Origin of the sequence: Amedibacterium intestinale (genome assembly GCF_010537335.1) — a bacterium.
Lineage (GTDB): Bacteria > Bacillota_I > Bacilli_A > Erysipelotrichales > Erysipelotrichaceae > Amedibacterium > Amedibacterium intestinale.
Genome location: NZ_AP019711.1, coordinates 1,441,786 through 1,557,128, shown reverse-complemented (window position 1 = coordinate 1,557,128; position 115,343 = coordinate 1,441,786). Strand labels below are relative to the sequence as shown.

The following is a 115,343-nucleotide window of genomic DNA, read 5'->3' as shown; positions in this document are numbered from 1 at the left end:
TAATATGAGTGAAGAAGAATTTTTAAATCAATTGGTTACGATCATTGTTTTATTCTGTGCCAGCGGAACAGGCATTTATGGCTCTTTAACTGCGGGTATGACTGGTGATAATTCTATCCTTATTTCTAAATCTATTTTAGATTTTTTTACAGCAGCTATCTTTGCTTGCCAATTAGGTTATGTTGTTTCTGTAATTTCAGTTCCACAATTTATTATTTTCTTTATTTTATTTTTATGTGCTGGATTTATTTACCCAATGACTTCACCGGATATGATAGCTGATTTTAAAGCCTGTGGTGGTTTCTTAATGTTAGCAACCGGATTTAGAATGGTAAAATTGAAAAATTTTCCAATTGCGGATATGATTCCTGCAATGATTTTGGTTATGCCATTGAGCTATTTTTGGGTCACTTATATTATGGCTTTGGTTTAATATGAAGAAACTTGTTGTTGGTATAAGCGGTGCAAGTGGTATACCACTTGCTGTTAGATTGTTAAAAGAATTAAAGAAACAGCCTGATGTTGAAACACATCTGGTTATGACTCGCGGAGCTGAGATGACACTTCATCAAGAAACACCTTATTCCTTAAAGGAAATTTGTGATATGGCTGATGTTGTTTATGATAATCATAATTTGGGCGCAAGTATTGCAAGTGGTACTTTTCAAAATGATGGTATGATAGTTATTCCATGTTCTATGAAAACAATTGCAGGTATTGCCCATGGTTATTCTGATAATCTTTTATTAAGAGCTTGTGATGTCATGATTAAAGAAAAAAGAAAACTAATTCTTGTGGCAAGAGAGTCACCACTTTCAACTATTCATCTTGATAATTTATCTTATTTATCAAAGCTGTCTGGTGTTGTGATTATGCCACCGATGTTAACTTATTATCAATTGCCTCAATCAATAGATGATTTAGAAATACATATTGTAGGAAAAATATTATCACAGTTTGGTATTGAATTAGAGGATTTTAAACGCTGGAAATAAAAAGCAGTCATTTCGACTGCTCAGACCGTTGACAAAGTCGCTCTTTGAGCAGACTTTGTCATTCGGTCTTTTTTTATCCCCACTTTTGTATAAAAAACAGGTGATTTTAAGCTATCATTTACCAAAAATCACCTAGTAAAAGGAATCTTTCTACCACTTTTTTTAAATTGGTTTTATATATTTTCAAAATATATAGTTTGTCAACAACCTGAGCAGTCATTTCGACTGCTTTCTTCTATTGAACAGGGCGTATTGCTTGAATGAATTCTTGTATGATGTCTTTGTGCAGAGAATCTAAAGAATAGTACATAAAAATATTACCTTGAATATGTTCTTGAAAAGGTAAAACTAGCACTTGATTAAGATGAAAAATATGTAGGGATTTCTTCATTACCAATGCGATTCCTTCATTTTCACTTGCTGCGCTTAGAATCGTTTCGATACGTCCATGTCGATGGATATAAGGATTGAAGTGATTCTGATGGCAGGCTTCAATAACTAAATCTGAAATATTTGTATATTTTGGAGGTAAAAGTAATTTTTCGGTTTTTAATTGCTGAATGGAAAGTTGTTTAAGATGAGAAAGAGGATGTTGTTTAGATATAACTGCTACTAACTCATCTTCATATAAAAGGATATTTTGGAATGAATCAAGTGCATGATAGTTTCCTCTTAGAATATAGATATCATAATCATGATAATCTAATTTATATTGGAGATCTCGTTCTTCAATTTCATCAATCACAAGGTGAATAGAAGGATGTTTTTTAGAAAAATCATTTAATTTATGTGCTAGGTCATATTGTGAAAAGATAGGGAGCATAGCTATTTTAAGTGTATTTTTATGATTTGTTTTTAAAGTGTATTGATTCTCTATCATCTTTTGGTAGTCAGCTAGTAAAATCTCTGTATCTTTTAAGAATTGTTTACCTGCATTTGTAAGAGTGATTTGTCTGTGGCTTCTATTAAACAAGAAAACACCAAGCTCTTGTTCGAGTTTAGCAATCTGCTTTGAAAGCGCAGATTGTGTAATATTCATTTCTGCTGCTGCTTGTGAAAAAGTTTGATGGATAGTAACAGCGTAAAAATATTGTAATTGTTCAATTGTCATGATAATCACCTATTCTTTATTGGAGTATTTTATCATGATTTTAGAAGAAAGGAAATGAACGATGAGAAAAATTCATTTAAAACGTACTATGCAATGGATGGGAAAAGATTTGGTTATTCATGTTCAAAATGAAAATGGGCATATTGGCAGTGTTGTTATTGGACAGCCATATCTAAAAGGTGGTGAGACGCATGTAACAATGAATATTTGGAATCAAGTGGGACATAAAGATGATCATGTCGCAGCCATGTATGTGAAAGCTGCTGTATTAAAATTTCAATGTGTTGTTACATGTATATGTGGTATTCATTTAGAAGATATATGTACTGAGGAAATGAATAAGATTATGAAAAAAGTCCAAGAAGATATTAATGATATGCTTAAAAATGGATAAAACAAATTATTAAGCTTTAGGGATTATAGATATAAAATTTTAGAAGTGATTAACAATGCATTGTTTGTTTTGAGGGAAGAAAAATGATACCCAAGGGGATATTTAAATGAGTAGAACAGAAATTTTTTGTTCTGCTTTTTTATTAGCAAAAAAGGGTATTCATGAAGAAATTCTGCAAGCGGGTTATAAACAATTACAGGAAATTTTTTAGCAGAAGCCGAAGATGAAAACAATGAATTGTAAAAATTATATGCAGAAAGATACCATCAAGTATTGCATGATGTAGAGATGTACGTATATGGATATTATTTAATGATTAAGATTTTCTGCTTTCATTAAAAAAGACCACAGGATTTATTATCCCATGGTCTTTTGGCTAGTTTATTCCCAGCCGCATCCACATCCACGACGCATGCAGCGCATCATTTGACGAGCACAGTTGCTTTCGTGCATTCTTTCACTGAAGTCACCTTCAGCAAATTCTCTGGTAGCTCTGGCAACAAATTCTGCAGCTCGTGCTACTTCTTCAGGGTTGTAGTATCCACATCCGCATCTGCGATCTTGATTCCAGTACCCTTCACGATCAAATCCACGATCATTCCCTCTGTAGCAACGATTTCTTCTGTTTTCACATCCACAATTGTTAGTCATACTAACATCTCCTTTCCTGAGGTTTTATCATCCTCACTTTATCCTATGTGATAAAAAGAAAAGTGCTAGGTTAAATATCATGGTTTTTATTTTTATACAAAAAAAGATTCCTGTGAGGAATCTTAATCGTTTTTCATGGTGGACCGTAGCGGGATCGAACCGCTGACCCCCTGCGTGCAAGGCAGGTGCTCTCCCAGCTGAGCTAACAGCCCAATTTTTACTGCTCAATAATAATATCATTTAAGTTTATAAAATGTCAATATTATTTGAAAAAGAAATATAAAATAAGTAAGGAAAAACAGTAAATAAATAATCGCTTAATTTAACAAGAAGGTACCTAGATAACAAATGAATCCTTAAATATAAAGCAAATTATATGTTTTTAAAGATTTTCTTGTTATGGTAAACTTTAAATCTTTCAATCTTCGTAAGATGATAGGCAGTTTTTCATTATCATCCATTTCCTGAAATCTACGAACAAATACAAACAAGCTCATGTATCGGTTCATGTATTTTGTTGCGATACCCCTGTATCCAGCCAATTGACCTTTTATTAGCGAATGTATACTGTTCACTGTATTGATATGTTCTACGGTGTTGTATGACAAATGTGATTTTTAATTGTACAAGACTGCAGTTTGCCTTTTTGGCTAGTTCATCATAACAAAATGCTCCATCGGAATATAGAATTGATTTTGGGTCTAGATTTTTTAGGAAGTTTTCTAGTATACTGTTCTTGGTTGGTTTTCCATAACCGACTGCTTTGAATATCTCATGACCATTTCTATCTGTTGTGGTGACGATACAAACTTGTTCATGAAATAATCCTCTATAAGATGATGGCCCGCCTCGTTTGCGGGCTTTTCTTTGTATCTTCCTGCACCCTTTTTGGCTTTCAAGCTCAAGAGTTTCATCAATCTCTATGGTTCCGCTTAATTTCATATTTTCGCTATATAATAATACTTTCAGTGAACAAAGTATTTTATGGCGATTTTCAAATATGCAGGGGACAGAGAGATCCAAGTCTGCTGCTGTCTTTTTAACGAAAACAAAACTTAATGTATCTAATACGATTTTTTTTAACATGCTTCTTTCAATCTTGGAGTACATTGTAATCGTGTGTGAATTGTAAGTAAAGATATGACTACAATCTTTACACATATAACGCTGTTTCCCGTTTTTAAACCCTTTCTTGATCATTCTGGATTCCTTGCCACAATATGGACAGCGTTTTGGTTTCAAATCCCTGTCTTCTTCATTAAGGTTCAAAGCATCAATAACATAGATTTCTAATTTTCTCTTTTGGTATGGTGTTAAAGAAGCAATAGATTTTAATAATTCTGATTGTTTCATGGATTGTTCCTCCTGTTTCTGAAATAATCATATACCAATTTGTTACATTATTTATGTAAGAAGTTATATTTAGGTACCCATTGGTTAAATTAAGCGTAAATAATTTAAAAGATATATTTTGTATATATTATAGTTTTTTAACTATATATAGTTGAAAAAAGGGAAGGATAAGAATTGAGAAAGCAATATTCGACAAAAAAGAGTAAAATACGACATTTTTCGACTATTTTTTTGAACTCTTTGCTGTTTAATTTAAAAGGGTGTTTATTAAAATATGGAAAGCATCTGCTTTGTGGGGGAAGAAACAAATATGGATAATTCAAGAAAGGCAATTTATGTAAATGTTACAAATTTATTGCATGAAATAGGGATACCTGCTCACATTGTTGGTCATGATTATATACGACATGCGATAGTTTCAGCATGTGAAAATCCAGCTTTATTAAAAAACATCACGAAACATCTATATGTAAAGGTAGCGATTTATTATGATACTTCTGTATATAGTGTGGAAAAGGGAATTCGAAATGCGATTGAAGTAGCATGGGCTAGGGGTGATATTTCTGCCATACATTCTGTATTTGGGAATACTGTCCATTTTCAAAGAGCCAAACCGAGTAATAAAGAATTTATCGCAATGATTGTTGATGTCGTTCGAACACAAATGATGGATTAAACATATTTTCTTTCTTCCTTAAAAAACTGTGTTTTTTGCGCACAGTTCTTTTTGTTTAGAACAAATCTAAAATTTCTTCTTTGCTCATTTGTGTAATGATTCCTTCATTTTGCTGGATGATCGTATCACTAAGACTTTGTTTTTTATCTTGGAGTTTCATGATTTTTTCTTCAATGGTATCTTTCGCAATCATTTTGATTACTTGTACGTTGTTATGCTGCCCAATACGATACGCACGATCAGTAGCCTGGTTTTGTGCAGAAATATTCCACCATGGATCAAAATGGATAACAACTTCTGCTTTTGTTAGATTTAAACCGGTACCGCCAGCTTTTAAAGATATTAAGAATACAGGGGTATTGTCATTTTGAAAAGCATTGACATATTCCTGTCGCTTATCTTTTGGCGTTGATCCTTTTAACAGGTAATAACGGATATTTCGCTTATGCAGTTCTTCTTCTAATAAAGATAATAAAGAAGTGAATTGGGAGAATAACAGTACTTTTTTACCTGATTCATAACAAGTTTCAATATATTCCATACAGGCATTGATCTTATTTCCCACCATAGCATAATTTTCATAGACAAGGCGAGGATCACAGCATAGCTGACGAAGTCTTGTTAACATCGTTAATACAAGAATCCTGCTTGCGGCAACACCTTTTTCATTTAGATTCTTTCTTAAATCTTCTTTCATGCTGTTAACATTTGCCATATATAATTTTCGAGTTTCCTCATCCAGTTCAATCATCATTGTTTTTTCTATTTTTTCTGGCAATTCTTTTAATACATCTTTTTTCACACGACGAAGAATGAAAGGCTCTACCATTCGCTGCAGTTCTTTTACTGTAGCTGGGTCATTTTCTTTTACGATTGGAAATTCGTAGTGCTTTTTAAAGTATGGATAGCTGTATAAATATCCAGGCATAAGATAATCAAAAATCGACCATAGTTCTGCCAATGAGTTTTCAATTGGTGTCCCAGTTAAAGCAAAACGATGTTTCGCCTGTATCTGTTTTACGGAAGTTGCATTTTTAGTTGTATGATTTTTAATATACTGTGCTTCGTCAAGAATTTGATATGTAAAAAGAACATCTTCATATTGTTCAATATCTCTTTTTATATAATCATACGAGGTAATAACGACATCATATGATTTACAGTTTTGTATTTGTCTTTTTCTTTCTTCACTTGTACCGCTAATCATGATGCAGGATAAATCTTTAGAGAATTTCTGTATTTCACTTTGCCAGTTTAACAGTAAAGAACTAGGGCAAATAACCAGAGAAACACTTTCTGGATGCTGGATTCTTTCATCTTCTAATAAAGTAATGACCTGTATGGTTTTTCCTATTCCCATATCATCTGCCAAAATGCCGCCAAAGCCATAATTGGCCATTGTTTTTAACCAGCGATATCCAATCTTTTGATAGTTTCTTAAAATATGTTTCTGGTTAGGAGGGACAGGGTAATCGGCATCTTTAATGTTATGGATTCCACGAATGATATCTTTGAAACTGGCATCACGATCAATTTTCATCATATCTGCATCTTCTAAACTTTTATCTATATATAAGGAACGATACTTTGGAACGATGAGATTTCCATTTTCTAATTGGGATGCGCTCACATTCATTCCATCCAGCAATAAGGATAATTCCTGTAAAGCATTGTCTTCAAGACTAACAAAGGAACCATCTTTCATACGATAGTATTTTCGATTTAAACGATAGGCTTCCAATACGTTTTGCAGTTCTTCTTTTGGAAAGTCATAAGTATCAAAGTCAATATGCAGCAAATCACTTTCCATACGTATTCCCATAGATATGGAAGTTGAAGAGCGTACCTGCATGCGAGAGAATGCTTCTGTTGCATACATGATGCATTTTTTTGTTAGTTCATCAACACCTTGTGTAATAAATGTATACATCGCATCCTGTGAATTTTCAATATAGACGATTCCTTCATTGGTATCAATACGTGTTATATATCTTGATAACAAAGAGCGTACTGCCATTTCTTCTTTGATATTTCTTCCAGAAGATAATAAAGGCTGTAAAAATGCGTTATATTCCATTTTTCCATAACTGTAAATAAGTTTTACACTGATACAGTTATGTTTAGGCATATCTAAATAGGCTTTGCATTCTAAAGGCATTGGGGCATAAAGAGATATATCATCTCCCTGTATTTGAATATACTCTTTTATATTTAATAATATGTTTGTATAAAAAGATGGCATTAATTGTTTTGATACAGAAAGTTCTTTTTTTGCGTAATAGAAAGATTGAATCAGAGGATGCATGTTTATATAGAAAGAAGGAGTGGATTGATATAAAAAGCCTTTTCGTAAAACATACAGGTGTTTTCTGCCTTCTAGTATTACATTATCTTTTTCTTCTATCCTAAAGGAAAAACTATCGGTAGAGCGATTCTCTTTTACATCTAAGGTAAAAGATGGATTTGTTTTTACAAAATGCAGATTGGTAAGTGTTTTTTCCTTAAAACGATACATGATTTCTTTTCCTGCATATAAATTGAAAAAAGAATCAAGTGCATCTGGTGTTAATAATAAACTTTTATTTTTTAGGCATGCCTGTGATGTATTTTCTTTTTTTATATAAACAGAGTCATGCATATGAGAAATAATAAAATCAAGCAATTTCTGGCTTTCCTCATCAAAACTGTCATAATGGTGGAAAAATTCTAATTCTTTACCATAGGCTTTTGTGACATGTTCCTGAATGTCATCTATCAGCTGTGAGATATTTTTAATGATATAACGATAATTGGTTCCTATCTTTAGCGTTAAGGCAAGAAAGGAATGATCATGGATTTCTATTACAGGTTCCAGATGCATTTTTTCCTGAAAAGTGTATGCCAAAGAAGCATATACATTTTGTTTTTCATAGGTTTCCAGCAATTGGACAAGTGTAGCATCATCTCCTGTATGTTCTTGTTTTGATGGATATTTTTTTTCAAGAATTTCTTTTACCTTATATAATACAGCAACACAGTGTCTGCAGCTTAACTGTTCGCTGTGCTGTTTGCAGTTACATAAATGTGCACGTATGATGACATCATCTTTATCGATTGACATATTTACTTCCTGATACCCTTTTTCATCTTTTACATTTGCATTGATCAGGATAATGTCTGGGTTTGAAAAATCATCAAAATCAAAGGATACAACAGCATTGTTTTTCCACAATTCTTCTCCTTCTTTTAAAATTGTATCATTATGCGCAAATTCGCGAATCTGAACATCTGTAATTTCCATTGTAACACCCCGTCTTCATCATATTATTGTACCATTTTTTTAGTGATTATATGGAGCATAATCAAAAAATATGGGATTTTAATAAAAGAAAAAGCTTCATTACTGAAACTTTTATATTATATATTGTTGTTTAATGTAAATTTCTTGTTTCTATTCTATGTAATATATTGTATACAGGTTTGTAACAGATAAAACAGAAGATACCTGATACGATTCCCTGCGGGATAGATACCTGTAGTCCTGAAAGAATATAAAGAAGGGTTACTTTTTTGGAAATGAGCATAAAAGGAAGTTGAACGAGCTGCCCGCTTAAAAAAGATAAAAGAGCACATAGGAAAACAAGACATAGGAAATGCTTGTTTAAAAAAGGGCGTAATGTGGCAATTAAGAAACTGTATAGGGGATAGATCAGGCAGTACATCATAGACCATGGAGTGACACCTTGTATAGATAAATTAAGAATCGTAAATACAATTGCGGCAAATACAGCTTGTTTTCTGGTAAAAGTCATCGCAAATAATATAATTGTGAAGGTGATGCATTCTAAATATAAAACAAAAGAAAAGGAAGTGAAGACAACCATTTCAATAGCGGCCATTGCCGCAATCAGACAAAGATCTTTTACTTTCATTTAAAATATCCATCCTTTCCTTGTTTATCCATAACATCACTTTTTATTTTTTATACAGCTGACTTTTTGTGGTTTTCATGCTTATTATACAAGCAGAAGAAAAAAAGTCTACAACAATTTTTAGAAGAAGAAAACAATATTTGTTGCAAAGTGCAGGTTCTTTAAGAAAATTGAAGATAAAGTCTTTACAATCAGAAAGAAAGAGTGTTATAATCTGTAAACGGGTAGATTTATCTACTCCCCGCTCTATATAAAATAGGGCCTATAGACCATGAGGAGGTGTACAGAATGAAAAAATACGAAATCATGTACATTGTGAACGCATCTTTGGAAGACGCTGCTCGTAAAGAGGTTATGGACGGACTTCACAAGATCATTACAGACCATGAAGGAAAAATCGAAAAGGTTGACGAATGGGGTGTAAAAGAGTTCGCATACGAAATCAAACACATGAACAAAGGTTACTATGTTGTAATTAATGTTGAAGCTAACAACGAAGGAATTCACGAATTCGAACGTTTGGCTCGTATCAACAGCAACATCGTTCGTTTCTTAGTAGTTAAAACTCAGGACGAAGAATAATAAAAGAAAGGAAGATGGACTATGATCAATCGTGTAGTATTGGTAGGACGTCTGACAAAAGATCCTGTACTTCGTAAAACAGGTTCTGGTGCCAGTGTAGTGTCTTTTACTGTTGCGTGTGATCGCAGAATTAAAACAGAAGGACAGCCGACAGCGGATTTTATCAACTGCGTATGCTGGAATAAAGTTGCGGATAATACTGCACAATATACACATAAAGGTTCTTTGGTTGGTGTGGAAGGAAGAATCCAGACACGCAGTTATGATGATCAAATGGGCAAACGTGTGTATGTGACAGAAGTAGTTGCTGATACGGTTCAGTTCTTAGAACCAAAAAGCGCTTCTAGCAATATGACAGCAAATGTCTACACGCCAGATTATGAGCCGATGAATCAGGGTTATCAGCCGGATATGAGTGCTCAGCAGTCCTACTCCAGTGATTTTGCGTCAAGTGATACACTTGATATTGCAAGTGATGATTTACCATTTTAATTGGTAGAAAGGAGAATGAATATGGCTTTCAAAAAACAGCGCATGGGACGTAAGAAAGTATGTTATTTCACAAAAAATAAAATTGAATACATCGATTACAAAGATGTTGAATTATTAAAAAGATTTATTTCTGCAAACGGAAAAATTATTCCTAGACGTGTAACTGGAACACGCGCAAAGTACCAGCGCATGCTGGCTACAGCAATTAAACGTGCTCGCCAGATGGCTTTATTACCATACGTTAGCGAATAAAAATGGTACAACCTCTACTGCAAAAGCTGGTGGAGGTTTTCTTTTCATATAGATATATAAGAAGGGGTGTTGCTTATGGTTACACAAACAAGAAAATTAACAGAAGGAGCTATGATGGTAGCTTTGGTTGGCTTGATGTTGTTTGTAAATCTACAGCTTGGAGGTATGCCGGAAGCTTTGATGTACTGGATCTTGACGTTTCCTATTTTGATCTATACTGCAAAATATGGAATCAGGAATGGACTTATTGCGGCATTTAGTACAACGCTCCTTTCTTTTATGATTTCTTCACCGACAACCATTTTCTATTTGTTTAGCTGCAATGTTTGTGGATTGTTTTATGGTGAAGGGATAAGAAAAAAATGGAAAAACGGAGTATTGTATATGGGAACTGCAGTTTTTACATTTCTTTCTTATTTGGTAACAACGTTTTTTCTAGCATCTTTATTTGGATATGATCCCAAGGAAGACATAGAAATGATAAGTCAATTATTATCTTTGTTTCATATAGGACAGGATTTAGACTTGGCAAAACTAACGGGAATGATCATTCTGGTATCAACGATTCTGTTAAGTGCGATGCAGGCGTTGTGCATTCATTTATTTGCACACGTTTTGCTTATGCGTTTGCATATAGAAACAAGAAAGATAAAAACAATCTTTGAAATACATCTTCCATCTTATGCAGGATTGCTTATCTTCTTCATTTGGGTGCTGTATTTTATGCGAAATGTGATAAAATTAAACCAAGAGGTTTTAGGAATCCTTGTGTTCTTATATGGGATAGCGAAAGTTACTGCCATTTTTTATGGGGTAATTTCTCTGTGCTATGCACTGCTTTTATCAAAACAGAAGAAATTTGTATTTCTTGTTTTGCTGGCAGCATTTGTACCGTATGTGCAGATGGCCATTGGCTGTATTGGTATTTTGGATATGTTTATCGATTTAAAAGATATTTATTTGCAAATATGGAAACGAGGTGTCATTCGTGGATCGTCTGGAGAATTTTAAAATACAAATTGCACTTGTTATTTTTGCGCAAATCGTTGCGCTTTTGGCATTGTTTATAGCGGATTTTGATGGTGTAAGAATTTTGCCGATGATTATTTTGGTCGTATTTAACATTTCGATTGTTATATGGATCGTCTGGCGTTTTCAAAGTGATCGAAAAGAAAGTGATATTAGTATATCTCATATTTTAGGACATGATGCTAAGGATGCATTGTCTTATGGAGAAATTGGAATCATTACCTACGATGAACAGTATAATGCGACATGGATCAATGATTTTTTAGAAGAACGTCATATTGATATTGTAGGAAAAAAACTGACAAGCTGGATTTCACAAATTTCGGATTTATTTCGTGGTGAAGTGGATAGCATTGTTGCGAAAGATAGCGATCGTTTTTATGAAATTTTACGTAAAGAAGACGGACAGGTTTTATTTGTAAAAGATATTACAGAAGTAAAAACTTTAAAGGATCGTTTTGAAGCGGATGGCGTTGTTGTTGGTTTGCTGCAGCTGGATAACTATATGGAAATTCAGCAATATGAAGATGAAGCAAAGATGGCACAGATCAACACAAGTGTACGTCAGCCTTTGGTAGAATGGGCAGGACAGTATGGCATGTTTATTCGCCGTTTAAGAAGTGATCGATTTTTAGTTCTTTTAAATGAAAGGATTTTATCTGAAGTTATAAAAGATCGCTTTTCTATTTTGAACATCGTTCGAAAAAATGCAGAGGAAATTGATGCTTCTATTACACTGAGTATGTCTTTTGCACGTGGTACAGATGATTATCAGCTATTAGATACCATGGTAAATGATTTGCTGGAACTGGCACAAAGTCGTGGCGGGGATCAGGCGGCTGTGAAAAAGTTTGGAGAAAGTGTAAAATATTTTGGGGGAAACAGTGAAGCCAGAGAAAAACGAAGCAAGGTACGTGTACGTGTTATGGCACAGGCTGTTTCAGAAGCTATTATAGAATCGAAACGTGTGTTTGTTGTGGGACATAAAGAAATGGATTTTGACTGCATGGGAGCAGCTTTATGCATGTCTAGAATGGCTGCGGCTTATGGCAAGGAAGTATATGTTGTAAGTAAGAGTGGTGGTATTGAATCACAGCTGAAGGAAGCATTTGACAGCTTCTATGATGATTTGAATGGTAGACATCGCTTTCTTGAAGATGGAGAAGCTTCTCGCATGATAAAAGATGAAGATTTATTGATTGTTGTTGACCACAATAATCCAAATCAGACAGGAGCACCATTAACTTTGGACAATGCAAATCGAATTATTGTTATTGATCATCATCGAAGAAGTGAAGATTTTGTAGGAAATCCAATTCTTGTGTATGTGGAAACAAGTGCAAGCTCTACCTGTGAACTTGCGGCAGAGTTCTTGCCTTATCAGACAAATACCGTACAGTTAAGCGAGATAGAAGCTACGTTTATGTACTTAGGTATTTTGGTAGATACAAACCGTTTCCGTCAAAGAACAGGAAGTCGTACATTTGAAGCTGCGGCTTACTTAAAAAATCATGGTGTAGATCCATTAAAGGCGGAAAATATGTTGAAAGAAGATTATCGTTCTTTTGCGGCTAAAACAAATATTATGAAATATGCCAGCATGTATAAAGACAATATGATCATTGCGGCAGTTGATGAGCGCTATCAGATGAGTCGAACCTTAATGTCGCAAGTGGCAGATAGTCTTTTGGAGATCAAAGGAATTGAAGCTAGTTTTGTATTAGCGAAAACAGATGCTGAAAGTGTCGCGGCTTCCTCTCGAAGCAAAGGTGTTATCAATGTGCAAAGAATCATGGAGATGATGCATGGTGGAGGACATTTTGGTGCGGCCGCTTTACAGCGTAAAAATACGAGTGTAGAAGCAGTGAAAAAAGAACTGCAGGAAACAATTGATGCATATTTAGAAGAAATTAAGGAGGAAAATACAGATGAAAGTGATTCTGTTAAGTGATGTTAAAAAAGTAGGAAAAAAAGGAGATATCGTAGAAGTTAGTGATGGATATGGAAGAAATTTTCTGTTAAAACAAAAACTTGCGGTATTAGCTACGAAAAAAAGCAAAGAAATTCTTGATGAACAAAATCTGCAGCATGATTTAGAAGAAAAACAAAGAGAAAGTGATGCGGTTGCGTTAAAAGAAAAGCTTTCTAAAATTACATTGCAGTTTCATGTGAAAACCGGGGAAGGTGGACGTGTATTTGGAAGTGTTTCAAGTAAGCAGATCGTAGAACAACTGCAAAGAGTACATGGAATTCATATTGAAAAACGTAAGTTTATTGATAAAGAAGCGGTATCTTCTTTAGGTTATACAGATATTAAAGTTGATTTATATAAAAATAAAGTTATAGGTATAATTCGAGTACATGTAAGTGAAAAATAAAGGAGGAGCTTATGAGCAGAGAATTACCGCACAGTAACGAAGCAGAACAGGCGATTTTAGGCGGAATGATGATTTATCCAAATGTTACGGGTGTTGTATTTGATCAAAATCTACAGGAAAAAGATTTTTATCTGGATATTCATCAGCGTATTTTCTCTGCTATGATGGACATCTGTGACAGTGGAAAGCCAGTAGATGTAACAACCTTGATTGCACGTTTACAGGATAAAGAACAGTTGAATTTAGTTGGAGGAGCCGATTATATTATTAAATTAAGCGATACCGCGATTTCTCCAGCAAACAGTATGTCTTATATAGAAATTATTAAAAGTAAGGCACATGTAAGACGTTTGATTGAAACAGCACAGGAAATTGTAGAAGAAGGCTTTGATGGTGCATCTTCATTAGATGAGATCATGGATAAAGCAGAACGCGACATTTTAAATGTTACTCGTGATCGAAAAGCCACTGAGTTTCGCTCCAGCAGACAGGTTGTTTCCACTGTTATGCAGGAACTGGTGAAGTTAAGAAATTCGGATACGCGAATTACAGGTATAAAAACAGGATATACGGATTTGGATAATATGACCAATGGTTTTCAGCGAGGCGATTTGATTATTCTGGCCGCAAGACCTGCCATGGGGAAAACCGCATTTGCGTTGAATCTGGCATTGAATGCATCTTTCTATAATCCAGGTGCGATTGCGATTTTTTCATTGGAGATGCCTGCAGAAGCTTTGATGAAACGTATTTTAAGTGCGAAAAGCGCTGTAGAATCCAGCAAACTTAGAAGTGGATTTATCAGTGATGAAGAATTTAATAAATTAAATGAAGCCGCAAACGAATTAATGGCAACCAAACTGTTTGTGGATGACAGCTCCAATGTGAAAATCAGTGAAGTATTTTCAAAATGTCGAAAATTAAAAAGCGAACATGGACTAGATATGGTCGTTGTCGATTATCTTCAGCTGATTAGTGGAAGTGGTCGTGGTTCTGATAATCGTCAGCAGGAAATTTCCGAAATTTCGCGTTCTTTAAAATCTTTAGCAAGAGAAATGGAGTGTCCGGTTATCGCATTGTCACAGCTGTCACGTTCTGTTGAAACAAGACCAGATAAACATCCTATGTTGTCAGATTTGCGTGAATCTGGAGCGATTGAACAGGATGCGGATATCGTTATGTTTTTATATCGTGATGAATATTACAATAAAGAACATGATGGAGAAGAAAATCCGACAGATAAAACCGATGTGGATATTGCCAAACATCGTAATGGGGCAACAGGAAGGGTAGAACTTGCCTTTCAAAAGTCAATCTCTGCCTTTTTCAATATTGCCCATAATGGATATTAGAAGGGATATAACTATGAAATTTGCTTTATTAGCGAGTGGCTCAAAAGGAAACTGCTGTATTGTCAAACATAACAGCAGTAGTCTGATTATTGATTGCGGGACAACAAAGAAGTATTTGAAAGGCTGCTTTGAACAATTGTCGTATGATCCTATGAAAGCAGATGCTTTGTTAATTACACATACGCATACGGATCATATTTCTCAATTGAAAATGTTTGAAGAACTGCCTACTTATGCAGCACAAAATATAGAAACATCAAATTTGCGAAACATTTCAGCATTTGATACTTTTCAAATCAAAGACTTTCATATTACCGTACTTCCCATGAGTCATGATTGTGAAAATACGGTTGGCTATCTTATTGAATGTGGAAATGAAAAACTTGTATATGTGACAGATACAGGATATATCAAAAAAGAAGTGAAAGACTACTTGAAAGATGCGGATTACTATATTTTTGAAAGCAATCATGATATTGAAATGCTTATGCAGACAAAACGTCCGGTTTATGTAAAACAAAGAATTATTAATGATTATGGTCATTTATGCAACGAAGACAGTGCTCATATTTTAAGTGAAGTGATCTCAGAAGAAAAAACAAAGGAAATCGTATTGGCACATATTTCACAAGAAGGAAATACAAGAGAAATGGCATTGTCTACTTTAAAACAGATTTTGGATAGCAAACAAGTTAATTATGATGGAATGCGTTTATATCCAGCTGATCAGTTTTCTATTTATATAGGTGGAAATAAAGAAATGTAAGATGCCGCAATATGCGGCATTTTTGAAAGGAGATTTATGATAAAAATAGTTGCGGTAGGAAAAATAAAGGAAAAGTTTTCAAAAGCACAGATTGAAGAATTTGAAAAAAGACTTCGCCCTTTTACTCGTTTGGAAATGATAGAAGTAGCCGATGAAATAGCTCCACAAACAAACAGTGATGCACAAAATGAGCAAGTAAAAGAAAAAGAAGGAGAGCGCTTGTTGTCGAAAATAAAAGATAATGAGTATGTGATTTTGTTAGATCTTTGGGGAGAAATGATCAGCAGTGAAAAGTTTGCGGAAAAACTTGAAAAACTGCAAACCTATCAATCCAGCAATATTACTTTTGTGATAGCCGGCTCCCTTGGGCCAGGAAAAAACATATACCAAAGAGCAAACTATCGATGGAAGTTATCTGATTTAACATTTACGCATCAAATGACACGTATTTTAGTTTTGGAACAGATATATCGTGCATTTATGATCTTAAATCATAATCCATACCATAAATAATTTGTCGATAAGTTTTTTTATTTAAGATACAAATCCTTAAATTGTCATACATATAATAAGCATGCAGAACCGAAGTTTAAACAGAAACTTTATTAGGTTAAGCATGCTTTTCTTTTAACTAAATTATATATATGTGAAAACGCATACAGAAAAATGAAAATTTAACACTTTATTACTGGAAATTTAGTTAAAAAGGTTTATACTTATAGTATAAGATATTATATAAATGGCATATCTATTTTTTCAAGGGGTGAATTAACACATGAGACAAAACAACATGCTGGCAATGATTTTAGCTGGGGGAAGAGGTACAAGACTGTATGACCTAACTAAAAAAATTGCGAAACCTGCAGTATATTACGGTGGGAAATATCGTATTATTGATTTCCCATTAAGTAACTGCGCAAACTCTAACATTAATGTAGTTGGAGTACTAACTCAATATGAAAGTGTATTGTTGAATTCCTATGCGGCTGCTGGTCAGCGTTGGGGACTGGACGCTAAAGACAGTGGAGTTTATGTCCTTCCTCCACGTGAAAAAGACGGTGCAGCTTTTGACGTATATAGGGGTACTGCAGATGCGATTTCACAAAATATCGATTTTATCGATAACCAGAATCCTGAATATGTTTTGATTCTTTCAGGGGATCATATCTATAAGATGGATTATTCAAAAATGCTTGCTCATCACAAAGCTTGCGGTGCAGATGCGACGATTGCGGTTTTACCTGTACCAATGAAAGAAGCAAGTCGATTTGGAATTATGAATACAGATGAAAATGGACGTATCGTAGAGTTTGAAGAAAAACCAGAACATCCAAAAAGCAATCTGGCATCTATGGGGATTTATATCTTTAACTGGAAACTGTTACGCAAGATGCTGGTAGCAGATATAGATGATCCAAACAGCAATCACGATTTTGGAAAAGATATCATTCCAAATTTACTAAACGATGGAAAACGCTTATTTGCGTGGGAATTTAAAGGGTATTGGAAAGATGTTGGAACAGTAGATTCTTTATGGGAAGCAAATATGGATCTGTTAAGTTCCAACAATGAGCTGGATTTAAATGATTCAAACTGGAAAATTTATACAGAAGATGTTGCAGCAGTGCCACAATACATTGGAGTGGATGCCAAAATCAACAATGCCTATATCAATCAGGGATGTGTTATTAATGGGGAGATTAATAACTCTGTACTATTTACCAATGTAAAAGTAGAAAAAGATGCACAAATCAATGATTCTGTTTTAATGCCTGGTGTTGAAATTGGCGAAGGTGCAATCATACATCGTGCGATTCTTATGGAAGGTGTTAAAGTAGATGCTGGCTGTGTCGTTGGAGATCCTGACAGTGAACACATTGAGCTTGTCAGTAAAAGAGTAAGGGGTGAGTAATATGTGTGATGCATTTGGTATTGTAAATTTTGAAACTGCAAACGTAAATATAAAGGGATTAGGTGATTATCGTCCAGTATCCGCATTTTCCTTTTTAGGGAGATATCGACTGGTAGATTTTCCAATTTCAAATATGAGTAACAGCGGAATTAATCATATTAAAGTTCTAGTAAAATCAAATCCAAGATCACTTGTTGAACATTTGGGAACAGGGCGGCATTACAATATAAATTCAAAAAGAGGGAAGCTGCATATTCTTCCGGCTGCTTCATTAGATGATAAAGATTTTTATAACACAGATGTAAATGCATTGATGTATAATCTAAATGCAATTGAAGATATTAGTCAAAAATATGTAGTGCTGGCACCAAGTCATATGGTATATCGTCAGGATTTTAGTAAATTATTAGATATCCATATGGAAAGTGGTGCAGATATTACAATGCTGTATCAAAATGTAGATAATGCAAAGGAAGCATTTATCGACTGTGATGTGGTAAATCTTAATAAACAAAAAGGATTGTTATCATTGGAAAGAAACAGAGGAAATGCCAAAGCTCGTGCTATTTCCTTAGAAACCTATGTATTAAGTAAAGAGCTGTTTATATCTTTAGTAAAAAAAGCTGCAAATACAAGTTCTTTATATTGGTTTAGAGATATCGTAAATGATATGTGTACAGAATTGGATATTCGAGGTGTAGCACATCGTGGCTTTGTTGCCTGCATCAATGATTTCCAAAGCTATTATAAAGGAAATATGGAGCTTTTGGATTATGATAAGGGAGAAGATTTGTTTGATGATAACTGGCCATTTTACACACGTACCAATGATTCCTGTCCAACACAGTATTACAAAGATATTGTAGTAAGACATAGCATTATTTCCAATGGATGTACCATTGAAGGAAATGTAATTAATAGTGTTATTGGACGTGGTGTTGAAGTTAAGAAAGGTGCTGTTATTGAAAACAGTGTCATTCTTCCAGGGGCTGTTATCGGAGAAAATGTACACATTAATAATGTAGTAGTGGATAAACGAGCAAGAATCGTAAATAAAAAAGAAGTTTGTTCTGTATCAGAACATCCGCTGTACGTGAAAAGGAATGATAAAATATAATGGCTAGAATATTAATGGTCGCATCCGAAGGACTTCCATTCATTAAGAGTGGAGGTCTGGCAGATGTTATTGGTTCTCTTCCACAGGAACTGGTAAAAAAAGGACATGAAGTACGTGTAGTACTTCCTATGTATTTAAAGATTGCACAGAATTTTCATGATGAAATGCAGCTGGAAGCACAATATACAGTTTCTATTAACTATCATGAAGTACCTGTAAATATCTGGTCAACGATGCGCAAAGATGTAAAATTTTATTTTGTGGAACATAGAGGTTATTTTGAAAGAGATAACATGTATGGATATGCAGATGATGGAGAACGCTTTGCATATTTTCAAAAAGCAGTCATTGAAATGTTAAACCAGTTGAATTACTTCCCTGAAATCATGCATTGTCATGACTGGCATACAGGTATGATTCCTGTTATGTGCAAAGAAGGACATAGTTTTGATGAACGTTATCGCAATATTCGTCATGTATATACAATTCACAATCTTGCCTATCAGGGAAATTTTGGTGTAGAAATGCTGGATAGCTGTTTAGGACTTGATTATCGTTTATACGATAATGGAAATGTACGATATGATGGCGGCATCAGCTTTATGAAATCTGGTATTTTATATGCGGATAAAGTCACAACAGTATCTCCAACCTATTCACAGGAAATTTTAACACCTCAATTTGGTGAACATTTGGAAATGGTGTTAAATATTCGTAAATATGATTTATGGGGTATTACCAATGGAATTGATATTGAATACTGGGATCCGAAATCTGATCCAGATATTCCATATCATTACAACAAAGTGAATGTGAAGAAACAAAAAGAAGCGAATAAACTTGCTTTACAAAAAGAACTTGGATTAAGAGAAGATCCAAATGTGATGCTCGTAGGTGTTGTTTCTCGTTTAACATGGCAGAAAGGGTTCTATCTAATGATGGAAAAACTTTCTGAAATATGTGCTATGCCAATTCAGCTGGCAATTTTAGGCAGTGGAGAAGCAAGTATAGAAGAAAAAATGCGTCAGCTTGAAGAAGGAAACAAAGGAAAAATCGTTTTCTACAACGGATATAATGATGCGTTGGCTCATCGTATTTATGCCGCAAGTGATTTATTCTTTATGCCTTCCTTGTTTGAACCATGTGGAATTTCTCAGTTGATTTCTATGCGTTATGGTACACTTCCACTTGTACGAGAAACTGGAGGTCTAAAAGATACGGTAACTCCATACAATGAATTTGAAAAGAGTGGAACTGGCTTTAGTTTTGCCAACTACAACAGCGATGAAATGATCAATGTTATGAACAACGCAGTTCATGTTTACTATGATCGTCCAGAAGACTGGAAAGTTCTGGTTCGAAATGCCATGAATTGTGATGTTAGCTGGGAAAGAAGTGCAAATACATACTGTCAGCTATATGCACAGCTTCATCCATAATTAAAGAAAAGAGGAGTTCTTATGAAAGAATTCCTTTTTGTATATTTTAAAACTAGAAAGAAACATGATAAAGAAAGATTTCTATAGGAGGTGTATGATGGAACGTTATCTATCTGTTCAAGAAGCTGCGGGAAAATGGGGCGTATCAAAGCGAAGAGTGAATCAATACTGTGTAGAGGGGCGTGTTTCTGGTGCACAAAGGATTGGAAAAGCATGGGCAGTTCCTTTTGATGCAGAAAAACCAGGCGATCCTCGCAAGCAGAAAAAGCAGTCAGTCAATCTTAAACAGACAAAAGTAAAAGAATTGTTTTCTGGATTTATGCCCTTGATGAACACACCATTTGAAGCAGGACATTGTCTGGAAACAATCAAAAATATGAAGGAAGGGCAAAAAAAGGATATTGCCATGGCAGAATACTATTATTTTAGTGGACAGGCCGAAAAGGCCATGAAGAAAACAGAACTTTATCTTAGTGCAGCAGATAAAGAAATCCGACTTTCTACCTGCTGGATCTTTGCCTACTCCTGTTTGACAATGGGGCGAATTGACCATGCCCGTCATGCTTTGCAGGAAATTCAAAATACATTGGCAAACGATGGAAAAACCAAACCATCAGTACATGCAGTAGAAGCCTTTGTAGCATTTGGAGCAGCTGTGCTTTTGCACTTGCCTTTGCCAAAGGAAATGCCATCCACTGAAGAATTCTTACCTTTGCTGGCACCAGGTATTCGAGCATTTGCACTATATGTGCAGGCTCATTATCTTTATTTGAAAGAGGAATACGAACACAGTGCTGGGATTGTAGAAGCTACTCTTGCGATGGGAGCATCAAATTATCCAATTCCTGCTATTTATTTGCATTTAGTAGCTGTCATGGACTATATGAGTTTAAAACAGCCAAAAAAAGCAAAGTTTCATTTACTTGCTGCATGGGACATTGCACGCTTAGATGATCTTATTGAAGGTTTTGGGGAACATCATGGTCTTTTAGGAGCTATGCTGGAAGCAGAAATAAAACCAAAATGGCCAAAAGATTTTAAAAGAATTATCGATATCACCTATCGTTTCTCTTCCGGATGGCGTAGAGTTCATAACCCGATAACAGGACATGATGTTGCGGATGATCTGACTACCACAGAGTTTGCTATTGCTATGCTTGCGGCAAGAGGCTGGACAACACAGGAAATCGCAAAACACCTGAATATTTCGGCAAATACAGTAAAAGATCACATTTCTGAGGCAATGAAAAAACTTCAGGTAGAAAACAGAAAAGACTTGAAAAAATATATGCTGCAATAAAAAAGGACAAAGAATTAGCAATTCCATATCCCCCATTTCAACCTCTGAAATGGGGGATAGTACTTCTAAATTTATTAAAGTATAATAAAGGTGTATTAAGTAAGTGAATACTTGAAGTGAAAAGCTGGAAGATAAAATTCACTAAAGTGCTCTTAATGCATTTGTAGAAAAAAATTACACTTATAATAAAAAGATTAATTCTTCTGCACAACAATCTATATTTTTTATAATAAGAGCACAGTAAAATCCATGGCATTCTATGGGATATTGTGCTCTTTTATACTATAACGATTTTCCTTTTTGAAAAATATAGATAGTTGTATATAGTCATGTGTTTATAAATCGGTATCTCTTGTTATGCATTAAAAATGGAGGTGAGAAATAAATGATGTTAAGTGATATCGTAGCAAAAACTGGTTTTAGAAGTATTTTTCAATGGAATAAATGTTATGAAAAGATAGTAAAGGAGGAGGCTTTATGAAACATAAATTATTCAATAAAACACTGGCAATATTGCTGTCGTTTATGGTGATGAGCGGATTATTGCCGAGCGAAGCTTTTGCAGCTGAACATAATCCTACAGAGTTGACAGTAGGCAATATTAAGGTTGACGTAGCGCAGGAAGGATATTGGATGACGGACGAAAATGGTGTTCTTACATCATCTGATGAATCAAATTACAATGTGTACTATGATGCAAATGGAACGCTGTATTTGAACAATGCGACAATTGCCGGCGTAAGTAGTACAAGCTATGGTGCAGGTATTTTGTTTAAGGGGGGAGACTTAACAATTGATTTGAAGGGAGATAATAAGATTATTGCTTCTGCGGATGACTCAGATTCAGCCGGAATAACGAATGCATATAATTTTGCATATGGTCTTACTCTTTTAGGTGGAGGTTCTCTTGATATAAAAAGTGCAGATACGCACGATACAACATATGCTATATTTATAGCAAAAAATATCATCATTGATAATGTCAATATTACTGCAACTACCGGCAAAACCGAAGTATCAAGAAATGAAGCAATTCGAAGTGAAGCAGGAAGTATCTATATCAAGAACAGTACAATGAATACTCAAACACCGGACAATGAAAATGCGTGGTGGAGTCGAGGGCTTATGGCCGGAAATGGTCTGGATGGTATAAACATAACCATTGAAAACAGTGTAGTAACAGTAAATGCCGGAAATGTAAGAAATATGGGAGATGCAGACAGCAGTGCAATTGAAGCAAATGAAATAAACATTAAAAACAGCCTTGTTGTTGCCAATGGACAACATAGGAGTCTTGCACCATATGAAAGATATACAATTGATGATTCACTAGTACATCAAATTGTAAGAAATGATAATTCCAATGAATCTTGTGTGTATGGAAATTACGAACTAGCATCAGATTATACCATAGGTAAAGATGAAACCTTGCTAGTTAATAAGGACGCTGTGTTAACTGTAGGTAAGGATACTACATTAACAAATGAGGGTAATGTCGTAAATGAAGGAAATATTCAGGTAAATGTTGGAGGAACTTATACCGGAATGCAGCCTCAAACAAACAAAGTAAAATATGAAATCGGTTGGGATACAGACAGCAATGGTATTTCAGATAAAACAGATTTTATGGAATATGGAACACCTCTTGTTTATGATGGGCAGACACCTGAAAAACAGGGAGATGCGCAGTACAGTTATGAATTTTCAGGTTGGAATCCAGCTATTGTTGATGGAGAAACAGTCAGTGCATCTGTTTTGTATTCAGCAGTATTTACTCCTGTATTAAACCATTACACGATCACATTGCCGCAAGAAAAAGGGTACAACATTAACTATACAGGAGATACAAACATACCATATAACGGAGATTTTTCTTTTACAGTTGATTTTGATAAAGGATATTATCCCGGAGAAAATTTTGTAATTAAGGTAAACGATGCTGAAATTCAGAGTGACAATAATGGAAATTATGTCATATCAAACATTAGTGAGAACAAGAAAATCACTGTTGAAGGTATTGAATACGATGCAAAAGCACCTGTAATGAATGGTATTGAGGACAGAAAGACTTACTGTGGAGAAATTATGTTCACCGTTGAGGATGATAATCTTAGTAGTGTGACGATTGACGGAAAGGAAGTTATACCTGACTCTGATGGTTTTTATACAGTGGCATCAGCAGTAAACGAACAGACAATCGTTGCTACTGATAAAGCAGGAAATAATGTTGTATATAAAATAACCGTAAATGCTGATCATCAATGGAGTGAACCGAAGTGGCAGTGGTCAAATGATGGAAAAACAGCAACAGTTGTATTTACCTGTGAAAATGACAGAACTCATAAAGCAACTCCAAAAGTTACTATGACTTCAGTAGTAAAAATACCTGCAACATGTACAAAGATGGGGATTAGTGCTTATACAGCAACAGTAGAGTTTAATGGAAATATTTATGTTGTAGTAAAAGAAATGACGGATATTACGGCATTAGGTCATAAACTGGTGAAAACAGAAATGAAAGCAGCAACCTGCACAGAAGCTGGAAATATTGCATACTGGACATGTGCAACTTGTGGTAAACATTTTAGTGATGCACAAGGTGAAAATGAAATAAGTCTTGAAAGTACAGTAATTCCTGCTACAGGTCATCGCTATGAAAATGGCAAATGTACTGTTTGTGAAGGGATAGATCCTGAATTTCAGGCTATGATTATTGCTGGTGCGAATGGTACATGGCAGAAAGGGAATAAGAATACATTATCTTTTACTTCTAATGCATCTTTTAATCACTTTATTAAAGTACAGGTTGATGGGAAAGAACTTGATAAGGCAAATTATGAGGTAAAAGAAGGCAGTACCACTGTTACTTTAAAAGCTTCTTATCTGGAAACTTTATCTGCTGGTAAGCATACGCTTTCTATTGTTTCCGAAACTGGTACAGCTACTACAGAATTTACCATTAAGAAAGCACCTGTTGTTCATACAGATGATCCTAAGACAGGGATTGCAATGAATATGATGCTTTTGAGTGTTATGTTGCTTGTTTCTGCAGGAGTTTTGGGAATGGTTGTTTATAGAAAATATAGAAAACAGGATTTCTAATTTGTTTTCCTTGTTTGTAATAGAATTATTAAAAAGTATGAAGTACACTGCAATGAGCGTATGTTTCATACTTTTTATTTGTATAGAAGCAGGGAAGTGTCATGGGTAGTATAGTTTGAATTATATCTCGACACATATAACCTAAAATGTTACACTAGTTCTGTTGTGAAGATAATGAAAGAGGAAGATGTATGAGAAAAATAAATAAAAAGCGTTTGCTGCTGGTAATTGTTACTGGTTTGATTTTAATATGTTTGCTTGCTTTTGGAATTGTAAAGGGCATTTCTTATGTTATGGATAATTCTAAGCCGTTAGAATTGGTGGGGAATGAAAAACAGCTACTTATGCTAGATTCTGCTTATCAAGAGCTTGGTGTAAATATTCCTGAAGCAGAGATGGAAGGAAAAGTAGATACGACAAAATCAGGAACATACAAGCTTCGTTATACATATAAGAAACAAAAGGTAACACGCACAGTGGAAGTTCTGGATAATAAACAAATTGTAATGAATTTAAATGGTTCTGCACATACTTATGTGAAACAGAATCAAAAATATATTGAGTCTGGATGTCATGCGATTGATAAAATAGAAGGAAATCTTACAGATAAAGTAAAAATAGAAGGGAATGTGGATACTAGCAAACCTGGAAAATATGAAGTTGTTTATAAAGTGAAAAACAAACAGGGGGTAGAGTGTTCCAGAAAAAGAATCGTACAGGTTGTCTCTGAAAAAGATTTTAAAGAGAATGTAAATGGAGTTCCTGTCATGATGTATCATTATGTATATACAAAAGAGGATGTACCTGAAAATATCAATACTAACTATTTGTTAGATACAGATTTAGAAGATCAATTAGCATATTTAACTTCTCAAAATTATTATTTTCCTTCTTATAAGGAATTATATGCATATATTAAGGGAGAAATAGACTTACCTGAAAAAAGTATTATTTTAACTTTTGATGATGGGCAAAAAGGTTTTTTGGAGTATGGAATTCCATTGTTGGAGAAATATCAAGTACCTGCTACATCCTATATAATTGCTTCTAAAAATGGGGAAGAGAAAGTGAAAAAGTATGCAAGTGAGTATATTAGTTTTCAGTCTCATTCTTATAATATGCATATTGGTGGAGGAACAATTGGACATGGGGGTATTATTAGTGCTTTAACAAAAGATGAAATCAAAGATGATTTAGTAAAGGCACAAACTATCGTTCAGAATACAGAGGCTTTTGCGTATCCATATGGAGATGTAACAGAAGATGCCAAACAGGCAGTAAAGGATGCGAATATCTTATGTTCTTTTAGTACGGAGTATGGAAAAGTATTTAAAGGGGATGATCCTACATCTTTGAAAAGAGTTCGTGTTTTAGGAGATGCTTCACTGGAATCTTTTATCGCATCTATTCAATAAAGAGAAAGAAGTCACAAGGTCTTGCTTGTGGCTTTTTAACAAGTGATGATGGCATAATAAGATAGAGAATGTTTTGTGTATAGAAACGAAAAAGAATGTGTGTTTACGAATGCTGTAACAATTTCTAAATCTTTTTAAATATTATTGTATTTCTTAAAAGAATACGTTATGATTGATAACAATTTAAGAAAAGGGGAGTTTTATATGGGAAAATTAAATGCTAAGCAGCTTCTTTCTGTTTCACTGACTTTGTTTGCGATTTTCTTTGGGGCAGGGAATATGATTTTTCCACCTGCTATGGGACAATTGGCTGGTACAAATTTTATTCATGCATTGGCTGGATTTCTTGTGACGGATGCAGGAATTGCGATTTTAGGAATGATTGGGGTTGTCCTTGTTGGAAATTCTATGAGTGATTTAGGAAGACTTGTAAGTAAAAAGTTTGCGGTGGTACTTTCTGTTGGGGTATATCTGTTGATAGGGCCATTGTTTGCTTTGCCAAGAACAGGAAGTGTTTCTTTTGAACTTGCATTGCTTCCTTATGTGCCACAGCATAATGCATGGATCTTTTCCTTGCTTTTTACAGCAGGTTTCTTTTTGCTTACGTATTATTTGAGCAGCAATCCAAACAAAGTTGTAGATGTTGTAGGGAAATATATGACACCTATTTTGCTGATTAGCATTGTTATGATTTTTGTTGGCTGTATTTTTACAAATCCAGTAAATTCAGAAATGATACAGTATGGAACAATTGGTGCTCCTCAACAGGATTATGTTTCTATTCCTTTTTTTAAAGGAATGATAGAAGGATATAACGCATTGGATGGACCTGCAGGTTTGGCATTTGCAATCATTGTGATCAATGCGATTCGAAGTTATGGAATTACCGATAAAAAAAGTATTGTAAAGTATACGATTTTTAGTGGACTTGGTGCAGCTTTCTTTTTAGCAGTGGTATATTTTATGCTTACTTATGCAGGAGCTATTACATCTACTTCTTTTTCCAATGGAGGTGCATTGTTACATGCATTGACAAGCAGTTTGTTTGGAAATGTTGGGGGAGTGATTCTTGGTATTGCGGTTCTTTTGGCTTGTTTAACAACTTCCATTGGTTTGACAACTGCATTTTCAGATTATTTTAAAGAATTGTTTCCATCTGTTTCTTATAAAAAGATTGCGGCAGCTGTTTGTATATTTAGTTTTGTTATCAGCAATGTTGGTTTATCTCAATTGATAACTATTTCTTTACCGGTCTTGATGATGATTTATCCAATAAGTGTTGTGTTGATTCTATTATCGTTTATGAAAAAATATATTGGACATAGAAGAATGGTATATGTTGGCGGAATGTTCATGGCTTTTCTTGCTTCCTTTGTAAGTGCACTGGAAAGTGCCGGTGTTAGTTTTGGGATAACATCTTTGTTTCATGATTATCTTCCTTTCTATAGTCTGGGACTTGGGTGGATCATACCTGCTGTTATAGGTGCTTTCATTGGATTCTTGCCATTTTGGCCAATGAATAAGAAAAATGAAAATATATAGGATTCTAATATAATAAAAGGTCTTTCTCTCTAAAATCTGTGTTAACAGGAGTTTTAGGAAGAAAGACTTTCTTTTATTCAAGTAAAGTTACAGGATACGAAAATCCATGTTTTAGGGTATATTCTTCTAATGTTAAGTTTTTTTCGTACATTTCCCTGGCGGCTTTTTTTCCTACATATCGAAAATGCCATGGCTCATTTGCAGTTCCTGTGATGTTTGTTTTATCTTTAGGATAGCGAAGAATAAAGCCATATTCATGTGCATGATTGATTACCCATTGATATTCTGGTGTATTACCAAACAAACTATAGGTTCCATCAAGAACATTTTGGCTTGTTAAGTCTACACTTAAACCTAACTGATGTTCACTGCAGCCAGGAATTGCGACAAGCTTTGAAGCAGTCACAGAATCATAAATACGGAAATATTCATCATATATCTTCTTTTGTTCCTCATAAGAACGATAAGCACTGTTGATTACAAGGTGCAATTCCTGTTTTTGTGCATCTTTATACATATTTTCTAAAGCATCTGCCGCATCTTTTCGCATTTGACTGTTGGTGTTGTCAGGGGCATTGGGAATGTTGACTTCTACAAGATTTTCTGGAACATAGCTTTCTGGAATATAAAATCCTTTTTTAATAAGTGTTGTTATGTGTGATGGATCTTTAATTGCATATTTTCTATCTGCTTTGTTTCTTGTATCAATCATACGATAAGAAATCTGCATAACAGCATCTTTTGGAGATTTTTTTGATTTGATATAGGCAGGAAAATCTTTTACGATATATCCCTGAACTGCAAAATAAGGGTTGATTTGTTCCCATGTAAGTTTGTTTTGGATTACTATTTGAAACTCAGATAAAGATAGCTTCTGCATCAAAAAACGTAAATTTTCTTTTTGATAACCAAGTGCACTTAAATCTTTATAATCCTTTTTATAGAAGGTATCTACATAAGAGATGATTTCTTCTGTGTTTTTGTTACTGCTTACTAAAAGGTCATAATCCAAATAATGTTTTTCATTAGGGAATGCATTCCATTTTGATAAATCAATAACTTTATCATAATCTAAATATTCTTTGATTTCATCATCGCTTAAAGAAAGTAAAATTTTTCGTTCCTGTGCAGGATATCCTTTATATCCTAATTGTATACGTGTCCAGTTTGCAATTGTCAAAAATAAAAGAAGGGCAAGGACAGCGAAGCCTGCGATAAGAATTTTAAAACGTTTATGAGTTTTATTTTTACTATTTAACATTTCTATAGTGATCCTCCATAAATCTTACATATACTTTTTTTAATCGTTTTATATTTTAGTATGGAGTTTGCTTTTTTACAATAAAAGATTACATTTTATATACGATATCATTTAGTAGAGAGAAAAAGTATACAGGATAAGGAAGGATTTGTTTTAGGGGTGCCAGCAAATGTTTGTCAGTAACTGTATCCATCTGGTTGATGATAACGATTTTTTGCTGTGCGTGTGTTTTGTTAAAGTTATAGGTGATAAGCTGTGCCATAAGAGAAACATCAACTCTAGTGTCTTCTTTCCATTGAAAATGCTGTTTTGCCAAAGGATAGCGATGAATGGTTTCACATGCTTTTTTATGAAAGGCACTAGCTCCTACGATTTGGATGACACATTCACAAAAAGAGGGAACTGCTGGTTCGTTTTCTTTTTCGAATTTTAATGGATATTGTCTGGAGCCATCTGCTTCTATGATCATTTTATCGCAACAAGATAAAGCTGCTGATAAAACTTCAGATGATACCGATTGCAGTTTTTTACCTTGATAAGGTTTCGCAAGGAATAAAAGATTAGAAGAAAGTTTTGATTGTATTTCCCTGATGTCTTCGCTTAGACTGATTTGCTTGCTTGTTAGATGTTTTGGATATAACATGTGTGTCGTTGTTGTTACGATCGTTTTTTCCTGTTTAGAGAATTTATCACCTAGCGCAAAACAGAAAGAGGTTTTTCCACCTCCTCCAATTACAGAAATGCAGTGCTGTTTTTGAAGCTTTTCTTGATCGATGATAAGTTGTATGGTATTCATGGTATCACTTCCTGAAAATAGTATAAAATAAACAAAAAATATTGTAAAATATAGATGTAGAAATTTGGTGATATATGTGGAAAAGAAATTGTTTTGTAAAAGTGGAGGATGCAGTGCAAAACTTGGTGCCCATGCACTTGATCATGTACTTTCAAAACTTCCAAGAAAAATAGATGAGCATCTTTTGGTAGGGTATGCATCAAAGGATGATGCTGCAGTTTATCAGCTTCGTGAAGATCTGGCAATCGTATCAACGCTTGATTTTTTCCCTGCCATGGTAGAAGATCCGTATACCTTTGGACAGATTGCGGCAACAAATGCATTAAGTGATATATATGCAATGGGAGGAGAAGTGATTAGTGCTTTAAACATTGTTAGCTTTCCTGAAAAAGAGGACTTAAATATTTTAGGAGAAATCTTAATGGGAGGTGCTTCTAAAGTAGAAGAAGCTGGTGGTGTGCTTGCTGGAGGTCATTCCATTCAGGGAGAGGATGTTTTGTATGGGTTAAGTGTAACTGGCACCATACATCCCAATCATATTTATCAAAACTGCGGTGTAAAAGAAGGAGATGTATTAATTCTAAGTAAGCCGCTGGGAGTAGGAATTTTATTGAGTGCCCATCGTATGGGGGCATTAGATGATGATGCCTATCAGAAAATGATTCATTCTATGACAACCTTAAATCGCTATGCGAGTGAAATAATGAAAAAATATCATGTACATGCCTGTACAGATGTGACAGGTTTTGGCTTTTTAGGGCATTTGCATGAAATGCTGGATGGTGCATACAGTGCGCATGTTGATGCAGGTAAACTTCCTTTGTTGCCAAATGTTCATGGGTATGCAGAGGAGTTTTATATTACGGCAGCCGGACAAAAAAATCGAAACTTTTTAGAGGGCAAGGTTCATTTTGAAAATGTGGATTTTGCGATGGAGGAAATTTTGTTTGATCCACAGACAAGTGGAGGGCTGTTAATAAGTGTTTCAAAAGAAGATGCGCAAAGTTTGTTAGAAGAACTTCAAATTATGCAGGAATCATGTAACATTGTAGGAAGAATTGAAAAGAAACAGCCTTATGAAATTTATGTGAAGGGAGAATTGGAATGAAAAAAATCATTGATGCCAGAGGAAAACAATGTCCGATTCCTGTGATACTTGCAAAAGATGCAATGAAAGAGGAAAAGGCAGTTGAAATTGTTGTGGATAATGAGATTGCAGTACAAAATCTTATGAAACTGGCAAAACAAAAGAATTATCAAATGCATAGTGAAAAAAAGGAAGATGTTTTTGTAGTGAATCTTACAAAAGAGGAAGAACAAAGTGAAAATATAATAGAAGAACCTGTTGTGTGTCAAAAAGATACATTGTCTAAGAAAATTGTTGTGATTTCTTCAGAAGTCATGGGACAGGGAGATGATGTTTTGGGAAACGTATTGATGAAAGGATTTATCTATGCACTCACACAGATGGATGTTTTACCTTCCTGTGTTATTTTCTATAATGGAGGATTAAAACTTGCCTGTAAAGGCTCTGCTGTATTAGAGGATTTGAAAACACTGGAATCTTTAGGGGTTGAAATTTTAAGCTGTGGTACCTGTCTGTCTCATTATGGACTTGTTGATGAAGTAGCTATTGGTCAAGTTACCAATATGTATGAAATTGTGGAAAGACAAATGCTGGCTAGTGGAGTGATTCGTCCATGAGAGTAATTGTAAGAGGTGGCGGTGATTTAGCAAGTGGAACAGCGTACAAGCTATTTCAATGCGGTTTTGAAGTCATTCTTTTAGAATGTGAAAAACCGACATCGATTCGTCGTTATGTATCTTTTAGTGAAGCGGTATATCATGGGCAAGCCAGTGTAGAAAATGTATGGTGTGTAAAAGCAGAATGTATACAGGAAGTAGAAAAAATTTTAAGCGATAAGAAAATTGCTTTGCTTGTTGATCCAGATGGAAAAAGCATTTCGAAACTTCATCCAGATGTTGTCGTGGATGCCATCTTGGCGAAAAAAAACTTGGGAACAAGAATCGATATGGCAAAAATTGTTATTGGTTTAGGTCCTGGATTTGAAGCAGGAAAAGATGTTCATGCTGTTGTGGAAACAAAACGTGGACATTCTTTAGGTGTTGTATATTATGAAGGAAAAGCCATTGTGAATACAGGAATACCAGGAGTGATTGGCGGATATGGAAAAGAAAGAGTTATTCATGCCCCGGAAACAGGAATTTTACATTGCAAGGCAAAAATCGGTGATATCGTAGAAAAAGGGCAGTGTATTGCGATGGTTGGAAATGTATGTGTAGAAGCAAGTTTAAGTGGTGTTTTACGAGGAATTCTTCCGGATGGTTTTTCTGTATGGAAAGGATTGAAAATGGCAGATATTGATCCTCGAAAGGAACAGGTAGAAAACTGTACAACGATTTCTGATAAAGCACGCTGTATTGCTGGTGGAGTAGTAGAAGCTATTTTACATTTGCATAATCTTTAAGAATATAAGATATAAGAAGTGAAAGAAACTCATGAATCCCGTGAGTTTTTTACAGTTTTTCGATGTATATAGAAAAGAGGGAATAAAATGATATATTTTGATCATGCGGCTACTTCCTTTCCAAAGTCAAAGGCAACACTGGATGCTTTTGTTTATGCCGCAAATACGTATGCCAATGCAGGCAGAGGGAGTTATGAAGCTTCCTTGCAGGCATCACGAATGCTTTATCAGACAAGAGAAGATATAAAAAAATACGTTCATGCGGAAAATGGAGAAGTTGTGTTTACAAGTGGAACGACTATGGCTTTCAATATCATCATCAAAGGAATGTTTCATAAAGGTGATCATATTCTTACAACAGCATTGGAACATAATTCCATCTTGCGTCCTTTGTATGAGATGGAAAAACAAGGGGTAGAAGTGGATATTCTTTCTTTTAAGAAAGATGGAACAATTGATATAGAGGAATTCATTTCCAAGAGAAAGCCCAATACGAAAGCAATGATCATGACATTGGTTTCCAATGTATTTGGAGTGATACAGCCAGTAAAACAGATTGCGGAAATTGCACATGCGTATGGAATGCTTGTTATCGTTGATGCAGCACAGGCAGTGGGACATATGGATATTAACATGAACGAAATGGGAATTGATATTTTATGTTTTAGTGGACATAAAGGGCTGCGTACGCCAAGAGGAATAGGTGCTATCGTTATGAAACAGGCATATGCTATCGATCCTTTATTAAGTGGAGGAAGTGGATTTTCATCCTTTGAAAAAAGGCAGCCAAAAAATCTTCCGGAACACTTGGAAGCTGGGACTTTGCCGATAGAACTGATTGCATCCTTGCAGGCGGCATTAAAAGAAGAAAGTAAAGAAAACAAGAAACAGGAACAACGTATTTGTACATATTTTATAGAAAAGGTGAAACAGATTTCCAATGTGGAAATCTTATGTGAAGAAAATACAAATCGATGTGCGCTTGTTTCCTTGCGCTTACATGGAATAGCAAGTGAGGAAGCGATGGATCTTCTTTCACAGAACTATGATATATGCGTAAGAGGTGGAATTCATTGTGCACCTTTGCTGCATAAACAGCTGCATACAGAAACATGTGGGTTATTACGGTTTTCTTTTTCAAAAGACAATACAAAAGAAGAAGTCGATATTGCGCTGAAGGCATTACAGGAAATTATGGAGGAAGTATGCGAGTAAAACAAACATGGCTGATTGTAAGTTTTTCTACAACAAATGATGCAATGCGTTTTGAGGCAAATTGTCCTATAGAAGGAAGGCTGATTCCTTTACCGACATCGTTATCATCAGGGTGTGGATTAGCATGGAAATCTCCTTTGTCTTTAAAAATGGAACTGCTGGATTATCTTTCAAAGGAATCAGTCGTATATGAACAGGTTGTAGAAATTTTGTTGTAGGAGGGATGCGTATGTTAGAGAAAATGCAAGAACAAATTAAAAAAGGTGTGACGATGTTTGCACTGCATGAATTGGATGATACAAAACAAAAAAGATGCTGGTTTGTGGAAAAGGCAGAAGAACTTCCTTCCTTTTTACAGAGTGAACATATAAAAGAACTTTTTCATGAGAAGAAAAGTGCCTATTGGAAAGATGGAGATACTTCTTATATGTTAGAATGTGTACTTCCCAAAACACCGTTATATATTATGGGTGGAGGAACGATTGCGCTTTTCTTGGCACAGATGGCACAAATGTGTGATTTTGAAGTTCATGTCTTTGATGATCGAAAAGAGTTTGCAGATTCCCATCGTTTTCCATGGGCAGAAGAAGTCCTATGCATGCCTTTTGATGAGCTGTTTTCTTGTTATCATTTTCAAAAAGATGCATATTTTGTACTTGTGACAAGAGGACATTTGAATGATGAAAAGTGTTTGAAAGAAGTGCTGCAGCTTTCCTATGCTTATGTAGGGATGATTGGTTCAAAAAGAAAAAACAATATCATTAGGGAGCATTTGCTGATGCAGGGATATGAAAAAGAAAAGCTGGATGAGGTGCATGCCCCAATCGGAATTGCTATTCAATCGGATACACCTGCTGAAATTGCAATAAGTATCGTGGCAGAATTGATTCAGAAAAGAGCGCAGTTACGTCCACAATCCACAACAGAAAGTGTTTGGAAAAAAGTGGAAAAGGATTGTATCCTGGCGACTATTTTATATCATCATGGTTCTACTCCAAGAGAAATGGGAAGCAAGATGCTGATTTTTAAAGATGGACATATTGAGGGAAGTGTTGGTGGAGGAAATTTGGAATATGCAGTGCAAAAACAGGCAGAACTTTTATTTCAAAGTTTAGATACATCACAAGTTATGTATTTTTCATTATCGAATGAAGATGCAGCCAAAGAAGGAATGGTATGCGGGGGAGATGCCTGTGTATTGTTAGAAAAAGCAGATATGTTATGGTAAAAGAAAAGAAATAGATGAGTATTGGTAAGGTTTCTTTCTTTATCAACTTAAAAAAATGTGCTATATTGAAAAAGAACAAAAGAGGAGAGGGTGTCTATGAAAAAAATCAATACAGTGGATGCGATAGGGCATGTATTATGTCATGATATTACAAGAATTATCAAAGATGAGGTAAAAGATACCCCTTTTCGTAAAGGGCATATTGTAAAAGAAGAAGATATTCCTGTTTTATTATCGCTTGGAAAAGAACATTTATATGTATGGGAACAAAAGGAAGATATGCTGCATGAAAATGATGCCGCAAAAATCTTATATTCTCTTTGTGAAAATGAATATATGCACCCTTCTGCAATTAGAGAAGGAAAGATTGAGGTAATTGGAGAAGTGGATGGCATGCTGGATGTTGATGTAGAGCGTTTATGCGACATCAATGAAACAGAAGAAATCATGATTGCGTCAAGAAGCAACTATTCTCTTGTGAAAAAAGGAGAAAAACTTGCTGGAATGCGTGTGATTCCTTTAATGGTAAGTAAAGCAAAAATGGAAGAGGTTAAACAAAAAGCGAAAGATAAGCCTTTGTTAGCCATTCGTCCTTTCGTATTAAAAACAGCAGGTGTAGTCACAACAGGAAGTGAGGTATATCACGGACGTATCAAAGATACCTTTACACCGGTTATCATAGATAAATTAAAAGAATATGGCATAGAAGTATGTATGCATATGATTGTGGATGATAAGCCAGAACAAATTACAGAAGCAATACGTACTATGAAAGAAGCTAAGGTAGATATGATCTTATGCACAGGAGGTATGAGTGTAGATCCAGATGATGTTACTCCGCTATCTATTCGATTAAGTGGAGCAAATATCGTATCTTATGGAGCCCCAGTTCTTCCAGGTGCCATGTTTTTGCTTGGTTATTTTGAAGATGATACACCAATTGTAGGACTTCCAGGTTGTGTCATGTATGCAAAGGCAACCGTATTTGATTTATGTCTTCCAAGAATTGCATGTGGAATTAAATTAACGAAAAAAGATATCGCAAGATTAGGAAATGGCGGATTTTGTATGCAATGCAAAGAATGTCATTATCCAAACTGCAGTTTTGGGAAAGAGATTTTATAGAAATGAGTGAGAATATGGAATTAACACATTTTGATGAACATGGAAATGCTGTTATGGTCGATGTAAGTGAAAAGAAAATTACTTCTAGAACAGCAGTGGCAAAAGGTGAAATTTATGTCAGTGAAGATATCATGCAGGCTTTGTTGAAGAAAAAAGTAAAAAAAGGAGATGTCTTGGGTGTTGCACAGATTGCAGGAATTATGGGCGCCAAGAAAACAAGTGATTTAATTCCCTTGTGCCATCCTTTAATGCTTGGAAAGTGTCAGGTACAATTTCATATCCATGAAGATAAAGGGTGTATAGAAGCAGTATCTACGGTAAAAACAGATGGGAAAACCGGTGTGGAGATGGAAGCCTTAACAGCCGTAACCACTGCTTTATTAACTATTTATGATATGTGTAAAGCCATTGATAAACATATGCATATTGAACATGTCCATTTAGTAGAAAAAAGTGGTGGAAAAAGCGGAGATTTTTCTTATGAGTAAATGTATGAAAGATACGTTTGGAAGAAATATTGATTATCTTCGTATTTCGATTACACAAAGATGCAATCTTGCTTGTACATACTGTATGCCAAAAGAAATTTCTGAAGAAAAAGAAGATGTTTTAACTTATGATGAAATTATAGAGCTTGTAGAAATTTTTGCGCAAAGTGGCATACGTAAAATTAAATTAACAGGCGGAGAGCCTCTGGTAAGAAAAAATGTGTCTGTGCTTGTTAAGAATTTGTTGAAGGTAAAAGGTATTGAGGAAGTAACACTTACAACCAATGGAATTTTATTAGATGCACAGGTAGAAGATTTATATGCGGCAGGGATTCGTCATATCAATGTAAGTTTAGATACCTTGGATGAAGAAATTTATCATCGTATTACTGGACAATATGGAGTAAGCAAGGTGTGGAAAGGTATTTTACATGCCTTATCTTTAGGCATGCATATAAAAATTAATGTTGTTGCGGTAAAAGAGCGAACAAGAAAAGAAATTATAGAACTTGTAAATCTGGCAAAAGAGTATCCATTGCACGTTCGTTTTATTGAATTGATGCCGATTGGTATGGGAAAACAGCAAAAACGATTGGAAGAGGAAGTTGTTCGTTCGTGGATCAAAGATGCATATGGAGAATTGAAGGAAGTTCATAAATCATTAGGAAATGGACCATGCAGTTATTATGCATTAGAAGGATTTCAAGGATATATTGGTTTTATTAGTGCTTTGTCACATGAATTTTGTGCAAACTGTTCCCGTTTGCGATTGACTGCCGATGGTTTTTTAAAACCATGTTTACAATATTCTTATGGATGTGATCTAAAAGAGCCACTAAAAAAACATGATGTGGAAGAAGTAAGACATCGTATTGCAAATATGGTTTATCATAAACCAAAATCTCATGCGTTTTTATCCGAAGATCATAAGGATAAGGAAACAAAACCAATGTCAAAAATAGGAGGTTAAGATGGGGAAAGTTGTTGCGGTATGTATAAGTCCCAAAAGAGGGACAGTAAAACAAAATGTAGGGAAAATACATTTAATAAAGGATTATGGGATTGAACATGATGCACACGCAGGTAATTGGCATCGACAGGTAAGTTTGTTGTCGTATGAGCGTATTCGTGCCTTTAATGAAAAAGGTGCCAATGTAGAAGCAGGTGCTTTTGGAGAAAATATTATTGTGGACGGTATTGATTTTGTAAATCTACCTGTTGGTACAATCATGAAATGCAAGGATGTAATCTTAGAACTTACACAGATTGGAAAAGAATGTCATACTCATTGTGAAATTTATAAGCGTATGGGTGAATGCATCATGCCAAAACAAGGGGTATTTGCGAAAGTTTTACAAGGTGGAGATATTCAGATAGGAGATGAGTTTTATGTATCAGGCAGCGATACTGATTGCTAGTGATCAAGGATATGCAGGAACACGAGAAGATCTCTGTACGCCTTATTTAAAGGAATTGTTGAAAGAGCAAGGCTATAAAGTGGTTGACTGTAGAATATTGCCAGATGAGCAGCAGCAATTGGAAGAAGCAATGAAAGATATTTGTGATAACATAAAACCACAGCTTTTACTAACAAGTGGAGGGACAGGTTTATCACAAAGAGATTGTATGCCGGAAGCTACTGTGGCAATTGCACAGCGTATGGTACCAGGAATTGCGGAAGCAATGCGTGCCTATTCTATGCAATTTACAAAACGTGCCATGTTTTCAAGAGCGGTTGCAGCTACAAGAAAACAAACGTTGATCATTAATCTTCCAGGAAGTCCCAAGGCAGTTAAAGAATGTATGGAGGCAATCATTGAAGAACTTCCACATGCTTTAGGAATCATGATGAATATAGAAAGGAATTGTGCAAGAAAATGAGAAAAAAAAGAATGAGTAGATTGTTATTTGCGGGAATGTTAGCTCTTATGTTATGCGCTTGTTCCAATACAGGAAAAGAAAAAGAAGAAATTACTGTGTTGGCAGCTGCCAGTATGAAGGATGCTTTGGAAGAAATTAAAACGATGTATCCAAATGAAAATATAGTAATCAATTATTCTTATGGGGCAAGTGGAACACTGCAAAACCAGATAGAACAGGGAGCACCAGCTGATATTTTTATATCTGCAGCAGATAAACAGATGGATACTTTAGAGGAAAAAGGCAAAATTGATGCGGATACAAGAGGCGTATTACTGAAAAATGATTTGGTTTTGATTGCTGGAAAAAATAATACAGCGATCAAGAGTATTGATGATCTAGAAAAAGACAGTGTAAAAGCGATTGCTGTGGGTGAGTTTGCCAGTGTGCCTGCTGGACAATATGCAAAAGAAGCGCTGGATTCTTTGCGTATGTTTGATACATTGAAAGACAAAATTGTATATGGTTCAGATGTTCGAGCGGTTTTAAACTGGGTTGAAACATCACAGGCGGATTGTGGAATCGTTTATGGAAGTGATGCGAAAAGCAGTGATTTAGTACGTGTTGTTGATAGCTTTCCAAACGACTCACATAAAGAAATTCGCTATCCTATAGCAATTATCAAAGACAGCAAGCATAAAGAAGCCGCAAAAGAATTTATGGAATATCTGCAAAGTGATGATGCTAAAAACGTGTTTAAAGATAATGGATTTCAGGTAGAATAATATGTTTCATTCACCATTTTTCATTTCTTTAAAAATTGCTTTATTGGCAACACTGCTTGTGTTTATTAGTGGTTTATTTCTTGCGTATAAGTCTTTGCACTGGAAAAAAACAAGAAAGATCATGGATATTATCTTTTTGCTGCCGATGGTATTGCCTCCTACAGTGATTGGATTCTTCTTGCTGCTGTTTTTCAGTAAACAATATCCTTTTGGACAGTTTTTAGACAGTGTGGGAATACAAATCATATTTAGCTGGTGGGGAGGCGTCTTTGCTTCTTTCATAGTTGCATTTCCATTGATATATCGTAGTGTACAAAGTGCGATGGAACAAATGGATGAAAATTTATGCCTTGTGGCAAGAACATTAGGAATGAAAGAAATAACGATCTTTTGGAAAATTGTTATACCAAATTGTATACCAGGGATTGTTTCTGGAATCCTTCTTGCGTTTACCAGAGCCTTTGGTGAATTTGGCGCAACGATTATGGTGGCAGGGAATATTCCAGGAAAAACACAAACTATATCGATGGCAATTTATTCTGCGATGCAATCGGGTGATTTTCAAACTGCCTATATCTGGGTAGCGTGTATTTTGTTGTTCTCTACTGCCTGCATCCTTGTTATGCAGTATGTTACTTCTTATAAATGGAAGAAGGTAGAAAAATGAAACTATCGATACATATCAAAAAACAGCTTCGCTCTTTTTTACTGCAGGTAGATTTAGATTGTGAAGATGGCGTGTTTGCACTGTTAGGTCCTAGTGGATGTGGAAAAAGTATGACATTAAAATGTATTGCGGGAATAGAAACACCGGATGAAGGTTATATTGCTATCAATGATGTTGTTGTGTTTGATTCTAAAAATCATATCAATGTTCCTATTCAAAAAAGACACTGTGGCTTTATGTTTCAAAACTATGCTTTATTTCCGAATATGACAGTGAAGGAAAATATCGCATGTGCAGTTCAAGATAAAACAATACGTAAACAGAAAACAGAACAGATCATGAAAACCTATGATTTAATGGAACTGGCAGATGTATACCCGTCGCATTTATCGGGTGGACAGGCACAGCGCTGTGCTTTTGCAAGAACCATGGCCTCCAATCCACAAATTTTATTACTAGATGAACCGTTTTCTGCTATGGACAAGTATATAAAAAAGAAATTAAGTTATGAATTGCAGCATCTTTTAGAAACCTTTTCTGGGTGTGTTATTTATGTGTCACATGATAATGAAGAAGTGTATTCTTTAGCTGATCAAATTGCTTTGTTGAATCATGGAAGGATTGTGGAAAAAGGAAACAAGGAAAAAATATTTCATCACCCTGAAACCGTTTATGGAGCTATCCAGGCAGGATATGAAAACATATCTGAGATTGAAATACTTGATTCGTATACTTTTTATGCGAAGGACTGGGACATGGTATTAAAAAGTGATATAGCTTTAAATACTTCATATACACATGCTGCGATACGTGCAGAAGATATATGCTCACAAAAACAATCTGAAAACAGTTATGAGATTGAGGTTGTAAAAACAATTTCGAATTTAAATGGAACTTATAGTTTTGTAAGAAACAAGGGCACTTGTGCAAAATGGCTGCTATGTAAAGAAGAATGTATTACAAAGCAGAAACAGATTGTTTTTCCAAAACAATGTTTATGTGTGTTAAAGAGTAAAAAACTGAGTGTTGATTGAAAAACTACTCAGTTTTTTTAACATTGCATAATAAAATAAGAAATTAATTGTATAATTTTCTGCTTTTGTTCTTTTGACATGGAGTGAAAAAACTTTTATAATTCACTTCGCACTTCTCTATCTGTATGAAATCCTAATATATGGTTAGGATCAAGGTTTAAAAGTCTTGCGATTCTACAAAAATCATCAATTCTCCAAGTTGTTCTTCCGTTTAAGTAACTGTTCAAAGATTGAGGAGACATATGCATTTTTTCTGCTATTTCTTTCTGTGTTGTATCATGGAAAGAAATAGCTTCTTTAATTACTTCCCCACATTGAATTAAAAAAGCGTCTTTTTTCTTCATGATTTCCTACCTCCTGGGATAAAATTATACTAGATAAGTGATGTTTAGTAGCTTATAATAAATGAAATTGATAATAAAATTAAATAAAATAAAAGAAATGCTGTATTTCTAAATAGTGTCTATACCTTTTTAAATAAGAAGAATATTCTAAAACAGGGGGTAAATATATGCGAAAAATAATATATCTTCTGTTTGTAATGGTTTTATGCGTGGGAATATTTTTGATATATTTTATCAACTATCTATGCTTTCTATAGTGATTCCAAAAGAAAGGGTATTAAAAAAAGTAGGTTTACGTTATAATTACAGTATTGGTTTAGGAGTGTGCAGGATGAATAAAAAAATAATAGATAAATATACAAAAGAATATGGCGTACGTTTTTCAAGACGACAAAAAAGAAAAGCTTCTTTGGTGTTGTTTGAGGATATGAAAGATGCAGGTTATGAAGGTACAATGATAAGTGGAAGAAAAGTATTTTCAAAAGCAGAAAATTATTTGTTTGGAAATATAAAAACGATGAAAACAGTCATCGTTATACCCTTTGATACACCTCAGCACTGTTTTTGGAGAAGAGTTTCTTACTATCCTTTAAATGGGAATAAATCTGCAAATAAAAGTGTGCTTCCTATGTTTGCACCAGTTATTTTATTATATTTGATGGTTTTTGTGATGCTGTGGATTGCGGATCATTTTGTTACATCACCACAATTGGCTTTTGGGATTTCTTTGTTTATATATTTTCTAATCTTTTTCCTTTTGTATCTTATGACAATTGGAATTGCGAATCGCAACAATTACAATCGATATTCTTTGTCTGTGGCAACAGCGATAGAACTGGCACAGAAACTAGGAAAAGATGAAAAAAGAAAGGTTGGATTCTTGTTTACGGATAAAAATAAAACAAGGTATTATGGAGCACAGCTTGCAGTTGACAAATTTATACAAGAAAACAAAAATCCAGATTTTATCTGTATTGATTGTATTGGTGAAGGATCTGTTATTCAGATTGGATATAATCCGAATATGCGAAAAATGGCTGTAAAATTAAAACAAAAAGAGAACATCGATTTGGTTAAGTTATCAGAAACAATGCGTATGCAAAATGCGATGGGAGTATTTTCTCATGCTGTTGTTATCGCAAGAGGGGATTTGGATAAAGATAATGAGTTATGTTTAACAACAACATGTACTTCAAAAGATAAACATATAGAAGAAAGTATGGCGGATGATGTAGTGGAAATGCTTTATAATTATCTTTGTAAACTTTCTTAATTGGAAGGAGGCTTTTTTATGCTTCGTAAAATTTTATCTTTGTTACATAATAAAATCTTTATTGTTGGGGTATTGATCCTTATTCAGCTGGCAGTGTTTTTTGGTATTGTCTTTAAATTAAGCGAATACTTCGTGGCAATTTATTTCTTTTTGATTGCCCTTAGCTTTATCATTAGTATTTATATAGTAAATAAAGATGATAATCCGACATATAAGATGACATGGGTCATGTTGATCATGGGGCTCCCTGTTTTTGGCGGTTTGATTTATTTGTTGTTTGGCGGTCAGAAAGTACCTAAGGAACTTCGTGTTCGTGACAATGAAGCGGCAAAAAAATATCCGGGAATTTTTTGGCAGAATGCAGAAATTATGGAAGAATTGCAGGAAGAAGATTCAAATGCATTTAAACAGGCAAATTATTTGTGGAAAAATGCACGTTTTCCAATTTATAAACAAACAGAAACAACATTCTTTCCAATTGGAGAAGAAAAGTTTAAGGCAATTGTAGAAAAATTGAAAAAAGCGGAAAAATTTATATTTTTAGAATATTTCATTATTGCCCCAGGTATTATGTGGGATACGATTTTGGATATTTTGATTCAAAAAGTGAAAGAAGGCGTAGAAGTTCGTGTGCTGTATGATGATTTTGGATGTATTACAACGCTTCAGCCTGATTATGCACAGGTTTTATGTAAATTAGGTATTAAGACAAAGGTGTTTAATCCGATTCGTCCAAGACTGGCTATTCAGATGAACAACCGCGATCATCGTAAAATACTTATTATTGATGGAAAAGTTGGAATGACAGGTGGAATTAACCTTGCGGATGAATATATAAATAAAAAAGAACGTTTTGGACATTGGAAAGATTGCGGCGTCATGTTGAAAGGGGAAGCTGTATGGAATCTTACGATGATGTTTTTACAGTTTTGGAATTACGATGAAGATGTAAAAGATGACTTTTTCCAATATAAAGCAGAAAATATGAATTTTAAAAACGATGGTTTTGTACAGCCTTATAGTGACAGTCCTACGGATTCTGAAAACATAGGGGAATACACACATATCAATATGATTAATGGTGCGAATTCTTATGTGTATGCGACAACGCCTTATTTAGTTATTGATAATGAAATGAAAACAGCATTGATATTAGCTGCGAAAAATGGAATTGATGTACGTATCTTAGTTCCTCATATTCCTGATAAATGGTATGTATTTATGGTAACACGTTCTAATTATCGTTCATTAATTGAAGCTGGTGTTAAAATTTATGAATATACACCAGGTTTTGTACATGGAAAAACGTTTGTAGTAGATGATAAGATGGCAGTTGTTGGAACGGTAAATATGGATTATCGATCTTACTATCTTCATTATGAATGTGGTGTATGGTTTTATAAAAGCAAAGTTGTTATGGATGTTAAGAAAGACTATTTGGAAACTTTGGAAAAATCACAGCAGATTACTTTAGAAGATTGTTTAAAGGTAAAACTTCCAGTTCGTATCTTGCGCTCTATTTTAAATTTATTTTCTCCTATGATGTAAAAGAGAGAAATTGCAGATGAAAAAGAAAATAGATTTGGAAATAAGGCCATATGTTGAAGCTGACTTAAAAATCATACTACAACTGTTTAAAGATACGATTTATACTGTTAACAAAAAAGATTATGACAGCAAACAGCTTGCAGCGTGGGTGGAAGGCATGAATGTGGAAAAGTTTAAAACTAGTTTGTTATGCCATGAAACGCTGGTAGCCTGTATCAATCATCAGATTGTTGGGTTTGCGGATATGGATAAAACTGGATATTTAGATCATTTGTATGTGCATAAGGATCATCAAAGAAAAGGAATTGCAAGTGCATTGTGCGATGCTTTGGAAAAACAAAGCAAGGCGCTTGGTTTTGAAACGCATTCCTCCATAACAGCTTGTCGTTTTTTTGAAAAAAGAGGTTACAAGATCATTAAAAAACAGGAAGTGTTACGTAATGATACATATTTGACCAATTTCGTTATGAAAAAAGAAAACTTTACAATATTAAAAAAATAATTATAATTTTATCGTTGAGGTGTGATAGTTATGAGTAAAAAAATTGGATTGATTTGTGAAGGCGGAGGAACAAAAGCAGCATATACCTGCGGTGTTTTACAGTGCTTTCTAGATAATGATATTAATTTTCCATATACTGTTGGAATTAGTGCAGGAGCAGAAGTTTTGTTGCCATTTGTCGCAAAACAAAGAGAACGACTTCGCTTTAGTGGTGTTGAGGCAGCTAGTGATCCAAAAGCAATAGGACTTTCTCCCTTACTTCATGAAAAAGGAGTCTTTGGGATTGATTATGTTTGTAAATTTATTGAAAAACATGAACCACTGGATTATAAGACGTTTATGAAAAATCCAACAAAACTGGATATTGGTGTTTATAATATGGATAATGATCAGGTGGAATATTATCCAAAAGAAGATTTTGATCCGGAAGAACAAAATCTTATGAAAGCATCCTGCTCTTTGTTTTTGTTAACTAGACCTGTTTATTTTAAAGGACATAAATGTATGGATGCAGGTCTTGTTGATATGATTCCAATTGAACAAAGTATTCGAAATGGGATGGAAAAACATGTTTTTATTTCTACAAAAGAAGAAAATTATATTAGAAAGCCTGCACCTAAATGGCAGTTGATGTTAGCTTCTTTATTCTATCCTGGAAATAAAAAAGTAAAAGAGTTTTTACGAATCCGTCATGAGAATTATAATAAACAATGGGGAATTGTGAAAGATTTGGAAAACAAAGGAAAAGCACTTGTGTTAAGACCAAGTGCAGATTATGGTGTAACACGGTATACACATGATAAAGATTTGTTGCAGAAGTGGTTTGATTTGGGATATGAGGATACAAAAAACAGACTTCCGCAAATAAAAGAATTTATGAACAATTAAGAGCTAGTTATAAGCTCTTTTTTTTGAGAATTGTTTTTTACTAAAAAGAGGTAAAATTAAGGATTGAAAAAAATTATAAAAAAGTTGTTGACATAGGGATAGGAGGATGGTATTATATTAAGGCATTCGATGGAAGACGGGCCTGTAGCTCAGGTGGTTAGAGCGCACCCCTGATAAGGGTGAGGTCGTTGGTTCAAGTCCATTCAGGCCCACCATCGAATTTAATATACATATGGGCTGTTAGCTCAGCTGGGAGAGCACCTGCCTTGCACGCAGGGGGTCAGCGGTTCGATCCCGCTACGGTCCACCATGATAAACTAGAAAGATTCCACATGGAATCTTTTTTTACATTTAGTAAGGTTAAATGGATTCTCTTTTAATTGGTGGAGTGTTTAATTAAAAAAATAAAGCACTAGCTATTATATGTTTTTTTGATTTGTGGTATAGTAAGCTAGTAAAATGAGGAAGTGTTTATTATATGAGAAAAACAAATTATCATATGCATACTTATCGATGTATGCATGCTTCTGGAACTGATGAAGAGTATGTCTTAAGTGCAATTAAAAATGGTTATGAAGAAATCGGATTTTCTGATCATTCCCCCTGGAAATATGATAGCAATTTTGTTGCACATATGCGTATGAAGGATAGTCAGTTTCACGACTATTATAGAAGCGTTTCTGCTTTAAAAGAAAAATATAAAAATCAGATTTCTATTAAAATAGGTTTAGAATGTGAATATTTTCCTAAGTATATGCCTTGGCTAAAAGAATTGTTAAAAGAATATCATTTGGATTACATCATCTTTGGCAATCATTATTATAAAACAGATGAGGATAGAGTGTATTTTGGTACAGCTTGTGAGAAAGACGATATGCTTGAAAAATATGTTGATGAAGCAATTGAAGGGATGAAAACAGGATTGTATTCCTATTTATGTCATCCAGATTTATTTATGCGAGGACGAAGAAAATTTGATGAATTTTCAAAACAGCAGAGCTATCGTTTATGCCAGGCTGCAAAAGATATGGATATTCCCTTAGAATATAATTTAGCAGGTGCAGCATATAATGACATTATGAATACTACACAGTATCCTCATCCTGAATTTTGGAAAATAGCTGCAGAAGTAGGGAATAAGACTATTATAGGTGTTGACGCTCATGAACCCAAAGCAATGGAAAACAATAAGTATCGAGATGAAGCGATTTCTTTTTTGGAAGGGCTAGGTATTAATATTATAGATACGATTAAGTTTCATCAATTTTAACAAAGAGATAGGAAACGTATTTCATAGAAGAAGATTTTACAAGATGCGATAAAAAAAGTTTAAAAATTTTTGATAAAATTCTGTTGACTTTAAAACATTTTGAATATAAACTATTAAATAGGCACTTATGCCTTTGTAGCCCCGGAAACTACATAGGAAAGGAAGTAAAAAATATGCGCCAAACAACTTTTACAAAACCTGCTGAAGTAGAACGTACTTGGTACGTAGTAGATGGAGCAGGAATGACTTTAGGTCGTTTATCTACTGAAGTAGCATCAGTGTTAAGAGGAAAACACAAACCTACTTACACACCAAACGTTGACTGTGGAGATTTCGTTATCGTAATCAACGCTGACCAAATCGTTATGACAGGAAACAAATTAGAAACTAAGAAATACTACAACCACTCTGGTTATGCTGGAGGACTTCGTACACGTACTGCACGTGTTATGAAAGAAAACTATACTGTTGAATGGGTTGAAAGATCAATTTATGGTATGTTGCCTCACACAAAACTTGGAGACAGAATGCGTAGACACTTGTTTGTTTACACAGGTAGTGAACATCCACATGCAGCTCAGAAACCAGTTGAGCTGAAAATCAAAGGGTAAGGAGGAATAAGAAATGGCAGCTAAGAAAAATTCAGTAACTTACAATGGTACAGGACGCCGTAAAACTTCTGTTGCTCGTGTCTTCATGACTCCGGGTAAAGGTAATATTGTTGTTAATGGTAAAACATTAGAAGAATACTTGCCACTAGAAACTTTGCGTATGGTTGTTCGTTCACCACTTGAATTAACTGAAACTTTAGAACAATTTGATATCAAAATCAATGTTAAAGGTGGAGGATACACTGGTCAGGCTGGTGCTATGCGTCACGGTATTACACGTGCTTTGATGGAAGCAAGTGCTGATTATCGTCCTGCATTAAAAGCAGCTGGATTCGTTACTCGTGATCCACGTGCTAAAGAACGTAAAAAATACGGTCTTAAAGCAGCTCGTCGTGCTCCACAGTTCTCAAAACGTTAGTAATAATTGTTGTGAGAAGATTAGAGAAGTATTTAGACTTTGTAAGAAGTTTAGATGCTTCTTTTTTTCTTTTTAAAATAGGGGTATAATAAGAATAATTAATATTGAAAGGAGTATTTGATTTTGGAAAATAATTTTCTAGATAATGAATCGTTAGTAAATGAAATCACTTATATTATCGTAAATGCTAGAAATAATGTTATTAAAAATGTTAATAATGAGTTAATTAATGCATATTGGAATATAGGACGTATCATAGTTGAGGATGAGTTAAAATCCGAGCGTGGCGAATATGGGAAAAAGCAATTACTTACACTATCGAAGACTCTTACAAATAAATTTGGGAAAGGATTTTCTCGAGCAAACCTTCAAAATATGAGATTACTTTATTTGAAATATCCAAATTGCCAGACACTGTCTAGCAAATTAAGCTGGTCACATTACTGTGAATTACTGTATATATCAGATGATGATAAACGTAGTTTCTATGAAAAGGAAGCGATTAATGCAAATTGGTCAGTAAGGGAGTTAAAAAGACAAATAAGCACTTCATTATTTGAAAGATTGTTGTTATCAAATGGCGAGGCTAACAAAAAGAGGGTTCTTGAATTAGCGTTAAGATGATAATCCACCGATTGGTTTGATTTTATGTACTGATAAGGGGAATGTTGATATGCAGTATGCATTAGGAGGTCTGAGTAATAATATTTTTGCATCAAAATATGTCACATATATGCCTGACAAGGAACAATTGATTGCTCAGGTTGAAGCTGTATTATCATCTAATGATGATACAGAATAAATGGGTGTGAGTCTTTGTGAGTAGTTAAGTCAATACAACACGTATGCAACAAAACAGCTAAAAAAAGTTGATTTTATCATATGTCGGAGTTCTCTAAACGTTAATCAAAACAAATATGAAGAAAGATTCAGGATTATCTTGGATCTTTTTTTATTGATAAGTCTTTTATTCTGTCTATATAAAAATTAAAATATAAATCATTTATGAATATTTTTTTAAAGCTGTATATAATATATCTATAAGTTAAAACACAGTCGTTTATACTCATAGATAATAATTGATTTTATAAGGTAAAAGGCTTATTATATCTATAAGTACAAACATTTTCACTTATAGATGGAGGTATAATATGATTAATCGAGATTTTTATTTAGAAGAAATTAAATCTAGTATGTGGGACGGACAAGTAAAAGTAATCACTGGTCTTAGAAGATGTGGGAAATCAGTTCTTTTATTTGAATTATTTAGAGATTATCTTATATCAACAGGAGTATCAGATAAAAATATTATTGCTATTTCACTGGATCAAAGAAAATACTATAAATATCGTAATCCTATTCTTTTATGTGATTATGTTGAATCGGTTATAAAAGATGATGACAGTAAGTATTATGTGTTTATTGATGAAATTCAGATGAGCATAAAAACTATTGACAAAGAAAATGGCAATATTGAAGTAACTGTTTATGACATGCTAAATGAATTAAAATCATATAAGAATATAGATGTATATGTTACAGGTTCAAATTCTAAAATGTTGGCAAGTGATATCTTAACTGAATTTAGAGGAAGATCAACTCAAATTCATGTTTATCCTCTATCTTTTGAAGAGTATTATTCATATAAGGGTGGAGATGAAAGAAAATGCTTAGAAGAATATATGCTCTATGGAGGAATGCCAAGGTTAACACAATTAAAAGATGATAATGCTAAGAAAAAATATTTGTTATCACTTTATGAGGAAGTCTATATTAAAGATATTAAGGAAAGGAATCGTATAGAAAGGGAAGATATATTAGAAGAAATTCTTGACTACTTATCTTCACAAATCTCATCTTTAACAAATCCTACAAAAGTCGCAAATGCCATTTCTAATGAGAAGAAAGAGAAAATAGACAATATTCTTGTTAGTCATTATATTAATCATTCTGTTAATGCTTTTTTAATCTTGATAGCAAAAAGATATGATATAAAAGGGAAATCATATTTTAAATACCCGAATAAATATTATTTTACAGATGTTGGACTTAGAAATGCTAGACTAAATTTTAGACAATTTGATCCTGGTCATTTAATGGAAAATATCATATATCTTGAGTTGATAAGAAGAGGTTACTCAGTTGATGTAGGAGTCGTATATGATCGTACAAATAGAACTACAGCTGTAAAAGAAGTAGACTTTGTGGTCAATGATGGTGATAAAAGAATATATATTCAATCAGCATTAAGAATGGATGAAGAAGAAAAAATAAATTCTGAATTGAATTCTTTGAAACTAACGAATGACTTCTTTAAAAAGATTATCATTAGGAATGATATATCTCATAATTATTATGACAATCACGGGATTTATCATTGCAGTTTAATTGATTTCTTGTTAAATAGAGTTGAAATCTTTTAAAACTCCTAAGAAGCTATTGCTATTAAAGAATAGTGATATGTTGTTATAAGATGCTTTGACAATGCAATACGTATGCAACAAAAACGCTTTTAAAACCCTTGTTTTATAAGGCTTCGGAGTTCTCAAAACGTTGATTTTTGGGAATATTCAAAACAATTCAAAGAAACTCAAATCAATCATCAAAAGCCTTTATTTATCGGCTAAGACTCGATTTGAGTTTTTTTTGTATATTTATCAATTAAAAACGGTAAGCGATAAATATGCGAAACGTAAGATACAATATTCTAACCCCATATTCTCAAATATGCGAAAAAGACTCAGATATCATCAATGGTTTTGAGTTTCCCATTCCTTCATTTTATCTTCTAACAAATCATAATTACAGTAACCAAATTTAATTTCTTTGGTTTTCTTCTGATGAAGAATAATGCTAAGTGTTTTATAAAAAATTAAAAGGAAGGATTATGCATCCCTCCACACTTTAACGCCCTACACTTATGGCGGTAGGAGCCGTACTGTTTGCGGTATTTCTACCTTCAACATACAATTATGCACGCATATGTCAAAAGATTTAAGTATATATTATGATAATTATAGTATATGTAAAATATATACACTTGTTTACAAAATATTAAATATGTTTAATCTAATTTCCATCTCATTCTTGTAAATTCCAGAAAACAAGCCGATAAAGATCATGTGTATTGCTTGAATTAAAGACGATTAAATTGATGCCAAAAGCAGTTGGACAACTTAATATGTATTTGAATTATTATGCAGCAGAAATAAACGATGAAAATGATAATCTTCCATTGGTTTGATTTTGTGAACTGATAAGGAACAATTAATTGCTCAGGTTGAAGCTGTATCATAATCTAATAATAATGCAGAATAAGCGGATATAAGTTTTGTGAGTAGCAATGGCAATGCAGCAGGTATGCAATAAAATTGCACTAAAGTGCTAATTTTATCATGTTTTACAATTCTCAAAATGTTAATCAAAAATTGTGGATATAATATTTCATACAAGTAAATAATGATAGAGAGCGTCATTTTTTATGCAAGTATTTTGTTGCTTGAAGGAATGATAGCACAAATGTGACAATAAAATACTCCATCTTTATTGTTAAAAGATATATCTATAACTTTAGTTTCATGTCTATATATTGTGTTAGCTATAATACATCATAAGAGAAATCAGGGAAGTATCCCAAGATATTTCGGTTGAGCATGCAAATTGCTTTTAAAATGACACTCTTGTATGATGATTATAAGCAGTAATGATATGAATGGAGGCTTGTTATGAAAACAATAAAAGGTTGGGTAGGAACTTATGCACCAAGCAAAGGAGTTTACTCTTTTGTATTTGATACTGAAAAAGATAAATTTATAGAAACAAGTGTATACTTTGAAACAAGAGATGCAAAATATTTATCATATGATTATAATCGTTTTGTATTTCCAATACAGGAAGAAGCTGCAGGTATATGTGTTTTGAAAGATGGACAAACATATAAAGCCGGAAAAGAAAGCTGTACGGCATGTTATGTTGGACAAGATAAAACTTATATATATACAGTTAATTATCATGAAGGAACACTGATTCGCTATTGTTTTGAAAATCATCAGTTAGTGGAAGATAAAAAAGTTGAGATTCAAGAACATTCGGGAGCACATCAGGCAATTTTAACGAAGTCGCATGTATATGTGCCATGTCGTTTATTAGACCATGTATATGTGTATGATCGTGATACTCTGGAATTTAAAAGAGTTCTTTCATTTCCAAAACATACAGGGATTCGCCATGGTGTTGCAAGTCATGATGATCATATATTATATATGGTTAGTGAAGATAGCTGTGAAGTGTTTGCTATTGATTTAGAGACTAATACGATTTTAAAGAAAATCTCATTGCTGAAAGAGAATGAAAAAGGCGGAGGAGCTGCAATTCGTTTGAGTCAAAATGAAAAACGATTGTATATATCCGTTCGTGAAGTAAATCGTGTCTATGTTGTAGATACACAAAGTTTTGCGATTTTACAGGTGATTTCAAGTGGAGGCGATCATCCTCGCGATATCAATCTTTCCCTTGATGATCGTTACTTGTTTGTCGCAAATCGAAATAGTGATAATTTAGTTGCGTTTGCGATTGATGAAAATGGTTTATTGGAAGAAAAAGATACAGTTGATGCCATAGCACAAGGTGTAAGTATTGTGTGCTATGAATAAAAGAGAGGAGGATGTATATGAATCAGATAGGTATTATAGGATTGGCTGTCATGGGAAGAAGTTTAGCTTTGAATATGGCAGATCATGGATATAAAGTAGCAGGATATAATCGCAGTTATGAAGTCACAAAACAAATGGTGGAAAAAAATCCCCATGAAAACTTTATCCCTTATGAGACATTGGAAGAGTTTGTAAAATCTTTGGAAAAACCTCGTAAAGTAATGCTGATGGTAAAGGCAGGAAAAGCAGTAGATGCTGTGATTGAACAACTGCTTCCGTTGCTTGAAAATGGCGATATTATTATGGATGGCGGTAATTCATTCTTTGAAGATACCATACGTAGAGAGGCATATGTGAAAAGACAGGGGTTGCATTATTTTGGAATTGGTATTTCAGGTGGTGAAGAAGGCGCTCGAAAAGGACCAAGCATTATGCCAGGCGGGGATTGTGAAGCATATGAAGAAATTCGATCCATTTTAGAAAATATTGCGGCTAAGAGTGAAGATGGCACTCCATGTTGTACGTATATTGGTGAAAATGGAGCTGGTCACTATGTAAAGATGGTGCATAACGGAATTGAATATGCGGATATGCAGCTGATTGCAGAGGCTTATCTTGTTTTAAAACATATTGGGAAATTTAATAATCAGGAAATAGGAAAAATTTTCGAAGAATATCAGAAAGGTGAACTAAGCAGTTTCTTAATTCGTATTACCTCAGAAATATTTCAGGAAATGGATGATATGAGCACGCAAAGTTTAGTCGATATGATTAAAGATAGCGCTCAGCAAAAAGGCACTGGACGATGGACGAATATGGAGGCCTTGAAACAGGGAATTGATGTTTCTATGATTGCTGCTGCCGGAAATGCGCGCTTGATGTCAAATAAAGAAACAAGAAAAACAGCAGAAGAACATTATCCTAGAATAAAGATTGCAAAAATCCCTAATCATGAAACATTAATTGAAGATGTACGTAAAAGTCTATATGCTGCAAAAATTATTGCTTATGCACAAGGGTTTGATCTTTTAAAACAAGCAAGTACAGCATATGACTGGAATCTTCCCCTTGGCAAGATTGCATCTATTTTCCGCGCAGGCTGTATCATTCAGGCAAAATTTTTAAATGATATTACAAGGGCATATGAACATGAAAAGAATTTATCTCATTTATTGCTTGATGAAGTATTTGAAAAACGTGTCATTTCTTATGAAAACGCATTACGACAGATTGCGGCACAGGCGATGTTAAGTGGAATTCCTGTTCCTGCTATGGCCAATGCAATCAGCTATTTAGATTTATTTACAAAAAATCATGTCGGAGCTAATCTGATTCAGGCACAGCGAGATTATTTTGGTGCTCATACATTTGAACGTATTGATAAGGACGGAAGTTTTCATCACGAATGGGGGAAATAGTATGGAAAATTTAACATTTACTATTTTTGGTGGAACAGGTGATTTGACATTCCGTAAATTGCTGCCTGCTTTTTATAATCTGCAGGCACAAAAAAAATTGGCTGATGATTTTTCAATTGTTATCATTGGCCGTCGAGCATATGACCATGATAGTTATTGTGAAGAAGTGAAAGATTGGGTGAAAAAATTTGCTCGGCTTCCTTATCGGATAGATGAATACGAACGTTTTTCAAAACGCATTCATTATGTACAGATGGATTTTACGGATTTAAATAATTATGAAATGCTGGATGCTTTCTATAAAGCACATCATTTAAAAAATCATATCTTCTATTTTGCGGTTGCCCCTCGATTTTTTGCAGTTATTGCGAAAGGTTTGGAAAAAGTAGAGAACGCTTGTCTTGGGAAAGTAATTATTGAAAAACCGTTTGGTGAGGACCTGGCTTCTGCTAAGGCATTGAATAAGGACTTAGAAGCTTTCTTTACAAAAAATCATATTTTTCATATTGACCATTATCTTGGAAAAGAAATGGTTCGCAATATGCAGGCCATTCGTTTTATGAATCCTATTTTTCAAGATGTATGGAATGCTAAGTACATAGAGCATGTACAGATTAGTGCATTAGAAACTGTTGGAGTAGAGAATCGTGGAGGATATTACGATCAAAGCGGAGCTTTGAAGGATATGGTTCAGAATCATTTATTTCAGATTTTATCCCTTGTCGCTATGGAGCAGCCTGCAACTTTTTTTGGAGAAGATATGCATCAGAAACAATTAGATGTATTGCATGCATTGCGCTCTGTAGAAAAGCTTGATATTCATGACAGTGTTGTTTTGGGACAATATTTTCATTATCAAAAAGAAAATCAAGTAAAAGATGATTCTATGACAGAAACATATGCGGCATTGCGATTGTTTGTGGACAATGAACGCTGGAAAGATGTTCCATTCTATATTCGTACAGGAAAGAAATTAAATCGCAGAGAGATGGAAATTGTGATTACATTTAAAAGAACAAATCCAGATGTAGATGCGAATGTTTTGTTAATTCGTATACAGCCGACAGAAGGAGTGTATTTTCAGTTTAATATAAAGAAACCGGGAGATAGCGATGAAATTGTCACAACAAGTATGGACTTCTGTCAAAGCTGTTCTGATTTTAATCGAATCAATACTCCTGAAGCATATGAGCGTTTATTACAGGCAGCTGTTCAGCAGGATACCTCATGGTTTTCAAAATGGGATCAGATTGAATACAGCTGGAGTTATGTAGAACAGTTAAAAGAAAGAATGAAACAGGAACAATTGCCATTATTTACCTATATGGCAGATAGCGATGGACCAACAGAGGCTGATGAATTATTAATGCGTCATCATCATAAATGGAATTCGATTTCCTGATAAAAAGGAAGAAAGAGTCAAAAGTGCAGCTCGTTTCTTATTGTAAAGATAAAGTGTAAAAAGTGTCAGAATCTTTGATATTAATGAATTATGTAAGAAATAGGAGGGTATAAATTTTTGGAATGAATCGCTAAAACAGAAAAAATATATTGTTAATAAAAAGCAGAAAGAAAATATAAACAAAATTGGAAATCTTTCTGCTTTATTTTGTATACACTATTTTGTGCTTACACTCAAATGTTAATTCTATGATCGTCAAGAGAAAGTCAAGATCCCTCTATATGGAACCTTTTTATCATGCATTGCTTACAGAATGAAAAATATAATTTTTCGCTTAGTTAGTTGTTATAAAAGATTAGGAATATATCATGTTGTAAAATGCAATATTTTGAGAAAACAATTTTAGTAATTAAAATATCAGTTAAACTGGTACATATGTATAGGCTGTGGTAAACTTATAGCGAGGTGAAACTTATGGAAAATCAAAATATCGTACTTATTACGGGAATGTCTGGTGCAGGGAAAACAACCTGTATGGGTATATTAGAAGATATGGGTTATCATTGTATTGATAATTTTCCAGTACAGTTGATTGAGAACCTTGGAAAAATTATTAGGAAAAAAAATAAAGAGTTGGATGAGCGCTATTCAAATCTTGCTTTGGCAACAACAGCGCAGGACTATCCAAAATTTTTACAATATTTTGAAAGTCTGGATTTGAAGGTAACGGTTGTTTTTCTAGATGCACAAGATCAGTGTCTGTTATTGCGTTATAAATTTACAAGAAGACATCATCCGATGATTCAAAGTGGAAAAGCAACGACTTTAGAGGAAGCAATTGAATATGAACGTGATATGTTTGAAGAATTAAATGATAGAGCTATTTTACATATTGATACTACAAAGCTTGGACAGGGAGAATTAAAGAGCATTCTAATGGAAAAACTATCCATGGATAAGCAGCCTGCACTTTCTATATCATTTGTTTCTTTTGGATTTAAACATGGTGTTCCACTAGATGCTGATTTTATTTTTGATGTCAGATTTCTTCCAAACCCATATTATATAAAGGAGTTAAAAAGTCTAACCGGAGATGATGCTCCAGTATATGATTATGTTATGGGGTTTGAAGAAACCAAAGAGTGTATAAGAAATATAAAATCCTTACTTGATTTTGCATTTGTACAATATAAAAATCAAAATAAAAATCATATAATGGTAGGGATTGGCTGTACAGGGGGGCATCATCGAAGTGTGTCTATAACAAATTGGTTATATGCACATTATAAGGATCAGTATCATTGTTATAAATCACATAGAGATAAGAAAGTGGGATAAGACGAATGAAAAATGTTGTTGTTATCGGTGGAGGTACCGGTCTTTCTGTAATGCTTAGAGGTTTAAAACAAATTGAGGATATTAATTTGACTGCTATTGTAACAGTTGCGGATGATGGAGGAAGTACAGGGCGTATTCGCCGTCAGTTTCATATTCCAGCAATGGGGGATATACGAAATGTCATGTGTGCAATGGCAGAAGAGGAAACTATCTTTACTTCTTTGATGAACTTTCGTTTTGAAGGGGATGATGAAGATGTTGGAGGTCATAATCTAGGAAATTTAATTCTTACGGCTATGACTCAAACAAGCGGTGGTTTTATGGAAGCTATTCGTACATTTTCAAAATTCTTAAAAGTAAAAGGAAATATCGTTCCTTGCTCTTTACAGGTCATTACGTTATATGCCATAATGGAAGATGGTACGATTGTACGAGGAGAAAGCAATATTCCAGAGTTTAATAATCGTATAGGAAAGGTATTTTATGATAAACCTGTAGAGCCTACAAGAGAAGCATTACAGGCAATTCATGATGCAGATATTATTTTATATGGAATAGGAAGCTTATATACAAGTATTATTCCTAATTTAATTGTAGATGGTATTGTGGAGGAATTAAAAAACAACAAGGCACCAAAGATTTATTTTTGTAATGCAATGAGTCAGCCGGGAGAAACAGATCATTTCTCATTGGAAGATCATGTACGTGCTTTGCAGAAGCATTCTTTTGAAGGTGCAGTTGATATTGTTGTAACACACAGTAACAAAGCCTCTTCTGAAATATTAGAGAAATATAAGAAAATGGGCAGTGAGCCAATAAAAGTAGTAGAAAAAGAACATACTTTTGATATTTTATATCGAGATATATTATCTTTCGAAGATAATTTAATTCGTCATGATTCAAATAAGATTCGTGATATAGTAAAAGAGTTAATTGAACAGATAGGATGATGATTGTGTCTTTTACAACAGATGTGAAGGCAGAAATTGCCGCAAATCAATTGCATACATGTTGTATGCGGGCAGAGTTAAGTGCGGTTTTACAGATGTGCTCTACTATGAATTTTGATTCCAGTGGATTGCATCTAACAGTAAAAACAGAAAATGCGACAACTGCGAAACGAATTTATAAGCTTTTGAAGGAACGATATGATGTGGTGACACAATTATCCGTTATTCGAAAAATGAAACTAAAAAAGAATAATGTATATGTAATACGTGTAGAAAATAAAGCGATGGAAATTTTGAAAGATTTGGAAATCTTTACAGATAAAGGGTTGCAGACACACCCATCTATGAAGCTGTTAAAGAAAGAGTGCTGTGCAAGAGCGTATTTGGCCGGTGCATTTTTAGCGGGAGGTTCTGTAAACTCTCCTAGTAAAAGCAATTATCATTTGGAGATAAGTACAACAAATGTAGAATTGGCAAAGTTTATTCAGAAGATCATGCAGAAATTTAATTTGCCTGCAAAATATATTAAACGTAGAAATAACGATGTAGTTTATTTAAAAGCGAGTGATAAAATCAGTGATTTTTTACGTTGTGTAGGTGCAAGTGAAGCTGTATTTACCTTTGAAGATAGTCGTATTCAAAGAGATTTTATGAATTCTTTAACACGATTAGATAATTGTGAACTTGCGAATGAAATGAAAAGCATGGCAGCAGGAAAACGTCAGCTGGAAGATATTCAGTGGATTGAAAATTATAAAGGTTTAGATGCTTTACCTGTAAAACTTCAGAATGCAGCTTATGCCCGTAAAGCTATGCCAGAGGCAAGCTTACTTGAACTTTGTGAGTATTGTGAAGAACAGTTTGATGAAACAATCTCAAAATCTGGTATGAAACATCGTTTAGCTAAATTAAAAGAAATTGCAAATCAGTATCGCAATGTATAAAAGAGAAAGAAAAGTGCAAAATAGAAATGGTGATGAAGATGAAACTGTTCATGATCGTTCTAACTGCACTTTTTCCTTTTTTACATGAGAAAAGTTATAAAGCAGAAATGGTTTCTTGTCAAAAAGATCAGATCATTGTGAAAAGTGAAGGAAGTGAATTGAATCTTTCTTTATTTAATACGAAAATAACGGATGATAAAGGATGGGATATGACTTGTTCTTTATTAGAAGAAGCAAATACAGTTACTTTTGAAATTGATCCAAGTTCAAAAATAACAAAGGATCTTCCTGTTTATCTTTTTGCGGATGAAATGCTGCTTCAGGAAGAACTGTTAAAAAAGGGGTATGCCTATCCAATTATTAAAAATCCACAGTATACATATGAAAAAAGAATGGAAGAGGCGTATAATGCGACAAATGTTATCGCAAAGGATACAGAGGAAGAATCCCATTCTCCTGCTTTTCAAGGCCCCCTATATTTTGGAATTGCTTTTCTTTTATGGGGAAGTATCATATTTGGATATTTCAATAAAAAAAAGAAAGCAAAAAAAGGGAATATAAATAAAATATGATAAAATACTTATTGGAAAGAAGGTAACACTTTCCAGAAGGGAGTCTTTATGGAGAAACATGATAAGACTCTCATTGCTTCTGAAAAGGAGATGGTGGAAAAACAAAAGAAGCAGGAAATATTATATGAATTTGAGAATATTGAAACCCGATTTGGACGTAATGTTCGAAGACTGCGCAGGCAGCAGCATTTGACACAGGAAGATTTGGCAGACTTATGCGGTTTCCAGCAACATTATATTTCCGATGTGGAATTAGGAAAAAGAAATGTGTCGCTTCGGGTAGTGGAACTCTTGGCGAAAGCATTGAGAGTAGATGAAAGAGAATTATTTTTATGAGGGACATATTCCCTCTTTTTCAATATACATCATGAAAAAAATGTTTTATAATAAAGAAAAAGAAAGCGAGGATTTCCATGGAAACTTTAATTTATATTTTTGTATGTATTGGTTTGATATATTTGTTTTTGGCGATACTTCCAATTTTGTTGCCACTGGTAATCATCATATTGCTTGTGGTAGGAATTTTCCTTTTATATATCAGGCATAAGATAAAAAGAAACATGGAAGATATACAAAAAGATGCAGACACTTATTTTGAAGATAGCAGACAAATATATGATGATAGTGTCATAGATGTGGAATATAGTGAAAGTGATGTTCATGATGAGGAATAGGCTATGTTAAGAGAAGCAAGAGTTTATGATAAAAGTGAAGTCTATCAATTATGGAAACAATCCTATCCTACATTAGATCGCAATTATTTGAATTTTTATTTTAAACATCTTTTTGATTCAGGAGTTTGTCTGATTGAAGAAAAGGATCAAAAGATTGTAAGCAGTTTGCAGATGAATCGCCATGTATTGCATTTTCATGGAAGAAAACTTGTTTGCGGTTTTTTATGTGGAGTATCTACATCACCTGATTATCGAAGAAGAGGATATATGCGAAAGTTGACAGAGTCAATGTTAGATGAAGCAGCTCATACACATCTCATTACTCTTGTGCCTGCATTTCAGCCGCGTTTGTATGAACCATTTGGGTTTCATACAATTTATTATCAAAAACAATATATGATAAAAAAAGAGGAATTAAATAAAGTAACGATTCAGAATGTATCTTACAGTGCAGAGTTAAAAGAACTGTTGGAAGTGTATCAAAAATTTACTTCTCGTTTTGATGGATTTTATGAAAGAACATTGGATTCTTATGAAATGATGCAGAAAGAACTGGTTGCGACACAAAAGCAGATGGTAATTTATCGTGATGAAAACAAAGAAGTAAAAGGGTATTTGATATTTGGTATGAAAAATGGAGAAGTACATGTAGAAGAAGCTATCTATTTAGATTCTATCGCCTTGCTTCGAATGTTGAAATGTGCAATAGGAAAAGCAGAAGAGATATTTATAAATGTAAGTCCTAGCGAGAAACTGGAAAAGTTATTTCCATTAGCGATACCAAAAAAGAATTCTTATATTATGGCACATATTAATAATTATGAATTGTTTAACAAACTGTTTTGTTGTGATATTAGCTCCGTAAAAGAAGCGTTTGCTTTATTACATAAACCTTTATGGATTCATGAAACATATTAACCTTTGTAAAGAATGCAAAGGTTTTTTTCAAAAATGATTTAATTATCAAAAATAAATATATCAAATTAGCAAGTTTTTTGCACAAATTAACAACCTTCTATACTAGGAATTGTTTTTTAGATAACTGAGTATTATAATGTAAACGAATTCAAGGGTATATTATACCAGAAAAGGAGCGATAACATGATTTTTGGAAAAGACAAATCTGAATGGGAAAACCTAAAAGGAATCTTTACAGCTGCAGAAATCAATCAGCAGCCATCAACATGGAGAAAAACAATCAAACAGATTGAAGACTCTAAAGAAGAATTAAAAGCATTTATTGAAAATGTAACAAAACATGATGATTATGATATTATCTTAACAGGTGCAGGAACAAGTGAATTTGTTGGTAATGCTATTTATACATATGTTGCGAAAAGAACAAATTTCAAAACAAAATCTTATGGAACTACAGATATCGTAGCTACTCCAGAAAATTATCTATCACAGAATAAACCAACATTATTAATTTCTTATGGACGTAGTGGAAACTCTCCTGAATCTGTTGGTGCTGTTGATGTAGCAGATGAAGTATGTGGAGAAAATGTTTACCACTTATTCATTACATGTAACGCAGAAGGTGCTTTATCAAAAGCTGCAGAAACAAGAGATAATGCATACGCAATTAACTTGACTCCAGAAACACACGATCAAAGTTTCGCAATGACTTCAAGTTTCTCAAATATGATGCTGGCAACATTGTTATGCTTCAGCTTAGATAAATTAGACAGTGTAAAAGCGGAGTTGGAAGATGTTATCAGTGCTGCTGAAAAAACAATGAAGGATTATGAATTCTTCAAAAATATTGCAGGAGAATATGATTTCAATCGTATCGTATATTTAGGAGCTAACTGCTTAAAAGGTATTGCACAGGAAAGCCAGTTGAAAATGCTGGAACTTACTGCTGGTAAAGTAGCAACTATGTTTGATACACCAATGGGATTCCGACATGGTCCTAAATCAATCATCAACGATGAAACATTGACAGTTGTTTATGTAAGTGATGATCCATACACTCGTCAGTATGAAGTAGATTTGATCAAAGAAATGAGTGGACAGCGTAAAGGAAACAAAATCGTTGCAATCATGAATAAGAAAGATGAAGAAATTGCTTCTCTTGTAGATTATGCTTATGCATGTGAATTAAATGAAGAACACGATAATGCATTCCTGGGATTCAACTATATCGTATGTGCACAGATTTTAGCATTGTTTAAATCATTATCTTATGGTATTACACCAGATAATCCATGTCCAACTGGAGAAGTAAATCGTGTTGTTAAAGGTGTAATTTTACATCCATATACAAAAAGATAGATTTTAAATGAAAAATCGTATAAAATAATTGATACATATATAAGGAGGAACAATATGATTGGATTAATCGTAACAGGTCATGGAAATTTTGGTAGTGGATTAACTAGTTCTTTAAACCTGATTGGTGGAGAACAGGAAAACTATAAAGCAATCGATTTCGTACAGGAGTGGGGAATTGATGAACTTCGTGCAGCTTTAACGAGTGCGATGGATGAATTAAAAGATTGCGAAGGAATTTTAGTTCTTTCTGATTTACCAGGTGGTTCTCCATTTAAAACGGCTGTAGAAGTAGGTTTCCCAAGAGGAAATGTTCAGGTAGTTGCTGGTACAAACCTTCCAATGCTTGTAGAAGTAGCAATGGGTCGTAAATTTATTGAAGATTTAGAAACTTTAACAAATATGGCATTGAATACAGGTAAAGATCAGGTAGTTCGTTTTGAACTTAAAGAAGTTGAACAAGTAGAATCTAGTGATGGTATCTAAGATTCACGAATCAATAAGAAAAAAGAAGATAAGCTTATGAATAAAAAATACACCTAATTCCATATGGAGAGGTGTATTTTTTATATATGACTTATAATTATAAAGCAAGATTAAGGATTATGAAAGAAAAGCTATAGTTATTTTAATTGTAGATAGTTTTTGCATAATCAGTAGGCGTAATACCAAACTGCTGTTTAAATTTTCTGGAAAAATAATGGATACTTGTAAAGCCTAGCATACTGGCAATTTCACTTATTGTATACATACTTTCTTTGATAAGATGCTTACTTTTATTAAGCTTTAAATCACTGATATATTGTTTAGGGGCGGTGCCTAAATTATTTTTAAATAAAAGCTGTAAACTAGATCTAGAGATGGAAAATTTGTTGCATATCTCTTCTATAGTCAATTGTTTATATATCATATCATTTATATAAACAATGATTTCATTTAATAATTCATTTTCAAAGCGCTGCTGCATAGGGGTGGAAGCGATTGGTGAGCTTGATAAAAAATCATACTGTAGAATACGTATAATTAACTCTTTTAAATAACAAAGCATGAGTTCGTTATCATACAGCATATCATTGCTTGATACTTTAATAAAATTGTTAAGTGCATTTTGAATATCTCGATGAGCATGATACACACGATCTGTTAATAAATATGCATCTGGAAGTTCCATATCAAATAATATCGTTAAATAACTGCAGGACTTCGAATGCCCGGTTTTTTGTGTGTGATATTGACCAGGAGCATATAAAATCAAATCCATTTCATCAAGATTATATTCCTCATCATTAACTGTTGTTGTTAACTCACCATTATCAATAAAAGTCAATTCCCAAAATTCATGTTCTTCACCTGGAAATTCATAACTGGCATTTCTTACTTGATAAAAATAAGATAATATTTCTTTGATCTCGAAACTTGGAATGATTGGCTCATATACAATAGGAGCATCTTTTGGAAGAGGATGTGTTGTTTTTTTTGCCTTAGTATCTGTATTCATAAGAATACGTGCTGAATGTGAAATGCTTATGAAGTTAAATAGAATACCTTTTTTGATTTTTATTGTCCTATGAATAATAAATTGCTCTGGAGCTTTTATATCCCCTTCTTTGCATACGACTAACATAACGATTCCTGAAGTAGCCTGAATATATACATCATGATCATAGGAAAGAAAAGAAGTAAAACTCTTCTCTTTAATACGAAGTGTAGAATGTATATTTTTTTGAGGGAATTTATACTCACTTTTATTAACGATTTCTCCATATTCACTAAAAGCAAAGCTTGTTGTTTTGGTAAACATGTATACACTCTCCTTTTTTCTATAGTATAACAAAAGTTTATAAAGTAGAAAAGGAAAAACTCTTGATAAAATTATGTGTATTTTATGAAAATAATTTCATTTTTACTAAAAAGTGATAGATATATAGATTCTATATTTTTTATATCACATAATCAACGATAATTTTGTGATATGGATTTTTTTGCAAAAATTATGTAAAATTATGCAAGGTTGTGATTTTTATTATAGAATTTGCTACAAAATACTAAAAAGTACAAAATGAGTAATAAAAATTACAAAGAATTTAGAGTTGTTTTCGCATAAAATCGATAGTGAACTGAAAGGGGTTACTTGTTGAATCATTCCTTTGGGATTTGGATTTAACAAACAAGATTCGTTCAAGTCTAGAAAAAGGAAAGGAGAGAAAAGACCAGATGCCAGATATTGTACTTACAAGAATTGACAACCGTTTAATTCATGGACAGGTAGCAACACAGTGGTGTGGTGTTGTAGGTGCTAACTTATTGTTAGTTGCTAATGATGCAGTATCTACTGACACATTCCGTCAGGGATTAATGAACATGGCAGCACCTGCATATGCACAGACACGTTTCTTCAGTATTCAGAAGACTATCGATATTATCGGTAAAGCGAGTCCAGCACAGCATATTGCTATTATCTGTGAAACTCCACAGGATGTATTAAAACTTGTGGAAGGCGGAGTGCCAATTAAGAAAGTTAACATCGGAAACATGCACATGGCAGAAGGAAAACGTCAGGTTGCTACTTCTGTTGCAGTAAATGATGATGATGTTGCAACTTTCAAAAAACTTCAGGATCTTGGTGTAGAACTTGAAATTAAACGAGTTCCAGATACACCTTCTGAAGACATTAACAAACTATTTAAATAAAATTCATTAAAGGAATTGAAAGGAGAAACAATAATGAGTATTGATATTTCAATCGTTCAAGCTATTATGATCTTCGTAGTAGCATTCATTATGGGTATTGACCAGTTCAGTTTCTTGGAATCTTTGTACCAGCCGGTTGTATTAGGACCAATCATGGGTGCGATTTTAGGAAATCTTGAATTAGGTATCGTAGTTGGTGGTGCTTACCAGCTAGTTCAGATTGGTAGTATGCCAATCGGTGGAGCTCAGCCTCCTAACGCTATCATGGGTACAATCATGACAGCTGCATTTGCTATCGCAATGAATTTGGAACCAACTGCTGATGGTGTTGGTTTAGCTGTTGGTTTAGCTATTCCATTTGCTGTATTTGGACAGTACGCTGTTACTTTAACATTTACAATTATGTCAGGTCTTATGGCTAAAGCTGATAAAGCTGCTGAAAATGCAGATCCTAAAGGTATCGCAATGGTTAACTACACTGAAATGGCAATCTTAGGATGCTTGTTTGGTGTATTAGCTGTAGCTGGTGTATATGGTGCATCTGCTTTAGGTGATAGTTTACGTGCATTCTCATTCCAGTGGTCTTGGGTAATGGCTGGATTAGATGCTGCTGGTGGAGCTATGAAATTTGTTGGTTTCGCTATCTTGATGAAAGTTATGATGTCTGGAGAAATGTGGGGATTCTTATTTGCTGGTTTCGTTATGGCAAATATCTGTGCTGCAGTTCCAGGAATGTCAGGTGCTACATTGTTAATGTGTGCTATGGTTGGTTTGGCTATCGCTCTTTACGATTACCAGATGAACTCTAAAATTAAAGCTAATGCTGGTATAGGAGCAGGAGGTGTTTCAGATGGCATATAATATTCCTGAACATTATCAAGATTTGACTCCAGCTGCAAAACTGGATAAAAAGACTTTAAATAAAATGGTATGGATGTCTTGTTTCTTGCAGGCTTCATTCAACTATGAACGTATGCAGGCTGCAGGTTGGTTATGGGCTATTTTACCAGGTTTGACAAAAATCCATACAAATAAAGAAGACTTGAAAGCTTCTATGGCTCACAACTTGGACTTCTTAAATACGCATCCATTCTTAGTAACATTCGTTATGGGTATCGTTCTTTCATTGGAACAGAATAAAGTTGATACACAGACAATTCGTTCTGTACGTATCTCTGCTGCTGGTCCATTAGGTGGTATCGGTGATGCATTGTTCTGGTTAACTTTAGTACCAATTGTTGGTGGTATTACAGCTAATATGGCATTAAACGATGCTTCTATCATAGGTGCTATTTTATTCTTAGTAATTTTCAATGCTGTGCAGTTCGCAATTCGTTATTTCTTAATGCACTGGTCTTATAACTTAGGAACTTCTGCTGTTGGTATGTTAACATCTAACGCAAAAGAATTTACTCGTGCAGCTTCTATCTTAGGTATCTTTACAGTAGGTGCATTGATTGCTAACTATGGTTCTACAACTGTTCGTATTGCAATTGCTGATCCAGCTATTAATGTTCAGTCATTATTAGATGGTATCCTTCCTAAATTGATTCCATTGTTAATCACTTGTGGTTTATATGCATTGATCAAAAAAGGATGGACTCCAATCAAATGTATCGTATTGATTTTGGTTGCAGGTATCGTTGGTTGTGCATTCGGTATCTGGACAGGTGATTCTAAAGCTATCGATGAAAATGGTGCAGGAATTAACGGTGGATATAAACCATTGGTTGAATGGTATGAATACCCAGCTCCAGCTGCTCCAGAAAAAACTGGTCAGGAAGCTTGGGATGCAACTCAGAAAATTGTTGATCAGTTAAATGAAAATGGTGTTAAAGTAACAATGCCAGAATAGTTAATAAACTAAGTTTTGTAACTATACTTTTAAGAGGACCATGAATTGTCCATGGTCCTTTTATTTTTAAAATTTATATATTATAATTAGAGAGCAGTTTTTGGAGGTGCTTCTACTATGAAAGATAAGAAATATCCAGTACTTTATGCAACAAATTTAATGGGTACTTTGTATAAACATTGTTCGATTCATCCAACCGTATATTTTAATATTCGATTGAATGAGGATATGTTAAAGTCAGATGAAGATTATCAATCATATATGGAACAAATTATTGATGAGTGCTATGTCAATATTGTTAATAAGTTTACATTCAGTCAAGCATTGAAGGTTACAAATAATAAGATTCCATTTATTATTTTCAGAGGTAATGTAGATAAAGGTATGGTTAAGCAGTTTTGTAGAACGTTGTTAGATGAAGTTTCATTTTCTACAAAAGCAAGTCATGTTGCTGATTATATGATGATTGATACAATGTTTATGCAAATCGGAAAAGCTCCTAAGTTTTACAGAGTTAATTCAGTGGGTGATAAATTATCTGAAACAGATTTCTTATCGTTGTATGGAGAAACTTTAGAAAGCAGTGAAAAACCAGAAGATGCTGGCTGGTTAACAACTTATTATGATTTTAAGAGAGGGCCTGCTAAGTCAGAAGAAGAGCAGGAAGAAATTGTTGCGTGGTAAAGAGGTGTTTGTATGGCAAATATGAAAAACAAGAGATCAAATCGTGTAAAACAGGTTGATAAAAAAACTACACCTGAAATCGGTGGTATGAATGTATATTTTGATTCACGTCAAAGACCAGTGTACTATGATCGTTTTTCAAAAAGAGCATACTTGTTAAAAGATGTGGAGAAAACATATCAATTGTATAGTATGCGTTTCTTTTTAGGAATCGCTGCAATTGTCATTATCTATGCATTTAAACTTCCTTTATGGCTTTGTGTTGTTTTAGGTATTGCAGTGTATGCTTTTATGGAATTTAAATTTAGAAGATTTTTATCAAATTTAACACAAATGACAAATTTTGTTCCGGAAAAGAAAATAAGTAAGGTAGATGCTGAAAGACAAAAGCCTTTAAATAAAGTAATCTTAAAAATTGTCTTATTTATTTTATTAGCAACCTTGCTGGTAATAAATGTAAAACAGCAGGGTTATACAGGTGTTGTTTTGTATCTGAACTATGCTTTTGCTGTGGCTTCAGTTTTTATGGCATTGTTTGAATTGTTTGCGTGTTTAACAAAAAACAAGAAATAAAAAATATAGGAATTATTTACTTAATGTTTTATATTTTTAAAAGATTGGATGGAAGAAAATGAAAAATTTATTGATTATACTGTTGTTTGTAGTTATATTAGCTTGTATTCCATTAGTGATGCGTAAGTTATCTTGGAATAAAATCGTAAAGGCTCTTGAAAAAGAAGATTTTAACAAATATTACAAATCAATTGACTCTTTTATGTGTAAAGTATCCTATTCTGCATTTGATAGAGAAAATATGCGTTTGTCAGGATATATGAGTGAAGGACGCAAAGATGATGTTGAAAATCAGTTTGCAATGATGAAAAATATGCGTGTAAAAGCAAAATACAAAATTGCTTTGGGGAATAGAGGGTTTTACTATTATTTAGAGCAGGGACGTGCAAAGAAAGCTCGTGATATGATTGATTTTGTTAAGGCAAATGGTGGAGAAAATGTTTGCAGGGATTTAGAAATGCAATATAGTATTCTTTTGAAGAAAGAAAGCAAATATATTGATGAGGTAAAACAGAAATTAGAAGCTTTGTGGGATGGAAAGACTCCTCTTGGTGATGATAAAAAAATGATTGTTGGTACATTTGAATATTTGATTGGTTTACAATACTCTTATGAAAATGATCGTGAAAATATGATGAAGTATTTTACCCCTGCATTGGAACATTGTAAGGGTACACCTTATGAAGATAATATCCACGAAATAATGAAGCGAGTTTAAAATCTCGCTTTTTTTATTTGAAAACTGTTTATGTAAGGTCTGAGGAAATTCAGACTTTTTTAAATGATGTGATCTATAATACCATAGACTTTCGCTTCATGGACGTTCATGAAATAATCTCTGTCGCAGTCTATTTGTATTTTTTCTTTTGGCTGGGAAGTCGTGTTACTTAAAATTTCATAGATGGTATCTTTCGTTCGGCTCATGTGTTTCATTGCGATTTCCATGTCTTTTGCCTGCCCTTGCATACCACCAAGAGGCTGGTGAATCATGACTTCTGCATGCTTTAAAGCACAGCGTTTTCCTTTTGTACCAGCAGCTAGTATTACAGCAGCCATGCTAGCGCATAAACCCATGCAGATAGTAGAGATTTCACATGGTATATATTGCATGATATCATAAATAGCAAGCCCTGCGGAAATACTTCCCCCATTGGAATTTATATAGATTTGGATAGGGTCTTTACTTAGGCTTGATAAGTATAAAAGCTGTGCACAGATACTGTTTGACATCGTATCATCAATTTCACCATTAAGTAAAATAATTCTTTTTTTTAAAAGACAAGAATATAAATCATACATATATTCTTTATCGTTACTTCTTTCTAAAATTGTAGGTACAACAACCATTGTTTTTCCTCCTTAATATGCTATATAGTATGCGATTTATCTCTTGTTTTATACCTATGTGAAAAAGTACTGGAAAAGAATTGAAAAAATGCATAAGTGAAAGAATTCTCAATTGACTTTTAGGTAAGAAGTTCGTATAATATTGGTGTTAATGAAGGAGGACTTTGAAAATGACAGTAAAAGTTGCTATTAATGGATTTGGACGTATCGGACGTCTTGCATTCAGACAGATGTTTGGAGCTGAAGGATATGAAGTAGTTGCTATCAATGACTTAACTTCTCCTGAAATGTTAGCTCACTTATTAAAATACGACTCTACACAGGGACGTTATGCATTAGCTGATACAGTAAAAGCTGGTGAAAAATCAATCACAGTTGATGGAAAAGAAATCACTATCTATGCTGAAGCAGATGCTAAAAACTTACCTTGGGGAGAACTAGGAGTAGACGTAGTACTTGAATGTACAGGTTTCTATACTTCTAAAGCAAAAGCTTCTGCTCACATCGAAGCAGGTGCTCGTAAAGTTGTTATTTCTGCACCAGCAGGAAACGACCTTCCAACAGTTGTTTACAACGTTAACCACGATGTATTAACTGCAGAAGATACAGTAATTTCAGCTGCATCTTGTACAACAAACTGCTTGGCTCCTATGGCTAAAGCATTAAATGATCTTGCTCCTATCCAGAGCGGTATCATGACTACAGTTCACGCTTATACAGGAGATCAGATGACTCTTGATGGACCTCAGAGAAAAGGTGACAAACGTCGTTCTCGTGCTGCTGCTTGCAACATCGTACCTAACTCTACAGGTGCTGCTAAAGCTATCGGTCTAGTTATTCCTGAATTGAACGGAAAACTTATCGGTTCTGCTCAGCGTGTTCCAACTCCTACAGGATCTACAACTATCTTAGTTGCTGTAGTTAAAGGAAAAGTTACAAAAGAAGAAATCAATGCTGCTATGAAAGCTGCTGCTACTGAATCTTTCGGATACACTGAAGAAGAATTAGTATCTAGCGATATCGTAGGTATGCGTTATGGTTCTCTATTCGATGCTACTCAGACTATGTGCATCGAAATGGAAGATGGAAATACTCAGGTACAGGTTGTATCTTGGTATGACAACGAAAACTCTTACACTAGCCAGATGGTTAGAACAATCAAATACTTCTCTGAATTGGCTTAATTCAAGATTTATTAGAGTGATACAAAAACCGGATGTATTTCCGGTTTTTTTGTGCTTGTTTTAGAAGTTTGCGTTTCAAAAGTTAGTAAAAAGGTATATACTAGTATTGTAGAGGTGGATTATGGCTGTAAAAGAAAAATTAACCAAAGAAGATACAGAAGAAAATGTAGATCCGTTAGATGCTGTATATATGGAAGATATGAAAAAAGCGGGTTTACAGGAAGAGTTTTTAAACCAGTTTTCTAAACTAATGAAGGAACTGGACGAAAAAGAAAAATAAGTTTGATAAGTTGAATTTTATGATAAAGGTTGATATACTATAACAAAACTGATGACAAAGGAAAAGTAGTCTTATTATGAGCAAATAGCGAATTCTGGATGGTGGAAGCAGATGTGTGAAGATAAGGTGAATGCCCCTTTGAGGGATTTTTCGATAACGTAGAGAAATACGTGGTATACAGCGTTAATGTATCTAGAGGTGGAAGCATTTTTCAAGTAAAGTGGAACCGCGCTGTGGCGTCTTTACAGTAAGTGCTTTTTTTATTTCTAAAGGAGGAAGATTTATGAAACTATTTAATAGTATGAGTCAAAAAATAGAGGAATTTAAGCCTATTACAGAAGGACAAGTAAGTATGTATGTATGCGGGCCTACGGTTTATAACTATCCACATATTGGAAACGCAAGACCAATTGTAGTATTTGATACGTTAAAACGTACATTTATGGCACTTGGATACAAGGTGAAAATGGTATCAAACTATACAGATGTAGATGATAAAATTATCAAAGTTGCGAAAGAATGCGGAATTAGTGAAAAGGAAGTAACGGAAAAATTTATAAAGGCTTATAATGATGATCGTTTAGCTCTTCATGCGATGATGCCGGATGCAGCACCAAAAGTTACAGAAACGATGGATGCCATTATTGCGTTTATTGATTTACTAGTAAAAAAAGAACATGCTTATGTGGTTGATGGGGATGTGTATTTTCGTGTAAGCAGTGTGGAAAACTATGGAAAATTAAGCAATCAGCAAATTGATGACTTAATGGTAGGTGCTCGTATTGATGAAAACAGCAAAAAGGAAAATCCATTGGACTTTACCTTGTGGAAACGTACAGAAGAGGGGATTAAATGGGAATCTCCTTGGTCTGTAGGAAGACCAGGCTGGCATACAGAATGTGTTGTTATGATCAACAAAGAGTTTGATGGGAACCATTTGATTGATATTCATGGTGGGGGAATGGATTTAAAATTTCCGCATCATGAAAATGAAATTGCACAGTCTAGAGCTGCTTATGAAACAGGAATTGCCAATTACTGGATTCACAATGGTATGGTAAATATTGATGGGGAAAAAATGAGTAAATCACTTGGCAATGTTATTTGGGCAAAAGATATGATTGAAAAAATCGGTGGAGATACTCTTCGCTGGCTGTTCTTATCCTCTCATTATCGCAGTCCTTTAAATATTAATGAAGAAGCAATCGAAACAGCTAAAAAAGAATTAAACAAAGTTAAAACACCTTTAAAACAAGCATATGTAAAAGCAGGTCTTGCAGGTGTAGATTTAAAAGAAGAGTATGATGTAGAAAGTTTTCATACATTCCTTACTGCAATGGAAGATGATTTGAATACACCGAATGCTTTTGCGGCTATTTTTGATGTGGTAAAACAGTTGAATCAAGTTGTACGTCAAAAAGAGATTGATTTTACTGCATTAGGATTAAAAGTAAATGCAGTTGAAAAAATGTTAGATGTATTAGGAATTGAAAATCATCGAATCGTTTTAAGTGAAGAAGATAAAAACTTGCATGCAGAGTGGAGAAATGCAGTTACGCAAAAAGATTTTGAACTTGCAGATAAATTCCGTGCGCAATTAATAGAGAAGGGGATTTTGTAATGCTTTTACAGGAGTATAATGGAACTTCTCTTGCTTATATGGGAGATGCTGTTATGTCACTGTTCGTAAGGGAAATGCTTTTATCAAAAGGATATCAAAAACCTAATGTTCTGCAGAAAAAAAGTGTGGAATGGGTAAGTGCAAAAGCACAGGCACGTTTTTTGGAAGTTTTGGAAACAGAAGGTTTTTTTACGGAGGAAGAATGGGGAATTGTTCTTCGCGGAAGAAATACGAATCCAAAAACGAAAGCGAAAAATGCAGATGTGATAACGTATCGCAAGTCAACCGGTTTAGAAGCAATCTTTGGCTGGCTGTATTTAAAACAGGACTATAAGCGTTTAAAAACTTTGTGGGAGCGCATTGTTGAGATAGGAGAGAAATCATGACACAATATGTATATGGGAAAAATGTCGTTCGCTCTCTTTTAGAAGATAACAAGAAGATTTATGAAATTCTTCTTGCAGATGGTATGAAAGATAAAGAGATTGAAGCATTGATACGACAAAGAAATATAAAACTAAGAGTTTTAGGAAGAAAGAAAATGGATCAGTTTCTAAATGCGACAAATCATCAGGGAATTGCAGCTAAAATTGACGATTACAAAACATATGAACTTGATGAGCTTTTAGAAAGTATACCAAAGGGAAAGACTCCATTGCTTGTTATGTTAGATGGATTGGAAGATCCTCATAATTTAGGGGCAATTCTTAGAACATGCGATTGTGTAGGAGTTGATGGAGTCATTATTGGAAAGCATCGAAATGTGAAACTAACACCAACAGTTGCGAAGGTTAGTACTGGTGCAATTGATACTGTAAAAGTAAGCATGGTAACAAATCTTGCACAAAGTATTAAGTATTTAAAAAAACAGGGTTATTGGGTTGTTGGTGCAGACTTGCATAACTCTCGGGACTATCGTGAAGGACAATACGATGTTCCACTTGTATTAGTAGTAGGAAGTGAAGGATTTGGAATTAGTCCATTAGTAGCGAAAAACTGTGATTACTGTGTTCGACTTCCTATGGAAGGAAGTGTTACTAGCTTGAATGCAAGTGTTGCGTGTGGTATTTTGTTATATCAAATATATAATGGAAGAAATCCAGTAGATTTCTAGGTGAAAAATATGAAAGCCAATGTTACAGAGTTTCTAGATAATGAATTATTGTATATGATTCATCAGGGAGATGAACAGGCTTTGCAAATTTTATTTAAAAAATATGAAATGAGAATATATATAATGATTTATCAATATATAGGAATAAACTCTGCTGAGCAGCAGGATAAGGAAGAAATGAAACAATTAGCGTATATTAAGCTAATGCAGGCAGTGAATTCTTTTCGAGAAGAGAAAATCACTAGTTTTGCGTATTTTTATCAGCAGATTTTAAAAAATGCCTTTGTAGATTATTTTAGAAATAAAAGCAGAGGAATATATACTGTTTCTTTACAAGAGTTAGAAGCTAAAGAGGGGGATAATGTTTATAAAGAGAATGAAACGGAAAAAGTATCTATAAATCAAGAAGAACTACAGTATTTGTTGAGGAAGAAAGGAATTCAATTAAAAAAGATTGAAATGAAAGTCTTGCATTTAAGATTGCAGGGATATTCATATCAGGAGATTTCATCCAGTTTGAATATTTCAAATCGACAAGTTGAATATATTTTAAGAAAATTACGTAATAAAAAGAATAATTGACTTCTTGAGGTGGTTTATGATAAAGTTATTAGGCAAAGAAAGAGGTGTTTTTCATGAGTGATAAAGTAATTTTGACATGCACCGAATGTCTTTCACGAAATTATACAACTACCAAAAATAAAAAAACGCATAATGAGCGTATTGAATTGAAAAAGTATTGTAAAAAATGTGGAAAGCATACTATTCATAAGGAAACGAAATAGGAGGGATGAGTGAATGAAATGGTTCAGTATTAATGGAATTCTAACAGAAATGAAAAGAATTCGTTGGCCAAAGGCAAAAGATTTGTTTCATGACAGCGGAATCTGTGTCGTTTTTGTGTTGTTTTTAGGAATTTTCTTTTTCCTTTGCCAACTTGTTTCTTCTGGCTTCCTTAAGTTAATTGGAATGTAGGAGGGAATTTCAAGATGGCTGAAGAAAATAAAAAACAATGGTATGTAGTTAATACATATGCCGGACATGAAAACAGAGTTAAAGAGAATTTGGAACGTCGTATTGAAACAATGGGTCTGCAGGATTTCTTGTTTCGTATCGTTGTAGCAGAAGAAAAAGAAATTGAATATAAAAACGGAAAAGAAGTTGAAAAAACAACGAATTTATTTAGCGGATACTTATTTGTAGAAATGATCATGACTGACGAAGCGTGGTATATTGTTCGTAATACACCTGGAGTTACTGGGTTTATCGGATCTAGTGGTGGAGGGGCAAAACCTTTCCCTGTCGCAGAAGAAGAAATGGAAAATATTTTACGCAAATTAGGAATTACTGATAAAAAAGTTCAGGTTGATTTCCAGGTAGGAGATCGTGTTCGTATCTTAAGCGGTGCTTTTTCTAACATAGAAGGAACTGTTGAAGAAATGGACGATGATAATCAGATTGCGGTAGTATTGACAATCCTGTTTGGTAGAGAGACACCAACAGAAGTTGGATATAGTGAACTAGAGAAAATTGAACTTTAAAAGGGACGAAAGTCCTTTTTATTTTGACAAAATATGCATTTTTTGTTTTTTATAATGATAGCAGGAAGTGAGCAAATGAAAGAAAGAGCAGGGATTATATTTGGAATTGGTGGTTGCTTTTTGCTGGTAAAACCATATTTTGATATGAAAGAAATACTGCCTGTTTTTGAAAAAATGATACATGAATGCTGGCCAATGTTATTGGTTATGATCGGAATGTTTCTTATAAAACCATCAAAAAAGCAAATGCGAAGAAAACGTTAATCTTGCATAAAGTTAAAGTTTTCGATAAGATGGTATCATAAGAAAGCAGGGGATTATTTTGAAAACATATTTGATTGATTTAGATGGTACCATGTATAGAGGAGATGGACAGATTGAAGGAGCAATACCTTTTATTGAAGAATTAATAAAAAGAAACCAGCCATTTTATTTTCTTACAAATAATTCGAAACGAACAAGAAAACAAAATGTAGAGCATATGGAAAAGGTTGGTTTTCATGGTATTAAAGAAGAGCACTTTTTTACATCTGCTATGGCGGCCGCTCGCTATGCGAAAAAACATATAGAGGGAAGAAATGCATATTATGTAGGACAGGATGGTCTGAAAGAAGCATTAGAAGAAAATGGTTTTATCCTAAGTGAAAAAAATGTGGGTGTTGTATTTGTGGGTTTAAATACGGAGGCTACTTATAAGGAGTATTCTAAAGCTTTAGGATATTTATTGAAAGGTGCAAAACTTATAGGTACAAACAATGATCGCATTTTGGCTCAAAAAGATGGCTTTAGCATTGGAAATGGTTCCATTGTGGCGATGTTTGAATATGCCAGTGGACAGGAAAGCCCAAAAATTGGAAAACCTCATGAAACGATTCTTTTAGAGGCTTTGGATTATTTTGATAAAACAAAGGAAGAAGTTATTTTGATTGGGGATAATTTGGAAACTGACATCTTGTTAGGAAATCGATGTGATATTGAAACTGTTTTTGTGACAAGTGGAGTTCATCAAAGAGAAGATATAGAAAAATTGGGCATACATCCAGATTACATTGTGGATAATCTTTGTGAATTATTAAAAGAGTAAGATATTTGTGAGAGAATTCGCAAAAGTTCTTTCTCTTTTTTTTGATATGTGCTATACTTTGAGTGTAATGTGAAGAATAAGGAGGACTATTCATATGTCAATTATTGTTGATGTACATGCAAGAGAAATTTTAGATTCTAGAGGGAATCCAACAATCGAAGTTGAAGTAAGAACTGCTAGTGGATTCTTCGGACGTGCTATGGTTCCAAGTGGAGCAAGTACTGGTGAGCGTGAAGCGTTAGAACTTCGTGACGGTGATAAAGCTCGTTTCTTAGGAAAAGGTGTTTTAAAAGCTGTAGATAACGTAAATAACGTTTTAGCTGACGTTGTTAGAGGAATGGATGTTACAAATCAGGCTGCTATCGATAAAGCATTGATTGAAGCTGATGGTACAAAAGATAAATCAAAATACGGAGCAAATGCTATTCTTGGTATTTCTTTAGCTGTAGCACATGCTGCTGCTGATTGCTATGGATTGCCATTATATCGTTACTTAGGAGGAATTAATGCAAAAACTCTTCCAGTTCCAATGATGAACGTATTGAATGGTGGTAGCCACGCTGACTCTTCAGTTGACTTCCAGGAATTCATGATCATGCCTGTAGGTGCTAAGAGCATTAAAGAAGCTATTCGTATGGGTGCTGAAACTTTCCATGCTTTGAAAAAAGTATTGAAAAACAAAGGACAGGTTACTGCTGTTGGTGATGAAGGTGGATTCGCTCCAAACTTGGAAGATAACGAAGCTCCTTTAAAATGTATCATGGAAGCTATCGAAGCTGCTGGATACAAACCAGGTGAAGAAATCTGCATTGCTATGGACGTAGCTGCTAGTGAATTCTATAATACTGAAACAGGTATGTATGAACTTACAAAATCTGGACAGGGAACAAAAACTACTGATGAAATGATCGCTTGGTACGATGAATTAGTAGAAAAATATCCAATCATCTCTATCGAAGATGGATTAGGTGAAAGAGATTGGGACGGATGGAAAAAACTTACTGAACACTTAGGTAAGAAAATCCAGTTGGTTGGAGATGACCTATACGTTACTAATCCTGCTATTCTTCAGGAAGGTATCGATAAAGACATCGCTAACTCTATCCTAATCAAAGTTAACCAGATCGGTACTTTAACTGAAACTTTCGATGCTATGGAACTAGCTAAGAAACACGGATATACTGCAGTAGTATCTCACCGTAGTGGAGAAACTGAAGACACTACAATTGCTGATATCGCAGTTGCATTCAATGCTGGTCAGATCAAAACTGGTTCAATGTCAAGAACAGATCGTATTGCTAAATACAACCAGTTGATTCGTATTGAAGAAGAATTAGGTGATGTTGCAGTATTCCAGGGAAAATCTGCATTCTATAACATCTACAAACACTAAGATATGATGTTTAAAGGTGCGCTTATGGCGCGCCTTTTTCGTTTCTTATGAAAAAACATAAAATAGGTTGTTTTTCTGAAGAGTGTTTGTTATACTATCTCGTCTTTGACAGTTAGAAAGCGAAAAAAGTGCATTAAAGACTTTAGAATTAAGCTTTTTTGCACTTTTTGTCTTTGTAACGAATTGTGCTATATATGATGTTCTTTTGTGTATTTGATAATATTTCTCATTGTGGATCGTTTTATTATTTCTCTGTCTGTTTCAAAACCAAACAACTCATGCAGTAAATCTGTTAAATCTGTTCGTGTGTAAGAAGGTATATATCCTAATCCTTCTTTTAATTTTGTTACGTTCATCTTTCTCAATGTATCTATTATTTGTTCAGATGTATATTTTTTCTCTAATTTATATTCTAATATTCGATATATCAGAAGGGACAAGAAACAAATCAGGAAATGCGCTTTGATCCTGTCTTCTCTTTGCAGATAGATTGGTCGTGCATCAAAATCCGTTTTCATTATTCTAAAGCACTCTTCGATCTGCCATCTGCGTTTGTTGATAGCGATGATCTCCGCTACATCACCTTCCATATCTGTGCTTACCGCATAGAAACCATCATACATTGCTTCTTTATCTATAGCCTCCTGATCGATTTCGTAGATTTCTTCTTCTGCTACTTCTCCATTCGCTGTGATGGAAGTCCTCTTTGTAAATCTGCTTGGATCATTCGGATTTTTTCTATTCTTTTTGATTTTTCCATTTTTACTTATCATGTTTTTTGCTCTGTCTATCTGCCCTTGTCTTATCTTTTCCTGATAAGCTTTATATTTTGGAGAATAGGTAACGATAAGAGTTTCCGATATCTTTTTAGATTCTATAGGTACTTCTTTATAATAGATGGATTCATATACCTCTGGGTCATTTTCATCAAGATCTTTCAAATCAATGAATGTGCTGCTTCCTACTTTTCGATATTGTTTCGTATTTAAAGCGATATCTCTATCTTCTTTCTTTAATTTTTTTAATGACTGTGTAATGACATAGGATCTTCCTCCTATATCATTGAACAGTTTGTTATTCTGTGATGCCAGTCCACTGTCTGAGCAGTAGATGAATTCGGAACAGTCGAAATCCTGAATAACTTTATGTTCTAATGGTTTCAAGGATTTCTGTTCGTTTTGATTTCCGGGAAAGATATCAAAAGCTAAAGGGAAACCATCTCCATCCATGAATAACCCCATGCCTACGATAGGATTTGGACGATGTTCTTTGCTTTTTCCGTATTTTTTAAGTTCATCTTCTTGTTCGATTTCAAAGTAATAGTTCGTACAGTCATAATAAAGAACTTTTGTGTTTCTTTTATGAAGAAAGTTAGAATTTCGATAAACTTCCGCCTGTATGTAATCAGATTCCTCGGCCAATATAGATAAGGAACGATAGATATCCTGTAATTTATACTTTGGCTGTTCCAGCAGAGAATGAGCGAAAGAGAAAGAAGAGCGTTTACTGGAAGGATATAGAACACGAGCGTAGACAAGATCGCAGAGGATGCGATGGATATCATATTCGAATTTATGATGATTCTTAATATTACGACAAATATTGTCAAAATGAAGATTGGAACAGATGGATTGAAGGAATAGGTAGCCAACATTAAATAACAAAACTTCATTTTTTTTGATTTTTTTGTCGCTAGAGAAAGGTATGAGAACAGGTGCAGTATCCTGTTGATGGGATAAAGTGTCCTTTTTAGCTTCAGAACGAGCCCATTCCAATAATTTTTCTTCATTATTATCAAATTGAGGAAGCAGGTCATTTAATCGACCAAGCTTTCTAAAAATGCGACTAGAAGTTTTACCATTGTTTTTGCGATAAGAACTCATAATATAAATGCTTTTGGAATTGCCAGTGCCATTGATTGCAACGTACATATTCATCACCCAATATAATAATAACACATATAGCACAATATAGCACATAATAGAACATAAAATTTGACAAAAAAAGTAAAAGAAAAGCGCCTGTTTAAAGCGCCATAGTAAATTTATGAAATTTTATATGTGTCAAACTCCCGAGTATTCCAGGGAAAATCTGCATTCTATAACATCTACAAACACTAAGATATGATGTTTAAAGGTGCGCTTATGGCGCGCCTTTTTCGTTTCTTATGAAAAAACATAAAATAGGTTGTTTTTCTGAAGAGTGTTTGTTATACTATTAAAGTACTTGATTACAGGAAAGGAGGACTATACATGGGCGTTTTAGAGATAGTTTTAATGATTTCAGCGGTCATATTAATAATACTCTCCTTATTGCAAAGCGGTAAATCAGATGGTCTGAGCGGAGCTTTTGGGGGAAGCGATGGATTAAACCTATTTGCAAATGTTAAAGAACGAGGATCTGAGAAAGTGATTTCCAATATTACACTTATTACAGGGATCGTATTCTTTGCTCTTGTAATTATTATCCGTATTATTAAATAAGGCCGCAATGGTCTTTTTTCTTTGCTTATTGTAATGGAAAGAAATAAGATGTGGTATAATGAATAAGAGATATTTGCCTTTGTTTGGAGGGATGAGAATGAAAAAGAAAATGGAAATATTAGATTTGCTGCATGATTCTTCTTATAAAGGAATGACTACAGCTGAGCTGTCTTGTTACTTTCAAATGGAAGACAGTGCCTCCTTTACAGAGTTGTTAAAATATTTGAATGAGCTAGAAGGAGAACGTTTAATTGCAAGAGATTCCAGGGAACGTTATTTTTTGAGTTCTCATTTAGGATATGTTACAGGAACATTGCGTGTGAATCCAAAAGGATTTGGTTTTGTAGATACAACGGACACAAGTTTTTATATTGCGAAAGAGGCGTTAGGCCTTGGAATGGACAAAGATATCGTATACGCGAAAAGCTGGACAAATAATGATGGCAGCGTAGAAGGAGAAGTTATTGATGTTATTGAACATCATATTACACATATTGTAGGTGTCGTAAAAATAAAAGAGGGAAGAAGGTATTTTTTACCGGATTCTCCTATTTTAAATCGAAGATTTAGAATTACTAATTATGAGGATTTTCATTTGGTCAATGATTCAAAAGTGTTGTTGAAGATTGATAGTTATGGTGCTACATTAAAATGTCATATTGAAAAAGAGATTGGATATAAATATGATCCGGGAATTGATATTTTAAGTGTACTTTTAGAAAAAGATATTAATCCAGAATTCAGTGATGCTGTCATGAAAGAAGTGATGCAGATTGAAGAAGCGGTACAAGATGAAGAATTAAGAAATCGTGAAGATTTACGTTCGTTATTGACAATTACTATTGATGGAGAAGATGCACGTGATTTGGATGATGCGATTTCTATTGAAAGAATACCAGAAGGATATCGACTGTATGTTCATATTGCAGATGTATCGTATTATGTAAGAGAAGGAAGCGAAATTGATAAGGAAGCATATCATCGTGGAACATCTGTTTATGTTGTTGATCGTGTAGTTCCTATGCTTCCACATGCATTATGCAATGGGATTTGTTCTTTAAATCCCCATGTTGATCGTTTGACTTTAACTTGTCAGATGGATATAAATCGCAAGGGAGATGTTATAAACTATAAAATTTTCCCAAGTGTTATTAACAGTAATGAAAGAATGACGTATACAAATGTTAATAAAATATTAGAAGGGGATGAAAAAGTCCAGAAACGCTATCCTTACCTTTTGGATATGTGTATTCAAATGAAAGTGTTATCCGATATCATTCGAAGACGCAGAGAAAAATTAGGGGCAATTGATTTTGATACAAGAGAGGCAAAAATTCTTGTTGATGAGAAAGGTAAACCTAAAGATATTGTTTTGCGTGAAAGAAAAGATGCAGAGCGTATGATCGAGGATTTTATGATTGCCGCAAATGAGACTGTTGCTACACATGCGAAATGGATGGAAATTCCATCGATGTATCGTGTGCATGAGCAGCCAGAACCAAAAAAGATACGCGAATTTGCCAGAGTAGCGAAAGTTTTAGGCTATACGTTTCAGGGGGGTATCCAAAATGTATATCCAATGCAGCTGCAAAGTCTTTTAAAAGAGGCGAAAGGGCAAGATAATTATTTTGTGCTTTCTAGTTTTATGTTAAGAAGTATGCAGAAAGCACGTTACGATAATCGCTGTTTAGGTCATTTTGGTTTAGCTTTGAAAGAATATTTACATTTTACTTCTCCTATTCGAAGGTATCCCGATTTAATTGTGCATCGTATGCTTAGAAAATATGTTTTCAATTCCAATACGAATACAGAAAAAATGAATAGTGATGAAAAATGGTGTGAAGAAGCTGCTATACAGGCAAGTGATCGTGAACGTAATGCCGTAGATGCAGAACGTGAAGTAGATGATATGAAGAAAGCAGAATATATGGAAAAATATGTAGGTTCTGTATTTGATGGCGTAGTCAGTGGAATTACAAAATTTGGAATGTTTGTTGAGCTGGAAAATACAGTAGAGGGATTGGTCCATATCGCAAGCTTGCAAGACGATTATTATCACTATGACGAAACTACACATTCCTTAATTGGAGAGCATACAGCAAAAGTATATCGCATGGGACAACATGTGCGTGTGAAATGTATAGGCGCCGATCGTTTTAAGCGAGAGGTAGATTTTGAAGTGCTGGTACAGAAATCCAAGAAAAAAAGTCCGCTATTAAAACAGCAAAATCGCTTAACTAAACAGGATAGAACTAGAAATCGAAGACGAAGAAAACGGAAAGGCGGAAGATTATGACATCTGGAAGAAAAGTGATTGCGTTTAATCGAAAAGCATCACATGAGTATTTTCTGGAAGATCGCTTTGAAGCTGGATTGGTTTTAAAAGGAACAGAAATAAAATCTATTCGAAAGGGACATGTCCAATTAAAAGATGCTTATATTAGTTTTACAAATGGGGAAGCATTTATTAAAGAAATGCATATTCCAGAATATGTATTTGGGAATCGCTTTAACCATGATGAAACAAGAATAAGAAAATTACTTCTGCATAAACTAGAAATACGAAAACTTCAGCAGAAAGTGAAATTGAAGGGATACACGGTGGTTCCAACTTCATTGTATTTAGAAAAAGGAAAAGCGAAACTGGAAATTGCACTTGCTAGAGGAAAAGATTTACATGATAAACGAAATGCGCAAAAAGAAAAAGATGCAAAACGCGAAATTGAAAAAGCAATGAAAAATCATTGGTAATGCATGTTGTAGTTTGCTTATAAATGTGGTAAACTACAACTGCTTGTATTTGGGGGTGTACTGGTTTCGACAGGGTTATGCTTGGTACAGATGGCAGTCGAATGGTTACGTAATAACCAATTAAATTTAAACGGAAAAACTAAATTAGCTAACATCTTTGGTGGAAACCAGAGAGTTGCTTTCGCTGCTTAATTAACCGACATAGGTTCGCAGCCGCCACTATCTTTTTCTCCTTTGATTAGATAGAAGAGCGCATAAGATGCAAAGGATAAGATAATCATTTGTCTATGAATGGTTATACGAAAAATTAAATAGACACCTCAGTAGGAGTGGTTCATGATTACCTGCTGAATATTTGTCATGAACTAAACTGTAGAAGTCTGTACGTGGGGCTGGTTCTGGACAGGGGTTCGACTCCCCTCACCTCCACCAATAAGTTATTTAAGCCTTTAAGTAAAGGCTTTTTTAATACTTTATAAGAAGACTGCTAACGAGTTCGCTAATGAAATTAGAGTAGGATATCTATGCTTTTTCAGAAAAGGCAGTAAATCTATACTTTTTATAGTTAAAATTAAAAAAATATTCAAAATCGACAAAATTAGATAAAAAGTGACAGACTTTTTAATTTTTTAGGTTTTAAATATTATTGCTTGATTATGAAAGGAAAGGATGAGAAAAGTATGGAAAAAGAAATAGAAAGGAAAAGCTTATATAGAAGGGTAACTTGTGAGTTACACAAGATAGGGACACCTGCACATATTAAAGGACACAATTATTTAAGAACAGCAATTATAAAAATGTATGAGGATGCTACCTATCATGGAAATATGATGAAAAGATTATATCCTGATGTTGCAGATGAGTATGAAACAAATGTTTCTTGTGTAGAAAGAGGAATTAGAAACGCAATTGAAGTAGCATGGAGTAGAGGGAATCTTGCTATATTAGAAGAAATTTTTGGGAATACGATAAGCTACTCTAAAACAAAACCAACCAATTCAGAATTTATTGCGATGATCGTAGATCGCCTGAAACTTGAAGATTTGGAATAAAAAAAATAGGAGTTATTTTCACAATGCTTGAAATATAACTCCTATTTTAAGTTTTTGTTAAAGTGTTTGATAATATTATTTGTACATATATCCAATGGATCAATAAAAAAATCTGAAAGCTTCCACATTTCTTTTAGTAAAGAAAGCTCTGTACATGCAAGAATAATGCATTCGACTTTTTTTTCTTTCATCTCATAAAGCACAGATTCAAATAATTCTTTAGGAACAGGATCTCCTTTTTTTAAATATGTATAAATCATATCCATGACTTTTTTCTGATTGCTTATGCAGGGGATTTCCCATTTAATATGAAACTTTTCACATGAATTTTGATAGAGTCCGGATTGAATTGTTCCATCGGTAGCCAAAATGCCAACTTTCTGTATATTTTTACTTTTAATATTCTTTATTGTTTCATCAATGAGATGGTAAATCGGAACATTGCTGTACTTAGAATATTCATCATAAAAGTAATAGGATGTATTGCAGGGAATAACAATCATTTCTACTTGTAGTTTATTAAAAATTTCAATATCAGAAATAATGTGTGGCAGTGGACTAGGGTTAGAATGATCTAAAATGTAGGAAGTGCGATCTGGTATACTAGCATGATTTAGAATAACCATGTCAAGATGATCTTGATCCTTATCAACAGCTGTGTGTTTTAAAATCTTTTCGTATAAATATGCGCTGGCATCAGATCCAACTCCACCTAAAATACCAAGTTGATAGTGCATAACACACCTCCTTTAAGCGTTATTAGTTTATCACATATTTTGCGGATAAACAACATTTGAAAAGGAATGGAGACTAGTCCATTCCTCTTTTGTTAAAATATAGCTTATATTTTTTATAAGCCATGTGATAAAATCTTCGAATCATAATACTTCTAAAAATACTAAAATCTTTCGAATAAAGTAATGTGTAATCGTATTTTTTATCTCTGATTAATTTTTTAACCTGTGCATAACTGTTTTTTGATACATACTTTAATAGTAATCTAGGAGGGATATGCAGCCAAAGATAAGGATTGTTATGATAATGTAATTCATTTTGTTTGTGGAAAATCAAATCTTCAGCCATATATTCAGCAATATTACATCCAGACGCTGTTGTAAAGTAACTGCTTCTTCCTTGGCGGATGTTGATTTCGAAGACTTTATATTTTCCATCTCTTTCATCATATTTCATATCGAAATTTGAATATCCCACATAATGCAGATCTTCTAAAAATTTTTGATACTGTTTGTATATTGCAGAATTTGCTTCCTGCACAATAGCATTGTAATTTCCAATTCCATGCGGTGTATAATCTTCACTTACACAATGTCCTAAACACATGACACGAACATTGCCGTTTTGGTCTGAATAACTGTTCAATACATACATGGTACTATCATCACCAGGAATAAAATCTTGAATGATCATATTCCCTGTATAACCAGCATTATATACACTGCTAAGAATACGTTTTAATTCTTCCAAAGAATCTGCTTTATATCCTTTTTTCTTTCCTTCAAATTCTAAGTCTACATATTCAATACTATTGCTTGCTTTTACTGCTACTGGAAAAGAAAACGGGAGAGTAAAGTTATCTTTGTTTGCCTTTGTGACAATAAAAGTTTTTGGATAATCTAATCCATATTGTTCACAAATTTTATAGAAATCCTCTTTATTTTCCAACTGTTCCTTCATTTCTTTTGGAATGTAGTTTGTAATAAAGTATTTATCAATAATATCTCTATTGTTAACAATTAATTCCGTATAGCGATCACCACATGCTATTAAAAGGAGTTTTTTATATTCTTTGCCATATGTTTCTCCTACTTCCTGGATATATTTTCTAAATACTTCGTCATGGTCAAAGTTATGGAAGGTCATGACTTTGACAATATTACTTCTCTTTGTTTCAAGTAAAGGTGCTTTTCCTAAAGAAAGAGAAGTAATTCCATAGGCTTTATGAAATGATTTTGCCATACCATAAGCATTTGCATCTGTACCAAGAAGAACAGGGAGGAAAGAACGGTTCTTGTTGTTAATAATACAATCCAATCTATTCAACCTCTTTTCTATGATAAATAAAAGTAAATAATGCTTTCAATAAATAATTGAAAGACCAAAAAGATTATATCATATTTATATGATTTATAGATAGAAATCGCAAAAAGATAACAGCAAATCAACAGAAGAAAAAATCAAAAAGAAAGTGAATAGATACAGGAAAATAAGAGAAATAAAAAGGACTTGAAAAAATCTCGAAAAAAAAGTAAAAAAAGAGTAAAAAAATGTTGACATAGGGAAGAGCGGGTGGTAATATATACGAGCACCAAGCGAGAGAGCTTGGCTCGGTCTTTGAAAACTAAACAGGAAACGTCAATTTCAAACAATGAAAAAGATAACAAAACAAAAGAAAAAACGTTAGCAGAAAACGTTTTGAGCTAAAATCAAATGGAGAGTTTGATCCTGGCTCAGGATGAACGCTGGCGGCATGCCTAATACATGCAAGTCGAACGGAGCGAATATGGAAGCTTGCTTCTGTAAGAGCTCAGTGGCGAACGGGTGAGTAACACGTAGGTAACCTGCCCATGTGCCCGGGATAACTGCTGGAAACGGTAGCTAAAACCGGATAGGTGAATAGGAGGCATCTCGTATTCATTAAAGGACCTGCAAAGGTGCGAACATGGATGGACCTGCGGCGCATTAGCTGGTTGGAGTGGTAACGGCACACCAAGGCGACGATGCGTAGCCGACCTGAGAGGGCGAACGGCCACATTGGGACTGAGACACGGCCCAAACTCCTACGGGAGGCAGCAGTAGGGAATTTTCGTCAATGGGGGGAACCCTGAACGAGCAATGCCGCGTGAGTGAAGAAGGTCTTCGGATCGTAAAGCTCTGTTGTAAGTGAAGAACGGTCAGTAGAGGAAATGATACTGAAGTGACGGTAGCTTACCAGAAAGCCACGGCTAACTACGTGCCAGCAGCCGCGGTAATACGTAGGTGGCGAGCGTTATCCGGAATCATTGGGCGTAAAGGGTGCGCAGGTGGTACATTAAGTCCGAAGTAAAAGGCAGCAGCTCAACTGCTGTTGGCTTTGGAAACTGGTGAACTGGAGTGCAGGAGAGGGCGATGGAATTCCATGTGTAGCGGTAAAATGCGTAGATATATGGAGGAACACCAGTGGCGAAGGCGGTCGCCTGGCCTGCAACTGACACTGAGGCACGAAAGCGTGGGGAGCAAATAGGATTAGATACCCTAGTAGTCCACGCCGTAAACGATGAGAACTAAGTGTTGGGGAGACTCAGTGCTGCAGTTAACGCAATAAGTTCTCCGCCTGGGGAGTATGCACGCAAGTGTGAAACTCAAAGGAATTGACGGGGGCCCGCACAAGCGGTGGAGTATGTGGTTTAATTCGAAGCAACGCGAAGAACCTTACCAGGCCTTGACATGGATGTAAATGCCCTAGAGATAGGGAGATAGCTATACATCACACAGGTGGTGCATGGTTGTCGTCAGCTCGTGTCGTGAGATGTTGGGTTAAGTCCCGCAACGAGCGCAACCCTTGTCGCATGTTACCAGTATTGAGTTAGGGACTCATGCGAGACTGCCGGTGACAAACCGGAGGAAGGTGGGGATGACGTCAAATCATCATGCCCCTTATGGCCTGGGCTACACACGTACTACAATGGCGGCTACAAAGAGAAGCGAACCTGCGAGGGGGAGCGGAACTCATAAAGGCCGTCTCAGTTCGGATTGGAGTCTGCAACTCGACTCCATGAAGTCGGAATCGCTAGTAATCGCAGATCAGCATGCTGCGGTGAATACGTTCTCGGGCCTTGTACACACCGCCCGTCAAACCATGGGAGTTGGTAATACCCGAAGCCGGTGGCATAACCGTGAGGAGTGAGCCGTCGAAGGTAGGACCGATGACTGGGGTTAAGTCGTAACAAGGTATCCCTACGGGAACGTGGGGATGGATCACCTCCTTTCTAAGGAGAAAGAGTGTAGAGAAAGATATTTCCTGTTTGGTTTTGGAAGGCTGAGAAGCATTCCGAATCGATCTTTGAAAACTGAATAACAGAAGACATAACAGAAGGTCTATAACGAAAAGTTGTAAGAAATTCACGAGTTGAAGTTAAACAAACAGAAAACTCAAAGCTAAGCTAATGGTGATTAAGTAAGAAAGGGCGTACGGTGGATGCCTAGGCACTTGAAACTGAAGAAGGACGCAACAAACGGCGAAACGCGGCGGGGAGCTGTACGTAAGCAAAGATCCGCCGGTATCCGAATGGGGGAACCCGGCATGCGTAATAGCATGTCATCCGCAGATGAACAAATAGTCTGCGAGAGAGGTACCCGGGGAACTGAAACATCTAAGTACCCGGAGGAAAAGAAAACAACAGTGATTCCCTGAGTAGCGGCGAGCGAAAGGGGAGGAGCCCAAACCAGACCGAGGTCTGGGGTTGAAGGACCGCGATACGGCAAGAATCATGGTAGGAGAACGGCATTGAAAGGCCGACCGGAGAGGGTGCAAGTCCCGTATCCGAAACCGTGAGGAAGCCCAGCGGGATCCTGAGTACGGCGAGACACGAGAAATCTTGTCGGAAGCAGGCGGGACCATCCGTCAAGGCTAAATATAAGCAAGTGACCGATAGTGAACCAGTACCGTGAGGGAAAGGTGAAAAGAACCGCGGGAGCGGAGTGAAATAGAACCTGAAACCGTATGCTTACAAGAAGTCAGAGCACGTTAAGGTGTGATGGCGTGCCTTTTGTAGAATGAACCGGCGAGTTATGTTATCGTGCGAGGTTAAGCAGGAGATGCGGAGCCGAAGCGAAAGCGAGTCTTAATAGGGCGGCAGTACGATGACATAGACCCGAAACCGTGTGATCTAGCCATGACCAGGTTGAAGTTCAGGTGAAACTGAATGGAGGACCGAACCGACCCCCGTTGAAAAGTTGGCGGATGAGTTGTGGCTAGGGGAGAAATTCCAATCGAACACGGATATAGCTGGTTCTCCCCGAAATAGCTTTAGGGCTAGCGTCGAGGATGAGTCTTGTGGAGGTAGAGCACTGAATGTACGATGGCCCCATCCCGGGGTACTGAGTATAATCAAACTCCGAATGCCATGAGATATTCCCGGCAGTCAGACCGTGGGTGATAAGGTCCATGGTCAAAAGGGAAACAGCCCAGACCGCCAGTTAAGGTCCCAAAATGTATGCTAAGTGGAAAAGGATGTGGGGATGCACAGACAACTAGGAGGTTGGCTCAGAAGCAGCCATCCTTCAAAGAGTGCGTAACAGCTCACTAGTCGAGTGACCCTGCGCCGAAAATGTACCGGGGCTAAGCATACTACCGAAGCTGCGGATTTGTAGTAATACAAGTGGTAGGGGAGCGTTCCATGCACGTGGAAGCCATACCGAAAGGAGTGGTGGAGAGCATGGAAGTGAGAATGCCGGTGTGAGTAGCGAGATGCAGGTGAGAATCCTGCACACCGATAGCCCAAGGATTCCAGGGGAAGGTTCGTCCGCCCTGGGTAAGTCGGGACCTAAGGCGAGGCCGAAAGGCGTAGTCGATGGAAAACAGGCAGATATTCCTGTACCCGCGATGGAAATGAAGGAATGACGGAGAAGGCTAGCATGAGCCACTTATTGGATTGTGGTCGAAGCGAATAGCAGGTGCATAGTAAAATGCGTGCACGGAATGTAAAACGTGATAGGTAAGCGAAACCTTTGGGGAGTAGCGAAGCATGCGAGGCCAGCTTCCAGGAAAAGTTTCTAGTGCTGATTCCATAGCGGCCCGTACCAAAACCGACACAGGTGGGCAAGGAGAGTATCCTGAGGTGAGCGAGAGAACTGTTGCCAAGGAACTCGGCAAAATGACTCCGTAAGTTAGCGAGAAGGAGTGCTTATGAAAGTAAGCCGCAGTGAAGAGGCCCAAGCGACTGTTTAACTAAAACACAGCTCTCTGCGAAGTCGCAAGACGAAGTATAGGGGGTGACGCCTGCCCGGTGCTGGAAGGTTAAGAGGATTTGTCAGTTTCGACGAAGCAATGAATTGAAGCCCCAGTGAACGGCGGCCGTAACTATAACGGTCCTAAGGTAGCGAAATTCCTTGTCAGGTAAGTTCTGACCCGCACGAAAGGCGTAACGATTTGGGCGCTGTCTCGGCAGCAGACTCGGTGAAATCTTAGTACCTGTGAAAATGCAGGTTACCCGCAACTAGACGGAAAGACCCCATGGAGCTTTACTGCAGCCTGATATTGGATTTTGATCAGAGATGTACAGGATAGGTGGGAGACGAAGAAGGATGCACGCCAGTGTATCTGGAGTCGACGTTGGGATACCACTCTTGTCTGATTGGAGTTCTAACCTGCGTCCATGAAGCTGGACGGGGGACCGTGTCAGGCAGGCAGTTTGACTGGGGCGGTCGCCTCCCAAAGAGTAACGGAGGCGCCCAAAGGTACGCTCAGATTGGACGGAAATCAATCGGCGAGTGCAAATGCAGAAGCGTGCTTGACTGTGAGACAGACAGGTCGAACAGGGACGAAAGTCGGGATTAGTGATCCGGCGGTGCCGAATGGAAGGGCCGTCGCTCAACGGATAAAAGCTACCCTGGGGATAACAGGCTGATCTCGCCCAAGAGTTCACATCGACGGCGAGGTTTGGCACCTCGATGTCGGCTCATCGCATCCTGGAGCTGAATTCGGTTCCAAGGGTTGGGCTGTCCGCCCATTAAAGCGGTACGCGAGCTGGGTTCAGAACGTCGTGAGACAGTTCGGTCCCTATCTGTTGTGGGCGTAGGAGATTTGAGGAGAGCTGTCCTTAGTACGAGAGGACCGGGATGGACCTACCGCTGGTGCACCGGTTGTTGTGCCAACAGCATAGCCGGGTAGCTAAGTAGGGAAGGGATAAGCGCTGAAAGCATCTAAGCGCGAAGCCTACTCCAAGATGAGATCTCCCATACGCAAGTAGTAAGACCCCTTGAAGACGACGAGGTAGATAGGTCAGGGATGGAAGCGCAGCGATGCGTGGAGTTGACTGATACTAATAGGTCGAGGACTTAATCAAATGTTGACTGTTGTTCAGTTTTGAAGGTTCGAACCTTCAGGGATCTGGTGATGATGGCGAAGTGGACACACCTGTTCTCATCCCGAACACAGAAGTTAAGCACTTCAGCGGCGACAATATCCAGACGTGCTCTGGTGAAGATAGCACGTCGCCAGTTCCTTTTTGAGCCTTGCGGCTCTTTTTTTTGTCATGGTTCTATACCATGGCTTTTTTTATTTCATGTTTATTATAGGAGTATAAATAAGAAGCAGTAATCATGTAGATATACACGGTTACTGCTTTCTATATTTTATTATAAGAGTGAAACTCTTTTATCTCTTTATCAAATATTTCTAAACAGTTTTGAGGTAAAAATGTTTGCATATAATTCCTACATAATTTTTCTAAGTGCAAGCTTTCTTCTTTATTTTTTCTATCATAAGAATAAAGAAGAAAATCTAAAAATAAATAGGTTATCATTAATTCACTTGCTTGATTATTCATAAAATCACCTCGGGATTTTATAATAGCAAATATTCTTAAAAATTAGTATATACTTTAGGGTATATCGACCTCATCATTTATTTTCTCTATTTGTACTTTTACTATTTGATATTTGTTTTGCGATAAATGATACATTATTAATTCAATTCTTGCTAAGTCTTTTGTTTCAAATAACAAGGGTATTTTTCCGGTCTTTACATAGTGAGAACTTCCTACTCCTTTTTGTTTATCTATCTTTGATAGCCATTCATGATTTCTTTTACTGATAATTGCATACATATACATCCCTCCATTTATGATGTTCCCAATTGGAGAAGATTTATACTTTTATGTATAAAAACTTTCTCTTGTAGCATACTTCAAATAGGGAGGTATTATTATGAAATTATTGAACTGTTTATTCCTTACAATTGGAATTGTTGGTGCAATTAACTGGGGTCTAATAGGTTTGTTTGATTTTAATTTAGTAACATTCCTATTTGGGTTCAATTCACTAGCTGAGCGAGGTGTGTACGTTTTAGTTGGATTAAGTGGTTTATATATGCTTATGTTTTATCCTAGAGTTATGTCACCTTATGATAAGACGTATAAGTAAAACAACTTTACAAACATAGGAAACATGATATAATCAGAAAGCATGAATGATTAGTATCATGTTTTTTTATGTTTTTAGAAAGGAAGTGAATGTATGGGAGCTTTATTAAGTATATTAAATGAATTTTTATATAGTTATATTTTAATTGCACTTTTACTTGTAGCTGGACTGTATTTTACATTTCGTACACGTTTTGTGCAATTTCGTTTATTCAAGGAAGGAATTCAATTATTAAGTGAAAAATCACATAAACAGGGTGGAGTCTCTTCTTTTCAAGCGTTGATGATTTCAACGGCTTCTCGAGTAGGAACTGGAAATATCGCTGGTGTTGCGACTGCATTAGCTGCTGGTGGTGCTGGATCTATTTTCTGGATGTGGATTATTGCCTTAATAGGAGCAGCCAGTGCTTTTATTGAATCTACTTTAGCACAGGTTTATAAAAATAAAGATGGCGAACAATATAGAGGTGGACCTGCTTACTATATGCAGAAGGCTTTAGGTAAACGCTGGCTAGGAGTTATATTTGCAGTTTTGTTAATTGCTTGTTTCTGTTTTGGATTTAATCCATTGCAGGCTTATAATGTAAGCAGTGCTGTTGCATACTACTTTGATAATGAACAGCTTGTTGCCCTTATCATAGGAATCATATTAGCTGTATTAAGTGCATTCGTTATTTTTGGCGGTGTACATAGAATTGGTATTATTAGTTCAACAGTCGTACCTGTAATGGCAGTACTATACATTCTTTTAGGAGTTTATATCACGTTTATAAACATAGATAAGTTACCTGTATTATTCCATGATATTTTTTCAGCTGCTTTTGATTTCAAAGCAATTTCAGGAGGTTTTGCAGGTTCTTGTGTAATGCATGGAATAAAACGTGGTTTATTTTCAAATGAAGCAGGTATGGGATCAGCTCCTAATGCAGGAGCGACAGCAGATGTATCTCATCCGGTGAAACAAGGCTTGGTGCAGACCATCTCTGTATTTATAGATACAATATTAATTTGCACAACTACTGCCTTCATGTTGTTGAATTATGGTATATATGACGGATTACAGGGGATGCCTTATGTTCAGCAGGCTATTTTTTCTGAAATTGGAGAAATAGGAATTCATTTTATAACAATATCTATTTTCTTATTTGCTTTTTCATCGCTCATTGGAAATTATTGTTATGCAGAAGGAAATCTTAAATTTATTATCAATAGTAAAAAATCTTTATTTATTTTTAGAGTTGTATGTATTCTTGCAATCTTTTTCGGTGCACAGCTTGATTTTACAACAGTATGGGATCTTGCGGATGTGTTAATGGGATTTACGGCTGTTTTAAATATTGTGGTTATTTTGATTTTAGGAAAAGTTGCGTTCATTTGCTTACGTGATTATACACAACAGAAAAAAGAAGGAAAAGATCCACTGTTTGATCCTGAAAAGCTGGGAATTAAACATGCGGATTGTTGGAAAGATATAAAAAAAGAATATGAAGATTTGTAGAAATAGTCGAATGTTATGGTGCTCCAAAAATAGTTGGGGTTAGCTGAATTTGATCTTCGAGATTACTTGGGGGCGGCATATACCCTATTTCGTTGAGAGGGTCTAAAGGGCTCATCACCTGTCCTAGGTGGTGGGCTCCTTTTTTTCGACCATCTTTACGCTTTTGTCTTTCTCGTCGATCGCAAATTCTATGCCTTTTTCAAGGACCAACATGCATCGGTTACGGAATCGTTCCCAATTGGTATATCCGTTGGCTGCCTTGGTAATCAGCTTGACGGTTCCGTTGAGTCGTTCCATCAGTGCGTTGTTGAGCCTTTTATATCCGACAGTGATTTGTCCTGTCTTTCTCGAGAGCTTGTATTCGGTTTTGGCTATGTAGAAAGAATTGATGATCTCGGTTTGCCAGTTGGCTAATGTGTAACTAAACTTGACCATTTCTTCTACATTGCTTTCTCTGAAATCGGTAATGACTTTTTTCAAAGCAGCAGGTGCCGTTTCAAGTGTGTTCGAGACATAGAAATCCGTAAGTTCATCCTTTAATTCCCAGGCCGTGTTTATATCCGGATGAATAGATACAAGCGCATTGGCATAATCGTATGGGTTCATATATCGTTTTAGAACCTTATTATATTCTTTTGGTCTTAAAATATCGAAAAGTGGTTTTCCATCGGCGCCTTTAGATCTTGTAAAGTGCTTGAACAGGAGTCCGTTCTTGTGTTTTAACAGATAATAGTTTTCTTCTTGTTCCTGGGTGCGTTTCGATGTGTTGATGCATCGCAGGGGGTTCATGATCCTTAAGCGAACCCTGTCCACTCTGCGGTGCAGTTCCTGTGAAACATGATAATGGTCGACCACATGAATCGCATTTTTGAAATGTTTTTTAATAATCCTGCGGTATGGTTCGTACATATCCGTAATCATGATATGGACCTGATCTATTTCATATTTTGGTATATTTGAGAAGTATTTATCTAAATATTCATATCGTCGACTAGGCAAGATATCGATTGGCTGCCCATTGGTCTGATCGATCAAAAGACAGATGTACTTACTGTTTTGTGTTTTGGAATGAAAGGCATAGTTTTCATCTGTGCACATGATTTCTGGCAGTTTTGCCCTTGGAATCGAAACAACCGAATCGAAGATCGATGAAACAGAAGTTGGAGAAATATGATATCTCTTAGCTGCGTGGGTAAAGGTTTCGCCAGGTTCTTGCAAGTCCTTGAGGATCTGAAGCATCAGATCTGAAGAAATCTTCATGTTCTGGAAGACGAAAGGATTGTATTCATAGAACGTTTTGTGGCATATTGGGCAGATATATCGCCTGGCATGGTATTGAAGAACACATTTTTTATCGGCCAGTAACGAGTGCTGGATTGTCTTGGTCACATATCCCTTGATCTTCGTGATGGGATTTCCACATTCAGGACAAGCTGGTCGAGAATCTAAAAGCTTTACATCGATGATCGTCTGTTCATTTCGTCTAATACAGGAACAGGATTCTAAAATCGATGAATCCAGATTGAAGATTGTGCAAATAGAAGCTTCGCAATTGATAAAGTCTTGCATATTGTGTCACCTCCTGATAAAGCAAGTCTTCGTACACCTTAACTATAAGCGAAGCAGGCATATCTGGATATACATATCGGGTTGGTCGCTGTTTTTATCGACTTAAAAATGCATAAGAACCGAATTTTCGAAAAAGCGAGCTCCGGCGTAAGAAGGCAAGATAATCCGAATCTTCTGAAGATTTTGGAAAAGGTGGGAAAAAACTTTTGATGAATCTGTAGAAATAAGAATCTTCTAATGATCGGTCAGGCTCTTTATTCAAAACCTTTCGGATGGATAAATAGACATGATTGAATCCTGGAACTACAAAAGAAGGAAGAATGATATGAATAGCACCACATTCTTTACACCGACATCGCTGGGCATTGATCAAAACAGTGCGAGTCACAAAGATAAATTTACGAACACGATGTCCATAAAAAATCAAAGAACCCTTCGCATGACAACGAGGACATTCCATGGTATGGATCGTAATATTAAATTTATTGATTAAATTGTCATATGAGCGTTGATTAAATTGTTCATTGTGATTACAATATAGATGTAACATGAGTGGTACCGAACAGGGCCACAGAAAAGCGGTTGCCGGGGTGAGAAAATATGGTAACTGCTTTTTTTAATGCCTGTTATTATCCTTTCGATCATAGTATAATACGAAACCCCAAAAAGTTTGGAACAAAAAAAGGGCAGGTAAGTTCCTTGCCCCAAGTAATCTTGGGTAAACCCCTAACCCTAACCATTCTTGGATAACCAATGTTATTCGGCTTTTTCTTTTAGTTGTGCTAGCGAACAAAAAAGTGTATAATTACTGCGTTGTGACGTTGAGGTGAGGAATAGTGGATAAAATTCATGTGGAAAATTTAACCTTCTCTTATGATAAGGAAAAGAATGCAGTGGAAAATGTATCCTTTTCTATTAAAGAAGGAAGCTATACGACGATTATTGGACATAATGGAAGTGGCAAAAGTACCATTGCGAAACTTCTGATTGGATTATTGGAAAAAGATCATGGAAATATTTTTGTAGATGGAGAAGAATTAACATATGAATCTTTATTCCATATACGAAATAAAGTTGGTATTGTTTTTCAAAATCCAGATAACCAATTTATTGGTGCTACTGTAGCTGATGATATTGCATTCGGATTAGAAAATCATCAAGTTCCTACAGAGAAGATGCAATCCATTATTGAAGAATATGCCAAGAAAGTAAAAATGACTCGTTATTTACAAAGTGAGCCAACTAGATTATCCGGTGGGCAAAAACAGCGTGTTGCCATTGCAGGTGTATTGGCAATGCAGCCATCTATTATTATTTTTGATGAATCTACAAGTATGCTGGATCCACAGGGAAAAGCAGAAATTAATGAACTAATTCAGCAAATTCATAAAGACAGTAAGATAACAATGGTTTCTATAACACATGATATTGAAGAAGTTAGCAAATCAGATCATGTTATTGTTATGGATAAGGGACATGTTGTTATGGAAGGGAAACCTGAAGAAATATTAGTAAAAGAAAAGGAACTTCTGAATTTACATCTGGATATTCCATTTGCCTTAAAGTTTGTAAATGCATTAAAAGAAGAACAGGTGGAACTTTCTCCATGTATAACTATGGAAAGGGTGGTAGAGGAATTATGGCAATCCGCTTTAAAGAAGTAGCACATATATACAATCCAGATTCTCCATTTTCCTATGCTGCTTTAAAAAATATAAATCTAGAAATTCCAGAAGGAAAAGTTACTGCAATTATTGGAGAAACAGGAAGTGGAAAATCTACTCTTGTACAGCATTTAAATGCGTTATTACTTCCAAGTGAAGGAGAATTGGAAATTCTAGATAAAAAGATTATAGCAAAAGAAAAAAATAAAAATTTAAAAGAATTAAGAAAACAGGTAGGACTTGTTTTTCAGTTTCCAGAATATCAGCTATTTGAAGAAACAATAGAAAAAGATATTGCTTTTGGTCCAAAAAACTTTGGAATTGATGAAGAAGAAGCTCATAAGATTGCAAAGGACATGCTGGATCTTGTAGGATTGGATGAAAGTTATTTAAAACGTTCACCATTTGATTTATCCGGTGGGCAAAAAAGAAGAATTGCGATTGCGGGAATTTTGGCAATGGATCCAAGTGTTTTAGTGTTAGATGAGCCAACTGCCGGTTTAGATCCGCAAGGAGCAAAAGATATGATGCAGCTGTTTGTTCGTATGAATAAAGAGTTTCATAAAACAGTATTAATCGTTACTCATGATATGGAACATGTTTTATCGTATTGTGATGAAGTCGTGGTAGTAAAAGATGGACAGATTGAAAAGCAATGCGATGTAACAACATTTTTTGAGAATTTAGATTTATTGCAAGAATTACGTATTAATCCTCCTGCAATTATTCGTTTAAGAGAAGAACTGCGAAAAAAAGGATTTTCGATTGATTCCTCTATAGTAGATATAAAAGAACTGGCAAAAGCAGTAGCAAAAGAGGTGAAAACGCATGAATAATATTGCATTAGGTAAATATCTGCCATTAGATTCTGTTATTCATAAATTGGATCCAAGAGCAAAAATTTGTGCAATGCTTTTGGTTATGATTGCGATATTTATTCCTACTGGATATATTGGATATGCTGTAATTGGATTATTGGTATTAGCAGTTGCACTTAGTGCAAAATTAAAAATTAATTTTTTATGGAGAGCAATGAAACCAATGCTGTTTATGCTGGTATTTCTTTTGGTTATTAATTTAATGGTTGTGCGAAGTGGAACCTTATTATTTACAATTTTTGGATGGGAAATTTACAGTGATGCTATTTCTCAGACTTTGTATATCGTTATTCGTTTGGCGTTAATGATTATGATTACCACAATTTTAACTGCAACAACAAAACCACTTGAGCTAACGTTAGGAATTGAAGATTTATTAAAACCATTTCAAAAGATTCATGTACCGGCACATGAAATAGCAATGATGATTTCTATTGCATTGCGTTTTATTCCAACATTGATTGAAGAAACACAACGTATTATGAAGGCACAGGCATCTCGCGGTGTTGATATGGAAGAAGGAAAATTAATGGAAAAAATCAGAGCTATCTTGTCTTTGATCGTTCCATTATTTGTATCTGCTTTTCAAAGAGCAGAAGATTTAGCATATGCTATGGAAGCTAGAGGATATGTGCCAAATCAGCCAAGAACACGTTATAAACAGTTAAAAATGCAGGGGAAAGATTATATCCTGTTAATAGGAAGCATGCTTCTTTTAGCAGGTATGATCGTATTATGTTTTTATGCCTAGATATAAAGTTACTTTGAGTTATGATGGCAGTAACTATGGTGGATGGCAAAAACAGATGAATACGCATTCTATACAGGAAGAAATAGAAAGAACGTTAGAAAGAATTGTAAAAGAACCAGTTAGCATCCATGCAAGCGGAAGAACGGATGCAGGTGTACATGCACTTGCACAAGTCTTTCATTTTGACAGTAATAAGAATCTATCAAATGAAAACTGGAAAAGAGCTTTAAATTCTTTATTACCAAAAGATATTCGTATTCAGCAGGTAGAAACTGTGTCGGATACATTTCATGCTCGTTTTGATGCAGCAGGAAAGCGTTATGATTATTTGATTAGCGAAGATGTATTGAATCCTTTTTATGAACGTTATATGGCAAAGGATCGTGCACATTTAGATGTAGCGTACATGCAGGAGTGTGCCAATGTATTTATCGGTACGCATGATTTTACAAGTTTTACAAGCAGTAAGTTAGATCCTAGAAAACCACGTATAAAAACGATTCATCGTTTAGAGGTTAGAAAAGAGAAACATGCAGTACGTTTAATTTTTGAAGGAAATGGATTTCTTCGCTATATGGTGCGTATGATTTCACAAACGTTAATAGAAGCAGGAAAACATAAACTTACAAAAGAAGATATTATGCAAATGCTGGAAGCCAAAGATAAACATGTATGTCGTTACAAGGCAGATGCACAAGGGTTATATCTGGTGAAAGTAAATTATAAAAACCAAGAAGAATAGGGTGTATGGTAAAATGAAGTATATAAATGGAAAAGAGTTATTAATGTTTTTAGAACCGCCTATCACTCGATTGTCAGTATTTGAAGCTGAAACAATCGATGCTGCTTTAATTATGTGTGCAGAGGCATTTAAAAAAATCGAGGAACAATGCAAAGTCACGATTGATTTTCCAACCTTTAAATTTCAATTATTGAAGACAATGAGTGAATTTCTTGCGGCTTATAAACAGGAACATGAAGATTATTTAAAACAGCCAAGACAGCATATAGATGAATCAGAGTTTAAGGCATTAGGTGCAGATATGAAACAGTGGACAAAACAACTGCAGAAAAATAATGCGGAAAATTATTTTGTGATTTCTTATGCTTTGACATATGCAGATATTTTACAGAGATATTTGATGGATTGTGGGGTTCCTAAGGAATTTTCTCATCATCTGGCCAATGAAGCAGCTTTGCGTTTAGGAGATTGGATAGAGGCAAATTGTATAAAGAAGTGTGATTATGAATGTATCAGAAGAAGTAATTCAAATGGTTATTGTACCCTTTGTTCCTTTATGATTCAGGCTCTTCCATGTCCGAAAAATAATGAAATTTCTTTTGCGAGAATACAATTAAATCCAGAAGAGCTGCAATGTAAGAGAAGATAAATAGTTTTGATATCATGGTGAAGAACGATTTAATCGTACTTCACCATGTTTTTAATATAAATTTTTAAAATATCTTCATAAATTGATGTTTGACAAATTGTTTTGAATATTTTAATCTTAAGAAAAAAGGAATGGAAAATGGTTATGAGAAAAACAGAGTTGATTTTACAAGAAGTACAAAAAGCTGTTGTAGGAAAAGATGAACAAGCAAAAAAAATCTTAATGACGATGCTTGCGAAAGGACATGTTCTTTTGGAAGATATTCCAGGTGTTGGAAAAACAACGATGGCGGCAGCATTTGCGAAAGCAATGCAGCTAGAAACGAAAAGGATACAGTTTACAGTAGATGTATTGCCTAGTGATGTTGTGGGATTTTCTATGATAGATGCGAAAAGTGGAGAATTGCAATTCCATAAAGGAGCTGTGTTTTGTAATATATTTTTAGCAGATGAAATCAATCGAACTTCCAGCAAGACACAGGCAGCGTTATTAGAAGTAATGGAAGAAGGCCAGGTAACGATAGATGGCTACACACAAAAGGTGCCTTCTCCTTTTACGGTCATTGCGACGCAAAATCCATTTGGTTCAGCAGGAACACAATTGCTTCCAGAAAGCCAATTGGATCGTTTTACTATCTGTTTACATATGGGATATCCCACACAAGAGGAAGAAGTGGAAATATTAAAAAGAAAACAAACACCTGCTTCTTATGAAGTGCAGCCAGTGATTAGTGCTTGTGATATGCTGGAAATGCAGAAAGAATGTGAACAAGTATACATTCATGAACATTTATTGATTTATATCGTAGAATTGTTGAATGCGACAAGAAATCATGCATCTATTTATCAGGGGGCTAGTCCTCGTGCTGGAATTTCTCTTGTAAATATGGCAAAAGCAAGTGCGTATTTAAATGGAAGAGACTATGTTGTTCCTAAAGATATTGTGTATGTATTCCAAGATGTCATAGCGCATCGTATTCATATTAAGCAGGATAATGGAAATATACAAAAGAAGACGCAGATATTAAATGAAATATTACTTTCCATTACTCCTCCAAAAGCGGAGAAATCAAAATGATTCGATATAGAATAGGTTATCTGTTCATATTGCTTCCTATAGGAATATGTAACCTTTTCTTTGGTGGTTATATCTTCCTTTTAGTATTAATCCTTTTGCTTTCATTTCCTCTTTTTTCTTTTCTGGCAATGCGTATACAGATTTCTTCTATTAAGCTTGCTTTTTTATACCAGAATCATCAGTTTATGATTCGTAGTGGAAATTTCAAATTATTTCCACTTATCAATCTGCAGATTCCAATTATATTGGAAAATTCTTTTACTGGGGAAAAGCAGAAGCATAATTACTGGCTTTTTAGTGGCAGTAAAGAAAAAATCATACTTGAAGATGATCAAACTGCGATTGGAAATTATATTTTACGTATTGAAGGATATGAAGGGTATGATATGCTTGGTTTGTTTAAAAAACGTTTTTCCTGTCAACAGCAGCAGACATTTATGATAAAACCTGATTTACTTCCTACAAATCTTATTGTACAGATAGAAAATGCAGGAGAAAAAGAAAATGGCTGGATAAATTCCAATCACAGTGGTTATATGGAAGATAAACATGAAGTACGTGAATATATACCGGGAGACAAGCTTAATAGAATTCATCATAAGTTAAGCTATAAACTATCAAAAACAATGGTAAGAGAATTTGTGTCTGTAGAAAGGGAAGAAATTGATGTATTTGTTGATTTAAGTGGAACCATTGAAGAATGTATTTATGCATTTTCCTGTTTTAAAGATTTGGCTTTGTTCTTTTTAAAACAGGAACAATCCATTCGTTGTTTTTGGCAAAGTCAAATGGAAATGCCTAGTTTTGAAATAACGCAGGAAGAGGATATAGCAAGATGTATTGAAGAAATGTTAATGAATCCAAAACCGCAGGAATTTTACCTGCCGCATATAGATGGTATCGCATGGGTAGTAAATGGAGAAGGAGTTACATCACTTAAAGGAGGGAATGTATATGAAACAGCTAAATAGAGCTGATTATATCTTATATTTTGTATCTTTATTTCTTCCTTTTCTTCATTTTTTAACTGTTTTTCCAATCATGAATCTTTACTTGCCGTTTTTTGTTGTAGGGATTATTTGTTCTGTTGTATATGTAGAAGTAAAGAAAAGATATTTCCTGCGTAAATTGCCATTTTTTATAATACTTATTATCTTCCTTTTCTTTCTTCTTAATATTTCCTGGGTGAAAACTTCTATATTTTATATTTATAATCAAATTACGACTGTGTATGCACAGACTTCAACCTATACCTTTGAGCAGTTTCCCATTCCAGCAAATACTGGTGTTGAGACAGGTGTGTTTTTTCTTTTGGTAAGTATCTTTCTGCTGGAAATGATCATTCTGTATCATTGTATTTTTGAAGAAAGTCATTTATTTACTGTTTTCCTATGTACATTTCTATTCTTTTTTCCATCTTTATTATATAGTCCGCCAATCCCCTGGATATTAACGATAGGATTGTTTATTTTATGGGGATATCTTTTGTTTATCTCTTTTTATAAAAAAAGACAGAAGACTTCAGATACAAAAGCAGAGTTGCGTATCTTTTTGTACATTGCAAGCTGCATAGTCGTTGTTTGTGTAAGTCTATTTACACTGCTTCCACCGCAATATTATCAAATTAGTGCTATAAAATCAGGTCTGCGGGCAAACTTGGTTGATGTATTGTATAGAAGTTCCTATAGTCTTTTGAATGGTAAAGAAAAAGAAGGAGAGGTGGATCTTAATCTTGCCGGAAATCGTCATTATACAGGTGCAGTACAGTTTACAGTAGAAAGAGAAAAATCAGAAGCATTATATTTAAAAACCTTAAGCAGTGCTTTCTATAATGATAATGCATGGACGGTTTTAACACAGGAAAGCTATGCGCAAGGGAAACATATTAAATGGAATCAGATTCGTACATGGATGAATGTTTATACAAATCAAATACAACAAGAGGATGATGAGAAGATTATCATTCATGATACAAGAAAAAACAGACAGTATGCATTGGAACCTTATAATCTATCCAGTATACAGCAGGAATCAGGAATTTATTATGATGCATACATGACGCTTCCTAAAGAGAAAAAAGATTATTCTTATGAAGTATGGGATGTTGCTTCTTTAACAGATAACAGCTATTTTGATTCAGAGGAAGGAAATGCCTATATAAATTTTGTATATGATCATTACTTGCAGATACCATCTGAGTTAGAAGAAATATTTGATAATACATTGTATCTAGAGCACTTTCAAACTCCTCTTGAGTGTATCAATTATGTGAAAGCGTATCTTTCGAAAAATTATAGTTATACCTTAAGTCCAGGTTATCCGCCAAAGAATCAAGATTTTATTACCTGGTTTCTTACACAGAGTCATAGGGGATATTGTGTGCATTTTGCAAGTGCAGCAACAATGATGCTTCGCTACTATGGAATACCTGCTCGTTATGTAGAAGGGTATCGCATAGATGCTTATACACCTGATTATAAAGGAACTGCAAGAGATAGCGATGCTCATGCATGGGTAGAAATATTTACTCGTGATAAAGGATGGATACCTGTAGAAGTTACTCCTGGTTTTCGAAATGCTGATGAAGATTATACAGTTCCTTCTACCATAGAAGATCCTTCCACACAACCAAATACAGATGTACAAAATACGCCTAATGAAAATCCGCAAAGAGAGCAGAATAATACGCAAAATGAAAACTTTCAAACGTTGATTAATGAGCAGGGAAATAGAAATACAAACACACAGACAACATTAAATATACATATTCCTAAGTATGTTTATATTATGATAAGTATTTTTGGTGTACTTGTTCTTGTTTATGGACAAAGAAAGATACGTTATTACAGGAAGAAAAAGAAAATGATGAATTCTGATAGAAAACAGGCAGCTATTGCCTTGATGCAGTATTATGAAGCACTTTGTTGTTTTGGTGCACAGGAGCAGGAAGTAATTCATACCTTATATGAAAAAGCAATATATTCTCGTCAAGGATTAGATGAGAGTGAATTTCATCAATTAACATCATTCATACAAGAAGAAAAGAATAAACTAATGCATAGAATGAAAAAACGTGCAAAATTCAAACTGCGATACATAAAAGCACTGGATTAAATAATAATAAAAAAAATGTCTGTCCTTCCATAAAGTTGACAGACATTTTTTCTCTTTATTTTTCTAATTTTGCTTGTGCTTTCGCTTCAAATTTTTCTTTGTTTACGATAAAGCGATCATGTGCAGCAATTCCAATTGTATCTTTTTCATCTTTGGCAGTAATTTTAAAAGATACTTTTTTGCGGTCTACCGCAGTGATTTCTGCAGTAACATAAACTTTCATGCCAGCAGGTGTAGCAGCATCATGTGTAGTATTCATCATAACACCAACACTTGTTTCTCCTTCTTCTAGAAAAGGATTTAAGCATTCTACCGCACAGCCTTCCATTGCCGCAATCATCATTGGTGTAGCATAAACAGAAACAATACCGCTTCCCACTTTGCATGCCAGCATACTTTCATCTACAACGATTTCTTTTGTGTGAACATGATTTACTTGAATTTCTTTCATATACATTCTCCTTGTTTTTATTTTCTATACTATAATAGCATATTTTATTTTCAACTTGCCATACTAAAAATAAAAGAACAGGAGATGAAACTATGTATATTTATGAAGAAAAAGAAATATTAGAATATGTTAGAAAGGTAAAACCGGATATTCGCTTATATGATATGATCAAGGATCAGCTGCAGGGATGCAAGATTGGATTGGAAGATGCCATTGTATACATAAGGGAAAGTTATATGATGTATGGCAGAGAGTTTCACAATGCATTTGTGCAGGCAGGTATTCGTAAGCTAAATGATATGGAAATTTTAGCACAGTTATTACATCAGCTTCGTGGTATGGATAACCAGTATTTTGATGTAGAACTGGATATTAATCCTTTGTATCATAGAATTGATTTAAAACAAAGCAAGGTAGATCGTCCAGAGAAAATGGAAAATCATAATGAATTTATTGGCGCAATTCATGCACATCTAAAAAAAGAGGAAGAAGTATTAAAAAGATTAGAAGCATGTCATGAAAAAAGTAAAGATGCATATGCCGCTCAATGTTTGGATCACTTAATCAAGAGTACAAGAGCGAATGTTGTTATGCTGCATCGTATGTTAAAAAAGAAACAGGAACATGAACATGCAATGGATTTTGGAGAAGCACCAACATCAAAAGCATGGGATCAGGCTACATCGAATTATTTCGACAAACCAAATCCAGAGTTCTATTCAAAAGATGTTTAGTTTTCTTTTTTTCGTTATTATTTCATGTTATACTGTTTCTGCAGGAGGATATGAAATATGAAACTTAACAAATATATTGATCACACATTATTAAAAGCAGATGCGACACAGGATAAAATCGAAACCTTATGTAAAGAAGCGAAAGAATATGATTTTGCTAGTGTATGTGTAAATACATATTGGGTACCATTTTGTGCAAAACAGCTGGAAGGCAGCGATGTAAAAGTATGTACTGTTGTAGGATTTCCTTTAGGAGCTATGAGTTCAAATGCAAAAGCTTTTGAAACAAAAGATGCTATTGAACATGGAGCTAGTGAAATTGACATGGTACTAAATATTGGTGAAATGAAAGCAGGACACTATGATGTGGTACGTGATGATGTGAAAGCTGTTGTAGAGGCGGCAAAAGGACATTGTGTAAAAGTTATTTTGGAAACATGTTTATTAACAAAAGAAGAAATTGTAAAAGCATGTGAACTTTGTATAGAAGCAGGTGCAACATTTGTAAAAACATCTACTGGTTTCTCTACAAGAGGTGCAACGGTTGAAGATGTTAAATTAATGAAAGAAACTGTAAAAGATAAATGTCTTGTAAAAGCAGCTGGTGGAGTACGCTGTCGTGCAGATCTTGATAACATGATTGAAGCAGGTGCCGATCGTATCGGTACAAGTGCTGGTGTTGCTTTGATGCAGGATAAAACAAATACATCTGATTACTAACAGCGAACAATTCGCTGTTTTTTCATATTTAAAAAATCAAAAAAGTATTGTCAAATAAATTCCTTTATGGTATTATAAGTGAGCATTCAGCAAATGCCTAAATAGCTCAGTAGGTAGAGCATCCGGCTGTTAACCGGCAGGTCACAGGTTCGAGTCCTGTTTTAGGCGCCATCTAAAAATTGAAGCCATCGAAAGATGGTTTTTTTGTATATTTTTAATTTGTATGATAAAAAATGATTTCTTGACAGTTTATATAAAAAGTATTCTAATAAAACATATAAGATATAGGAGATGGATTATGGATAAACGCATAGGAACATATATTCGTAAAGCACGTATTGAAAAGTCATATTCACAGGAAGGATTGTGTAAAGGGATTTGTGCAGTATCTTATTTATCAAAAATTGAACTTGGACAAGTACATGCATCACAGGAAATCATTCAAATGCTTTTTCAGCGTTTAGATTTATATTATGAAACAGATTCGGCATATTTAAAAGAAGTAAAACAGAGTATAGAGGAATGTTATCATCTTCTTTTTCATGCATTTGATATAAGTAAGTTGAAAGAAAAAGTTTTAAATTTAAAGAAAAATGAAAAACGACTTTCTTCTTCTCCTTTCTTTTTAGATTTCTATTTATTAGAGAATATAAGTATTCTTATGAAAAAAGATATTCCATCTTTACAAACAGTTCAAGAAGAATCCATACAAAACAGTCTTCATTCGTTAGAAGAATATATAGAAACTATGGATCAGCGCCAGTATGAATTGTATACTTTATCAAATGCGCTTTTGTATGAGAAAGAAGAATTATTTGAAAAAGTAGTAAAATTAAATCCCTGTGCTTTTTATACAGATGTTTATGGTTCCTGGCTGTTTATAAAGGGCAAGTATGTACGTGCAGTGGAACTTCTTCAAAGAGCCTATGATAATGCTTTACAGGAAGGAAGCTTGTATTTGGCATTAGATGCAAAGTTTTCTCAAGGTATGTGTAGATGAAACATTGATGCTGGAGAGCTTTCAGATTGCGATAGAATTTGCGAAAGCATTACAAAAAGAAGATTTGGTATTTGCGGCATATTATAATATCGCAACGTATTATATGGAAATAGGAAAGATGGATGTTGCATATTCTTATTTAATACAATATGAGCATAAAGATGTCCTGTATGCACACAAAATGGCAATTTGTCTTGAAAATCTTCATAAAAAAGAGGAAGCATTAATATGGATTCACAAAGGAAGAGAATATGAAAATGTTAACGATTTGGATATGTTGATACTGGATGTAGTAGAGTATCGTTTAACACATGAAAATTATAAAAAAGATAATATTTATATAGATATGCTGATGCATACGTTTGAAAGGTTACAGAAAGAACGTGCAAAAGGATTTGCATACTATCATTTATCTTATGTTTTAGAAGTATTGGAAGCCAATCGGAAATATAAAGAAGCATATTATATGTTAAAGAAATTTTCTCAAAAATTTTAAAAATAAGCGATTAAGATATAGTCTTTATATAGAATTTTCTATAAAACTGTATCTTTTTTCATATTAAAATCATGATATACTTCTTTTAAAGAAGGGAAGTGGTATTTTGAAGCAGAAACAAACGTTATGGACAAAAAACTTCACAATTATAACTTTAGGTACGATTATTAGCTGTATTGGCGGAGTAGCCATGAATTTCGCATTGTCTTTTGTTGTTTTTGACAACAGTAAATCAACACTTTTAATGGGCATATTTTCTGCCATATCCATGATCCCTACTGTCATCCTTCCCATTGTCATTTCTCCTTATCTTGATCGTTTTAAACGAAAACCCGTTATTGTAGGACTGGATTTTTTAAATGGTTTATTATATTTATGTTTTGGGTTCTTCATTTTAAAAGCTGGGTTTGATTTTCAAATTTATTTGTTGTTTTCTTTTAGTACTTCTGCAATTGGAACTATTTATCAACAAGCTTATACAAGTTATTATCCCAACTTGATACCAAAAGGTTTTGCACAGAAAGGATATACAGTTTCCTCTATGATTTATCCAAGTGTTTCGGTATTGATAACTCCTGTGGCAGCATTTTTGTATAAGCAATATGGAATGGCGTTTATTGTTTTTTTAGAAGGGATATCTTTGCTGGTTGCATCTTTATTTGAATCCCGTATTGATTATGTGGAAGAAGTACATGGCGAAGGAAAATTTAATTGGAATGCCTATAAGAATAATTTTTTAGAGGGTATTCGATTTTTGAAGAAGGAAAAAGGACTTCAAAAGATTTATATGTATATGCCAATTACACAAGGAATTAGTGAGGGTACCTCTTCTTTGGTTATTGCCTATTTTCAAACAACGCCAGCTTTGGGAATTTCGATGTACTCCATGTTTACGGTTGTTGAATTTATAGGAAGAACTATGGGAGGAATTGTTCATTATAAAGTGGAAATACCAAAGGAAAAGCGTTTCATGATTTCTATGCTTGTCTATTATTCGTATGCTGTTATGGATGCTGTTTTACTATTTAGTGCCTATCCGCTTATGCTTGTAAATCGTGCAGTATGCGGTTTTCTTGGTATCAATTCAGCGACTCTTCGAGAAAGCAGCGTACAAAATTATATTCCAGATGAAAATCGCGCAAAACTAAATGCTTTCTTTAATGTAGCTTATTCCATGGTATCAATTGTTTTTCGCTTGCTGGTTGGTGCACTAGGGGAAGTAATGGATTATCGAATTTGTCTTGCGATATTTGCATTATTTCAAATATGCTGTTGTTACTGGATCATGCAGCGAAATAAAGAGTGTATCAAGCCTATTTATAACCAAACTTACTAAAGGTATGGAAAATTAAGGGAATGCGTGTTATAATGAACAACAAAGAAAGAGGGAAGGATATGAAAGAAATTGATTTAATTAAACAATTATCTACATGTTTTGGAGCGAGTGGGATGGAAGATGATGTGGTATCTGTTGTGAAAGAGGAAGTTTCTTCTTTTATGGATTGTAAAGAAGATACGATGCGAAATCTAATTATGCATAGAAAAAAAGAAACAGGAAAGCTTCATATTCATCTTGACGCACATGGGGATGAAGTAGGATTTATTATTCAAGCGATTAAACCGAATGGTCTTCTTCGTTTTCTTCCGCTGGGAGGATGGATTTGTGAAAATGTAGCTGCACAAAAAGTATGGATCAAAAATAGAGAAGGAAAGCTGGTGGAAGGTGTTGTTTGCAGCAAACCGCCACATTTCACAAAAAAAGAGGAACGTCATAAACATTTGGATTTTGAAGACTTGCTGATTGATGTAGGGGCCTCCAGTAAAGAAGAAGTCATAAACGAATATGGAATATCTATAGGAAGTTTTGCAGTTCCAGCAGTTAGCTGCAGTTATGATGAAAAGCATGAAATGTTTTTAGGAAAAGCATTTGATTGTCGTATTGGCTGTGCAGCTTTGATACAAACTTTAAAAGATTTGGAAAAGAAAGAAATTGGAAAAACGATTAGTGCTTCCATCAGTGCCCAGGAAGAAGTGGGAGAGCGTGGCATGAAGAGTGTTATGCAGCAGATAAAGCCAGATCTTATGATTTGTTTTGAAGGATGTCCGGCAGATGATACGTTTGAAGAAGAGTATATGATTCAATCTGCATTAAAAAAAGGGCCCATGTTAAGACATTTTGATGTTTCTATGATTACGCATCCTCGCTTTCAAAGATTTGCTTTGGAAATAGCGAAAAAATATAATATTCCTGTACAGGAAAGTGTACGTAGAGGGGGAGGAACCAATGGAGGAATTTCTCATACATGCAATATTCCTACCATTGTTATTGGTATTCCTACACGTTATGCGCATACCTTTTACAGCTATACAAGCATGCAGGATTATAAACATGCAGTTTTATTAGCTGAAAAGATTATAGAAGAATTGAATGAAAAAATTTATTCTGAATTTTAGATAAGCAGGTGTTAACATGTTTGTAAAAGAAAGATGGGAAAAAATTATTGCGTCTTTGCATCAAAATGGAAGTGTACGTGTAAAAGAGCTGGCAGAACAATTTCAGGTAAGTGAAGATTGTATACGCAAAGATTTAGCTGCTTTAGAGAAAGATGGACAGTTGAAACGCTCTTATGGAGGAGCTGTTTTAGAGAAGAGAAATGTACATAAAGAAGATGTTTCACAAAGAATTAATGTGAATACACCTCAAAAACAAAAAATCGCAAGAGAAGCGTTGAAACTTCTTCAAGACGGAGATATGGTGTTTTTGGATATCTCTACATCGAATATAGAAGTCGCAAAGGAAATCATACGCCAGCATAAGAAAGTACATGTTGTAACAAATATGGTAGAAGTTATGCGTGTTTTCCAGACTTCCTGTGAAGCTGTACTTACTTTTCTTGGTGGAAGTTTTAACCGCGGGAAAGATGGATTTATTGGAAGTCTTACAGTAGAACAGATACAAAACTTTCGTTTTGATATTGCATTTTTAGGTGTAGTTGGCATAGATCCATATCAAAATAGTGTAAATACGTATGTGCTGGAAGATGGCTATACCAAAAAAGCGGTCTTATCATGTACAAGAAAAGCCTATATGCTTTGTGAAGGAAGCAAGTTTGAACAGGAAGGAAATTATCGCTATGCAGGGCTGGATAGTTTTACAGGTATTATCTTAGATGAAAAACCGAAAAAAGACTTAGAAAAAGCCTTAAAAAATTATGAATTAAACATATATTATGAAGAATAAAACATTGTATGTTTTGAATTATAAAAGGTTATCTTTGGAAAAACTTAAGATTTCCTTTTTTTCTTTTTAAAGGCTTATGATAAAATCCTGTTGGAGGTGGAAATTGTGTTAGAAATAAAACATTTATCCAAAACATACAAAACAAAGCATAATGAAGTATATGCGCTAAAAGATATTAACCTAAGCATTCAAGATAAGGGAATGGTTTTTATTTTGGGGAAAAGTGGAAGTGGAAAATCTACTTTGTTGAATGTACTTGGGGGACTGGACAGTTTTGATGAGGGAGAAATTAGTATTTGTGGAAAATCCAGTAAAGATTTTAAACAGAGTGATTTTGATTCTTATCGCAATACGTTTATCGGTTTTATTTTTCAGGAATATAATGTGATGAATAATTTCACAGTAAAGGAAAATATCGCATTGGCATTGCAGCTGCAGGGGAAAAAAGCAGATGATACACAAATTCAGGAAATTTTAGAGGAAGTAGATTTAAGTGGACTTGGAAATCGCAAACCGAATGAGTTATCTGGAGGACAGCTGCAGCGAGTTGCGATTGCCAGAGCACTTATCAAACATCCCGAAATTATTATGGCAGATGAGCCAACTGGGGCACTTGATTCCCATACAGGAAAACAAGTATTGGATACATTAAAAAAACTATCAAAAGATAAACTTGTTCTTATTGTATCGCATGATAAAGAATTTGCGAAAAATTATGCGGATCGTATCATTGAATTGGCAGATGGACAAGTTATCAGTGATACAAGTAAAGAACGAGCAGCACCAGCAAGGTCGAAAAATGGAGTTTCTATTGTGGAAAATGAATTTATTAATATTTCCAATGTAGAAATGTTGAAAGAAGAAGATTATCAAACCATTATGGAGGAAATTCGTAAGCATAAGGGAGAAATGATGATTTCTTTTCATAAAGATACAAATAAGGAAATGAAAAAAATCAATCATATTGCGGAAAACGGAGAAATGGAAGTATTTCATGACACGAAGGAAAAACATATTCATACAAAAGGCTATGATGGTGCTTCCATTTCTTTTATTAAATCAAAGCTTCCACTGAAGAGTTCTTTGAAACTGGCATTATCGAATTTAAAACTGAAACCATTTCGTTTATTTATGACTGTTTTATTATCGGTTGTATCCTTTACTTTGTTTGGTTTATCCGATACGATGGCAAAATATGATCGTGGAGTTGCCACGTTTCATTCAATGAAAGACAGTCAAGTAAATTATATTTAATTTGGCAAAGCAAACAGAGTATCTAGTGGTGATTATTCGTATGATGAACAGGTCAAATTAAATAAGGAAGATGTTAAAACATTGCAGAAACAATTTCCCAATGCGAATATTACCGCTACCTTCTCTGGAACTAACTATCAGACAAATTTGGATCTGGCTTCACAAATTACCAATGTTGAGAAACTTTTAGAAGGCAGTGATAGTTTGTTTTATCCAACGCAGATACAGGGATTATCCACAATAGATGAAAATAGTTTAAAGAAAAATGGGTTTACCTTAACAGGAAATTTGCCTAAGAAAACAAATGAAATTGTAATTACAGATGTATTGGCGAAAACATTTGAAACATATGGTTTTCAAAATGTTGATAAGAATGGAAACGTAAAAAAAGCAGATGTGAAAAATAAAGCAGATTTGCTTGGGAAAAAGTTAAATGTTCTTATCAACAACAAAGCGGTAGAATTTACGATTTGTGGAATTGTGGATACAAAAATAGACTTGTCTCGTTATGAAACGTTAAAAAATGAGCAGGAAGGTGTTATGAGTTATTACCTGTCTTCAGAATTTGATAAACTTCTAAACAGCAGTTATCATACTATGGGATATATTACCCCTTCTCAATTACAGGAAATCACTGATGCATACCACATGTATTACATGCAAAATAATGGATACAATGCAAATATCAATGTAGAGGATGATTATTTCGATGTTTACTACTACAAAAATGAAAAAGATGTAGAGAAAGATAGATTGCTGGATTTTGGAAATGAAGGCGATATTTATCTGGATTATCGCATGTTTCAAAATGTGAAAGTAGATGGTACTAGAACATTGCAGACAATTATCGAAAGTACTCTTTCTTATGAAGATAGTGAAGAAGAACAGCTAAAGACATTAAAAGAAATAATAAAAACATATCAGAAAGAACTGGAAAAGACACAAGCTGAAATGCTGATGTATGATGTTAGCGGTAATGAAACCAAAATAGATAAGATTGCAGGAATTTATTTTGGGGATAATACTTTAGATGAGGAATATCCAGTTGTTTTAAAAAATCATATGATTCAGAAAATGGGATTTGAAGAAGAAGGTACAGGTGATTTTGTACTTGCTCCTATGGTAGATGATGAACAGCTGAAAAATATGATTACGTATTCCTACACGTCTCAAAATAATGTTCGCTTTCCTTTGGAAAATCAGGTAATGCCGATGCTAACTACTGTAAATTCTGTTGTGGATACCTTACGGCCAGTATTCTTTTATGTAGGTATTGGATTTGCCCTGTTCGCATCCGTATTGTTCTGTAACTTTATTGCGACAAGCATAGCGAATAAAAAACGAGAAATCGGTATTTTAAGAGCGGTTGGTGCCAGAGGATTGGATGTATTGAAAATCTTCTTAAATGAAAGTATCCTTATTGCGTTAATTAACTGGGTATTTGCGTTATTGGCAACGGCAGGAGCGGTTACTTTTATCAATGTTTATATTCGAAAACAATTTGGAATCCTTGTGACGATTTTGAATTTTGGTATCATACAGGTGCTGCTGCTTTTGGGAATTGCTCTTGTGGTAGCACTCATAGCATCCGCACTTCCAGTCTTCCATATTTCACGTAAAAAACCAATTGATGCGATCAAAGATAGAAAATAAGCATGGAAAAACAGGAATTTATTTGTTTCTTTAAAAAACAAACTTCCTGTTTTTTCTGTTATATACAAGCAAAGAAGGAAAACGATGGTATAATACATAATGTCGTGGATAAACTATTTAGGATGGAAGGAAAGTGGATGTATGAATCGAAAAGGAATGTCGGCAGTAGGAATCTCTGCTGTGGTCTATGGAGTTATTCCTATGTTGACCATGTTTTTGTATGCATTTGGAATGGATGCGATTGCGGTGGCATTTTATCGTTTTTTTCTCATTCTTCCCATCGTTTTGCTTATTACAAAAATGCAGGGTATTTCTTTGCGTTTGCCATGGAAACAAGTGGTTTCTATTTTTGTATATGCCGGTTTCTTTTCGGGAAGCACCATGCTGCTTTTAAATCTGGCATATAACTACATTTCTATTGGAACGGCTACTACGCTTCATTTTCTATATCCGGTATTTGTTATTTTGATATGTGCTTTTTATTATCATGATGTGATTGATGCCAGAATGAAAAAGATACTTTTAATCGTACTGCTTGGAATCTTATTTTTTCTAGATAAAGGAAGTAAGGGAAGTATGATAGGAATTGTATTGTCAATGATTTCTGCTGTTACGTATGCGATTTATCTGGTACAGCTGGAAAAACGAAATTTTGCCCAGATGAACCCTCTGGTATTATCCTTTTATATTTCGCTATGTACATGTATATTAATTTTTATTGTAAATTTTTTTACACATTCCATTCATTTTATGCTAACATTACAAGAGCTTTCTTTATTTGTGATTTTATCTTTATGCAGTATTACAGCACTTGGGATGCTGCAGTATGGCTCTCGTTTATTAGGAGCGAAATATACTTCGCTGTTTTCTTTATTAGAACCGATTACCAGCATTGTAACAGGAATCTTGTTTTTAAAGGAAGAAATCGTGGCAGGAAAGCTTATTGGCTGTGCCTTGATTTTGTTTGCGATCATGTATTTGGCACTTGGAAAAACAAAAAAAGAAGAAACAGAAAAGAGGGAATGATATGGCAAAGATGCAATTAACATTATATGCAGCATGTAAAGATGGAAACGATGTTTTAACAGCATTGCATAATGTGTTTCAAAAAGAAATCAAAGAGGTAAAAGAAGAAAATAAGAATATCAGTTTTCTATTACATACACAGACAAAGATAAATATGGAAGTGTGTGATGATGAAGAAATGGTGCGACAGCAAATGGAAGGCATGAGCAATTTCTTTGCGAATGTTCCTTGTGAAAATAAAATGCTTCTACAAAAATTATGTATACAGATTTCATTGTTTCACTGCATTTTCGCTATTGTGATCGATACAGCAAAAGAAGAGCGAACCCATGTATTGAAAATGATTTTTGAAGCAGCAAAAGCATGTCATGGTTTTCTTTTATATCCAGATATGTGTCTATATACAGCAGATGGTGACTTATTGATGGGAATGGATGGCACAAGTGGTGTAGAGGATTTTTCTTTATGTGGTGAAGAAGATGCTTTACAACAGGTAAGTCTTCCTTCTGCTTATGACATGGAAGTATTTGTATCCATAGGAAAAGAATTTGAAAGACAGGGCTGGCTGTATCCAAACTGTATGTTAAACAAGCAGATTTTATTTTCTCAGATACATCTGCCAAAAAAAGAAGATATCGGAAAACGTGCCCTTGCACTATATGCACTGGCATGGTTTTCAAAGCTTTGTCTAGAAGATGATAAAGAACAAAGAAAGCAGTTTGAAGAGTTTAAACAGCGTTTTTCTTTAGAACATTGTTTAACCTCACAAGAAGCATCTTTACTAAAAAAAGATACCTTAGATAAACAGCAGGCAGTGGAATTGCTTTCTAAATTTGAATGTGCAAATATGCTTTTTTGGAGTTTGGGCTATGATGGAGTATCCTCATGGGATGTGTGCGATGTGGAAAAAATGAAAGAATGGATCATGCAGTATGCATCTTTTGAAGATTTCTTAAATCATTGTGCGATAAAAGATGAAAAAGATATTTATACACAATATGTACGTGTATTTTATGCAGAGCACTTCTATATGCAAAGTGCTATGTTATATGTTCCATTATCCTTACAGGAAGATGTGGTTAGTGAACGTCTTCGAGCATGCAAGTGGTTATGTGATGGATGTGAATGAATTGTATAAGTTAAAATTGATAAATTATTCACAAATGTTTCGTTATGTGCTATAATCAAGGCAGGTGATAAAAATGGCAGAAAAAAATGTACCAAAAGCAACATTGCA

At 34.7% G+C, this 115,343-nt stretch carries 120 protein-coding genes, 4 tRNA genes, 3 rRNA genes, 1 other RNA gene and 1 other annotated feature (2 of these 129 only partly in view); of the genes, 109 read left to right on the top strand and 19 right to left on the bottom strand.

The window, feature by feature from the left end; all coding sequences use genetic code 11:
- Together A9CBEGH2_RS07950 and A9CBEGH2_RS07945 are read left to right on the top strand one after the other, a co-directional pair.
- Window positions 1–433 carry the 3' portion of a DUF554 domain-containing protein gene (locus tag A9CBEGH2_RS07950; protein WP_118276558.1) on the top strand. 293 nt of this gene lie to the left of the window's left edge, so 433 of the gene's 726 nt are visible here — the last part of the coding sequence; the start codon falls outside the window, past its left edge; its stop codon occupies window positions 431–433.
- Window position 434: 1 nt separating this feature from the next.
- Window positions 435–995 (top strand): UbiX family flavin prenyltransferase, encoded by a 561-nt coding sequence (locus tag A9CBEGH2_RS07945; protein ID WP_118276557.1) that lies wholly within the window; start codon window positions 435–437, stop codon window positions 993–995.
- A gap of 235 nt (window positions 996–1,230) precedes the next feature.
- Here A9CBEGH2_RS07945 and A9CBEGH2_RS07940 read toward each other — a convergent pair whose 3' ends face one another.
- Window positions 1,231–2,106 carry a LysR family transcriptional regulator gene (locus A9CBEGH2_RS07940; protein ID WP_118276556.1) on the bottom strand — a complete coding sequence of 292 codons (876 nt, stop codon included), beginning with the start codon at window positions 2,104–2,106 and terminating at the stop codon, window positions 1,231–1,233.
- A 61-nt stretch (window positions 2,107–2,167) separates the two neighbouring features.
- On the opposite strand from A9CBEGH2_RS07940, the gene lpdD reads away from it, so the two are divergent.
- On the top strand, window positions 2,168–2,500 hold the full coding sequence (gene lpdD, locus A9CBEGH2_RS07935; protein ID WP_118276555.1) for a prenylated flavin chaperone LpdD: 333 nt from the start codon (window positions 2,168–2,170) through the stop codon (window positions 2,498–2,500).
- A gap of 381 nt (window positions 2,501–2,881) precedes the next feature.
- Here lpdD and A9CBEGH2_RS07930 read toward each other — a convergent pair whose 3' ends face one another.
- From A9CBEGH2_RS07930 to A9CBEGH2_RS07920, 3 genes are all read right to left on the bottom strand, one after another.
- Window positions 2,882–3,151, bottom strand: a complete 270-nt coding sequence (locus A9CBEGH2_RS07930) for a hypothetical protein (protein WP_115716654.1) — start codon at window positions 3,149–3,151, stop codon at window positions 2,882–2,884.
- A 136-nt stretch (window positions 3,152–3,287) separates the two neighbouring features.
- Window positions 3,288–3,363, bottom strand: a tRNA-Ala gene (locus tag A9CBEGH2_RS07925).
- 259 nt (window positions 3,364–3,622) lie between these two features.
- Entirely contained in the window at window positions 3,623–4,504 is an 882-nt protein-coding gene (locus A9CBEGH2_RS07920; protein WP_118276554.1) for an IS1/IS1595 family N-terminal zinc-binding domain-containing protein, read from the bottom strand.
- A 310-nt stretch (window positions 4,505–4,814) separates the two neighbouring features.
- On the opposite strand from A9CBEGH2_RS07920, the gene A9CBEGH2_RS07915 reads away from it, so the two are divergent.
- Entirely contained in the window at window positions 4,815–5,180 is a 366-nt protein-coding gene (locus A9CBEGH2_RS07915; RefSeq protein ID WP_157964990.1) for a sporulation initiation factor Spo0A C-terminal domain-containing protein, read from the top strand.
- Window positions 5,181–5,235: 55 nt separating this feature from the next.
- Here A9CBEGH2_RS07915 and A9CBEGH2_RS07910 read toward each other — a convergent pair whose 3' ends face one another.
- Window positions 5,236–8,460 carry an SNF2 helicase associated domain-containing protein gene (locus A9CBEGH2_RS07910; RefSeq protein WP_118276552.1) on the bottom strand — a complete coding sequence of 1,075 codons (3,225 nt, stop codon included), beginning with the start codon at window positions 8,458–8,460 and terminating at the stop codon, window positions 5,236–5,238.
- 130 nt (window positions 8,461–8,590) lie between these two features.
- Window positions 8,591–9,091: a cytochrome B gene (locus A9CBEGH2_RS07905; RefSeq protein WP_115716657.1), complete on the bottom strand. Its 501-nt coding sequence runs from the start codon at window positions 9,089–9,091 to the stop codon at window positions 8,591–8,593.
- A 288-nt stretch (window positions 9,092–9,379) separates the two neighbouring features.
- Between A9CBEGH2_RS07905 and rpsF the strand changes: the two genes are divergently transcribed.
- The 16 genes from rpsF (at window position 9,380) to brnQ (ending at window position 27,769) form a co-directional block, all read left to right on the top strand.
- Window positions 9,380–9,673 carry a 30S ribosomal protein S6 gene (rpsF, locus tag A9CBEGH2_RS07900; protein ID WP_115716658.1) on the top strand — a complete coding sequence of 98 codons (294 nt, stop codon included), beginning with the start codon at window positions 9,380–9,382 and terminating at the stop codon, window positions 9,671–9,673.
- A gap of 21 nt (window positions 9,674–9,694) precedes the next feature.
- Window positions 9,695–10,165, top strand: a complete 471-nt coding sequence (gene ssb, locus A9CBEGH2_RS07895; RefSeq protein WP_115716659.1) for a single-stranded DNA-binding protein — start codon at window positions 9,695–9,697, stop codon at window positions 10,163–10,165.
- A gap of 21 nt (window positions 10,166–10,186) precedes the next feature.
- Window positions 10,187–10,417, top strand: a complete 231-nt coding sequence (gene rpsR, locus A9CBEGH2_RS07890) for a 30S ribosomal protein S18 (protein WP_008690406.1) — start codon at window positions 10,187–10,189, stop codon at window positions 10,415–10,417.
- Between the two features lie 75 nt (window positions 10,418–10,492).
- Window positions 10,493–11,428, top strand: coding sequence for a DUF2232 domain-containing protein (locus tag A9CBEGH2_RS07885; RefSeq protein ID WP_118276551.1), 936 nt, complete (start codon window positions 10,493–10,495; stop codon window positions 11,426–11,428).
- Complete coding sequence (locus A9CBEGH2_RS07880; RefSeq protein WP_163104549.1) at window positions 11,406–13,397, top strand: GGDEF domain-containing protein; 1,992 nt, start codon at window positions 11,406–11,408, stop codon at window positions 13,395–13,397. The genes A9CBEGH2_RS07885 and A9CBEGH2_RS07880 overlap by 23 nt, the downstream gene beginning before the upstream one ends.
- Window positions 13,375–13,824 carry a 50S ribosomal protein L9 gene (gene rplI / locus A9CBEGH2_RS07875; protein WP_118276549.1) on the top strand — a complete coding sequence of 150 codons (450 nt, stop codon included), beginning with the start codon at window positions 13,375–13,377 and terminating at the stop codon, window positions 13,822–13,824. The genes A9CBEGH2_RS07880 and rplI overlap by 23 nt, the downstream gene beginning before the upstream one ends.
- Before the next feature lie 11 nt (window positions 13,825–13,835).
- Window positions 13,836–15,176, top strand: coding sequence for a replicative DNA helicase (gene dnaB / locus A9CBEGH2_RS07870; RefSeq protein WP_118276548.1), 1,341 nt, complete (start codon window positions 13,836–13,838; stop codon window positions 15,174–15,176).
- A gap of 13 nt (window positions 15,177–15,189) precedes the next feature.
- Window positions 15,190–15,942: an MBL fold metallo-hydrolase gene (locus tag A9CBEGH2_RS07865; RefSeq protein WP_115716664.1), complete on the top strand. Its 753-nt coding sequence runs from the start codon at window positions 15,190–15,192 to the stop codon at window positions 15,940–15,942.
- Window positions 15,943–15,978: 36 nt separating this feature from the next.
- Complete coding sequence (rlmH, locus tag A9CBEGH2_RS07860; protein WP_163052035.1) at window positions 15,979–16,455, top strand: 23S rRNA (pseudouridine(1915)-N(3))-methyltransferase RlmH; 477 nt, start codon at window positions 15,979–15,981, stop codon at window positions 16,453–16,455.
- Window positions 16,456–16,717: 262 nt separating this feature from the next.
- Window positions 16,718–17,854 carry a glucose-1-phosphate adenylyltransferase gene (locus A9CBEGH2_RS07855; protein ID WP_118276546.1) on the top strand — a complete coding sequence of 379 codons (1,137 nt, stop codon included), beginning with the start codon at window positions 16,718–16,720 and terminating at the stop codon, window positions 17,852–17,854.
- Window position 17,855: 1 nt separating this feature from the next.
- Window positions 17,856–18,971, top strand: a complete 1,116-nt coding sequence (glgD, locus tag A9CBEGH2_RS07850; RefSeq protein WP_118361208.1) for a glucose-1-phosphate adenylyltransferase subunit GlgD — start codon at window positions 17,856–17,858, stop codon at window positions 18,969–18,971.
- On the top strand, window positions 18,971–20,410 hold the full coding sequence (gene glgA, locus A9CBEGH2_RS07845; protein ID WP_118361210.1) for a glycogen synthase GlgA: 1,440 nt from the start codon (window positions 18,971–18,973) through the stop codon (window positions 20,408–20,410). The genes glgD and glgA overlap by 1 nt, the downstream gene beginning before the upstream one ends.
- A gap of 97 nt (window positions 20,411–20,507) precedes the next feature.
- Window positions 20,508–21,710 (top strand): helix-turn-helix domain-containing protein, encoded by a 1,203-nt coding sequence (locus A9CBEGH2_RS07840; protein WP_118361212.1) that lies wholly within the window; start codon window positions 20,508–20,510, stop codon window positions 21,708–21,710.
- A gap of 477 nt (window positions 21,711–22,187) precedes the next feature.
- Window positions 22,188–24,812, top strand: a complete 2,625-nt coding sequence (locus A9CBEGH2_RS07835; RefSeq protein WP_163104547.1) for a hemoblobin-interacting domain-containing protein — start codon at window positions 22,188–22,190, stop codon at window positions 24,810–24,812.
- 191 nt (window positions 24,813–25,003) lie between these two features.
- Window positions 25,004–26,227: an immunoglobulin-like domain-containing protein gene (locus tag A9CBEGH2_RS07830; RefSeq protein WP_118361214.1), complete on the top strand. Its 1,224-nt coding sequence runs from the start codon at window positions 25,004–25,006 to the stop codon at window positions 26,225–26,227.
- A 204-nt stretch (window positions 26,228–26,431) separates the two neighbouring features.
- A complete protein-coding gene (gene brnQ, locus A9CBEGH2_RS07825; protein WP_163104545.1) occupies window positions 26,432–27,769 on the top strand; it encodes a branched-chain amino acid transport system II carrier protein in 1,338 nt (445 codons plus the stop codon).
- Window positions 27,770–27,842: 73 nt separating this feature from the next.
- Here brnQ and A9CBEGH2_RS07820 read toward each other — a convergent pair whose 3' ends face one another.
- Both A9CBEGH2_RS07820 and yqeC read right to left on the bottom strand, forming a co-directional pair.
- Entirely contained in the window at window positions 27,843–29,030 is a 1,188-nt protein-coding gene (locus tag A9CBEGH2_RS07820) for a M15 family metallopeptidase (RefSeq protein WP_163104543.1), read from the bottom strand.
- Window positions 29,031–29,118: 88 nt separating this feature from the next.
- Window positions 29,119–29,826 carry a selenium cofactor biosynthesis protein YqeC gene (gene yqeC, locus A9CBEGH2_RS07815; RefSeq protein ID WP_163052029.1) on the bottom strand — a complete coding sequence of 236 codons (708 nt, stop codon included), beginning with the start codon at window positions 29,824–29,826 and terminating at the stop codon, window positions 29,119–29,121.
- 76 nt (window positions 29,827–29,902) lie between these two features.
- Between yqeC and selD the strand changes: the two genes are divergently transcribed.
- The 14 genes from selD (at window position 29,903) to A9CBEGH2_RS07745 (ending at window position 40,717) form a co-directional block, all read left to right on the top strand.
- Window positions 29,903–30,934: a selenide, water dikinase SelD gene (gene selD, locus A9CBEGH2_RS07810; protein WP_163052028.1), complete on the top strand. Its 1,032-nt coding sequence runs from the start codon at window positions 29,903–29,905 to the stop codon at window positions 30,932–30,934.
- A complete protein-coding gene (yedF, locus tag A9CBEGH2_RS07805) occupies window positions 30,931–31,530 on the top strand; it encodes a sulfurtransferase-like selenium metabolism protein YedF (protein WP_163104541.1) in 600 nt (199 codons plus the stop codon). The genes selD and yedF overlap by 4 nt, the downstream gene beginning before the upstream one ends.
- Entirely contained in the window at window positions 31,527–32,315 is a 789-nt protein-coding gene (yqeB, locus tag A9CBEGH2_RS07800) for a selenium-dependent molybdenum cofactor biosynthesis protein YqeB (protein ID WP_163104539.1), read from the top strand. Before yedF ends, yqeB begins: the two co-directional genes overlap by 4 nt.
- An 87-nt stretch (window positions 32,316–32,402) precedes the next feature.
- Window positions 32,403–33,530 carry an aminotransferase class V-fold PLP-dependent enzyme gene (locus A9CBEGH2_RS07795; protein ID WP_163104538.1) on the top strand — a complete coding sequence of 376 codons (1,128 nt, stop codon included), beginning with the start codon at window positions 32,403–32,405 and terminating at the stop codon, window positions 33,528–33,530.
- Window positions 33,521–33,748 carry a putative Se/S carrier protein gene (locus tag A9CBEGH2_RS07790; protein ID WP_163104536.1) on the top strand — a complete coding sequence of 76 codons (228 nt, stop codon included), beginning with the start codon at window positions 33,521–33,523 and terminating at the stop codon, window positions 33,746–33,748. The genes A9CBEGH2_RS07795 and A9CBEGH2_RS07790 overlap by 10 nt, the downstream gene beginning before the upstream one ends.
- Before the next feature lie 11 nt (window positions 33,749–33,759).
- Complete coding sequence (locus tag A9CBEGH2_RS07785; protein WP_163104534.1) at window positions 33,760–34,758, top strand: XdhC family protein; 999 nt, start codon at window positions 33,760–33,762, stop codon at window positions 34,756–34,758.
- Window positions 34,759–34,854: 96 nt separating this feature from the next.
- The gene (locus tag A9CBEGH2_RS07780; RefSeq protein WP_163104528.1) at window positions 34,855–35,883 is read left to right on the top strand and encodes a molybdopterin-binding protein; all 1,029 of its coding nucleotides are present in this window, start codon (window positions 34,855–34,857) and stop codon (window positions 35,881–35,883) included.
- A 2-nt stretch (window positions 35,884–35,885) separates the two neighbouring features.
- Window positions 35,886–36,371 (top strand): cyclic pyranopterin monophosphate synthase MoaC, encoded by a 486-nt coding sequence (moaC, locus tag A9CBEGH2_RS07775; protein ID WP_197739425.1) that lies wholly within the window; start codon window positions 35,886–35,888, stop codon window positions 36,369–36,371.
- Window positions 36,364–37,341, top strand: coding sequence for a GTP 3',8-cyclase MoaA (gene moaA / locus A9CBEGH2_RS07770; protein ID WP_118276534.1), 978 nt, complete (start codon window positions 36,364–36,366; stop codon window positions 37,339–37,341). Before moaC ends, moaA begins: the two co-directional genes overlap by 8 nt.
- 1 nt (window position 37,342) lies before the next feature.
- Window positions 37,343–37,789 carry an MOSC domain-containing protein gene (locus A9CBEGH2_RS07765; RefSeq protein WP_115716680.1) on the top strand — a complete coding sequence of 149 codons (447 nt, stop codon included), beginning with the start codon at window positions 37,343–37,345 and terminating at the stop codon, window positions 37,787–37,789.
- Window positions 37,761–38,252, top strand: coding sequence for a MogA/MoaB family molybdenum cofactor biosynthesis protein (locus tag A9CBEGH2_RS07760; protein ID WP_118276533.1), 492 nt, complete (start codon window positions 37,761–37,763; stop codon window positions 38,250–38,252). Before A9CBEGH2_RS07765 ends, A9CBEGH2_RS07760 begins: the two co-directional genes overlap by 29 nt.
- A gap of 11 nt (window positions 38,253–38,263) precedes the next feature.
- Window positions 38,264–39,016 (top strand): molybdate ABC transporter substrate-binding protein, encoded by a 753-nt coding sequence (gene modA, locus A9CBEGH2_RS07755; protein ID WP_197739424.1) that lies wholly within the window; start codon window positions 38,264–38,266, stop codon window positions 39,014–39,016.
- A gap of 1 nt (window position 39,017) precedes the next feature.
- Complete coding sequence (gene modB / locus A9CBEGH2_RS07750; RefSeq protein WP_163104526.1) at window positions 39,018–39,683, top strand: molybdate ABC transporter permease subunit; 666 nt, start codon at window positions 39,018–39,020, stop codon at window positions 39,681–39,683.
- The gene (locus A9CBEGH2_RS07745; RefSeq protein WP_158572449.1) at window positions 39,680–40,717 is read left to right on the top strand and encodes a sulfate/molybdate ABC transporter ATP-binding protein; all 1,038 of its coding nucleotides are present in this window, start codon (window positions 39,680–39,682) and stop codon (window positions 40,715–40,717) included. The genes modB and A9CBEGH2_RS07745 overlap by 4 nt, the downstream gene beginning before the upstream one ends.
- A gap of 95 nt (window positions 40,718–40,812) precedes the next feature.
- Here the strand turns inward: A9CBEGH2_RS07745 and A9CBEGH2_RS07740 are convergent, their stop codons facing one another.
- Entirely contained in the window at window positions 40,813–41,061 is a 249-nt protein-coding gene (locus A9CBEGH2_RS07740) for a helix-turn-helix domain-containing protein (protein WP_163104524.1), read from the bottom strand.
- Window positions 41,062–41,392: 331 nt separating this feature from the next.
- On the opposite strand from A9CBEGH2_RS07740, the gene A9CBEGH2_RS07735 reads away from it, so the two are divergent.
- From A9CBEGH2_RS07735 to agaF, 25 genes are all read left to right on the top strand, one after another.
- Complete coding sequence (locus tag A9CBEGH2_RS07735) at window positions 41,393–42,334, top strand: hypothetical protein (protein WP_118276529.1); 942 nt, start codon at window positions 41,393–41,395, stop codon at window positions 42,332–42,334.
- An 18-nt stretch (window positions 42,335–42,352) separates the two neighbouring features.
- On the top strand, window positions 42,353–43,882 hold the full coding sequence (cls, locus tag A9CBEGH2_RS07730) for a cardiolipin synthase (RefSeq protein WP_118276528.1): 1,530 nt from the start codon (window positions 42,353–42,355) through the stop codon (window positions 43,880–43,882).
- A 16-nt stretch (window positions 43,883–43,898) separates the two neighbouring features.
- A complete protein-coding gene (locus A9CBEGH2_RS07725; RefSeq protein WP_118276527.1) occupies window positions 43,899–44,384 on the top strand; it encodes a GNAT family N-acetyltransferase in 486 nt (161 codons plus the stop codon).
- A 30-nt stretch (window positions 44,385–44,414) separates the two neighbouring features.
- Complete coding sequence (locus A9CBEGH2_RS07720) at window positions 44,415–45,272, top strand: patatin-like phospholipase family protein (protein ID WP_118276526.1); 858 nt, start codon at window positions 44,415–44,417, stop codon at window positions 45,270–45,272.
- 138 nt (window positions 45,273–45,410) lie between these two features.
- A tRNA-Ile gene (locus A9CBEGH2_RS07715) sits at window positions 45,411–45,487 on the top strand.
- 19 nt (window positions 45,488–45,506) lie between these two features.
- Window positions 45,507–45,582: transfer RNA gene (locus A9CBEGH2_RS07710), tRNA-Ala, on the top strand.
- Window positions 45,583–45,750: 168 nt separating this feature from the next.
- Window positions 45,751–46,542 (top strand): histidinol-phosphatase, encoded by a 792-nt coding sequence (locus A9CBEGH2_RS07705; protein WP_115716690.1) that lies wholly within the window; start codon window positions 45,751–45,753, stop codon window positions 46,540–46,542.
- 173 nt (window positions 46,543–46,715) lie between these two features.
- Window positions 46,716–47,153, top strand: a complete 438-nt coding sequence (rplM, locus tag A9CBEGH2_RS07700) for a 50S ribosomal protein L13 (RefSeq protein WP_115716691.1) — start codon at window positions 46,716–46,718, stop codon at window positions 47,151–47,153.
- 13 nt (window positions 47,154–47,166) lie between these two features.
- Entirely contained in the window at window positions 47,167–47,571 is a 405-nt protein-coding gene (rpsI, locus tag A9CBEGH2_RS07695) for a 30S ribosomal protein S9 (protein ID WP_118277369.1), read from the top strand.
- Between the two features lie 123 nt (window positions 47,572–47,694).
- Window positions 47,695–48,195 carry a DUF1016 N-terminal domain-containing protein gene (locus tag A9CBEGH2_RS12520; protein ID WP_232057262.1) on the top strand — a complete coding sequence of 167 codons (501 nt, stop codon included), beginning with the start codon at window positions 47,695–47,697 and terminating at the stop codon, window positions 48,193–48,195.
- 49 nt (window positions 48,196–48,244) lie between these two features.
- On the top strand, window positions 48,245–48,373 hold the full coding sequence (locus A9CBEGH2_RS12515) for a hypothetical protein (protein WP_232057261.1): 129 nt from the start codon (window positions 48,245–48,247) through the stop codon (window positions 48,371–48,373).
- A 349-nt stretch (window positions 48,374–48,722) separates the two neighbouring features.
- Window positions 48,723–49,994 carry an ATP-binding protein gene (locus tag A9CBEGH2_RS07685; RefSeq protein ID WP_118277368.1) on the top strand — a complete coding sequence of 424 codons (1,272 nt, stop codon included), beginning with the start codon at window positions 48,723–48,725 and terminating at the stop codon, window positions 49,992–49,994.
- A 704-nt stretch (window positions 49,995–50,698) separates the two neighbouring features.
- A complete protein-coding gene (locus tag A9CBEGH2_RS07680; protein ID WP_232057260.1) occupies window positions 50,699–50,815 on the top strand; it encodes a DUF1016 domain-containing protein in 117 nt (38 codons plus the stop codon).
- Between the two features lie 481 nt (window positions 50,816–51,296).
- Entirely contained in the window at window positions 51,297–52,223 is a 927-nt protein-coding gene (locus tag A9CBEGH2_RS07675) for a lactonase family protein (protein ID WP_118277037.1), read from the top strand.
- Window positions 52,224–52,240: 17 nt separating this feature from the next.
- Window positions 52,241–53,641, top strand: coding sequence for an NADP-dependent phosphogluconate dehydrogenase (gene gndA / locus A9CBEGH2_RS07670; RefSeq protein WP_232057259.1), 1,401 nt, complete (start codon window positions 52,241–52,243; stop codon window positions 53,639–53,641).
- A 1-nt stretch (window position 53,642) separates the two neighbouring features.
- On the top strand, window positions 53,643–55,043 hold the full coding sequence (zwf, locus tag A9CBEGH2_RS07665; RefSeq protein ID WP_118277039.1) for a glucose-6-phosphate dehydrogenase: 1,401 nt from the start codon (window positions 53,643–53,645) through the stop codon (window positions 55,041–55,043).
- A gap of 474 nt (window positions 55,044–55,517) precedes the next feature.
- Complete coding sequence (gene rapZ / locus A9CBEGH2_RS07660) at window positions 55,518–56,381, top strand: RNase adapter RapZ (protein ID WP_118277040.1); 864 nt, start codon at window positions 55,518–55,520, stop codon at window positions 56,379–56,381.
- 5 nt (window positions 56,382–56,386) lie between these two features.
- Window positions 56,387–57,331 carry a gluconeogenesis factor YvcK family protein gene (locus A9CBEGH2_RS07655; protein WP_115716697.1) on the top strand — a complete coding sequence of 315 codons (945 nt, stop codon included), beginning with the start codon at window positions 56,387–56,389 and terminating at the stop codon, window positions 57,329–57,331.
- 5 nt (window positions 57,332–57,336) lie between these two features.
- Complete coding sequence (gene whiA / locus A9CBEGH2_RS07650) at window positions 57,337–58,275, top strand: DNA-binding protein WhiA (RefSeq protein ID WP_115716874.1); 939 nt, start codon at window positions 57,337–57,339, stop codon at window positions 58,273–58,275.
- 38 nt (window positions 58,276–58,313) lie between these two features.
- Window positions 58,314–58,847: a nuclease gene (locus A9CBEGH2_RS07645; protein ID WP_115716698.1), complete on the top strand. Its 534-nt coding sequence runs from the start codon at window positions 58,314–58,316 to the stop codon at window positions 58,845–58,847.
- Window positions 58,848–58,895: 48 nt separating this feature from the next.
- Window positions 58,896–59,183, top strand: coding sequence for a helix-turn-helix domain-containing protein (locus tag A9CBEGH2_RS07640; RefSeq protein ID WP_115716699.1), 288 nt, complete (start codon window positions 58,896–58,898; stop codon window positions 59,181–59,183).
- A 77-nt stretch (window positions 59,184–59,260) separates the two neighbouring features.
- Window positions 59,261–59,521: a hypothetical protein gene (locus A9CBEGH2_RS07635; RefSeq protein ID WP_115716700.1), complete on the top strand. Its 261-nt coding sequence runs from the start codon at window positions 59,261–59,263 to the stop codon at window positions 59,519–59,521.
- Between the two features lie 3 nt (window positions 59,522–59,524).
- The gene (locus tag A9CBEGH2_RS07630; RefSeq protein ID WP_115716701.1) at window positions 59,525–60,439 is read left to right on the top strand and encodes a GNAT family N-acetyltransferase; all 915 of its coding nucleotides are present in this window, start codon (window positions 59,525–59,527) and stop codon (window positions 60,437–60,439) included.
- Window positions 60,440–60,622: 183 nt separating this feature from the next.
- The gene (locus tag A9CBEGH2_RS07625; protein ID WP_118277042.1) at window positions 60,623–61,798 is read left to right on the top strand and encodes an SIS domain-containing protein; all 1,176 of its coding nucleotides are present in this window, start codon (window positions 60,623–60,625) and stop codon (window positions 61,796–61,798) included.
- 54 nt (window positions 61,799–61,852) lie between these two features.
- Window positions 61,853–62,281 carry a PTS galactosamine/N-acetylgalactosamine transporter subunit IIA gene (gene agaF / locus A9CBEGH2_RS07620; protein ID WP_115716703.1) on the top strand — a complete coding sequence of 143 codons (429 nt, stop codon included), beginning with the start codon at window positions 61,853–61,855 and terminating at the stop codon, window positions 62,279–62,281.
- 142 nt (window positions 62,282–62,423) lie between these two features.
- On the opposite strand, the gene A9CBEGH2_RS07615 is transcribed toward agaF, so the two are convergent.
- Entirely contained in the window at window positions 62,424–63,596 is a 1,173-nt protein-coding gene (locus tag A9CBEGH2_RS07615; protein WP_118361234.1) for an AraC family transcriptional regulator, read from the bottom strand.
- A 413-nt stretch (window positions 63,597–64,009) separates the two neighbouring features.
- Between A9CBEGH2_RS07615 and agaV the strand changes: the two genes are divergently transcribed.
- The 6 genes from agaV (at window position 64,010) to A9CBEGH2_RS07585 (ending at window position 68,316) form a co-directional block, all read left to right on the top strand.
- Complete coding sequence (gene agaV / locus A9CBEGH2_RS07610; protein WP_115716705.1) at window positions 64,010–64,486, top strand: PTS N-acetylgalactosamine transporter subunit IIB; 477 nt, start codon at window positions 64,010–64,012, stop codon at window positions 64,484–64,486.
- A gap of 39 nt (window positions 64,487–64,525) precedes the next feature.
- Window positions 64,526–65,347 (top strand): PTS mannose/fructose/sorbose/N-acetylgalactosamine transporter subunit IIC, encoded by an 822-nt coding sequence (locus tag A9CBEGH2_RS07605; protein ID WP_115716875.1) that lies wholly within the window; start codon window positions 64,526–64,528, stop codon window positions 65,345–65,347.
- Window positions 65,337–66,341: a PTS system mannose/fructose/sorbose family transporter subunit IID gene (locus A9CBEGH2_RS07600; RefSeq protein ID WP_118277044.1), complete on the top strand. Its 1,005-nt coding sequence runs from the start codon at window positions 65,337–65,339 to the stop codon at window positions 66,339–66,341. The genes A9CBEGH2_RS07605 and A9CBEGH2_RS07600 overlap by 11 nt, the downstream gene beginning before the upstream one ends.
- Window positions 66,342–66,458: 117 nt before the next feature.
- Window positions 66,459–67,025 (top strand): hypothetical protein, encoded by a 567-nt coding sequence (locus tag A9CBEGH2_RS07595; protein WP_118277045.1) that lies wholly within the window; start codon window positions 66,459–66,461, stop codon window positions 67,023–67,025.
- A gap of 12 nt (window positions 67,026–67,037) precedes the next feature.
- Complete coding sequence (locus tag A9CBEGH2_RS07590; RefSeq protein WP_118277046.1) at window positions 67,038–67,598, top strand: hypothetical protein; 561 nt, start codon at window positions 67,038–67,040, stop codon at window positions 67,596–67,598.
- Between the two features lie 58 nt (window positions 67,599–67,656).
- Complete coding sequence (locus A9CBEGH2_RS07585; protein WP_115716709.1) at window positions 67,657–68,316, top strand: hypothetical protein; 660 nt, start codon at window positions 67,657–67,659, stop codon at window positions 68,314–68,316.
- A gap of 59 nt (window positions 68,317–68,375) precedes the next feature.
- Here the strand turns inward: A9CBEGH2_RS07585 and A9CBEGH2_RS07580 are convergent, their stop codons facing one another.
- Window positions 68,376–68,945 (bottom strand): ATP-dependent Clp protease proteolytic subunit, encoded by a 570-nt coding sequence (locus A9CBEGH2_RS07580; protein WP_118277047.1) that lies wholly within the window; start codon window positions 68,943–68,945, stop codon window positions 68,376–68,378.
- A 170-nt stretch (window positions 68,946–69,115) separates the two neighbouring features.
- Here A9CBEGH2_RS07580 and gap point away from each other — a divergent pair, with 170 nt between their 5' ends.
- From gap to eno, 12 genes are all read left to right on the top strand, one after another.
- Window positions 69,116–70,129: a type I glyceraldehyde-3-phosphate dehydrogenase gene (gene gap, locus A9CBEGH2_RS07575; RefSeq protein ID WP_115716712.1), complete on the top strand. Its 1,014-nt coding sequence runs from the start codon at window positions 69,116–69,118 to the stop codon at window positions 70,127–70,129.
- Between the two features lie 121 nt (window positions 70,130–70,250).
- On the top strand, window positions 70,251–70,409 hold the full coding sequence (locus tag A9CBEGH2_RS12350; protein ID WP_170291297.1) for a hypothetical protein: 159 nt from the start codon (window positions 70,251–70,253) through the stop codon (window positions 70,407–70,409).
- A 42-nt stretch (window positions 70,410–70,451) separates the two neighbouring features.
- Window positions 70,452–70,656: a binding site (T-box leader), on the top strand.
- Between the two features lie 36 nt (window positions 70,657–70,692).
- Window positions 70,693–72,030 carry a cysteine--tRNA ligase gene (gene cysS, locus A9CBEGH2_RS07570; RefSeq protein WP_118277048.1) on the top strand — a complete coding sequence of 446 codons (1,338 nt, stop codon included), beginning with the start codon at window positions 70,693–70,695 and terminating at the stop codon, window positions 72,028–72,030.
- Window positions 72,030–72,416: a Mini-ribonuclease 3 gene (locus A9CBEGH2_RS07565; protein WP_115716714.1), complete on the top strand. Its 387-nt coding sequence runs from the start codon at window positions 72,030–72,032 to the stop codon at window positions 72,414–72,416. The genes cysS and A9CBEGH2_RS07565 overlap by 1 nt, the downstream gene beginning before the upstream one ends.
- Window positions 72,413–73,144, top strand: coding sequence for a 23S rRNA (guanosine(2251)-2'-O)-methyltransferase RlmB (rlmB, locus tag A9CBEGH2_RS07560; protein WP_118277049.1), 732 nt, complete (start codon window positions 72,413–72,415; stop codon window positions 73,142–73,144). Before A9CBEGH2_RS07565 ends, rlmB begins: the two co-directional genes overlap by 4 nt.
- A gap of 9 nt (window positions 73,145–73,153) precedes the next feature.
- Entirely contained in the window at window positions 73,154–73,726 is a 573-nt protein-coding gene (locus A9CBEGH2_RS07555; RefSeq protein ID WP_118277050.1) for an RNA polymerase sigma factor, read from the top strand.
- 53 nt (window positions 73,727–73,779) lie between these two features.
- Window positions 73,780–73,929 (top strand): 50S ribosomal protein L33, encoded by a 150-nt coding sequence (gene rpmG, locus A9CBEGH2_RS07550; RefSeq protein ID WP_115716717.1) that lies wholly within the window; start codon window positions 73,780–73,782, stop codon window positions 73,927–73,929.
- Window positions 73,930–73,942: 13 nt separating this feature from the next.
- Entirely contained in the window at window positions 73,943–74,119 is a 177-nt protein-coding gene (gene secE, locus A9CBEGH2_RS07545; RefSeq protein WP_115716718.1) for a preprotein translocase subunit SecE, read from the top strand.
- Window positions 74,120–74,133: 14 nt separating this feature from the next.
- Window positions 74,134–74,685 carry a transcription termination/antitermination protein NusG gene (nusG, locus tag A9CBEGH2_RS07540; protein ID WP_115716719.1) on the top strand — a complete coding sequence of 184 codons (552 nt, stop codon included), beginning with the start codon at window positions 74,134–74,136 and terminating at the stop codon, window positions 74,683–74,685.
- A gap of 75 nt (window positions 74,686–74,760) precedes the next feature.
- Entirely contained in the window at window positions 74,761–74,949 is a 189-nt protein-coding gene (locus tag A9CBEGH2_RS07535; RefSeq protein ID WP_115716720.1) for a hypothetical protein, read from the top strand.
- 58 nt (window positions 74,950–75,007) lie between these two features.
- Window positions 75,008–75,769: an HAD-IIA family hydrolase gene (locus A9CBEGH2_RS07530; RefSeq protein WP_321191705.1), complete on the top strand. Its 762-nt coding sequence runs from the start codon at window positions 75,008–75,010 to the stop codon at window positions 75,767–75,769.
- Window positions 75,770–75,863: 94 nt separating this feature from the next.
- The gene (gene eno / locus A9CBEGH2_RS07525) at window positions 75,864–77,162 is read left to right on the top strand and encodes a phosphopyruvate hydratase (RefSeq protein ID WP_115716722.1); all 1,299 of its coding nucleotides are present in this window, start codon (window positions 75,864–75,866) and stop codon (window positions 77,160–77,162) included.
- A 188-nt stretch (window positions 77,163–77,350) separates the two neighbouring features.
- Here the strand turns inward: eno and A9CBEGH2_RS07520 are convergent, their stop codons facing one another.
- A complete protein-coding gene (locus A9CBEGH2_RS07520) occupies window positions 77,351–79,093 on the bottom strand; it encodes an IS1634 family transposase (RefSeq protein WP_118277053.1) in 1,743 nt (580 codons plus the stop codon).
- A 321-nt stretch (window positions 79,094–79,414) separates the two neighbouring features.
- On the opposite strand from A9CBEGH2_RS07520, the gene secG reads away from it, so the two are divergent.
- The 5 genes from secG (at window position 79,415) to A9CBEGH2_RS07495 (ending at window position 83,448) form a co-directional block, all read left to right on the top strand.
- Complete coding sequence (secG, locus tag A9CBEGH2_RS07515) at window positions 79,415–79,645, top strand: preprotein translocase subunit SecG (RefSeq protein ID WP_115716723.1); 231 nt, start codon at window positions 79,415–79,417, stop codon at window positions 79,643–79,645.
- A 97-nt stretch (window positions 79,646–79,742) separates the two neighbouring features.
- Window positions 79,743–81,941, top strand: coding sequence for a ribonuclease R (rnr, locus tag A9CBEGH2_RS07510; protein WP_118278013.1), 2,199 nt, complete (start codon window positions 79,743–79,745; stop codon window positions 81,939–81,941).
- Window positions 81,938–82,396 carry an SsrA-binding protein SmpB gene (gene smpB / locus A9CBEGH2_RS07505; protein WP_115716725.1) on the top strand — a complete coding sequence of 153 codons (459 nt, stop codon included), beginning with the start codon at window positions 81,938–81,940 and terminating at the stop codon, window positions 82,394–82,396. The genes rnr and smpB overlap by 4 nt, the downstream gene beginning before the upstream one ends.
- 51 nt (window positions 82,397–82,447) lie before the next feature.
- Window positions 82,448–82,828, top strand: a transfer-messenger RNA (tmRNA) gene (gene ssrA / locus A9CBEGH2_RS07500).
- 248 nt (window positions 82,829–83,076) lie between these two features.
- Entirely contained in the window at window positions 83,077–83,448 is a 372-nt protein-coding gene (locus A9CBEGH2_RS07495; protein ID WP_157964999.1) for a sporulation initiation factor Spo0A C-terminal domain-containing protein, read from the top strand.
- 41 nt (window positions 83,449–83,489) lie between these two features.
- Here the strand turns inward: A9CBEGH2_RS07495 and A9CBEGH2_RS07490 are convergent, their stop codons facing one another.
- Both A9CBEGH2_RS07490 and A9CBEGH2_RS07485 read right to left on the bottom strand, forming a co-directional pair.
- Window positions 83,490–84,185, bottom strand: a complete 696-nt coding sequence (locus A9CBEGH2_RS07490) for an aspartate/glutamate racemase family protein (protein ID WP_118278014.1) — start codon at window positions 84,183–84,185, stop codon at window positions 83,490–83,492.
- A 73-nt stretch (window positions 84,186–84,258) separates the two neighbouring features.
- Entirely contained in the window at window positions 84,259–85,500 is a 1,242-nt protein-coding gene (locus tag A9CBEGH2_RS07485) for a carboxylate--amine ligase (protein ID WP_115716778.1), read from the bottom strand.
- Between the two features lie 393 nt (window positions 85,501–85,893).
- Here A9CBEGH2_RS07485 and A9CBEGH2_RS07480 point away from each other — a divergent pair.
- The 3 genes from A9CBEGH2_RS07480 to rrf all read left to right on the top strand — a co-directional run bounded on the left by A9CBEGH2_RS07480 (window position 85,894) and on the right by rrf (window position 90,669).
- A 16S ribosomal RNA gene (locus A9CBEGH2_RS07480) occupies window positions 85,894–87,434 on the top strand.
- Between the two features lie 182 nt (window positions 87,435–87,616).
- Window positions 87,617–90,512: ribosomal RNA gene (locus A9CBEGH2_RS07475) — 23S ribosomal RNA — on the top strand.
- Between the two features lie 43 nt (window positions 90,513–90,555).
- Window positions 90,556–90,669, top strand: a 5S ribosomal RNA gene (gene rrf / locus A9CBEGH2_RS07470).
- The 16S, 23S and 5S rRNA genes sit together here, the layout of an rRNA operon.
- Before the next feature lie 125 nt (window positions 90,670–90,794).
- Here the strand turns inward: rrf and A9CBEGH2_RS07465 are convergent.
- Window positions 90,795–90,995, bottom strand: coding sequence for a hypothetical protein (locus A9CBEGH2_RS07465; RefSeq protein ID WP_115716779.1), 201 nt, complete (start codon window positions 90,993–90,995; stop codon window positions 90,795–90,797).
- 54 nt (window positions 90,996–91,049) lie between these two features.
- Window positions 91,050–91,274: a hypothetical protein gene (locus A9CBEGH2_RS07460; protein ID WP_115716780.1), complete on the bottom strand. Its 225-nt coding sequence runs from the start codon at window positions 91,272–91,274 to the stop codon at window positions 91,050–91,052.
- Window positions 91,275–91,374: 100 nt separating this feature from the next.
- On the opposite strand from A9CBEGH2_RS07460, the gene A9CBEGH2_RS07455 reads away from it, so the two are divergent.
- Together A9CBEGH2_RS07455 and A9CBEGH2_RS07450 are read left to right on the top strand one after the other, a co-directional pair.
- Window positions 91,375–91,590, top strand: a complete 216-nt coding sequence (locus A9CBEGH2_RS07455) for a DUF378 domain-containing protein (RefSeq protein WP_115716781.1) — start codon at window positions 91,375–91,377, stop codon at window positions 91,588–91,590.
- Window positions 91,591–91,683: 93 nt separating this feature from the next.
- A complete protein-coding gene (locus tag A9CBEGH2_RS07450; protein ID WP_118361559.1) occupies window positions 91,684–93,087 on the top strand; it encodes an alanine/glycine:cation symporter family protein in 1,404 nt (467 codons plus the stop codon).
- 123 nt (window positions 93,088–93,210) lie between these two features.
- Here A9CBEGH2_RS07450 and A9CBEGH2_RS07445 read toward each other — a convergent pair whose 3' ends face one another.
- Window positions 93,211–94,656, bottom strand: a complete 1,446-nt coding sequence (locus A9CBEGH2_RS07445) for an ISL3 family transposase (protein WP_118277609.1) — start codon at window positions 94,654–94,656, stop codon at window positions 93,211–93,213.
- Between the two features lie 94 nt (window positions 94,657–94,750).
- Entirely contained in the window at window positions 94,751–95,050 is a 300-nt protein-coding gene (locus A9CBEGH2_RS12700) for a DUF6431 domain-containing protein (RefSeq protein ID WP_408609167.1), read from the bottom strand.
- Between A9CBEGH2_RS12700 and A9CBEGH2_RS07440 the strand changes: the two genes are divergently transcribed.
- The 9 genes from A9CBEGH2_RS07440 (at window position 94,982) to A9CBEGH2_RS07400 (ending at window position 103,531) form a co-directional block, all read left to right on the top strand.
- Window positions 94,982–95,149 (top strand): hypothetical protein, encoded by a 168-nt coding sequence (locus A9CBEGH2_RS07440; RefSeq protein WP_157964931.1) that lies wholly within the window; start codon window positions 94,982–94,984, stop codon window positions 95,147–95,149. The two genes, A9CBEGH2_RS12700 and A9CBEGH2_RS07440, sit on opposite strands and share 69 nt — an antisense overlap.
- A gap of 343 nt (window positions 95,150–95,492) precedes the next feature.
- The gene (locus A9CBEGH2_RS07435; RefSeq protein ID WP_118277960.1) at window positions 95,493–96,320 is read left to right on the top strand and encodes an energy-coupling factor transporter ATPase; all 828 of its coding nucleotides are present in this window, start codon (window positions 95,493–95,495) and stop codon (window positions 96,318–96,320) included.
- Entirely contained in the window at window positions 96,296–97,156 is an 861-nt protein-coding gene (locus A9CBEGH2_RS07430; protein ID WP_118277963.1) for an energy-coupling factor transporter ATPase, read from the top strand. Before A9CBEGH2_RS07435 ends, A9CBEGH2_RS07430 begins: the two co-directional genes overlap by 25 nt.
- A complete protein-coding gene (locus tag A9CBEGH2_RS07425; RefSeq protein WP_118277959.1) occupies window positions 97,149–97,949 on the top strand; it encodes an energy-coupling factor transporter transmembrane component T family protein in 801 nt (266 codons plus the stop codon). Before A9CBEGH2_RS07430 ends, A9CBEGH2_RS07425 begins: the two co-directional genes overlap by 8 nt.
- Window positions 97,942–98,691, top strand: coding sequence for a tRNA pseudouridine(38-40) synthase TruA (truA, locus tag A9CBEGH2_RS07420; RefSeq protein ID WP_118277958.1), 750 nt, complete (start codon window positions 97,942–97,944; stop codon window positions 98,689–98,691). The genes A9CBEGH2_RS07425 and truA overlap by 8 nt, the downstream gene beginning before the upstream one ends.
- A 13-nt stretch (window positions 98,692–98,704) precedes the next feature.
- A complete protein-coding gene (locus A9CBEGH2_RS07415) occupies window positions 98,705–99,340 on the top strand; it encodes a hypothetical protein (RefSeq protein WP_118277962.1) in 636 nt (211 codons plus the stop codon).
- A 144-nt stretch (window positions 99,341–99,484) separates the two neighbouring features.
- Complete coding sequence (locus tag A9CBEGH2_RS07410; RefSeq protein ID WP_118361589.1) at window positions 99,485–100,417, top strand: AAA family ATPase; 933 nt, start codon at window positions 99,485–99,487, stop codon at window positions 100,415–100,417.
- Window positions 100,414–101,388, top strand: coding sequence for a DUF58 domain-containing protein (locus tag A9CBEGH2_RS07405; RefSeq protein WP_118361563.1), 975 nt, complete (start codon window positions 100,414–100,416; stop codon window positions 101,386–101,388). The genes A9CBEGH2_RS07410 and A9CBEGH2_RS07405 overlap by 4 nt, the downstream gene beginning before the upstream one ends.
- The gene (locus tag A9CBEGH2_RS07400; RefSeq protein ID WP_163104521.1) at window positions 101,372–103,531 is read left to right on the top strand and encodes a transglutaminase-like domain-containing protein; all 2,160 of its coding nucleotides are present in this window, start codon (window positions 101,372–101,374) and stop codon (window positions 103,529–103,531) included. The genes A9CBEGH2_RS07405 and A9CBEGH2_RS07400 overlap by 17 nt, the downstream gene beginning before the upstream one ends.
- Before the next feature lie 55 nt (window positions 103,532–103,586).
- Here A9CBEGH2_RS07400 and A9CBEGH2_RS07395 read toward each other — a convergent pair whose 3' ends face one another.
- Complete coding sequence (locus A9CBEGH2_RS07395; RefSeq protein WP_115716789.1) at window positions 103,587–103,982, bottom strand: thioesterase family protein; 396 nt, start codon at window positions 103,980–103,982, stop codon at window positions 103,587–103,589.
- Between the two features lie 92 nt (window positions 103,983–104,074).
- Between A9CBEGH2_RS07395 and A9CBEGH2_RS07390 the strand changes: the two genes are divergently transcribed.
- From A9CBEGH2_RS07390 to A9CBEGH2_RS07330, 13 genes are all read left to right on the top strand, one after another.
- The gene (locus tag A9CBEGH2_RS07390; RefSeq protein ID WP_118361567.1) at window positions 104,075–104,716 is read left to right on the top strand and encodes a hypothetical protein; all 642 of its coding nucleotides are present in this window, start codon (window positions 104,075–104,077) and stop codon (window positions 104,714–104,716) included.
- Window positions 104,717–104,773: 57 nt separating this feature from the next.
- A complete protein-coding gene (deoC, locus tag A9CBEGH2_RS07385; RefSeq protein WP_118277138.1) occupies window positions 104,774–105,436 on the top strand; it encodes a deoxyribose-phosphate aldolase in 663 nt (220 codons plus the stop codon).
- A gap of 95 nt (window positions 105,437–105,531) precedes the next feature.
- Window positions 105,532–105,607, top strand: a tRNA-Asn gene (locus A9CBEGH2_RS07380).
- Between the two features lie 127 nt (window positions 105,608–105,734).
- Complete coding sequence (locus tag A9CBEGH2_RS07375; protein WP_163104519.1) at window positions 105,735–106,436, top strand: helix-turn-helix domain-containing protein; 702 nt, start codon at window positions 105,735–105,737, stop codon at window positions 106,434–106,436.
- 7 nt (window positions 106,437–106,443) lie between these two features.
- Window positions 106,444–106,932 (top strand): hypothetical protein, encoded by a 489-nt coding sequence (locus A9CBEGH2_RS07370; protein ID WP_163104517.1) that lies wholly within the window; start codon window positions 106,444–106,446, stop codon window positions 106,930–106,932.
- A 106-nt stretch (window positions 106,933–107,038) separates the two neighbouring features.
- Window positions 107,039–108,268, top strand: a complete 1,230-nt coding sequence (locus A9CBEGH2_RS07365; RefSeq protein ID WP_163104515.1) for an MFS transporter — start codon at window positions 107,039–107,041, stop codon at window positions 108,266–108,268.
- Window positions 108,269–108,327: 59 nt separating this feature from the next.
- On the top strand, window positions 108,328–109,386 hold the full coding sequence (locus A9CBEGH2_RS07360) for a M42 family metallopeptidase (RefSeq protein WP_163104513.1): 1,059 nt from the start codon (window positions 108,328–108,330) through the stop codon (window positions 109,384–109,386).
- A 16-nt stretch (window positions 109,387–109,402) separates the two neighbouring features.
- On the top strand, window positions 109,403–110,173 hold the full coding sequence (locus A9CBEGH2_RS07355) for a DeoR/GlpR family DNA-binding transcription regulator (RefSeq protein ID WP_118277141.1): 771 nt from the start codon (window positions 109,403–109,405) through the stop codon (window positions 110,171–110,173).
- Window positions 110,174–110,278: 105 nt separating this feature from the next.
- Window positions 110,279–111,427 (top strand): ABC transporter ATP-binding protein, encoded by a 1,149-nt coding sequence (locus A9CBEGH2_RS07350; RefSeq protein ID WP_118277142.1) that lies wholly within the window; start codon window positions 110,279–110,281, stop codon window positions 111,425–111,427.
- An 81-nt stretch (window positions 111,428–111,508) separates the two neighbouring features.
- Window positions 111,509–113,080 (top strand): ABC transporter permease, encoded by a 1,572-nt coding sequence (locus A9CBEGH2_RS07345; RefSeq protein WP_118277143.1) that lies wholly within the window; start codon window positions 111,509–111,511, stop codon window positions 113,078–113,080.
- Window positions 113,081–113,221: 141 nt separating this feature from the next.
- On the top strand, window positions 113,222–114,106 hold the full coding sequence (locus tag A9CBEGH2_RS07340) for a DMT family transporter (RefSeq protein WP_158572231.1): 885 nt from the start codon (window positions 113,222–113,224) through the stop codon (window positions 114,104–114,106).
- Between the two features lies 1 nt (window position 114,107).
- On the top strand, window positions 114,108–115,235 hold the full coding sequence (locus A9CBEGH2_RS07335) for a DUF4272 domain-containing protein (protein ID WP_163104511.1): 1,128 nt from the start codon (window positions 114,108–114,110) through the stop codon (window positions 115,233–115,235).
- A 73-nt stretch (window positions 115,236–115,308) separates the two neighbouring features.
- A protein-coding gene (locus tag A9CBEGH2_RS07330; protein WP_115716798.1) for a redox-sensing transcriptional repressor Rex crosses the window boundary here: on the top strand, window positions 115,309–115,343 show its 5' portion. 595 nt of this gene lie beyond the right edge of the window; 35 of the gene's 630 nt are visible here — the first part of the coding sequence; it begins with the start codon at window positions 115,309–115,311; the stop codon falls past the right edge of the window.

Bases quoted from the DNA above. Each gene is read 5' to 3' on its own strand.
- A9CBEGH2_RS07765 (WP_115716680.1), top strand. From the start codon at position 37,343: ATGGGGAAAGTTGTTGCGGTATGTATAAGTCCCAAAAGAGGGACAGTA.
- agaF (WP_115716703.1), top strand. From the start codon at position 61,853: ATGATTGGATTAATCGTAACAGGTCATGGAAATTTTGGTAGTGGATTA.
- rpsR (WP_008690406.1), top strand. From the start codon at position 10,187: ATGGCTTTCAAAAAACAGCGCATGGGACGTAAGAAAGTATGTTATTTC.
- rnr (WP_118278013.1), top strand. From the start codon at position 79,743: ATGAAAAAGAAAATGGAAATATTAGATTTGCTGCATGATTCTTCTTAT.
- A9CBEGH2_RS07450 (WP_118361559.1), top strand. From the start codon at position 91,684: ATGGGAGCTTTATTAAGTATATTAAATGAATTTTTATATAGTTATATT.
- A9CBEGH2_RS07865 (WP_115716664.1), top strand. From the start codon at position 15,190: ATGAAATTTGCTTTATTAGCGAGTGGCTCAAAAGGAAACTGCTGTATT.
- glgA (WP_118361210.1), top strand. From the start codon at position 18,971: ATGGCTAGAATATTAATGGTCGCATCCGAAGGACTTCCATTCATTAAG.
- rpsF (WP_115716658.1), top strand. From the start codon at position 9,380: ATGAAAAAATACGAAATCATGTACATTGTGAACGCATCTTTGGAAGAC.
- rpsI (WP_118277369.1), top strand. From the start codon at position 47,167: ATGGCAGCTAAGAAAAATTCAGTAACTTACAATGGTACAGGACGCCGT.
- A9CBEGH2_RS07820 (WP_163104543.1), bottom strand. From the start codon at position 29,030: ATGTTAAATAGTAAAAATAAAACTCATAAACGTTTTAAAATTCTTATC.
- A9CBEGH2_RS07370 (WP_163104517.1), top strand. From the start codon at position 106,444: ATGCTGGAGAGCTTTCAGATTGCGATAGAATTTGCGAAAGCATTACAA.
- A9CBEGH2_RS07905 (WP_115716657.1), bottom strand. From the start codon at position 9,091: ATGAAAGTAAAAGATCTTTGTCTGATTGCGGCAATGGCCGCTATTGAA.
- A9CBEGH2_RS07735 (WP_118276529.1), top strand. From the start codon at position 41,393: ATGAATAAAAAAATAATAGATAAATATACAAAAGAATATGGCGTACGT.
- agaV (WP_115716705.1), top strand. From the start codon at position 64,010: ATGCCAGATATTGTACTTACAAGAATTGACAACCGTTTAATTCATGGA.
- A9CBEGH2_RS07490 (WP_118278014.1), bottom strand. From the start codon at position 84,185: ATGCACTATCAACTTGGTATTTTAGGTGGAGTTGGATCTGATGCCAGC.
- A9CBEGH2_RS07780 (WP_163104528.1), top strand. From the start codon at position 34,855: ATGAAAAAAATCAATACAGTGGATGCGATAGGGCATGTATTATGTCAT.
- secG (WP_115716723.1), top strand. From the start codon at position 79,415: ATGGGCGTTTTAGAGATAGTTTTAATGATTTCAGCGGTCATATTAATA.
- deoC (WP_118277138.1), top strand. From the start codon at position 104,774: ATGAAACTTAACAAATATATTGATCACACATTATTAAAAGCAGATGCG.
- A9CBEGH2_RS07830 (WP_118361214.1), top strand. From the start codon at position 25,004: ATGAGAAAAATAAATAAAAAGCGTTTGCTGCTGGTAATTGTTACTGGT.
- A9CBEGH2_RS07445 (WP_118277609.1), bottom strand. From the start codon at position 94,656: ATGCAAGACTTTATCAATTGCGAAGCTTCTATTTGCACAATCTTCAAT.
- A9CBEGH2_RS07425 (WP_118277959.1), top strand. From the start codon at position 97,149: ATGAATAATATTGCATTAGGTAAATATCTGCCATTAGATTCTGTTATT.
- A9CBEGH2_RS07465 (WP_115716779.1), bottom strand. From the start codon at position 90,995: ATGAATAATCAAGCAAGTGAATTAATGATAACCTATTTATTTTTAGAT.
- truA (WP_118277958.1), top strand. From the start codon at position 97,942: ATGCCTAGATATAAAGTTACTTTGAGTTATGATGGCAGTAACTATGGT.
- A9CBEGH2_RS07625 (WP_118277042.1), top strand. From the start codon at position 60,623: ATGATTTTTGGAAAAGACAAATCTGAATGGGAAAACCTAAAAGGAATC.
- A9CBEGH2_RS07745 (WP_158572449.1), top strand. From the start codon at position 39,680: ATGAAACTATCGATACATATCAAAAAACAGCTTCGCTCTTTTTTACTG.
- A9CBEGH2_RS07855 (WP_118276546.1), top strand. From the start codon at position 16,718: ATGAGACAAAACAACATGCTGGCAATGATTTTAGCTGGGGGAAGAGGT.
- A9CBEGH2_RS07600 (WP_118277044.1), top strand. From the start codon at position 65,337: ATGGCATATAATATTCCTGAACATTATCAAGATTTGACTCCAGCTGCA.
- A9CBEGH2_RS07520 (WP_118277053.1), bottom strand. From the start codon at position 79,093: ATGTACGTTGCAATCAATGGCACTGGCAATTCCAAAAGCATTTATATT.
- A9CBEGH2_RS07655 (WP_115716697.1), top strand. From the start codon at position 56,387: ATGAAAAATGTTGTTGTTATCGGTGGAGGTACCGGTCTTTCTGTAATG.
- rapZ (WP_118277040.1), top strand. From the start codon at position 55,518: ATGGAAAATCAAAATATCGTACTTATTACGGGAATGTCTGGTGCAGGG.
- A9CBEGH2_RS07585 (WP_115716709.1), top strand. From the start codon at position 67,657: ATGAAAAATTTATTGATTATACTGTTGTTTGTAGTTATATTAGCTTGT.
- A9CBEGH2_RS07415 (WP_118277962.1), top strand. From the start codon at position 98,705: ATGAAGTATATAAATGGAAAAGAGTTATTAATGTTTTTAGAACCGCCT.
- A9CBEGH2_RS12515 (WP_232057261.1), top strand. From the start codon at position 48,245: ATGCAGTATGCATTAGGAGGTCTGAGTAATAATATTTTTGCATCAAAA.
- A9CBEGH2_RS07615 (WP_118361234.1), bottom strand. From the start codon at position 63,596: ATGTTTACCAAAACAACAAGCTTTGCTTTTAGTGAATATGGAGAAATC.
- cls (WP_118276528.1), top strand. From the start codon at position 42,353: ATGCTTCGTAAAATTTTATCTTTGTTACATAATAAAATCTTTATTGTT.
- A9CBEGH2_RS07390 (WP_118361567.1), top strand. From the start codon at position 104,075: ATGTATATTTATGAAGAAAAAGAAATATTAGAATATGTTAGAAAGGTA.
- rlmH (WP_163052035.1), top strand. From the start codon at position 15,979: ATGATAAAAATAGTTGCGGTAGGAAAAATAAAGGAAAAGTTTTCAAAA.
- A9CBEGH2_RS07335 (WP_163104511.1), top strand. From the start codon at position 114,108: ATGGCAAAGATGCAATTAACATTATATGCAGCATGTAAAGATGGAAAC.
- zwf (WP_118277039.1), top strand. From the start codon at position 53,643: ATGGAAAATTTAACATTTACTATTTTTGGTGGAACAGGTGATTTGACA.
- A9CBEGH2_RS07725 (WP_118276527.1), top strand. From the start codon at position 43,899: ATGAAAAAGAAAATAGATTTGGAAATAAGGCCATATGTTGAAGCTGAC.
- A9CBEGH2_RS07930 (WP_115716654.1), bottom strand. From the start codon at position 3,151: ATGACTAACAATTGTGGATGTGAAAACAGAAGAAATCGTTGCTACAGA.
- A9CBEGH2_RS07795 (WP_163104538.1), top strand. From the start codon at position 32,403: ATGATATATTTTGATCATGCGGCTACTTCCTTTCCAAAGTCAAAGGCA.
- nusG (WP_115716719.1), top strand. From the start codon at position 74,134: ATGGCTGAAGAAAATAAAAAACAATGGTATGTAGTTAATACATATGCC.
- A9CBEGH2_RS07340 (WP_158572231.1), top strand. From the start codon at position 113,222: ATGAATCGAAAAGGAATGTCGGCAGTAGGAATCTCTGCTGTGGTCTAT.
- A9CBEGH2_RS07405 (WP_118361563.1), top strand. From the start codon at position 100,414: ATGATTCGATATAGAATAGGTTATCTGTTCATATTGCTTCCTATAGGA.
- A9CBEGH2_RS07455 (WP_115716781.1), top strand. From the start codon at position 91,375: ATGAAATTATTGAACTGTTTATTCCTTACAATTGGAATTGTTGGTGCA.
- A9CBEGH2_RS07760 (WP_118276533.1), top strand. From the start codon at position 37,761: ATGTATCAGGCAGCGATACTGATTGCTAGTGATCAAGGATATGCAGGA.
- brnQ (WP_163104545.1), top strand. From the start codon at position 26,432: ATGGGAAAATTAAATGCTAAGCAGCTTCTTTCTGTTTCACTGACTTTG.
- A9CBEGH2_RS07635 (WP_115716700.1), top strand. From the start codon at position 59,261: ATGGAAACTTTAATTTATATTTTTGTATGTATTGGTTTGATATATTTG.
- rplM (WP_115716691.1), top strand. From the start codon at position 46,716: ATGCGCCAAACAACTTTTACAAAACCTGCTGAAGTAGAACGTACTTGG.
- A9CBEGH2_RS07685 (WP_118277368.1), top strand. From the start codon at position 48,723: ATGATTAATCGAGATTTTTATTTAGAAGAAATTAAATCTAGTATGTGG.
- A9CBEGH2_RS07675 (WP_118277037.1), top strand. From the start codon at position 51,297: ATGAAAACAATAAAAGGTTGGGTAGGAACTTATGCACCAAGCAAAGGA.
- A9CBEGH2_RS07590 (WP_118277046.1), top strand. From the start codon at position 67,038: ATGGCAAATATGAAAAACAAGAGATCAAATCGTGTAAAACAGGTTGAT.
- secE (WP_115716718.1), top strand. From the start codon at position 73,943: ATGAAATGGTTCAGTATTAATGGAATTCTAACAGAAATGAAAAGAATT.
- lpdD (WP_118276555.1), top strand. From the start codon at position 2,168: ATGAGAAAAATTCATTTAAAACGTACTATGCAATGGATGGGAAAAGAT.
- A9CBEGH2_RS07910 (WP_118276552.1), bottom strand. From the start codon at position 8,460: ATGGAAATTACAGATGTTCAGATTCGCGAATTTGCGCATAATGATACA.
- A9CBEGH2_RS07440 (WP_157964931.1), top strand. From the start codon at position 94,982: ATGAATAGCACCACATTCTTTACACCGACATCGCTGGGCATTGATCAA.
- A9CBEGH2_RS07430 (WP_118277963.1), top strand. From the start codon at position 96,296: ATGGCAATCCGCTTTAAAGAAGTAGCACATATATACAATCCAGATTCT.
- A9CBEGH2_RS07460 (WP_115716780.1), bottom strand. From the start codon at position 91,274: ATGTATGCAATTATCAGTAAAAGAAATCATGAATGGCTATCAAAGATA.
- A9CBEGH2_RS07410 (WP_118361589.1), top strand. From the start codon at position 99,485: ATGAGAAAAACAGAGTTGATTTTACAAGAAGTACAAAAAGCTGTTGTA.
- cysS (WP_118277048.1), top strand. From the start codon at position 70,693: ATGAAACTATTTAATAGTATGAGTCAAAAAATAGAGGAATTTAAGCCT.
- A9CBEGH2_RS07720 (WP_118276526.1), top strand. From the start codon at position 44,415: ATGAGTAAAAAAATTGGATTGATTTGTGAAGGCGGAGGAACAAAAGCA.
- dnaB (WP_118276548.1), top strand. From the start codon at position 13,836: ATGAGCAGAGAATTACCGCACAGTAACGAAGCAGAACAGGCGATTTTA.
- gap (WP_115716712.1), top strand. From the start codon at position 69,116: ATGACAGTAAAAGTTGCTATTAATGGATTTGGACGTATCGGACGTCTT.
- A9CBEGH2_RS07705 (WP_115716690.1), top strand. From the start codon at position 45,751: ATGAGAAAAACAAATTATCATATGCATACTTATCGATGTATGCATGCT.
- A9CBEGH2_RS07595 (WP_118277045.1), top strand. From the start codon at position 66,459: ATGAAAGATAAGAAATATCCAGTACTTTATGCAACAAATTTAATGGGT.
- rplI (WP_118276549.1), top strand. From the start codon at position 13,375: ATGAAAGTGATTCTGTTAAGTGATGTTAAAAAAGTAGGAAAAAAAGGA.
- A9CBEGH2_RS07645 (WP_115716698.1), top strand. From the start codon at position 58,314: ATGAAACTGTTCATGATCGTTCTAACTGCACTTTTTCCTTTTTTACAT.
- A9CBEGH2_RS07580 (WP_118277047.1), bottom strand. From the start codon at position 68,945: ATGGTTGTTGTACCTACAATTTTAGAAAGAAGTAACGATAAAGAATAT.
- A9CBEGH2_RS07790 (WP_163104536.1), top strand. From the start codon at position 33,521: ATGCGAGTAAAACAAACATGGCTGATTGTAAGTTTTTCTACAACAAAT.
- yqeB (WP_163104539.1), top strand. From the start codon at position 31,527: ATGAGAGTAATTGTAAGAGGTGGCGGTGATTTAGCAAGTGGAACAGCG.
- A9CBEGH2_RS07640 (WP_115716699.1), top strand. From the start codon at position 58,896: ATGGAGAAACATGATAAGACTCTCATTGCTTCTGAAAAGGAGATGGTG.
- modA (WP_197739424.1), top strand. From the start codon at position 38,264: ATGAGTAGATTGTTATTTGCGGGAATGTTAGCTCTTATGTTATGCGCT.
- A9CBEGH2_RS07740 (WP_163104524.1), bottom strand. From the start codon at position 41,061: ATGAAGAAAAAAGACGCTTTTTTAATTCAATGTGGGGAAGTAATTAAA.
- yedF (WP_163104541.1), top strand. From the start codon at position 30,931: ATGAAAAAAATCATTGATGCCAGAGGAAAACAATGTCCGATTCCTGTG.
- A9CBEGH2_RS07375 (WP_163104519.1), top strand. From the start codon at position 105,735: ATGGATAAACGCATAGGAACATATATTCGTAAAGCACGTATTGAAAAG.
- A9CBEGH2_RS07835 (WP_163104547.1), top strand. From the start codon at position 22,188: ATGAAACATAAATTATTCAATAAAACACTGGCAATATTGCTGTCGTTT.
- A9CBEGH2_RS07555 (WP_118277050.1), top strand. From the start codon at position 73,154: ATGAAAGCCAATGTTACAGAGTTTCTAGATAATGAATTATTGTATATG.
- rlmB (WP_118277049.1), top strand. From the start codon at position 72,413: ATGACACAATATGTATATGGGAAAAATGTCGTTCGCTCTCTTTTAGAA.
- ssb (WP_115716659.1), top strand. From the start codon at position 9,695: ATGATCAATCGTGTAGTATTGGTAGGACGTCTGACAAAAGATCCTGTA.
- moaA (WP_118276534.1), top strand. From the start codon at position 36,364: ATGAGTAAATGTATGAAAGATACGTTTGGAAGAAATATTGATTATCTT.
- A9CBEGH2_RS07565 (WP_115716714.1), top strand. From the start codon at position 72,030: ATGCTTTTACAGGAGTATAATGGAACTTCTCTTGCTTATATGGGAGAT.
- yqeC (WP_163052029.1), bottom strand. From the start codon at position 29,826: ATGAATACCATACAACTTATCATCGATCAAGAAAAGCTTCAAAAACAG.
- modB (WP_163104526.1), top strand. From the start codon at position 39,018: ATGTTTCATTCACCATTTTTCATTTCTTTAAAAATTGCTTTATTGGCA.
- A9CBEGH2_RS07355 (WP_118277141.1), top strand. From the start codon at position 109,403: ATGTTTGTAAAAGAAAGATGGGAAAAAATTATTGCGTCTTTGCATCAA.
- A9CBEGH2_RS07360 (WP_163104513.1), top strand. From the start codon at position 108,328: ATGAAAGAAATTGATTTAATTAAACAATTATCTACATGTTTTGGAGCG.
- A9CBEGH2_RS07400 (WP_163104521.1), top strand. From the start codon at position 101,372: ATGAAACAGCTAAATAGAGCTGATTATATCTTATATTTTGTATCTTTA.
- rpmG (WP_115716717.1), top strand. From the start codon at position 73,780: ATGAGTGATAAAGTAATTTTGACATGCACCGAATGTCTTTCACGAAAT.
- A9CBEGH2_RS07535 (WP_115716720.1), top strand. From the start codon at position 74,761: ATGAAAGAAAGAGCAGGGATTATATTTGGAATTGGTGGTTGCTTTTTG.
- A9CBEGH2_RS07920 (WP_118276554.1), bottom strand. From the start codon at position 4,504: ATGAAACAATCAGAATTATTAAAATCTATTGCTTCTTTAACACCATAC.
- A9CBEGH2_RS07630 (WP_115716701.1), top strand. From the start codon at position 59,525: ATGTTAAGAGAAGCAAGAGTTTATGATAAAAGTGAAGTCTATCAATTA.
- A9CBEGH2_RS07495 (WP_157964999.1), top strand. From the start codon at position 83,077: ATGGAAAAAGAAATAGAAAGGAAAAGCTTATATAGAAGGGTAACTTGT.
- A9CBEGH2_RS07940 (WP_118276556.1), bottom strand. From the start codon at position 2,106: ATGACAATTGAACAATTACAATATTTTTACGCTGTTACTATCCATCAA.
- A9CBEGH2_RS07945 (WP_118276557.1), top strand. From the start codon at position 435: ATGAAGAAACTTGTTGTTGGTATAAGCGGTGCAAGTGGTATACCACTT.
- A9CBEGH2_RS07840 (WP_118361212.1), top strand. From the start codon at position 20,508: ATGGAACGTTATCTATCTGTTCAAGAAGCTGCGGGAAAATGGGGCGTA.
- glgD (WP_118361208.1), top strand. From the start codon at position 17,856: ATGTGTGATGCATTTGGTATTGTAAATTTTGAAACTGCAAACGTAAAT.
- eno (WP_115716722.1), top strand. From the start codon at position 75,864: ATGTCAATTATTGTTGATGTACATGCAAGAGAAATTTTAGATTCTAGA.
- A9CBEGH2_RS07885 (WP_118276551.1), top strand. From the start codon at position 10,493: ATGGTTACACAAACAAGAAAATTAACAGAAGGAGCTATGATGGTAGCT.
- A9CBEGH2_RS12350 (WP_170291297.1), top strand. From the start codon at position 70,251: ATGGCTGTAAAAGAAAAATTAACCAAAGAAGATACAGAAGAAAATGTA.
- A9CBEGH2_RS07915 (WP_157964990.1), top strand. From the start codon at position 4,815: ATGGATAATTCAAGAAAGGCAATTTATGTAAATGTTACAAATTTATTG.
- smpB (WP_115716725.1), top strand. From the start codon at position 81,938: ATGACATCTGGAAGAAAAGTGATTGCGTTTAATCGAAAAGCATCACAT.
- A9CBEGH2_RS07785 (WP_163104534.1), top strand. From the start codon at position 33,760: ATGTTAGAGAAAATGCAAGAACAAATTAAAAAAGGTGTGACGATGTTT.
- A9CBEGH2_RS07395 (WP_115716789.1), bottom strand. From the start codon at position 103,982: ATGAAAGAAATTCAAGTAAATCATGTTCACACAAAAGAAATCGTTGTA.
- moaC (WP_197739425.1), top strand. From the start codon at position 35,886: ATGAGTGAGAATATGGAATTAACACATTTTGATGAACATGGAAATGCT.
- gndA (WP_232057259.1), top strand. From the start codon at position 52,241: ATGAATCAGATAGGTATTATAGGATTGGCTGTCATGGGAAGAAGTTTA.